This is a genomic window from Corynebacterium sp. HMSC073D01 (assembly GCF_001815555.1).
GTDB classification, from domain to species: Bacteria; Actinomycetota; Actinomycetes; order Mycobacteriales; family Mycobacteriaceae; genus Corynebacterium; species Corynebacterium glucuronolyticum.
The window spans coordinates 116,239-212,407 of the sequence record NZ_KV821025.1 but is presented as its reverse complement, the minus strand read 5'-3'; the positions used below and the strand labels follow the sequence as shown (position 1 = coordinate 212,407).

Annotated in this window: 73 protein-coding genes and 1 pseudogene (1 of these 74 cut by a window edge); 13 read left to right on the top strand and 61 right to left on the bottom strand. The window is 58.4% G+C overall.

Translation table 11 applies throughout. From position 1 onward, the window contains the following. Positions 1-226: 226 nt before the first annotated feature. From rpsO to HMPREF3044_RS02950, 3 genes are all read right to left on the bottom strand, one after another. Entirely contained in the window at positions 227-496 is a 270-nt protein-coding gene (gene rpsO / locus HMPREF3044_RS02960; RefSeq protein ID WP_005389675.1) for a 30S ribosomal protein S15, read from the bottom strand. Positions 497-637: 141 nt separating this feature from the next. Beyond that, a complete protein-coding gene (locus HMPREF3044_RS02955) occupies positions 638-1,576 on the bottom strand; it encodes a nucleoside hydrolase (RefSeq protein WP_070739206.1) in 939 nt (312 codons plus the stop codon). Then, positions 1,576-2,586, bottom strand: a complete 1,011-nt coding sequence (locus HMPREF3044_RS02950; RefSeq protein ID WP_070739204.1) for a bifunctional riboflavin kinase/FAD synthetase — start codon at positions 2,584-2,586, stop codon at positions 1,576-1,578. The genes HMPREF3044_RS02955 and HMPREF3044_RS02950 overlap by 1 nt, the downstream gene beginning before the upstream one ends. A gap of 45 nt (positions 2,587-2,631) precedes the next feature. Here HMPREF3044_RS02950 and truB point away from each other — a divergent pair, with 45 nt between their 5' ends. Further along, positions 2,632-3,519: a tRNA pseudouridine(55) synthase TruB gene (gene truB, locus HMPREF3044_RS02945; protein ID WP_005389666.1), complete on the top strand. Its 888-nt coding sequence runs from the start codon at positions 2,632-2,634 to the stop codon at positions 3,517-3,519. An 18-nt stretch (positions 3,520-3,537) separates the two neighbouring features. Here truB and HMPREF3044_RS02940 read toward each other — a convergent pair whose 3' ends face one another. The 13 genes and pseudogenes from HMPREF3044_RS02940 to HMPREF3044_RS02885 form a co-directional block, all read right to left on the bottom strand. Further along, entirely contained in the window at positions 3,538-4,191 is a 654-nt protein-coding gene (locus tag HMPREF3044_RS02940) for a 4'-phosphopantetheinyl transferase family protein (protein WP_005389665.1), read from the bottom strand. Then, positions 4,184-5,014 (bottom strand): metallophosphoesterase family protein, encoded by an 831-nt coding sequence (locus tag HMPREF3044_RS02935; RefSeq protein WP_005395697.1) that lies wholly within the window; start codon positions 5,012-5,014, stop codon positions 4,184-4,186. The genes HMPREF3044_RS02940 and HMPREF3044_RS02935 overlap by 8 nt, the downstream gene beginning before the upstream one ends. A 52-nt stretch (positions 5,015-5,066) precedes the next feature. Further along, complete coding sequence (locus HMPREF3044_RS02930; RefSeq protein WP_070739202.1) at positions 5,067-6,392, bottom strand: MATE family efflux transporter; 1,326 nt, start codon at positions 6,390-6,392, stop codon at positions 5,067-5,069. A gap of 467 nt (positions 6,393-6,859) precedes the next feature. After that, the gene (locus HMPREF3044_RS02925; protein ID WP_005389662.1) at positions 6,860-7,525 is read right to left on the bottom strand and encodes a hypothetical protein; all 666 of its coding nucleotides are present in this window, start codon (positions 7,523-7,525) and stop codon (positions 6,860-6,862) included. Between the two features lie 24 nt (positions 7,526-7,549). After that, on the bottom strand, positions 7,550-9,436 hold the full coding sequence (locus HMPREF3044_RS02920; protein ID WP_246820856.1) for an LGFP repeat-containing protein: 1,887 nt from the start codon (positions 9,434-9,436) through the stop codon (positions 7,550-7,552). Between the two features lie 245 nt (positions 9,437-9,681). Then, positions 9,682-10,665 (bottom strand): DHH family phosphoesterase, encoded by a 984-nt coding sequence (locus HMPREF3044_RS02915; RefSeq protein WP_070739197.1) that lies wholly within the window; start codon positions 10,663-10,665, stop codon positions 9,682-9,684. 23 nt (positions 10,666-10,688) lie between these two features. Further along, complete coding sequence (rbfA, locus tag HMPREF3044_RS02910) at positions 10,689-11,111, bottom strand: 30S ribosome-binding factor RbfA (RefSeq protein WP_034989479.1); 423 nt, start codon at positions 11,109-11,111, stop codon at positions 10,689-10,691. Positions 11,112-11,167: 56 nt separating this feature from the next. After that, the gene (locus tag HMPREF3044_RS13325; RefSeq protein ID WP_246820860.1) at positions 11,168-11,737 is read right to left on the bottom strand and encodes an MMPL family transporter; all 570 of its coding nucleotides are present in this window, start codon (positions 11,735-11,737) and stop codon (positions 11,168-11,170) included. Between the two features lie 330 nt (positions 11,738-12,067). After that, a pseudogene (locus tag HMPREF3044_RS13320) lies at positions 12,068-12,640 on the bottom strand (MMPL family transporter); the annotation flags it as partial. A 29-nt stretch (positions 12,641-12,669) separates the two neighbouring features. Continuing rightward, complete coding sequence (gene infB, locus HMPREF3044_RS02895; protein ID WP_070739192.1) at positions 12,670-15,573, bottom strand: translation initiation factor IF-2; 2,904 nt, start codon at positions 15,571-15,573, stop codon at positions 12,670-12,672. 141 nt (positions 15,574-15,714) lie between these two features. After that, positions 15,715-16,065: a YlxR family protein gene (locus HMPREF3044_RS12510; protein WP_081446510.1), complete on the bottom strand. Its 351-nt coding sequence runs from the start codon at positions 16,063-16,065 to the stop codon at positions 15,715-15,717. Positions 16,066-16,415: 350 nt separating this feature from the next. Further along, entirely contained in the window at positions 16,416-17,408 is a 993-nt protein-coding gene (nusA, locus tag HMPREF3044_RS02890) for a transcription termination factor NusA (RefSeq protein WP_196793926.1), read from the bottom strand. 161 nt (positions 17,409-17,569) lie between these two features. Beyond that, positions 17,570-18,112: an LSm family protein gene (locus HMPREF3044_RS02885; RefSeq protein WP_070739190.1), complete on the bottom strand. Its 543-nt coding sequence runs from the start codon at positions 18,110-18,112 to the stop codon at positions 17,570-17,572. A 175-nt stretch (positions 18,113-18,287) separates the two neighbouring features. On the opposite strand from HMPREF3044_RS02885, the gene HMPREF3044_RS02880 reads away from it, so the two are divergent. Continuing rightward, positions 18,288-19,325, top strand: a complete 1,038-nt coding sequence (locus tag HMPREF3044_RS02880) for a DUF4439 domain-containing protein (protein ID WP_070739188.1) — start codon at positions 18,288-18,290, stop codon at positions 19,323-19,325. 359 nt (positions 19,326-19,684) lie between these two features. After that, positions 19,685-20,521, top strand: a complete 837-nt coding sequence (locus HMPREF3044_RS02875; RefSeq protein ID WP_070739186.1) for a FadR/GntR family transcriptional regulator — start codon at positions 19,685-19,687, stop codon at positions 20,519-20,521. A 707-nt stretch (positions 20,522-21,228) separates the two neighbouring features. On the opposite strand, the gene HMPREF3044_RS02870 is transcribed toward HMPREF3044_RS02875, so the two are convergent. From HMPREF3044_RS02870 to mqo, 9 genes are all read right to left on the bottom strand, one after another. Continuing rightward, positions 21,229-22,995 carry a proline--tRNA ligase gene (locus HMPREF3044_RS02870; RefSeq protein ID WP_005389646.1) on the bottom strand — a complete coding sequence of 589 codons (1,767 nt, stop codon included), beginning with the start codon at positions 22,993-22,995 and terminating at the stop codon, positions 21,229-21,231. A 40-nt stretch (positions 22,996-23,035) separates the two neighbouring features. After that, positions 23,036-24,526 carry an MFS transporter gene (locus HMPREF3044_RS02865; RefSeq protein ID WP_005389645.1) on the bottom strand — a complete coding sequence of 497 codons (1,491 nt, stop codon included), beginning with the start codon at positions 24,524-24,526 and terminating at the stop codon, positions 23,036-23,038. After that, entirely contained in the window at positions 24,523-25,326 is an 804-nt protein-coding gene (gene cobA / locus HMPREF3044_RS02860) for a uroporphyrinogen-III C-methyltransferase (protein WP_005389644.1), read from the bottom strand. The genes HMPREF3044_RS02865 and cobA overlap by 4 nt, the downstream gene beginning before the upstream one ends. Positions 25,327-25,340: 14 nt before the next feature. After that, positions 25,341-27,068, bottom strand: coding sequence for a cobyrinic acid a,c-diamide synthase CobB (locus HMPREF3044_RS02855; RefSeq protein WP_083318106.1), 1,728 nt, complete (start codon positions 27,066-27,068; stop codon positions 25,341-25,343). Then, a complete protein-coding gene (gene cobO, locus HMPREF3044_RS02850; RefSeq protein WP_070739183.1) occupies positions 27,062-27,670 on the bottom strand; it encodes a cob(I)yrinic acid a,c-diamide adenosyltransferase in 609 nt (202 codons plus the stop codon). The genes HMPREF3044_RS02855 and cobO overlap by 7 nt, the downstream gene beginning before the upstream one ends. A gap of 69 nt (positions 27,671-27,739) precedes the next feature. Further along, complete coding sequence (locus tag HMPREF3044_RS02845) at positions 27,740-28,645, bottom strand: VOC family protein (protein ID WP_246820854.1); 906 nt, start codon at positions 28,643-28,645, stop codon at positions 27,740-27,742. A gap of 615 nt (positions 28,646-29,260) precedes the next feature. Then, positions 29,261-30,019 carry a VWA domain-containing protein gene (locus HMPREF3044_RS02840; RefSeq protein WP_005389636.1) on the bottom strand — a complete coding sequence of 253 codons (759 nt, stop codon included), beginning with the start codon at positions 30,017-30,019 and terminating at the stop codon, positions 29,261-29,263. Positions 30,020-30,023: 4 nt separating this feature from the next. After that, positions 30,024-31,289 carry a magnesium chelatase ATPase subunit I gene (locus HMPREF3044_RS02835; protein WP_005389635.1) on the bottom strand — a complete coding sequence of 422 codons (1,266 nt, stop codon included), beginning with the start codon at positions 31,287-31,289 and terminating at the stop codon, positions 30,024-30,026. Positions 31,290-31,294: 5 nt separating this feature from the next. After that, positions 31,295-32,794, bottom strand: a complete 1,500-nt coding sequence (gene mqo / locus HMPREF3044_RS02830; protein WP_034989515.1) for a malate dehydrogenase (quinone) — start codon at positions 32,792-32,794, stop codon at positions 31,295-31,297. A 597-nt stretch (positions 32,795-33,391) separates the two neighbouring features. Here mqo and HMPREF3044_RS02825 point away from each other — a divergent pair. The 3 genes from HMPREF3044_RS02825 (at position 33,392) to HMPREF3044_RS02815 (ending at position 38,799) form a co-directional block, all read left to right on the top strand. Next, the gene (locus HMPREF3044_RS02825) at positions 33,392-34,453 is read left to right on the top strand and encodes an alpha/beta hydrolase (protein ID WP_231286042.1); all 1,062 of its coding nucleotides are present in this window, start codon (positions 33,392-33,394) and stop codon (positions 34,451-34,453) included. 527 nt (positions 34,454-34,980) lie between these two features. Beyond that, a complete protein-coding gene (mtr, locus tag HMPREF3044_RS02820) occupies positions 34,981-36,363 on the top strand; it encodes a mycothione reductase (RefSeq protein ID WP_070739179.1) in 1,383 nt (460 codons plus the stop codon). Positions 36,364-37,059: 696 nt separating this feature from the next. Further along, a complete protein-coding gene (locus HMPREF3044_RS02815; protein ID WP_070739177.1) occupies positions 37,060-38,799 on the top strand; it encodes an MFS transporter in 1,740 nt (579 codons plus the stop codon). Between the two features lie 323 nt (positions 38,800-39,122). On the opposite strand, the gene HMPREF3044_RS02810 is transcribed toward HMPREF3044_RS02815, so the two are convergent. Both HMPREF3044_RS02810 and map read right to left on the bottom strand, forming a co-directional pair. Next, the gene (locus tag HMPREF3044_RS02810) at positions 39,123-40,541 is read right to left on the bottom strand and encodes a cobyric acid synthase (RefSeq protein WP_070739175.1); all 1,419 of its coding nucleotides are present in this window, start codon (positions 40,539-40,541) and stop codon (positions 39,123-39,125) included. Positions 40,542-40,627: 86 nt separating this feature from the next. Next, positions 40,628-41,497, bottom strand: a complete 870-nt coding sequence (gene map, locus HMPREF3044_RS02805; protein ID WP_005389625.1) for a type I methionyl aminopeptidase — start codon at positions 41,495-41,497, stop codon at positions 40,628-40,630. 352 nt (positions 41,498-41,849) lie between these two features. Between map and HMPREF3044_RS02800 the strand changes: the two genes are divergently transcribed. Then, positions 41,850-44,051, top strand: a complete 2,202-nt coding sequence (locus HMPREF3044_RS02800; RefSeq protein WP_070739173.1) for a LamG-like jellyroll fold domain-containing protein — start codon at positions 41,850-41,852, stop codon at positions 44,049-44,051. 449 nt (positions 44,052-44,500) lie between these two features. Here the strand turns inward: HMPREF3044_RS02800 and HMPREF3044_RS02795 are convergent, their stop codons facing one another. Then, positions 44,501-46,294, bottom strand: coding sequence for a penicillin-binding transpeptidase domain-containing protein (locus HMPREF3044_RS02795; RefSeq protein ID WP_005389621.1), 1,794 nt, complete (start codon positions 46,292-46,294; stop codon positions 44,501-44,503). 170 nt (positions 46,295-46,464) lie between these two features. Between HMPREF3044_RS02795 and HMPREF3044_RS02790 the strand changes: the two genes are divergently transcribed. After that, positions 46,465-47,940 carry a DUF5129 domain-containing protein gene (locus HMPREF3044_RS02790; protein WP_070739171.1) on the top strand — a complete coding sequence of 492 codons (1,476 nt, stop codon included), beginning with the start codon at positions 46,465-46,467 and terminating at the stop codon, positions 47,938-47,940. A 294-nt stretch (positions 47,941-48,234) separates the two neighbouring features. Here the strand turns inward: HMPREF3044_RS02790 and ispG are convergent, their stop codons facing one another. The 3 genes from ispG to dxr all read right to left on the bottom strand — a co-directional run bounded on the left by ispG (position 48,235) and on the right by dxr (position 52,071). Next, complete coding sequence (gene ispG / locus HMPREF3044_RS02785; RefSeq protein WP_034989476.1) at positions 48,235-49,359, bottom strand: flavodoxin-dependent (E)-4-hydroxy-3-methylbut-2-enyl-diphosphate synthase; 1,125 nt, start codon at positions 49,357-49,359, stop codon at positions 48,235-48,237. Between the two features lie 92 nt (positions 49,360-49,451). After that, a complete protein-coding gene (locus HMPREF3044_RS02780; protein WP_070739169.1) occupies positions 49,452-50,633 on the bottom strand; it encodes a M50 family metallopeptidase in 1,182 nt (393 codons plus the stop codon). Between the two features lie 277 nt (positions 50,634-50,910). Then, positions 50,911-52,071 carry a 1-deoxy-D-xylulose-5-phosphate reductoisomerase gene (gene dxr / locus HMPREF3044_RS02775; protein ID WP_005395640.1) on the bottom strand — a complete coding sequence of 387 codons (1,161 nt, stop codon included), beginning with the start codon at positions 52,069-52,071 and terminating at the stop codon, positions 50,911-50,913. A gap of 678 nt (positions 52,072-52,749) precedes the next feature. Here dxr and HMPREF3044_RS02770 point away from each other — a divergent pair. Next, positions 52,750-53,295 (top strand): DUF2631 domain-containing protein, encoded by a 546-nt coding sequence (locus HMPREF3044_RS02770; RefSeq protein WP_005389613.1) that lies wholly within the window; start codon positions 52,750-52,752, stop codon positions 53,293-53,295. A 549-nt stretch (positions 53,296-53,844) separates the two neighbouring features. Here the strand turns inward: HMPREF3044_RS02770 and rlmN are convergent. The 6 genes from rlmN to rpsB form a co-directional block, all read right to left on the bottom strand. After that, on the bottom strand, positions 53,845-55,029 hold the full coding sequence (gene rlmN / locus HMPREF3044_RS02765) for a dual-specificity RNA methyltransferase RlmN (protein ID WP_231286041.1): 1,185 nt from the start codon (positions 55,027-55,029) through the stop codon (positions 53,845-53,847). A 268-nt stretch (positions 55,030-55,297) separates the two neighbouring features. Then, positions 55,298-56,197 (bottom strand): phosphatidate cytidylyltransferase, encoded by a 900-nt coding sequence (locus HMPREF3044_RS02760; protein WP_196793925.1) that lies wholly within the window; start codon positions 56,195-56,197, stop codon positions 55,298-55,300. Between the two features lie 384 nt (positions 56,198-56,581). Further along, on the bottom strand, positions 56,582-57,139 hold the full coding sequence (frr, locus tag HMPREF3044_RS02755) for a ribosome recycling factor (protein WP_005389609.1): 558 nt from the start codon (positions 57,137-57,139) through the stop codon (positions 56,582-56,584). Between the two features lie 216 nt (positions 57,140-57,355). Further along, complete coding sequence (gene pyrH / locus HMPREF3044_RS02750; RefSeq protein ID WP_070739231.1) at positions 57,356-58,042, bottom strand: UMP kinase; 687 nt, start codon at positions 58,040-58,042, stop codon at positions 57,356-57,358. Between the two features lie 204 nt (positions 58,043-58,246). Then, positions 58,247-59,074: a translation elongation factor Ts gene (gene tsf / locus HMPREF3044_RS02745; protein ID WP_005389607.1), complete on the bottom strand. Its 828-nt coding sequence runs from the start codon at positions 59,072-59,074 to the stop codon at positions 58,247-58,249. A gap of 181 nt (positions 59,075-59,255) precedes the next feature. After that, the gene (rpsB, locus tag HMPREF3044_RS02740; RefSeq protein WP_005389606.1) at positions 59,256-60,107 is read right to left on the bottom strand and encodes a 30S ribosomal protein S2; all 852 of its coding nucleotides are present in this window, start codon (positions 60,105-60,107) and stop codon (positions 59,256-59,258) included. A gap of 555 nt (positions 60,108-60,662) precedes the next feature. Here rpsB and HMPREF3044_RS13315 point away from each other — a divergent pair. After that, positions 60,663-61,577 carry a M23 family metallopeptidase gene (locus HMPREF3044_RS13315; RefSeq protein ID WP_331252789.1) on the top strand — a complete coding sequence of 305 codons (915 nt, stop codon included), beginning with the start codon at positions 60,663-60,665 and terminating at the stop codon, positions 61,575-61,577. Positions 61,578-61,718: 141 nt separating this feature from the next. On the opposite strand, the gene HMPREF3044_RS02735 is transcribed toward HMPREF3044_RS13315, so the two are convergent. From HMPREF3044_RS02735 to smc, 18 genes are all read right to left on the bottom strand, one after another. Further along, the gene (locus HMPREF3044_RS02735) at positions 61,719-62,606 is read right to left on the bottom strand and encodes a tyrosine recombinase XerC (RefSeq protein WP_070739167.1); all 888 of its coding nucleotides are present in this window, start codon (positions 62,604-62,606) and stop codon (positions 61,719-61,721) included. Positions 62,607-62,847: 241 nt separating this feature from the next. Next, entirely contained in the window at positions 62,848-64,020 is a 1,173-nt protein-coding gene (gene dprA / locus HMPREF3044_RS02730; RefSeq protein WP_034989509.1) for a DNA-processing protein DprA, read from the bottom strand. A 62-nt stretch (positions 64,021-64,082) separates the two neighbouring features. Further along, a complete protein-coding gene (locus HMPREF3044_RS02725; RefSeq protein WP_070739165.1) occupies positions 64,083-65,615 on the bottom strand; it encodes a YifB family Mg chelatase-like AAA ATPase in 1,533 nt (510 codons plus the stop codon). Beyond that, positions 65,602-65,949: a YraN family protein gene (locus HMPREF3044_RS02720; protein WP_005389600.1), complete on the bottom strand. Its 348-nt coding sequence runs from the start codon at positions 65,947-65,949 to the stop codon at positions 65,602-65,604. Before HMPREF3044_RS02720 ends, HMPREF3044_RS02725 begins: the two co-directional genes overlap by 14 nt. A gap of 572 nt (positions 65,950-66,521) precedes the next feature. After that, entirely contained in the window at positions 66,522-66,827 is a 306-nt protein-coding gene (locus HMPREF3044_RS02715; RefSeq protein ID WP_005389599.1) for a DUF2469 domain-containing protein, read from the bottom strand. After that, the gene (locus HMPREF3044_RS02710) at positions 66,824-67,468 is read right to left on the bottom strand and encodes a ribonuclease HII (RefSeq protein WP_083318107.1); all 645 of its coding nucleotides are present in this window, start codon (positions 67,466-67,468) and stop codon (positions 66,824-66,826) included. Before HMPREF3044_RS02710 ends, HMPREF3044_RS02715 begins: the two co-directional genes overlap by 4 nt. A gap of 43 nt (positions 67,469-67,511) precedes the next feature. Beyond that, complete coding sequence (gene lepB / locus HMPREF3044_RS02705) at positions 67,512-68,249, bottom strand: signal peptidase I (protein ID WP_005389597.1); 738 nt, start codon at positions 68,247-68,249, stop codon at positions 67,512-67,514. Between the two features lie 137 nt (positions 68,250-68,386). Beyond that, positions 68,387-68,731 carry a 50S ribosomal protein L19 gene (rplS, locus tag HMPREF3044_RS02700; RefSeq protein WP_005389596.1) on the bottom strand — a complete coding sequence of 115 codons (345 nt, stop codon included), beginning with the start codon at positions 68,729-68,731 and terminating at the stop codon, positions 68,387-68,389. 117 nt (positions 68,732-68,848) lie between these two features. Continuing rightward, on the bottom strand, positions 68,849-71,197 hold the full coding sequence (locus HMPREF3044_RS02695) for a Tex family protein (protein WP_196793924.1): 2,349 nt from the start codon (positions 71,195-71,197) through the stop codon (positions 68,849-68,851). Between the two features lie 134 nt (positions 71,198-71,331). Beyond that, positions 71,332-72,564 (bottom strand): tRNA (guanosine(37)-N1)-methyltransferase TrmD, encoded by a 1,233-nt coding sequence (gene trmD / locus HMPREF3044_RS02690; RefSeq protein WP_005389592.1) that lies wholly within the window; start codon positions 72,562-72,564, stop codon positions 71,332-71,334. A 220-nt stretch (positions 72,565-72,784) separates the two neighbouring features. Continuing rightward, a complete protein-coding gene (gene rimM, locus HMPREF3044_RS02685) occupies positions 72,785-73,294 on the bottom strand; it encodes a ribosome maturation factor RimM (protein ID WP_034989471.1) in 510 nt (169 codons plus the stop codon). Between the two features lie 407 nt (positions 73,295-73,701). Beyond that, a complete protein-coding gene (rpsP, locus tag HMPREF3044_RS02680; RefSeq protein WP_005389589.1) occupies positions 73,702-74,226 on the bottom strand; it encodes a 30S ribosomal protein S16 in 525 nt (174 codons plus the stop codon). A gap of 321 nt (positions 74,227-74,547) precedes the next feature. Next, positions 74,548-76,188: a signal recognition particle protein gene (ffh, locus tag HMPREF3044_RS02675; protein ID WP_081446509.1), complete on the bottom strand. Its 1,641-nt coding sequence runs from the start codon at positions 76,186-76,188 to the stop codon at positions 74,548-74,550. Positions 76,189-76,486: 298 nt separating this feature from the next. Then, a complete protein-coding gene (locus HMPREF3044_RS02670) occupies positions 76,487-76,801 on the bottom strand; it encodes a DUF4298 domain-containing protein (protein ID WP_231286040.1) in 315 nt (104 codons plus the stop codon). Positions 76,802-77,120: 319 nt separating this feature from the next. Further along, on the bottom strand, positions 77,121-79,070 hold the full coding sequence (ftsY, locus tag HMPREF3044_RS02665; RefSeq protein ID WP_204098549.1) for a signal recognition particle-docking protein FtsY: 1,950 nt from the start codon (positions 79,068-79,070) through the stop codon (positions 77,121-77,123). 178 nt (positions 79,071-79,248) lie between these two features. After that, complete coding sequence (locus HMPREF3044_RS02660) at positions 79,249-82,761, bottom strand: hypothetical protein (RefSeq protein ID WP_070739159.1); 3,513 nt, start codon at positions 82,759-82,761, stop codon at positions 79,249-79,251. Between the two features lie 128 nt (positions 82,762-82,889). Further along, positions 82,890-84,389, bottom strand: coding sequence for a cell surface protein (locus HMPREF3044_RS02655; protein ID WP_246820852.1), 1,500 nt, complete (start codon positions 84,387-84,389; stop codon positions 82,890-82,892). Between the two features lie 205 nt (positions 84,390-84,594). After that, complete coding sequence (gene smc, locus HMPREF3044_RS02650; RefSeq protein ID WP_070739157.1) at positions 84,595-88,011, bottom strand: chromosome segregation protein SMC; 3,417 nt, start codon at positions 88,009-88,011, stop codon at positions 84,595-84,597. A gap of 137 nt (positions 88,012-88,148) precedes the next feature. On the opposite strand from smc, the gene HMPREF3044_RS02645 reads away from it, so the two are divergent. Together HMPREF3044_RS02645 and glmS are read left to right on the top strand one after the other, a co-directional pair. After that, entirely contained in the window at positions 88,149-89,384 is a 1,236-nt protein-coding gene (locus HMPREF3044_RS02645) for an HNH endonuclease signature motif containing protein (RefSeq protein WP_070739155.1), read from the top strand. A gap of 78 nt (positions 89,385-89,462) precedes the next feature. Further along, complete coding sequence (gene glmS / locus HMPREF3044_RS02640) at positions 89,463-91,337, top strand: glutamine--fructose-6-phosphate transaminase (isomerizing) (RefSeq protein WP_070739153.1); 1,875 nt, start codon at positions 89,463-89,465, stop codon at positions 91,335-91,337. Between the two features lie 3 nt (positions 91,338-91,340). Here glmS and HMPREF3044_RS02635 read toward each other — a convergent pair whose 3' ends face one another. After that, positions 91,341-91,634 (bottom strand): acylphosphatase, encoded by a 294-nt coding sequence (locus tag HMPREF3044_RS02635; RefSeq protein ID WP_070739151.1) that lies wholly within the window; start codon positions 91,632-91,634, stop codon positions 91,341-91,343. Between the two features lie 30 nt (positions 91,635-91,664). Between HMPREF3044_RS02635 and HMPREF3044_RS02630 the strand changes: the two genes are divergently transcribed. Beyond that, a complete protein-coding gene (locus HMPREF3044_RS02630) occupies positions 91,665-92,858 on the top strand; it encodes an MFS transporter (protein ID WP_070739149.1) in 1,194 nt (397 codons plus the stop codon). Here the strand turns inward: HMPREF3044_RS02630 and mutM are convergent. From mutM to gdhA, 5 genes are all read right to left on the bottom strand, one after another. Continuing rightward, positions 92,855-93,676: a bifunctional DNA-formamidopyrimidine glycosylase/DNA-(apurinic or apyrimidinic site) lyase gene (mutM, locus tag HMPREF3044_RS02625; RefSeq protein ID WP_005395596.1), complete on the bottom strand. Its 822-nt coding sequence runs from the start codon at positions 93,674-93,676 to the stop codon at positions 92,855-92,857. The genes HMPREF3044_RS02630 and mutM overlap by 4 nt on opposite strands. Beyond that, positions 93,660-94,412, bottom strand: coding sequence for a ribonuclease III (rnc, locus tag HMPREF3044_RS02620; protein WP_005395594.1), 753 nt, complete (start codon positions 94,410-94,412; stop codon positions 93,660-93,662). The genes mutM and rnc overlap by 17 nt, the downstream gene beginning before the upstream one ends. Next, on the bottom strand, positions 94,409-94,942 hold the full coding sequence (locus tag HMPREF3044_RS02615; protein ID WP_005395592.1) for a YceD family protein: 534 nt from the start codon (positions 94,940-94,942) through the stop codon (positions 94,409-94,411). The genes rnc and HMPREF3044_RS02615 overlap by 4 nt, the downstream gene beginning before the upstream one ends. A 12-nt stretch (positions 94,943-94,954) precedes the next feature. Further along, positions 94,955-95,668 carry a DivIVA domain-containing protein gene (locus tag HMPREF3044_RS02610; RefSeq protein WP_005389568.1) on the bottom strand — a complete coding sequence of 238 codons (714 nt, stop codon included), beginning with the start codon at positions 95,666-95,668 and terminating at the stop codon, positions 94,955-94,957. Between the two features lie 124 nt (positions 95,669-95,792). After that, positions 95,793-96,169, bottom strand: the 3' portion of a protein-coding gene (gene gdhA, locus HMPREF3044_RS02605) for an NADP-specific glutamate dehydrogenase (RefSeq protein WP_005389567.1). The gene runs 970 nt beyond the window's last position; only the last 377 of its 1,347 coding nucleotides appear in the window; its start codon lies off the right edge, out of view; it ends in the stop codon at positions 95,793-95,795.

Genomic DNA, 96,169 nt, shown 5'->3' with positions numbered 1-96,169 from the left:
CTGACCTTGTACGCCGCAGGTTTTACGCCGATGGACTCAACAAACTTTATGCCCACGGACACCAAAGTGCACGAGCAGAGGGATCGGAAGATACTAGCAACGGCGCAGATCGACATGTTGCTGGGTAAGTCAGACAGTACTCGCCACGGTTGCGTCCGCAATCTATGTTGCTTACTCACACAAAAAAATGCGCTAGGAAAACCTAGCGCATTGTTCTTTGAAGCTCTTAGCGGCGGAGGCCGAGACGTGCGATGAGGTCACGGTAACGGTCGATGTCGCGGGAAGCCAGGTACTTGAGCAGGCCCTTGCGGCGACCAACGAGGAGCATGAGGCCACGACGCGAGTGGTGATCGTGACGGTGGGTGCGCAGGTGCTCGGTCAGCTGGGTGATGCGACGCGTCAGCAGCGCAACCTGAGCCTCGGGCGAACCGGTGTCGGTCTCGTGCAGACCGAATTCCTTGAGGATTTCCTTCTTCTCTTCTGAAGACAGTGCCATGGGTTAAACTCCCTAATATTTCAGTTCCGCATGATAGTTCACGTTTCCGTGTGCTCATCTGCTGCGGACCGCAGACAAACACGAACCTTCGACATGGTAGTCGTTAAGCAACGCGCAAGGCAAATCAGCTCTGTTCTTCGGTTATTTTTCGCCGAACAGGCGCAGCGTGCGCGCCATGAGCTCCCCCACGAAGCGGTCCGCGTCCACACTCACCGCGACGTGGGTGTTCTTCACCGGATCGGAAAGCCGCGCCTCGTCACCGATGGTACGCCCGCCGAGATCCACCTTGAGGTTGGTATTAAGTGATGTCACCAGCGTGGGGTCGAGCGCCACTGCCACGGCCAGCGGGTCGTGCAGCCCGCAGCCGCCCAAATCCGGGGACGTGGTGGCGTAGGCGCCGATGTAGTAGTCCACCATGTCCGCGTACGTTGCTGCCGCAACCATACCGAGGTCGCGCCACCGGCGCGTTTGCGCGCCGGTAAGGAGAGTCTGCAACGTGACATCGAGCCCCACCATCGTCACGTTCTCTCCGTGGCGGAAAACGTAATCGGCGGCATCCGGATCCTGGGAAATGTTCGCCTCGGCCACCGCGCTCACATTGCCGGGGACGGTAAGCGCCCCGCCCATGAGCACAATGCGGGCGCGGGCGACCTGTGGGTGGCGTTTCATCGCCTCCGCGATGGTGGTGAGAGCACCGGTGGGGACGATGGTGAGCTCCTGCCCGCACCGACGCACCTGGTCCGCGATGAACGCGATCGCCTTCTCCCCGTCCGCGGGTTCCTCCGGCACTGCTGCACCAATATCCACCCCGCCCACTCCGTTGTCGCCGTGGATGAACCTGGAGGCATCCGTGCGTACAAACTCTCGCTTACCCCACGGATGACCAATACCCGGGAACACCGGGATTCCCGGCGCGCCGAGGATCCCCAGCAGCCGGCGGGAATTGGCCACGCCCTGCTCCACCGTCACGTTGCCGTACGTGCCTGTGACGCCGATGAGCTCGGCGTCGGGCGAGCCGAGCGCGTACGCGATGGCGAGGGCATCGTCGATGCCGGTGTCGAGGTCGCAGATGAGTTTCACTAGTTGATCTCTTTCAGGTGCTCCACCGGTGTGTCCGCGTCCGCGAGAATCTCGCGTGCCTTGGCCACGTCGCGGTCCATGTGCGTGAGCAGCTCGTCTACGCTGGAGAATTTCTCCATCCCGCGGATGAAGTCGATGAACTCCACGCGACAGTACCGGCCGTAGAGGTCGGCGTGCTCGTCCAACACGAAGGATTCCACGGAGCGCCTCTCGTCGCCGAAGGTAGGGTTGCTGCCCACGGACACGGCCGTCATGTACCGCACCCCCAGCTTCATCGTGCCCTCGATGGGAGCTGTGGAAGGGGCCTCGTCGAGCACGGTGAAGAAGCCTGCGTACACGCCGTCGGCGGGGATGGCTACGTCGGGGCCGAAGTACATGTTTGCCGTGGGGTAGCCGAGTTCCGCCCCGCCGCGGCCGGCGCCACGGACAACAAGCGAGCGGACGGTGAACGGACGGCCAAGCGCCCAGTTTACCTTTCTGATGTCACCCAAAAGCAGTGCCTTGCGGATCATCGTGGAGCAAATCCGTTCCCCGTGGTCTTTGAGGAGCTCCACCACGTCCACTTCCACGCCGTACTTCTCCCCCAGTTTTTGCAGGGTCTCCGTAGTGCCAGCAGCCTTATGGCCGAAGGTGAAGTTCTCTCCCACGAGAACAGCGGCGGCATGAATCTTGTCCTGCAGCACGTGTTCGAAAAAGTCCTCCGGCTCGAGGCGGGACAGCGCCCGGTCGAACTGCAGGGCGACGATGTGGTCCACGCCCAGTTCGTCTGCCCGGCGCGCCCGCTGCTCCACGGTGCCGAGGATCGGCGGCATGGCCTGGGGGCGGATGACGGCGAGCGGGTGCGGATCAAAGGTGATCATGACGCACGGCAGCCCAAGTTCGTGTGCTTTCTCCACGGCACGACAGATGAGCTTTTGGTGCCCCCTGTGGACGCCGTCGAACACTCCGATGGTGACTACTGTTTTCCCGATGTCGTGGGGGAACTCGTCTAATCCTGGCCAGATATTCACCCCTTAGACAGTACTGCGTTATCTTGTTCCGTATATTTTGGGGGTATGACCGATGAGAAGAGATTAGGCGGGCTTGTGTTGGTGGATAAGCCCAGGGGGATGACCTCACACAGCGTGGTTGGGGCGATTCGCCGATACTTTGGCACGAAAAAGGTGGGACACGCAGGCACGCTCGACCCGATGGCCACTGGCCTGCTTGTAGTCGGTGTGGAGCGCGGCACGAAGTTCCTCGCGCACCTGGTGGCGGAGACCAAGACGTACGAGGCGACGATTCGACTGGGTCAGGAGACTACCACAGAGGATGCCGACGGTGAGATCACCCGCGAGGTGGATGCTTCTCACGTCACCGATGCCGATATCGCTCGCGAGGTGGAAAAGCTCACAGGCGACATCATGCAGCGCCCCAGTTCGGTCAGCGCCATCAAAATTAACGGCAAGCGTGCCCACCAGCTCGTGCGCGAGGGCGAGAAGGTGGAGATCCCGCCCCGCCCGGTGACGATTCACTCGTTTGAGGTGACTGGCCGCGAGGGCACCGATCTGCGGGTGCGCGTCCACTGTTCTTCCGGTACGTACATCCGCGCACTAGCCCGCGATCTGGGTCACGGTCTCGGGGTGGGAGCGCACCTAATTGCTTTACGACGTTTAAACGTCGGCCCCTTCGACATCTCCCGGTCCCACCCCCTCGCCCACTTTGAGGATCATCCGGAGCTAAGCCTGACCCTCGACGAGGCCCTCCAGGCCTGCTACCCCACTCTCCACGTAACCGACGACGAGGCGCAGGCGCTCAGCGAGGGAAAATGGCTTTCGCCCCGAGGTTTACAAGGCGTCCACTCAGCGGTCGCGCCCGATGGCCGCTCCATCGCGCTTATCAAGGAGCAGGGCAAGCGCCTTTCCACTGTCTTTGTGGCACGCCCGTCGACGCTCGGACTGTAGCTGTAACCTCAGCTGCAGCTATTCCACCGCAGTGGAGGCGATGATGTATCCGTGACGACACACCCACCGGCCCTCGATTGCGGGTAAGGGGGTGGGGCGTGCCAAAAGAACCGAGGTAAACGTCCCATCGGCGCGGAGGAGCACGCTCGCCTCATCAAAACCCAACCAGCGATGGGTGAGCGGAAACCACGCCTTGTACGTGGCTTCTTTGGCGCAGAACATGAGCCGATCCGCAAACGGAACCGTGCTTTTGAGCTCCTCTATGCATTTCAGCTCAGGTCCAAACGCAATGGATTCCACTATTTTGGGAGGCAGTGGCTCGGCGGGCTCCGCATCAAGCCCCATCGAGCGAACGAGGAGGCGGGGAGCAACCACCGCCGCCCGCAGTCCCACGGTGTGCGTGAGCGAACCCGACACCGAGGACGCCCACAGTGGCATTCCCCTGTCTCCGCGGAGAATAGGCTGGCCCGTATCGCGATTCATCTCTTTCAACGCCCTGTGCGCGCACCACCGCGCATCACCGAATTCGGCCTTCCTGGAATTCACCGCGTGTGATACGAGCGCTCGCTCAAGCGGGTGAAGGCGGTTGTAGTTGGTGAGATCCTGCTCCTGAGGATCCGTGAACATGTAGGCGTAATGGGCCGACGGCGGGAACAACAGCGGATCAAGCATCTCCGTCCACCTCCAGCACCGGGTATGGCCAGGGGCGAATTCCTCGGTCTTTTTGTTGTGACCATTCACGAGGGTAGCCGAGGGACACCTCAATGTGCGGAATGCCGTCCACCACGGTCGTACTCGGAATATGCAAGTGTCCGTAGATGCACGCGGAGGCTTGGTACCGGGCGGGCCACGTCCGGGTATGGCGCGTCCCACACCACAACTGCAGTTCTCTATACTTCAATCGCTCGCACGGTTCAATAGTGAGGGGCCAGTGATTGATAAGGATCGTCTTGCCCTCCACCTTGGACAACCGTTTGATCGAATACGCCAACCGATCCCAGCACCATCCTCGAATATCCACAAACGGGGCGATGGCAAACTCGTCGGTCATCACCAGTTCCCTATCGTGTGCTGACTGAATAGCCTGTTCCACAGTCATCCCGGGAAACCGGAAAGTGTAATCATAAAGGGTAAATAGCGGCACAATTGTGTGCCCGCCGAAAACCGGGTACGGGTCTTCCGGGGTGAGGACATCGATATCCCGGCATCCTTGAACCAATTCCTCGTACTTTTGACGGCCGGTGAAGGGGTCCTTGCTGCGGCAGTACAACTCGTGATTTCCTGGCACCCAGATAACGGTCTCAAACTTGGCACGCAGTGTGCGTAATACATCAATAATGAGCCCCGTACGCTCCGCAACATCACCTGCAACGATGAGCCAATCGGCGGGATTGTCCGCGCTGATCATCTCGATGGGGTCGCGGTTCGCCTTCACCGCAGCGTGAAGGTCGGACACTGCCCACAGTGTCTTTTTAACTCTCCGCGACGACGTCATGAAGGCCGACCTCTCTAACTACATTGAAAGTTATTTACCCTATCGTACGTCTTTATTTGGCCCACCTCATGGACCGGAACCGCCAGATGACGCCAACCATCCTAATGAGGATGAACATTCCCAGGCCAAGCCATACAGCGGGTAGTCCACCGTTGAGGTAATAGGCCAGAACCAACCCGGGGAGAAATCCCACCGCCACCCCGGCGATATTGAGGTTTCGCAGATACCCGGCGTCGGCAGCACCGAGAAGCACCCCATCAAGACCGAAAACCAGTCCTGCGCACAGTATCATCACCACGAAGATCAGCCACACCGCATGCATTTCATGGTGAACCTCCGTGGCAGGCGTAAAGATGCGCGGGATGAGGGAGTACCCCGAAGCAATAATCGCTGCAAGCCCCACGCCGAAGAGCCCGGAGTACCGGGCCACCTTTTCTCCCACCGATCGTGCGTAGCTGATGTTTTTGGTTCCAAGCGCTGCTCCCACAAGAGTCTGAGCAGCAATGGCAAGCGAATCCAAAACCAGACCAAGGAAGTTCCACAGCTGGATGAGCACCTGGTGCGCGGCGAGCGACGCCGTCCCAAAACGGGCGGCCACCGCCGCCGCCGAAATAAAAGCAATCTGGAATGCCAGCGACCTGGCGATAAGGTCGCGGCCGAGCACCAGCTGCTCCTTCATCACGCTGGGTTGTGGCTTCCACGACCCCTTGTGGCTATAGAGGAGATAGCCAACGAAAAAGACGCTGGTGATCGTCTGCCCGGCGAGGTTCGACCATGCGGAACCGACAATGCCCATCCGGTCTACTAAGAACGGCACGGATATCGCCGATGGGATAACTCCCATGAGCGTGAAGTAGAACGGGGTGCGAGTGTTCTGGATGCCTCTAAGCCAGCCATTTCCAGCCATGGTCATGAGAATCATGGGGATGCCGAGACTTGCTACCCTAAGCCAGATAGTTGCCTCGCTCGCAACACCAGGGTCATTGGAAAGCCACAGAGCAAGCCATGGCGCAGTGATCCACACGAACAAACAGATGGCGATTCCCACGAAAAGCGCCACCCACGTGGCCTGCACCCCCTCAGCTATTGCGCCCTTTTCATCCCCGGCACCAAACTTGCGGGATGCTCGCGCCGTCGTGCCGTAGCTCAAGAAGGTGAGGTTGGTGGTCAGCTGCGATTGGATCGTCGTCGCCGCGCCGAGCGCTGCCAAGTCAACGGCACCGAGCCTGCCCACCACCGCAGTATCCAACAACAAATACAGTGGCGACGCCGCCAACACCCCCAGCGCCGGCAATGCCAGCTTGAGGATCGTGCCAAAGGTCACCTTGGAAAGGTCTCCCTCTACCTGCTTCGCATTCGCCACAGAAAAACGCTCCATCACAACGGGAAAATATCAACTATTGCAGTGTACGTAATCGATGTCACGACGCGAAAAACCACAGCGGGCTGACAGACCTCTACCGTTTAGTTCTGTTCACATGAAAATGGCTAGCTGGTAGACCCGTGATGCCGCACGCGCGGGTGTCGCGCGCTGGATTGAAGTGGTCTACAACCGTCGCCGGCGGCATTGCGCACTCGGGATGCTCAGCCCCGTCGACTTCGAGCACCGCATCACCCAGACCACCAACTATGAAGAAACAGCTGCCTAACTATAAGGTAGCTCCACTACGTGCCCACCATTTGCGGGCAACCCCATACCTGGCTACCGAGCAGTACATGGTTGTACGTGCTCTCGTCGACATAGGTGACGACCAATTACTACTGTGGCAGACTCTAAAACCAAAACTACCAAACAACGACGAGAATGAGTCGACCTTTCCCGGGACTCCGTCACATTCCTCAATGTTAGAAGGACCAGCGGTAGTTTGCTATTTTATGTTCTGGCTTTCGGAGGTCATGTCGCTCGTCGATGTGAAGCATGGTCCACACGCCATCGATGTCAGAACCGTAGTGGCGGGCGAGGAGCACCGCCATCGAAAATTCCGTGTCAATAACAGCTTCTTTCCACATGCAATATTTAAGCATCTCCTCTTCAGAATAACTTACAACTCTGATGTAACGGCCTCGCTCTAGCGGTTTTCCTGCACGCGTAAACGAGCGTGGGTAGTGTGCGTATGGTGGGACCTGATGGCGCTCACCCCAGAACTCTGGGTATCCTTGGAAGTACAATAACACAGTTGGCCACCCGCAGCCGGACGTGAGTTGGGCACGGTGAATAAGTTGATTGTTGCGAACCTCCGGTCCGATGTGGTCGATCTCTTCGCCGTCGCGGAAGTAGATGTGCTCGGACTGGGCGGGATAGGAATGTACACGGTAGGTCGTGTAGTTAGTGAACGGTCCTTGTTCGTCCGTAGTGCCGTCAGGATAGTTCATGCAATCGAAAATGATCTCCGTCGACGTGTTGTGCGTCATGAGGCTGTTCAGCACTCCAGAGGAGCACAGGTCTGTTACCTCTTCAAACTGAGTGAGCTCCTGATTTTCACAGAAGTCATTCCACAACGGACTATCCATTTTCGGTCTCTTTTCTAACCAAGCCTAGGTGTGATCGTCAACAGGATTGGTAAAAACACAGAGGTTCCCATAGAAAGTGTACTGGGGGCATTCGAATCGACCAATCGCAAACCTATACCCGCCAAAACTAGCTTCGTAACCCCATTCGGAGACTTTAAGGCTAATGCCATCTACCTCCGTAAAATACGTACCAGGTTTTTGGGGAATGTCGTACGGACTATGGCTTGCATTATTTGGACCAGGCTGGGTAACCGTACTGGTTGTCTTGGCATTTGTCGAGTCTGGGCGAGCACGACGATCTTGCCTAAGTCGGGTATCAACATGGAATACGAAGCTTGGTAAAGCCAAGGTAATGACATTCGTTGACACTTCTCCATGCCTTCGTTGAGTCAACTTATCGGTAACCTTCCACGCGAAATCTCGCGACCATTTCGGTTCTACAGGAGAAACCAGTGATACTGGTTTGGTTTCCCCAATACAAAACTCGATCGTTTTACTAACTCTATAATCTGAGTAGCGATATGGCCCACCAATCAGACCAGAATCATACACATCACATTCGACTCCGACGGGCCCCGCCGCCCCTCGTGCAGCTCGCGAATTAGCGGCCGACAAGCTCTTAGCTACGTCTTCTACTGTCGGCATTCCAAAATAGTCGGTGCCATTCACACTAAATGAAATCCCACGATTTGAGCACATGTACTGCACTCCATCCAGAATTGCGTATTGTGCTGCAATTCGAGTAACAGCATGGAAGCATGAGAACGGTTGCCAGAAGACATTGGGGTCCGCATAAAGCACCCCGCCCTCGAATTGTTGCTGCTGAGCTCCCTGATCGTTGATGAACATATCACCGACAGGGTACCCATAACCACTAGCTTCGTAGCCTTGGGCGGACCAAGAAGCCAGTATCCCACCTCTAACTGCATGCGCTCCCGCCGTAGGTGTCCAGTAGATCATTCCCCCCTGAAAGACGTTATAGCGCCCAACTCCATCCGGAGTAGTCAATTCATCACTGATTGGATACCCAAGTTCGCTTTTTTGAGCTCCCATGGATTGCCACTTATCGTAGATCGCACCCTGGATGCTAGCCTGCGATACAGGCACCGCATTGTGGGTATAGACGTGTCCGCCCTGGAAGTCCTGTTTAAACCACTGGTCCCCTAGAGTCATGTCGCTAGTGATAGGGTAGCCAAGAAAGCCCTGTTCCCAGCCATGGCGCTGCCATACTTTAGAGACGGGAATGCTGACACTTTGCGCCCCGGTGTCGGGGTGCCAGTAGATGAATCCGTTAACAAATTCCGAACGCTTTCCTACGCCATCCGGGTTGGTCAGCTCGTTAGACTTAGGCAAGTTAAGGAAACTTGTCGGCCCTCCGATCTGGTCGTACTTGGTTTTTATAGCCCCACAGACCTCAAACCAGGATGGCCAATAAACACTGCAGCCTGTCGCAGTTCGCAGGCTAGAAACAGCGTCCGATTGCAGATAGGCCTCAGTCGTTTCTGCCTTGTCGGCGTCGGCCTTGGTGAAATCCTCCGGAACCGTCTCGTGGTCAGAGCGCATCTGCCCTTCAGCTATCGTCTCTTTCGGATCGTCCGTGGGATGCCACTCCTCCAGGCCTTGTGGGGCGAGATTATCCTCAGATACCTGATTAACCTGGTAGGATTCGGCACCAGGCGGTGTGGGAAAGCCCCACTCTGCAAAGGGGCCACTGATGCCTGCGGCCGGATAACTAATATCACTTTCGTGGACCGATAGTTCATCGACTGAGATTTTGTGCTCCGTGGCACCGCTATTCAAAGATGAACTCCCTAAATGCGAGGAAGATTGAGCATAAGCTGGCGATCCAAAAGAGGCGACGAGAACTAAACTCGAGATCGTTGCAGCCAGCCAGATTACTGTTTTAGACATAGTTACCCTGTCGATAAAGCTGTCAGAAATACGCTAACTGCATGTAAAATATAGCACATTAATTTATAACACTTCGGTCGGGGACCCTCGTGTGCTGGACATGGGTTAATAATCTGTAGGGCTGGGAAGTCCGGAGCTTGATAGAAGCAAATACGAGAATATGAGCTCTGCCATGGACCTCATCATGCCGTATTCAGACCTGTTTAATGGTTAGCCTTAGGTATCACTAGCCTTCTGTCCGTGAGCTACTGCACGTTCTTGCCAATTTCCTCGACCACCTGAACAAGGTGGCGGGCGAGATCGTCGGCGGTGCCGGTATCGGAGTAGCCGGCGGCGGGCTTGTGGCCACCACCGCCAAGAGCCTGGGCGTACTCGGCCACGTCGAGGGTGCGCGAGCGCAGGCTCACCGTCCACTCCCCCGGGTGCTGCTCCTTGAACACGCAACCCATATCCGTATCGTCGGTGGCGCGGACGAAATTGATGAGAGACTCAATGGTGGACTTCGGTCGGCCCTCGATCATCTCGTGGGTAGCCGTAAGCGACGCGATCCTAATCCCACCGGCATCGAACACCTGCAGCTTGGACAGGATCTCCCCGTTAAAGCGGAGGTCCTGGGTGGTGATGCGGTCGACAAGCTCGTAGGCAATGGCCTGCTGATCGATCCCCGTCTTCACAAGTTCAGCAGCCACGGCGTGCATCTGCGGGCCGCCCCACCGGAAGCTGCCGGTATCCGTAAGCACGCCGGCGTACAGGCTATGGGCGATGTCCTTGGTGAGTTCCACTCCAAGGGGGGCGATGAAGTAGTACAACATGACCGCGGTGGCCTCGGCCTCCGGGATGACGAAGTTCTTGTACCCAAACTCGGTGTTAGAGGCGTGGTGATCGATCACCACGGTCTTATCCAGTGCCGCGATCTCTTCCTGCAGCGCACCCGTGCGGTCGAGGGAGGAGCAATCCACGGTGATGCACGCGGCGACGTCCTGTGGGAAGCTCGTCACGGTGCGCACGTCCTCGGCACCGGGGATGGTGTACAAGTCCTCGGAGAAGCGCTCCTCCTGGCCGATGAAGCCGTGAGCATTGACACCCTTTTGCCGGAGCATTGCGACAAGAGCGGTGACGGAACCGATGGCATCGCCATCGGGGCGCACGTGACCGACAACGGCGACCGAAGAAGCGTCGACAAGCCTATCGAGTTCCTGAGCGAACTGCTCGGCAAAAGCGGTGTACATAATTTTCTCCTTACCACAACGGGTTACTTGTACGGATTTTCCTCACCAGCGGGGGTCTTCCCCTCGGCAAGCTTGCGCACCTCCTCGTCGCGCGCGCGGGCGCGGGCCAGGAGATCTTCCATGTGTGCGCGGGATTCTGGAACCGTGTCCAGTTCGAACGAAAGGGTCGGGGTGAACCTGACAGAGAGTTGGTCACCGACAATTTTGCGGAGACGACCCTTCCAGCGGTTAAGAGACTCGGCAGCCGCAGCGTAATCGGGCTCTTCATCGAGTGTCTTACCACGTACAGTGTAGTACACCGTGGCATCATGCAAGTCACCAGTGAGTGAGCAATCGGTCACAGTGATGTACTCCAGATGCCAGTCCTTAATCTCGTGCTCGAGTGCGGTGGCGACGATCGTTTGGATCCGCTTTGCCATCCTGCCGGCACGTACCTTGTCAGCCATAAAATCCTCCTTAAACTTTTTCCGCGCCTTCGATCCTACTTGGCCACCAGAACTTGTCACCGAGAAGGATGACAAGGGCGGGGATGAGGATCGTCCGAATCACCCAACACACCAACAAAAATCACGATGCCGACCTGGGGTAATACGACGAGCGGGAGAACACCGAGCGCCGCAAACACGCTCGCCAGAAAGATACCCGCAGACGTGATCACCCCACCCCTAGAGGCCAGCGCTGTAATTATTCCGTCGCGAGTCCCCTCGTGCACAGCTTCCTGACGTGCACGAGTGACAAGGAAGATGGAGTAGTCAATGCCACGGGCGACGAGGAACACGAACGCATAGAGAGGGGTTTCCGAGGCAAACCTGTCAAAGCCGAAAACGCCCGTTGAAATCCACCAGCCGAGCCCAAGGGCTGCGACGTTTGTGGCGACTACGGATGCCACCATGATTGCCGGGGCGACGAGGAAACGGAGCGCGACAGCGAGGGCAACGAAGACCAGCGCCAAGATGACGGGGAAAATCAACCGACGGTCAGCCTGCGCGTACGTTTCTGCGTCGATAAGCTGCGCGTTCTGGCCTCCAACAAGAGACTCGGTGCCCGCAACCTGCGTGCGCAACGTCTCCACGTCTGAGCCGGTGACATCGGCAAGGAACCAGCCATCCACCTCGCCTGCCGGTGTCACCTCTCCGGAAATGGACTCGAGGATCTCTGGATCCTTTGTGGCAACAACCTCCGGCGTGGCGGACTGGTCAGGGAACTTTTCCGAAAGCGTCTCTGCTGCCGAAATCGACTCAGACGTATCGATGAACTGATCAGGCTGGTTCAAGCCGGTTGGGATCGGAATGAGCCCCAGGCAGCAGATGGCGATAAGCACGCCGACCACGGTGGCTGTGATTCCCGGCCGCGTGCGGACCACGGAACCCACTTTCTCCCACACTCCGTGGTTGGGTGTCTCCCCCACAACAGGCTGCCTCGGCCAGAAAACCCACCGCCCAAACATGACAAGGATTCCGGGAAGCACGAACATGGCGAAAATGAATGCGACGATGATCCCCACCGCAGAGGCGAGTCCCAGGCCCCGTGCCGAGGCAACGGTGGAAAGGAGCAAACAGGCAACACCGATGACGACGGTAAGTGCCGAGGCAGCAACAGTTTTCACCGTCGGCAATCATGCCGCCGCCATTGCCTCGTAGCGATCCTCGTGACGCAGCAGCTCATCCCTGTACCGCGAGATCAGCAGCAGGGCGTAGTTTGTGCCAGCACCAAAGACGAGCGCACTCAAAATTCCGGCGGTGGACTCGTCCCACACTATGCCGAGGGGGCCGAGCACCCAGGTGAAAACCGTCGCCGCGAGGCGGTCACCAATGCCGATCACCAGCAGCGGGATGATCCACAGGATCGGAGACTTGTAGGTGACGATGAGTAGGAGCGCCACAATGATGCCTGTCACCGACAGCAGAAGGAAACTCGCGCCTTCAAATACGAGCGCGAGATCCCCTAAATCTTCACACCTAGGAGCGAAGCCCATTCGGTGCTCCACCCCTAGGAGCAAAGCGACTAGGTGCGCGGTACCTCGACCATCTCGTACACCTGAATCTGGTCGCCGACAGCGATGTCCGGGTAGCTGAGAACCATACCGCACTCGTAGCCGGCTGCGACCTCGGTCGCATCGTCCTTGCCACGCCGCAGGGAGTCGATGGTCGCCTTCTCCGCGATGACGTTGCCGTCGCGGGTGAGGCGGGCGGTCGCATTCCTGCGCACCTTGCCGGTTTCCACCATGCAGCCTGCGATGAGGCCGACAGCCGATGCCTTGAAGAGCTGGCGGATCTCGGCAGTACCGATTTCCTTCTCCTCATAGATCGGCTTGAGCATGCCCTTGAGAGCGGACTCCACCTCGTTGATGGCATCGTAGATAACCGTGTAGTAGCGGATATCCACACCTTCTTGGTGTGCGAGCTCCGTCGCCTTACCCTCTGCGCGGACGTTGAAGCCAATGATGATGGCATCAGACGCAGCGGCCAGGGTGACGTTGGTCTCGGTGACAGCACCGACACCACGGTCGATGATGTTGAGCTCGACCTCGTCGTCCACCTCGATGTTGAGGAGCGAATCCTCGAGGGCTTCCACGGAACCTGCGTTGTCGCCCTTGAGGATGAGGTTGAGCTGCTGTGTCTCCTTCAACACGGCATCCAGATCCTCGAGCGAGATGCGCTTCTTCCGCTTCGCCTGCAGGGCGTTGCGCTTGCGCGCGTTGCGCTGGTTGGCGATCTGGCGAGCAACGCGGTCATCTTCGACCACGAGCAGAGAATCACCGGCACCAGGAACACTGTCGAGGCCCTGGACCTGTACGGGGCGGGACGGGAGGGCTTCCTCCACGTCGTTGCCGTACTCATCGAGCATGCGACGGACGCGTCCGTGTGCATCGCCGACGACGATGGAATCGCCCACACGGAGGGTACCGCGCTGAACGAGAATTGTGGCAACAGGGCCACGACCACGGTCGAGGTGAGCCTCAATGGCAACACCCTGTGCGTCCATCTCCGGGTTGGCGAACAGTTCGAGCTGCAGATCTGCGGTCAACACGATCGCTTCCAGCAAGGCATCGATGTTGATGTTCTGCTTAGCGGAAATATCGACAAACTGCGTGTCTCCGCCGTATTCCTCCGGAACGAGGCCGTATTCGGTGAGCTGTCCACGGATCTTCTCCGGGGATGCGCCTTCCTTATCGATCTTGTTCACGGCCACCACAATCGGGATGTCCGCAGCCTTGGCGTGGTTAATCGCTTCCACCGTCTGGGGCATAACGCCGTCATCAGCGGCGACAACCAGAACGGCGATATCCGTGGACTTCGCGCCACGTGCACGCATAGCGGTGAACGCCTCGTGGCCTGGGGTGTCCAGGAAGGTGATCTTGCGAGGCTTGTCTTCCACCTCAACCTCAACCTGGTACGCGCCGATACCCTGCGTAATGCCACCGGCCTCGCCGGAGCCCACGTTGGAGTGGCGGATCGTATCCAGCAGGCGGGTTTTACCGTGATCGACGTGGCCCATGACGGACACGACGGCCGGGCGGCGCTCGAGGTCATCCTCGTCGCCCTCGTCCTCACCGAACTGAAGGTCGAAGCTCTCCAGGAGTTCGCGATCCTCATCCTCGGGGGACACAACCTCAACCTTGAAGTTCATTTCCTCGCCAAGCAGCTGCAGCGTCTCGTCCGAAACGGATGCCGTTGCGGTTACCATTTCGCCGAGGTTGAACAGAGCCTGAACAAGCTGCGAGGCCTCGGTGTTGATCTTGTCTGCGAAATCTGCAAGCGATGCACCGCGTGCGAGGCGGATGGTCTGGCCCTTGCCGTCAGGTAGCTTGACGCCGCCAACGACCTTCGGTGCCTTCATTGCCTCGTATTCTTGGCGCTTCTGACGCTTCGACTTGCGTCCCTTGCGGGGTGCGCCACCCGGACGTCCGAATGCACCTGCGGTACCGCCGCGACGTCCGCCGCGACCACCACGTGGTGCGCCGAAACCGCCGTTGTTGTGTCCGCCACGGCCGCGACCGCCACGGCCTCCACGGCTTTCCTTGGATGTGGCGGAATGGCTCGGCATCTGGCCCGGACTCGGGTGTGTCGGCATCTGTGCCGGCGACGGACGCTTCGATCCGTGGCTTGCGCCGGTTGACCTGCCGGGTGCTGCACTCCTGTGACCGCCTCGGTTTCCACCGGGGCGGGGGCTCCCGCCACGACCAGACTGACCACTGCCAGATCCGGGCCGCCCTCCGCGGTTTCCACCGGGACGCGGCGGGCGACTGGATGAGCTGCTCGTGGAAAATGGGTTGTTTGCAACACGCGGTGCCCCGCCACGCGGGCGCGGTGGCATACCCGGCTTCGGGCCGGGCTTCGGCGTTGACTTGTCATTACCTGCGTGTGCTTCCGCAGACTTGTGTGCTGCGGTTGCAGGGGTGGGCTTCGGTGCACCTGGCTTTGGTGCAGGCTTGGTCTTTTTCTCCCCGTGTGCCGCCTTCGCAGCCTTGGCTGGGCTCGGAGCCTTTTCTCCCGGCTTCGGGCCAGGCTTTGCTGCAGAAGCAGTCTTGCTGGAAGAATTCTTCGGCTTCGGCGCTGCCGCCGTTTCCTCGGCGACACGTGCCGGTGAGGGGTGCGCCTTAGCCGGAGACGGCTTTGCACCCGGCTTCGGGGCAGGCTTCGCCGCCGATGGCTTGGCCGTAGACGGCCTTGTGGCAGTTGTCTTCTTTGCGGCATCAGCCGGTTTTGTGGCCTTTGTGGGCTTCTTCGGCTCTTCAGCTTCGCCATGCGATGCGTAAAACTCGCGCATCTTGCGAATTACCGGTGGCTGGATTGTTGACGATGCCGTCTTTACAAACTCGCCTTGCTCCTTCAGCGTGGCGAGCAATTCCTTGCTTGTTACCCCGAGCTCTTTCGCGAGCTCGTGGACACGTAGCTTTCCGGGCACTGTACTCCTTGTATATCTGGTTAGGTCACGAGTAGCCCACAGAATTGGCACCACCGTGTGAGAGGTGGCCCGAAAAGCCAAGTCGTGCGACTACCGTGACATGGTCTGGACTTTCATCGCTGATGCTTCATCGTGTGCTCATCAGTTACTAGGGTCTTTCCTTGTCGTAGTCATACCGCGGTCTGCGGAGGATTCTCGGTTGTTTATCCCCGCAGGTGCGGCTTGCGCGCGCGAGATGTACTCACGCACCGGTGAGGAATCTGGATTCCTCTTCATCCTTAACGCCCGGCGAAACGCCTGACGCTTTTCTGCTATCTCATAGGCCTCCACTGTCGGGGTCAGCCATGCGCCTCGCCCTGGAAGCCTTCGCTGCGGGTCCGGAATCACGCGATTAGATGCATCCGTATCCGCAACAACACGAAGTAGTGAGGTGTCAGGTTGAACCCGACGAGTGGCGATGCAGGTTCGGAATCGGTTGCGTGGAGAGGTCACTGGACAGTCAGCACTTGTTGTTTTCCGTGCTTTCTCAGTTCCCACCTGCGACACAACACCTCCGAACACTCTTAGCCACTGGCATTACTTCCACAAAAGAACTCGTGGTCACTGGTGTGAACAACGAGCCTTTAGACATGTTACGCCACCTGCGCCGATTTTGTGAAAATAACGGCGCAGGTGGCGTCCTTTCAGATGTTCTGCTACCCAGTCCCCTGCGCGTTCGGACCGATCGTGCAGGCGATCAGGAGAATCCGCCCCACTGGAGGCATTGCATCTTGCCGTGGACGTGCCGCTTGCTGATATCCCACCGAGGTGGATGCTGCTCGTCCGGAAGATGGTGCGTCGGATTAGGACTCGTCGGAACGAATGTCGATCTTCCAGCCGGTCAGTCGTGCAGCAAGACGGGCGTTCTGCCCCTCTTTGCCGATTGCCAGGGACAGCTGATAATCCGGCACGGTGACGCGAGCAATCTGGTTCTCCTCATCGAGAACCTCCACTCCAACGACTTTAGAGGGAGCGAGCGCATTGCCAACGTAGGTGGCGGGATTCTCGTCGTAATCGATGATGTCGATCTTCTCACCGCGGAGCTCTCGCATGACATTGTTCACGCGCTGTCCCTTCGGACCAATGCAGGCACCCTTCGCGTTGACGCCCTTCGTGGTGGCGTGGACGGCAATCTTAGACCGGTGCCCCGCCTCGCGAGCAATGCCCACGATTTCCACGTCGCCGGACTCCACCTCAGGAACTTCGAGTTCGAAGAGCCGACGAACCAGTTCCGGGTGCGTGCGAGAAAGGGAAATTTGCAGGGAACCCCGCCCCTTGCCTACGCCAACGATGTAGCACTTCACACGGTCACCGTGCTTCAGGTTTTCTCCGGGAATTTGCTCACCGGGCAGCAGAATACCGTCCTGCCCCTGAAGCTCCGTTCCGAGCCGAACCACAGCAATCCCCCGCTCATTCGCGCGGGCATCAGCCTGAACGACACCTGACACGCACTTGCCTTCGAGCCCCGCATATTCGTCAAAGTCTCGGTCGGTTTTCACCTCACGCAGACGCCGGTAGACAGCATCTCGAACCACACTCGCGCCAAGTCGGCCAAAGTCTTCGGGAGTTTCATCTTGTTCAGAAATAATCTCCCCGTCCTCATCACGTTCAATGGCGAACACAGTGACTGCTCCCGAGTCAGGGTCGATCTCGACGCGCGCGCTGGACTCGTCCTCAAGGTGGTGTGCCTGCAGATACGCACTGTGCAACCCCTGGGCGATGGTGGTGAGAAGGTCTTCGACGGAGATTCCCTTCTCTTTCTCCAGTACGCGGAGCGCGGACATGTCAATATTCACTTGTTTTACCTCTTGTGTAGTTGATGGCGTGAATGGATAGCTCGTGTACACATTATCGCAGTAGGACTTTCCCCGTACCAGCAGCCGATTGAAAATCGACTGTCGAAACGGGGGCAGCTAGGGCAGCAACTGCTGACACAGTGGCTGGTTTTTCCCACGTATTACTCCTCAAATGGTTCTTGCGAAAGAGCGGCCTCATTTTTTGGCGCGCCGTTAAACTCAATTTCTACCACGGCTCGCTTAACATCGTGTAACGCGACGATTGTCTTCTTGGCTTTCTTGTTTCCCTTCGTGCCCCCGGAGTAAATGAGGACTACTCGGTCTTCTTCCGGGCTCAGGGCACCGATGCGGTAGGTTGCAGGCTCCTGCCCTTTGAGGGTAACTGTAACAGCGCGACCACGGTTGCGCGCCCACTGGTACGGCCGGGTCAGTGGCTCATCGATACCTGGAGTGGAAACCTCAAGGTTGTAACCAGCCCCGAAGGACAACTCTTTGGAGGCCTCCTTCTCATCAAAAACCTGTGACAGGGCCGTTGAGAATTCTCCTACAGCATCAATATCTGGATCCGACTCGGAATCGACGATGACCGTAACGGTGGAATGTGGGCCTGCTTCAACTGTTTTTACGCGAAGGGGAAACAGACCCCAAGGGCGACCGGTTTCGGTTGCAATATCGAGCAAAGTCTTTTCTGATGGAAGTGCCATGTTCTAAATGGTACCGGTTACCGCATAAAACGCGGAACGGTTACACTTTTTCATCGTGCTTACAACTCCGGCTGAACACTCGACTACACCACAGAATCCTCTACTGCGGGGGACTTTTCATCCGCGTTTCTTCCAACGGGCGCGGAAGTTAACGTCGCTTTTAACAGCGTCTGTCGTGCTTGCTGGCGCGACGGGGGGCTGCAGTGCATTCCAGGGCCCGCAGCCCGATCGCACACTCGTTGGACTCGAGCACAATGCAGTGGCGATCGCTGGTTCAGAGGAGCTATCGGACGCGCAAGCTCAGGTGTGGAGAGACCAAGCTGCGACGTTGCACGCTGAAGCTGAACGGCTGTGCGGGATGACGAAGGACGGTTCGCTTCCCCCTAGTTGTGTTTACTCCATCGATCCTGTTTCAGGGCAGATCGACGCTCAGTCCCAACGCACACTAAAAACTCTCACCCCCGGTGACAAGGACGGGGACGCTGCCTCAAGCGAGTACACCATCGATCCTGAGTCTTGTGCGGCATCCTCTTCGGGGCCCCGCGTCGCAGGAAAACGCGCAGCTACGTTAGAGACTGTACTGGATGCGATGATCGCCTCGCTATCTGAGGCCGACAAGACTAGTCAGCCACTCATCGCCGACCAGTACGTCGCAGCCAGCCTGGCTGCTCCCCAGATCCCTAGCCTTGACCTCACAGCCGAGGGAGAAAACGACCTTGTCACCCATATCCTCAACCAGCTTCCTACAGCACGTGGCTGTGATGCGGACTTCTCTGCAAATCTCAGCCAGGCCGATAAGCAAGCTGTTGAGGAATCACTTGGTTGGCAGGAGGCATCCCAGTACGGCCTAACCACGGCAGCTGCTTACGCAGATCCTACAATTGGGAACCTCATGGTGGCGGCATCAAAGGAACACGGTTTAGTTGAGCACGCCTTGCAGACTCTCGTCCCGCAGGCTTCTACTGCATCTGCTCCTGGATATGCCACCCCGACAGTTACACCGACCGATCCCACGAGCGCACTGCAATACGCTGTCTTGGACGGAGTCCAGTCCACCCGCATGTGGCGTGAACTAGCTGCGCGAGCGGAAGACCCTGCGTGGCGAGAGTTCTGTGTACGCGCTGCCGGCCAGGCCGCTCTCCGGAGTCTTCCTCTGGTTCAAGCTGCTGGGCTCAGTGTGGAGGACGCGGGGCTGGTTGAAACCCACCCCTAGGCCACGCCGGTGAGCTAGAACAACCCACAGCCAACGACACCCGGTAACTAAAGACATTCCGGTGATCCAAACCAACGGCCTCCGGCGTCTCAAACCAGCGGCACCCTGTTGGCACAGACCAACGGCATCCCGGTAATCCAAACCAACGGTACCCCGCTGGCGCAAAACTCCCGCTAGCTGAAAGCGCTTCGTTGGCTAATAGGGGTTTCCTGTCCTATATTTGAATCATGTATGGGCACGGGTTCGTAGGCACTTCCTACTGCCGTTTCCGGCATAGCGTATGTGCCTTTGTTGACCTCTGACGAAAGCATGGTGTACGTATTCGAAACCCGCCCTCCCACTACAAGGAGAGTTCCCTGATGACAACGACACCCGATTGGTCTGCGGCTAACCGCCGCACGAGCACGCCTTCCCGCACTCAGCAGGTGCGGACAACGATTACCGATTACATCGTGCGCGAAGGTCTGAAAACTGGCAAGCCTATTCCACCCGAGTCAAAACTCATGGAACTTACCGGCGCCTCCCGGTCTGCTGTACGCGAAGCCCTCAAGGTTATGGAAGCACTGGGATTCGTCACCATCAAGCGCGGTGCCGGTACCTTCGTCAACGACATCACTCTAGAGGCCCTGACGACCCAGCTCATCTTCGCATCCCAACGAGATGCAAAGAACGGTTATTCCGTGCTCAAGGATGTGGTGAAGCTTCGCTCAGTCTTGGAAACGAGTCTCATGCGTCTTGCGTGCCACGCGGAAGAGCAAAATATTGATGAGCTTCGAATCATCATCGCTCGTATGGAGGCAGAGCAGCGAGCTGGCTATGTCACCACGGACACGGACAGGGAATTCCACGTCACTTTGTTCAAGGACTTGGGCAACGCACTGTATGCTCCACTCATCGCTGCGCTTTTCGACGCCTACATCCGCGTTCCCTTCGAGTCCACCATCCGTAAGCAAAAGTTTGCTAACGCGGAGCTTCACAAAGCGATGGTCGACGCTCTCGAGGCGCGCGACGAGGAGGCCTGTGTCGCCGCCGTGAACGCCCACTTCGATCCGATCATCGCGCACCTGTCCACGTACCGCCCTGCTGATGATGAGGACGGAGCAGATATCTCCCAGATCAACACAAATGAACCCGAAAGCCCAATGGCCACCGAGGATGCACCTGCAACCGATTCGCCAGAGGCCACCCACGATTAATCCCTGCTCGATTAATCCCCGCTCAGTGGACACTCTGACCCCTACTACCTCCCCAGCTGCTCCTGTTACTTGCATCGACAGTCGGCCTTAAGGAGTGAGGAAAGAGGTCAGCGCGGGGACAGAAGTTCCCTCATCTGACGCGAAAGGCGCTGCCACCTTGTGCGCTAGCGCTCGTTCCAACGATTAAGCCCGTTAACGGCAACGCACGACGTGCTCTGTTTTTCCGGTTTATGCCATAATTTCCGGGTTGTGCCATAATTTTCCGGTTTTGTATGAGGAAGCCCCAACTCTCCGTATCGTTCCGACGAGGATTTGATCAGAGGGTTAGGGCTTTTCTTTGCTTGCAGTGGCTTCTCCCTATGCCCTACGAGCGTGGCCCATAATGCGTGCCATTGAGGCGCTAATTTGTTATGTGCCAGCTAGGTCCAAAAAGTCTCGAGACTCCGTGTCCAACAACTACTGGGACATAACATGTGCCAGCTAGGTTAGAGCGTGATGCCCGGGTTTGCGCGCAAAAATCGCCCTTCGGCTTCTCTGAGGTGCAGGCCACCAATTGATTGGCACGTGCCACCATTCAAGAAGCACGTGCCGCCAATCAGAAGCACATGCCTGCTCTGAGGCTCGTGCGTTAACCGGCTCACAGCAGGCATCCGGCCAAGGTGGCTAAAACGAAGCCACACTGCATATTGATATTGCCGATTAGGACGCTAGTGCGCTAACGCCTCGCGCACAGTCGTGACAATGTGCTCGAGGGCACCGTCAACGGGGATAGTGGAGGTCTCGCCGGCACGAACACGGAACTCAATCTCCCCATCCTTAAACGCACGGCCGAGAACCACAGTGTAGGGAATGCCGAGGAGTTCCGCGTCCTTGAACTTCACGCCGGGGCTTACCTTCGGGCGATCATCGAACAGCACTTCAATGCCTGCAGCATCGAGATCAGCGACAAGTTTCTCTGCTGCGTCCTGTGCTTCCTTATCCTTGTTGGCCACGACAACGTGAACATGATACGGAGCAACACATGCGGGCCACACAAGACCCTTATCGTCGTAGCTCTGCTCGACGATGACGGCCATTGCGCGGGACACACCGATGCCGTAAGAGCCCATCGTCGGTACGCTGCGCTTGCCATTTTCATCCAGAATTTGCACATCCATCGCCGTGGTGTATTTGCGGCCAAGCTGGAAAATGTGACCAATTTCAATACCACGCTGGAGCGTCAAAGTACCTGTACCGTTCGGTGCCGGGTCACCCTCACGAACCTCAGCAGCCTCAATCGAACCGTCTACGGTGAAGTCACGGCCAGCCACAGCACCGACCATGTGGTGCTCGTGTTCATCGGCACCAATGATCCAGGACGTTCCCTCCGCGACACGGGGATCAGCAAGCACGGTAAGACCCTGCTTATTGAATGAACGTGGGCCAACATAACCCTTCACGAGGAAGGAGGTCTCCTTGAAGTCCTCGTCACTTGCGAGCTCCACGGTGGAAGGTTCGAGAGATGCCTCGAGGCGACCCATGTCTACCTCGCGGTCGCCAGGGACGAGAATGGCGGTCAGTTCAGGATCCGCACCGGGCTTGGCTACCTTAACAACGATGCACTTGAGCGTATCCGCTGCGGTGATGTCCGTGCCCTCGATGGTGATACCCTTGCTATTTGCCCACTCGACCAGCGCCTCGATTGTCTCGGCCTGTGGGGTTCCGTGTAGTTCTGCCTCGGGCTGTCCCTCAATCGGGCGAGGTTCAGCAGCTGGGGTCACGACGGCTTCTACGTTGGCCGCATAGGTCTTGTCGCTCGACTGGACAAACGTGTCCTCACCGTTTTCACTGACTGCAAGGAATTCCTCCGAGGCGGATCCGCCCATGGCCCCAGAAGTAGCCTTGCAGATGACGTAGTCAAGACCGAGGCGGTTAAAGATGTTCTGGTACGCCTGGCGATGATTCTGGTAGGACTCGTCCAGTCCCTCGTCGTCCATATTGAAGGAGTAAGAATCCTTCATCACGAATTCGCGACCACGGAGAATACCCGCGCGAGGGCGCTCCTCGTCCCTGTATTTCGTCTGGATCTGGTATAGGAGTACGGGGAAATCCTTGTAGGAAGAGTACATGTCCTTCACCACCTGGGTGAACATTTCCTCATGGGTCGGACCGAGGAGCATGTCATTGCCCTTGCGATCCTTGAGGCGGAACAGCGAGTTGCCGTACTCCGTCCAGCGCTGGGTGAGCTCGTAGGGCTCGCGAGGAAGGAGCGCCGGGAACCGCAGTTCCTGGCCCCCGATCGCATTCATTTCCTCGCGGACGATGTTCTCAATCTTGCGCAACACGCGGAGGCCGAGCGGCAGCCAGGTGTACACGCCGGGGGCTACACGCCGAATGTAGCCTGCGCGAACGAGAAGCTTGTGGGACGGTACTTCCGCGTCTGCGGGATCCTCACGCAGAGTGCGGAGAAAGAGAGTGGACAAACGAGTAATCATGGGTATAGACCTTACCCCTACGCCGCGAGGTTTCCACCGACTAGCCCTGGTTAGCTAACTCTTCTGCCTTCTTGCCCTCACGGATATCTTCCGGCGTAAAACGAACGAGAACCAAGCAGATGACAACTACGCAGGCTGCGAGCGCCGCGCAGATGAGAAGAGAATCCGTGTACCCCTGCCCCAGAGCTGCTCGCTGTACCTCTGTCAGGGCGCTGCGATTCAGCGTTTCAAATGCTGCATCGCCGAGTCCACTGCGTACGACTCTCTCGGCAAACGCAGTCACCCCGGCGAGGCCTAGAGGCCCGCCAAGTGTCTGACTCACCAGCGATGTTGCTGTGAGGGGACCAACCTCGTCCGGCTTCACTCCGGCGACGACAGAAAGCGTAAGTGGGATGAGGATGATACCGATTCCAGCACCGATGATGAGGATTGGGACAAGAAGATCCGGCCAGTAACTGGCAGTCATGTCCAGGGTGGAGCCGTAGATGAAACCACCAACGAGGATGACACCGCCACCTGCTGCGATGAAACGGGGCGCGACGGTTTCCGCAAGTTTTCCGGCAACGCCAGAGCCAGCACCCAACGCGAAGGCAAAGGGGATAAATGCAAGACCCGCCTGAAGCGGTGTGTACTGGAGGACCTCCTGGACGAAAAGCGCGACTTGGACTGTCATCGCCATCATGAGGGCACCGACGAGGAGCAAGCAAACAAAAACTGCTGCGCGCGAGCGGTTGGCGAACATGCTCAGCGGGAGAACAGGATGGGAGGCCTTGCGCTGGGAAAGGAAGAACAAGACCAGCAGCACGGCGCCCAGCATAAGCGAAGCAACAATAAGTGGCGAAGCGCCACCGCCTCCGGCGGACAACCCGAATACGAGAAGCGTAGATGCCGCCGTTGCCAAAATCGCGCCACGGACATCAAGCGTGATCGTTGCACGATCACCCGGATGCCGGAGGTATTTCATTCCGGCCACCACAATGAGCAGTCCGATTGGCACGTTGATGAGGAAGATCCAGCGCCATGACGCCTGTGTCAGTGCGCCACCGATAACGAGCCCGAGAACGGATCCTAATCCCGTCATCATCGCAAAAACGGAGAAGGCTTGATTGCGGGGTTTTCCGGGTGCGAAGGTGACGACGAGGAGTGCCATGGCAGTAGGGGAAGCAATGGCAGCTCCGAGTCCCTGGACAACACGAGCGACGAGCAGCAAGATGGCGCTGTTTGTCAAGCCACAGGCGAGGGATGCCACGGTGAAGAGGCCCACGCCGATGAGGAATACTCGCTTCCGCCCGAAAACGTCGCCAATGCGACCGCCTAGCAGCAACAAGCCACCGTACGCAAGCGCATACGCGGTGACCACCCAGCTGCGGAGCTCGTCGGTAAGCCCCAAGTCCTGTTGTATACGGGCAAGTGCGAGGTTGACTACTGTGCCGTCCAGCACAACCATGAGCTGCAGGGCACACAGGACGATCAGTGGCCACCCGTAGGCTGAGCCGGTTACCGGGTAGGACGTTTGGGGCTTGTTACTCATAAAGCGGCGACTTCTCCAATCACGTAAACGGCAGGCGGTCGGACATCATTATCCTCGATAATCTTTCCTAGCTCATCAAGGCGACCGCGGAACGAGCGCTGCTTGTTCGTCGTTCCCTCTTCAATTACAGCGACCGGTGTATCACTCGGCCTGCCGTTTTCAATGAGGCTGTGGGCGATAGCGGAGGCGTTCTTGACACCCATAATGACGGCTAGGGTACCACCCGTGTGTGCAAGAGCGGCCCAGTCATTGAGAGACGATGGGTGTTCCGGCGGCACGTGCCCCGATACGACAGTGAAGCTGTGAACGATCCCACGCTGGGTGATAGGAACTCCCGCCGCAGCTGGAACAGAGATCGCAGATGTGACTCCCGGGACGACGTGGACGCTAATACCGGCCTCCGTCAGCGCCTGTACTTCTTCGAAGCCGCGGCCAAAGACAAAGGAGTCGCCGCCTTTGAGCCTGGCGACAACGTACCCCTCGCGAGCGTACTCAATAAGGAGGCGGTTTGTTTCCGCCTGTGCCACCTTTCTTCCGTAGGGAAGCTTAGACACATCGACGATCTTTTTTGCCGAAGTATCGATGAGTTCATCAAGGCAGCTGGACGGGCCCAGATGATCTGTCAGGATGACATCGGCTGTTTCTAGTGCCCGCAGGCCGCGGAGGGTGATGAGGTCAGCCGCACCAGGTCCCCCACCGATAAGTGTGACTGTTCCCTTTTCCGGACGAAATTCGCGGCGGTATTCTCCACGGGGTACGGAAACGGGACTGCCAGCTTGCTGCTGCTCGCGTTCATTCATAGAAGTCAAGTATATTAGCTTTCATTTCTGTGTCCGAAACGGCTGCACGCCGCAACGAAGGTAGCAATGTTGGTAGCAATAGCGGCCGGGTGCATATGCAGGTAGCTTGCGTGCACGTTGGATGTGACAAATCCCTCGGCGCACTCTTTTCCTTTCCACCCCAGCCAGCGCCACGCCGAGTCAGGCTCTGGCTCCACACCCGTGGTTGTCTCTACACGGCCGACGGCGCTCGCTCCCACAGCATCCTCGCCGAGTTCGGGGGCGTGCATAGATGCAGGTCCACCATGGGTCTGCTGTGCTGTCACCGAGTGGTGGCATTCGTCAGAATTCACCGACATGCCCAAGCCTGTGGCAATCTGAGAACTCACCAATTCTTGGGCTGGCTGTGTCTCTGCCTGGGGAGCGTTCATTTCTGACTGGGGAGAGTTCGCCTCCGCCTGAACAGGTTTCGGTTCTGGTGGGGCGAGGGTGGTGTGATGGAACTCGTGCCCGCGGACTGTGTCCCCTGCACGGAACAGGACGCTGTCTGCACGTGCCGTAGCCTCCCGGTACCCCAGCGTGAGGTGACCGGACATAGATGCATCCCGTGGCACGACTCCGGCCATCGGCGCACCATCGAGGTTCCCGCACAGCACGAGGAGCCCGGCACACTCAGCATAAATGGGCATCCCATTGGCGGCAGCATCCCGAATCTCATGCAACAGCGTCTGATTGCGCGTCAGTGGTTCCAGATGCTCCTCCGGGAAACCTCCAGGGATGATGAGGCCATCGCACGTAGGAAGCGAATCAGTAAGCGGATCAAACCCGATAACGTCAGCCCCACAGGCCTGTAATATCTCAGGTAGTTCCGCGTAAACAAAGGTGAAAGCGGGCCCACCAGCGAGGGCGATGCGTGGACTTCTGCCATGATGGGAGGACGAGGACGAGCACCCGGCAGGTTCAGACCGCTTCGCCGACTCAACAACCACTGGTGTTCCCTCCACTGCACCCTGCGGGTTCCATGCTGGACCGACGTAGGTGGTGGAAGCCAGACGAAGAATGTCCTCTGTATCGACGTGCTGCGCGACGAGATCAGCCATGTGCTCTACTGCGGCGAGCGCGCTATCACCCTGCTCTGCTGCTGTCACCAGTCCGAGGTGGCGCGAAGGCACCTCGACATCTGCGACCCGCGGAATTGCGCCGACGACGGGGATCCCACAACCTTCGATCGCACGTGTGCATGCTTCGGCGTGGCGCGGACTGCCTACCTGGTTAAGAATCACGCCAGCCACGTTTACATCGGAGTTGTATGAGGCCAGACCATGGACGAGAGCACCCGCAGTTGCACTGATCCCACGAGCGTTGAGGACGACGATGACAGGTAAACCAAGAAGCCCTGCGATCTCCGCCGTCGATCCTGGTGCCCACCGGGCACCATCGGCATCGGAGGTGATTCGACCGTCGAAAAGCCCCATGACCCCCTCGACGACAGCGACGTCAGCTCCCTGACAACCGTGGGCATACAAGGGGCCGATGAGATCCTTCCCACACATGAAAGAATCGAGGTTTCGCCCCGGACGACCCGTTGCCAGTGCATGGTAAGAGGGGTCGATGAAATCTGGACCGACTTTAAAAGGTGCAACGCGGTAGCTGCGAGACAGAGCAGCCATCAGGCCCGTGGCAACGGTCGTCTTCCCCGTCCCGCTACCAGAACCTGCTATAACAACACCGGCGGCAGCGGGAGCAGTGGTAGGGGCTACCACTCTATGCCTTTCTGTCCTTTACGCCCCTCGTCCATCGGGTGCTTGATTTTGCGCATCTCTGTCACCAAGTCTGCAACCTCGATGAGCTCCGGATGAGCACGCCTGCCGGTCATCACCACATGCTGTGTGCCGGGGCGGTTGCGCAGCGTTTCGCAGACATCATCAATGTCGATCCACCCCCACTCAATCGGGTAGGTGAACTCATCCAATAGATAGAAATCATGTTGTTCGGCCTGCAAACGGCGCTTAACTTCCTCCCACCCTTGAGCTGCGGCCTGTGCAGGATCCTCCCCGTCCGCCCGCTTCTTGATCCAGCTCCACCCCTGCCCCATCTTGTGCCACTCAACAGTTGGCGCGCCCTCCACGCCGGCGAGGGTCGTGAATACGGCCTCCTCACCCACTTTCCATTTGGGTGACTTCACAAACTGAAAAATCCCAATGGAAAAATGCTGGTTGTAGGCGCGCATGGCCATACCAAACGCTGCGGTAGACTTCCCCTTCCCATCACCGGTGAAAACTGCGGTGACGGGAAGTAGACGGCGCTGCCTTGTGGTTAGGCCGTCATCAGGTAGAGCGTGTGAATCAACGTGTCCTTTAGGCATACGTCTATGGTAGTCCGTCCGATGAATTACCAGCTACGCATGCGTAACCTCCGGCTGCAATATGTTCGGCTACAGCTGGGTGGTATCAATCTTCTCCATGTGCCAGAGCTTGTCGATGGTAGGTCCATCCTGTGCTAGAGAAGCTGCATGTTCGGGGACAATCATCCAGTTGAGACCGAACTTATCCGTGCACACACCGGGGAAACCGAACGGAGTGTCGTTTGCTGCAAGCTCCTTCCACAACTCGTCAATCTCCGCCTGATTTTCGCAGAAAATAGCAAACACAGTGGAGCGACGGCTCGATGGCTCGGTCGGCACACCTGCATCCTGGAAAACGAAACACTGGCCACTTACCTGCATGGCACAAAACAGTACGGGCTTTTCTGTTACGAGTCCGTCACTCTCCGGGTAATTGAACGTCTCATCAACGATATGGTCGGGGAAGACCTGTGAGTAAAAATCAACGGCATCCGACGCTTGATTTTGATATTTCCCGCCGAAAGCTACAGACGGAACGAGGAATTGGCGCTTCTTTCCGTCGGGAATGGTGTTCATGATTTCCCATGTCACGCCGAAGCGATCGCGGACGATTCCGGCGGAACGCCCGCCGGGGAAAGATTCGAACTCGACTATAATTTCTCCACCCTCGCAGAGAGCGTCCCACACCTTTTGCGCGCGGTCGCAGATCTCCGGGTCGTTGATTCCAGCGAAGTTAGCAATAAGGGAGATGGACTCGTCCTCGTCGACTGAGAACGGAGCATGGATAAAGAAAACCTGCGAATTCCCAAACATCATCTTCGCACCGAGGGTGCGACCTGTAACCTCAGGGTGCGAGCGGAGAAGCTCGCATGTCTCGGGATTATCTGGGTAGTGATACAGCTTCTCGACGGTTGCATCATCAAACGCCTCAGAATAGAAAGCGACGGCCTCATCAAGTTCGTCGCCAAATCGCATGACGGGGACTATGAAACTCACGCTACCTCCCTTTCCTTACCCTTATCCACCTACTTTTGTACCACGGTAAAAGCGTCAACCTTCGGTTCGGTAAGAACGCTCAGTACACAAGTGCATTTATTGTCAACTCGCACTGTGCACGTCCATCGTGGGAAAACTTTGCTACCCAGCTGAGAGATTCTTAGAACAACCGATACGCACTCTGTCCACTTCGAGCGCGAATTCATGATCCGCGCGCAGCACATGGGTCCGACAAAAATCACCGGTACTTCACGGGCTATCCTGATCGAATCCTTAGCCTCGCTGGTTACTTTATCAGATTATCTCAGATTTACCTAGCTCCGAGCGTCACAAATATGTCCATTCACTGCGGTTTTAACCGTTTCGAAACCTTAAGAGCGACAGTGAGAAGCTTTAATGAATTTCTCATTTTCCGATTTCTTTTGTTCTACAACTTAACCCTGTTCCTACACTTCGGTACCTAAAAACATTATGAACACAACAAATACGTATTACGTTTTAGCCGAAAGTATTTTTTTCTTCCCGGGCGAAACGAAAGCTGTGAATAGTTTCACTCCCCCGGGGGGACCCCCGAAATTCCCCGCCCCCCCGAATGTGACTTTAGTCACATTAAAGCTAGACGGACAAGCTTTTTGCCCCAGCTTCCTTGAAATCCGAGATTGACAAGACGGGAGCCCCCAGTGCACGGGCAACATCAGCTGCGAGATTCAGACGCACCCGACCACGACCAGCCTCGCAGTCAATGACAACACAGCCCACATCCTTGCGGGAGGCAAGTGCACCTGCTACCTCGTTAACCCGTTTGAGCCCGTCAGTTGCACGGCCATCCGTGAGAACAACAGCTATCGAGCGCAAGCCCGACGACTTAAATACCTCACGGTCAATGAGCTTGTACGTCTCTTCCAAGCCAGAAGCCAACGGAGTCTTCCCACCTACTCTGGCCTGAGAAAGACGACTCACCGCAATATCTACCGACCGAGTTGGAGGCACAAGCACTGTCGCTTTCTTTCCCCGGACGCTGATAACGGCCACACGATCCCTTCGCCGATACGCATCCTGAAGGATCGAAATGCACGCGCCAGTAACCGCTTTCAGTCGATCCTTTGCAGCCACTGAGCCAGACGCATCAACCACGAACACAACGAGATTCGCCTCTGTACCGAGCCTGATCGCCCCGCGCAGATCCCGAGGCTCAAATTCGATCCCGCGACTATCGACTGTGGCCCCGCGCTCGGCTGCTGCGAGAAGCGTCCCGAGAAGGTGAATGCCGTGTCCTCGCCCGGGGGAAGCGGGGCGAACCGCCTCACCACGGCGAGAATACGAGCGGGAACGACGGCCGAGGGGGCCGCCCTCTCCTACTCCTGTCTTGGACACCAGTCTAGGAACGAAAGGGAGCGCCTTGAACGGCGCGATCCTCCTTCTTGGCCACCGGCGCGGCACCGTTCGGCTGGCGGGCAGGCTCTGCATCCGTTACCCCTCCAGTAGAAGAGGACGGCTCTGCGGTGGCAGAAGTCTCTCGGTCCGGCGCGGGTGTGGCCGGAGACTGCTGCTCCCGATTGCCGGAATCACTTTCAGTCGTATTTTCATCGTTACCGTGGGACTCACTATCGTCGGCCGCATCCCCGTCGCCTTCGCCAGAATCGGAGCGTCCCGGATCTCCATCCTCTTCCTCAGGATCTGGCTCCGGGTCGTCTTCTGGCAGTGGCTCATTCATCAACTCGTCCAAGCGATCCTGGTCTAGTTCGGGGCTATCGAATGGATTTCGCCTCATCCTATGGGGAAGCGCAAGTTCGGCGGCGGCTCGGATATCCGTATCCGTAACTTCCGCAATGAGATTGTCGCTGCCGTCAGCATCGCTGGCTGTAGCCAACCGCCATGCTGCGTGTGCTGCAGCTGCGCGAGCGATGACCAAATCAGCACGCATCCCGTCGACGTCAAAGCCCGCACATACCGTCGCTATCCGCTTCAAGTTCGTAGCACTCAAAGTCAGGCTCTGGACAATTTCCTGTGCCCGCACGAGTGCGCGCTCCACTGCAGCTTCGGGTTCTGCAAACTTCGCCACAAATGCTTCCGGATCTGCTTCGAACGCCATGCGTCGCTGGATTACGCCAACACGCTGGGCCACATCGTGGGAGGCGACAACATCCACGGCGAGTCCGAACCTGTCCAGAAGCTGGGGACGTAACTCCCCTTCCTCCGGGTTCATTGTGCCGACGAGCACGAACCGTGCTTCTTCCGTGTGAGAAATGGAATCCCTTTCAACGGTGACTCGTCCGGTGGCTGCAGCATCCAGCAGGACGTCAACCAGGTGATCACTGAGGAGGTTAACTTCGTCTACGTAAAGAATCCCCCCATTCGCCTCGCTGAGCAGGCCCGGACGAAACTCGGCCTGACCAGTTGTGAGAACTTTTTCCAAGTCGAGGGAACCCACGACCCGATCTTCCGTGGCACCAAGCGGCAGATTAACTAACTGGCCCTGTGGCATGAGTGCAGCAAATCCTCGTGCCGTCGTCGTCTTGGCAGTGCCTTTCTCCCCACGCACAACAACACCCCCAATCCGAGGGCTAATTGCGGTCAAGATGAGCGCTAGCTTGAGCTGATCTTGACCAACAACTGCAGTAAACGGATAGGGGGTGTTGGCCATTAGGACTAGTCCTCCAGTTCGAGAGTCTTCTGTGTCCTTTCCCACTGCTCGTTGAACAGGTCAACATTGTTTGTCAAACGGATGCCGTAGGACGGGATCATTTCCTTGATCTTGTCACCCCACTCAATCATGTGATCGCCGAAGCAGTGCTCCAACAGTTCAATCATGATGGACGGGGTGATGGACGCACCCGGGGATGCACCCAAAACACCAGCAATCGTACCATCTGAGTGGTAGATCAGTTGCGTACCGAACTGCAGCTTACCGAAGCTCGGGCCGACAACCGGGGCGATGACCTGCACACGCTGGCCGGCCTCGACCAGTTCCCAATCCTCAGCCTGAGCTGTCGGCATGTACTCCCGCAGTGCCTCAATTCGGTCATCCTGATCTTTGAGAACTTCCTCAATCAGGTACTTCGTCAGAGGCATCTCCTGGAAGCCCACAGACAGCATGGAGAAGAGGTTCGTCGGGCGGAAGGACTTAGGCAGATCCAACCAAGATCCCTTCTTCAGGAACTTCGGTGTCCAACCTGCATACGGCCCGAAGAGAAGACTGCGCTCACCGTCGATGACGCGGGTGTCGAGGTGCGGAACGGACATCGGAGGCGCACCGATCTTTGCCTTGCCGTATACCTTAGCTTCATGCTGCTCAACAATCTCGGGGTTCGTGCACCGCAGCCACTGGCCACCGACAGGGAAACCACCAAAACCGCGGATCTCCGGAATGCCGGACTTCATAAGAAGCGGTAGCGCGTAGCCACCGGCACCGACAAACACAAAGTGGGCATGAACGCACTTCTGGTCACCGGTGTGTACGTTCTTGACGTACACCTTCCAACCCGTGCCATCCTTACGGAGATCGAAAACCTCATGGCCGTACCGGATCTCTGTGCCCTGTTCCACCGAGTGATTGAGGAACTGCTTGGTTAGGTTGCCGTAGTTGATATCGGTGCCGGCCTTAGTCCAGCTAATCGCTACAGGCTCGTGGTTGAAGTTCCTGCCCTTAGCCATGAGCGGCAGCTTCTCGCTGAAGACTTCTTTGTCATCAGAGAACTGCATTCCCGGGAAGAGCGGGTGCTTGACAAGCGTCTCGTACCGCTTACGGAGGAAGTTGACCTGCTCCTGCCCCTGGCCGAAGGAAACGTGAGGAACCGGGTTGATGAATCCGCTCGGATCCTTCAGCACACCGGTCTCAACCTGGTGAGACCAGAACTGGCGCGACTGCTGGAACTTCTCGTTAATATTGACGGCCTTCTTAACGTCGATGCGGCCGTTTACCTCGGGGGTGTAGTTAAGCTCGCACAGCGCGGAGTGGCCGGTGCCGGCGTTATTCCACGGGGACGAGGATTCCTGTGCGGGCGCATCCAGGCGCTCAAAGACGAGCTGCGTCCACTCCGGCTCGAGGGCTTTGATCATGGCACCCAAAGTGGCGCTCATGATACCTCCGCCGATGAGGACTACATCCACCTCGTCGCTAACTTTCTTGGGGAGATTGTTACCTAACAACTTGTGAACCACTTCCTGCACTATGTTTACGGTCAACGCACGCTAACGAAAAGCACGCGACAAAGCTACGTGCTGCCCGCAGCCGGCGGAGCAAGGATCCTCGTAGAGAACGTGGCATGCAGAAAAACGAGCAGGCTGATAGTCACGCGGAGAAAACCCGCGCTGGACCACAACCTACGACACATCCACTATGCCATGTCTACGTAGCATCGCTTGCTCGGTCTTTCCCCTCGGCACAACCGGAGGGGTGCTTGCGCATGCACTTTCGGTTGCTTCAAATCCTACCCCCGAGTTGCACTTCTCGAGCCTCACTGTGGAGCTAACTCACCCAAAACACCAGGTTCATGCCCCTAATTGGGTGTAAATAGGTGAATGAACTCACGGGAATACAACCGACGTAGCGTACCTCACTTTTAGGCCCCTCGGCGACCATGACTTAACACATACGCAGGAAATTTTCATCCCATGAGACAAACCTCCACCACGCAGACACCACCGATGCACCGCCCCACCGCTACCGGCACCCCCTAACACCATTTCCCGTTATGTCGCTACCACACTGCCCCAGAAGAAACCGCATATAATATGCTTGCTTGCATGACAGGTGATAGCCGGAACGTACCAGACGCACTCGTAACTGCCTTCGCACAAGAATCCTCCTGGGAAAAGGACATGCTGGGTGATGGGTTTACACAAATGACTATCCCCTTGAGCGCGGATCCTGACGGCGAAGGAGACCTCATCGCGACTCTTGTGCGCTATCTTCCTGAGGGCCTGTCTCCAGAGGATTACTACGAGAGACCAGCACTCCTCTACGTCCATGGCCTGTCTGATTATTTCTTTCAAAAACACGAGGCGACGTTCTTCACCTCTCGAGGCTATGCCTTCTATGCCCTCGATCTGCGCAAGTGTGGACGCTCTCACCGCCCAGGACAGTCCTGGCATTACGTGTCGGATCTGGCCTACCACTTTGAAGAACTCTCCATAGCGGCAACGCTTATAGCGAGCAAGCACGACGTTCTTGTCCCTATGGGACACTCAACGGGTGGCCTCATCCTGCCTCTTTGGCTCAACCACCTCCGCAACACTGCTGCAGATGGCAACCCGCTGACCACAACGATCGCCGGCCTCATTCTTAACAGTCCGTGGCTGGACATGCAGTACAACCCCGTTGTGGTGGCTGGGGCGAAAGTTCTCGGCGGGATCATGTCCCGCGTTAACCCTAAATCTGAGGTCAAGGGTGGCAATCTTTCTGCATACGGTGAGTCCCTGAGCAAGAATTACCACGGTGAGTGGGATTTCAATGAGGAAATGAAGCCTGTCCATGGCCACCCTGTGTACTGGGGTTTCCTTAACACGGTCATGCACTACCAAAACCTCATTCACGAGGGAAAGATTCAGTGCGATGTCCCTATCCTGGCGCTTAGCTCGACAAAATCGTGGCTAAATAAGCCCTATTCTGCTGCAACTGACACAGCCGATGCCGTCATCGACGTTGAACACGTCGCTACCTGGTCTCCGAAACTGGGATCAGCCGTCGACCTTCGTGCGATTGAAAGCGCCCGTCACGATGTCTTTCTCTCGCTCCCGACTCCACGCAAGCAAGCTTTCGAGGTCACCGCCGAGTGGTTAACCACTATCGCTCCGGTTAGTCATTAGTCTGCCTGCTTCTTACAGGCCGTGGCTCTTCTTCCCACCTGAGCCTCCCAACCGCACCGACCCGCGTATGCCGGGGTCGCCACGCATGACTAGAAGATAGGAGTGTAGATGCTTCGAAGCTCCAGAGAATGCCAGCTGCAGTTTGGGTGCATTTTACGGCTAACGTTTACGGGCGTAATTTACGGTTGCCATCCGCAGCTGCCGCGAACGGCAGCCGTTTTCGGACGTTGTATACGGATGCGGGTGAGGGAAATCCTGCGGGAAAGCCAATGAACCTTCTCTTTTCTGCTTCCTCCCACGCGTTCTTTCTAGGCATGTGCGCACGTTCATCGCCCACGGGCCTGGCTAGCTGATTTCACTCTGCGAGCCACAACACCGATTTCTCGTAGACTAGAGGCATGCGCTATGCGACAGACCGGGCGCGAGGCGCAGGCACGTGTTGTCTCCCGGCGCGCTACGCAGGTTCCGTCACATATCCTGCGAATTGTTCATGACCTTTTAGAGCAAAGAAAGAGCAACGATTTCTCATGGCTCATTCAGCCCACTTTGACCTCATCATCGTCGGTACCGGCAGCGGAAATATGATCCCAGACGAGCGCTTCGATGACATGTCGATAGCCATCGTCGAAGAAGATCGGTTCGGTGGCACCTGCCTCAATGTTGGCTGCATTCCCACCAAAATGTTTGTCTATGCCGCCGACCGCGCCTTCGAAGCGGCGGATTCGTCCTCCCTCAGCCTTCGTACCTCTTACGAGGGTATCGACTGGAACGAGCTTCAGAATCGCATTTTTGGCAAACGCATTGATCCGATAGCCGAGGGTGGAGAGAAGTACCGACGTGGCGACGAAACTCCAAATATCACGGTTTTCGACAAACACGCCCGGTTCATCGGACCGAAAACTCTGTCGACGGGGCAAGGCGATACAGAGTGGGAAATTTCAGGTGACACCATCATCCTGGCCACGGGCGCTCGAACCAATGTCCTTGATGTGGTCAAGGACTCTGGGGTTCGTTACTACACAAACAAAGACATTATGCGGCTTGAGGAACTCCCCTCATCCATGATTATTCAAGGTGGCGGTGTTATCGCCGCCGAGTTTGCGCACGTTTTTTCAGCACTGGGTACGAAGGTCAGCATCATTAACCGCTCAGGTGAGTTGCTCAAGACGCTCGACGCGGACATCCGCCAGCGGTTCAACGAGATCGCCGCAACGCGTTGGGACTTACACCTCGGCCACGAAATTGATTCTCTAACGACAGAGGAAAACGGTCAGGTCACAGCGGTACTGGATGATTCTTCACGTGTTACTGCGGATATCTTTCTGGCTGCGACCGGTCGAATTCCCAACGGAGATCTCCTCAATCTCGAGGCCTCAGGTATCGCCCATGACCGTGGCCTCATCACCGTCGACGAGTTTGGCCGCACCTCCTGCGAGGGCGTGTGGGCGCTGGGAGATGCCTGCAACACGTTCCAGCTCAAGCACGTCGCCAATGCCGAGGCCCGTGCAGTAGCAAACAATGTGCTGAACCCAGATAACCTCATCACACTTCCTCACGATTATGTCCCAGCAGGAATCTTTACTCACCCGCAAATCGCAACCGTTGGGCTTACAGAGGAGGAAGCACGCGAAAAATCGGGCTCCGTAACCGTGAAAATTCAAAACTACGGCGATGTCGCCTTCGGCTGGGCAATGGAAGATTCCACCGGCATTGTAAAGCTCATCGGTGATTCCGCCACTGGCAAGCTGCTCGGCGCGCATATTATCGGCCCCCAGGCCACAACCCTCATCCAGCAACTGATTACCGCGATGGTTTGGGATATTGGGTACCGAGATCTGGCAACCAAGCAATACTGGATTCATCCCGCCCTCCCGGAAGTCATTGAGAATGCTCTGCTCGGTCTCGACTAATAATCGCCCTCTCGAACGATCCTGAGAACGTGAGATCCTGAGATCGTAAGCATGACGATAGACAACTGCTGCCATGTGAACTCGCAGGACTGCCCTGCAAGACGGGCTCGCGGTACGTAGCGAGATGGTGCGAATGTGCGGTTGCTCCTGAATTCTCACGCATCGCGTTCGAGCCGAAGTACCAGATTTTTCTTGCTGCCTCTTCTTCGAGTGACTTCTCTTGGCATTGCGGGAGTCCATTCCGGACTCGCTGCGATCTCGCACACGCCGCACCCCTCCGCACCTTCGCGGGGCGGACAAGGGTGCGGCTGTGCCACTTTCATATTGCTTTTTCTTGTTGGTGTTCGCTTTCTCTGAGTGAGACAAAAATTCATTTTTCCAGCAGGTGCCACTGCTTCTGCCCTTGTAGTTTGATCGCTGGGGTTCCTACACCTGATTTCCACCTTGCCCAGGCGGAGCACCGCGTCACTACTCACACACCAGGCTTATCATTCGGCCTGCTGTGATCCACCACTTTGTAGTAGAATCCGCTGGGCTTAGGTAATTCCTCAACCGGAATGCACTTTCCGCAGATTGCTCTGGCTGATACACCGGACAATCACCTCACATGGCACGATGCTCTCCGATTGGGATCAACCGGCGGTAAGTTAGAAAAGTAAGGGTTTATACGCCAAGCGTGACGATGGGAGGACGAAGATGACGGCAGACGATAGGAAGATGTCACAAGGCGAAAACCGGAACGACAATTCCCGTGAGCAAGGCACTTTAGACAAGGCGCGAGAAGCACAGTCTAATGTGACGCCGGATGACCGCCACCGCAACTCCCCTGGCGAAAACGCGCCCTCGGCATCCTCCGACTCTGGCTCTCGCCCGCTGCCGGTCGAATCCACAGTTCGCTCTGCTTCAGCAATGGAAAGGAAGGCTGCCACAACCCTTGATGGTGCCAGCCCCACCGAGCGTAAGAAGCGAATGGCCCGAGGTCACAAGCGACTGCTTCGCCTACCCACAGGTCGAGACTGGAGGCGAAATGGGCGGGGTCTCACTGTCTCCCGCAAGGGTGGAAAAACTTCCGGAGGAGGCATCTTCCGGCCTCCGTATGCCGCAGTCACCATTGGTCTCCTCGTATCTATGCTCGCCAGTTCCTTCGACCAGACCGCGGTTACGGCGATTATGCCGCGGATCGTTGCTGATCTCGGCTCGGTGAATGCTTACTCCCTGACGTTTGTTGCGACGTACGCCACATCCATCGTAGGCATGGTCCTAGGCGGGATTGTCACAGACAAGCTAGGTGCCCGGACATCGCTTATCGGTTCTGCGGTAATTCTTACCGCAGGCCTGATCCTGGCCATTTTCGCTCCTGACATGGCGGTGTTCCTCATCTCCCGCGCAATCCAAGGAATCGGCGTCGGTGGGCTCATCGTCGCCATTTACGCCGTCATCGCTGTTGTTTACCCACCGCGCTTACGACCCGCTGTGTTCTCTGCGTTCGCCGGCGCGTACGTGCTACCGGCGCTCGTGGGGCCTGGTCTCGCTGGGCTTCTCACTGTTTGGTTCAGCTGGCACGCGGTGTTCGTGTTCATCACCGTTATCCTCGTTATCGCGCAGGTCTTGGTCATCCGCGCCACCAGCACCATGCCGGTGCAAAAAGGAGAAAGCTCGGGGAAGAGCTCAAAAATGCTCATCGCCGCTCTCTTCCTGGCGGCAGGTACGTCGATCCTCAACGCCTCCTCGCAGGTTTCCCCCCTGCTGTGCGTCCTCCTGGTGATTGTTGGCCTTGTGATCATGTTCTTCTCCCTGCTCCCCCTCGTTCCAGAGGGAACGGTTAGGGCTAAACATGGTATTCCCCGTCTCATCGTCACCCGCGGTTTGATGGACACGTTCTTCACAGTCGAGATCTATATTCCGCTCCTGTTGTCTCAAATGTATGGCTTGGGTCCGACAATGACGGGACTCGCGCTAACTGCTTCCGGATTGTTGTGGTTCGTTGGCTCGGAAACACAGGCCCGCCGTGGTGAAACGATTGCCACTCCAAGTGTCTTCCGCGTCGGCTTCATTGTCATGGTTATCGGTGTGCTCATGTGCTTCGCCACCGCAGCCTTCAACTTGCACTGGCTGGTTACCGTCCTTGGTTGGGGCATTGCATCCGCAGGCATGGGATTCATCTACCCGCGTTTGAACTCCGTCACACTCGGCCTCGCCTCTGCACAGCAGACCGGCTTTGTCGCATCGGCGCTTCAGGTGATGGGTGTTGTGGGCACCACGACGATGGTGTCTTTCGCCGCGCTCATCCAGGTGTTCGGGGCAACGCTGAATCCTTCGGTGATCTTCGGCACTATCTTCCTCATCGTCACGCTCATGAGCCTGCCGCTCTGGGTGCTGTGGCACCACGGTGTTGGAGATCCACAGCGTTGGATCAAGACACAGAACGCGTCCTAGGCTCGAGCAGCGCCGGGGTAAGCACGGGTTTTTCTGAAGCAGGAATCAGCTCAGCTGCGTCGGCACGTCTGGCTCTGACCGCCTGACTGATTGGCCGAGCGACCCGCCGCCCCCTCCGGCAGCAGATCGAAGGCACGGTGGATGTCGCTCACCGCAGGTGCCGTGGAAGGAACCTAGCTCTAGCTGGCTCTAGCTAGCAGTACCCGGTTTCAACCTGACCGCCCCCGGCTGTAACTCGGTTGCACTCGGTTGTACTAGGCTCCACCCAGCTCTAGCCGGATGCGACTGCGATCCGAGGGCCGTTCCGGTTCGTCCTGCTTCGCTTAGGAATTCCGGCTGTAGCGAGAGATGAAGGCATCCATGTCTAGGTGTTCCTCCACCGCATCAGCGAGAAGATCGACCTGCTTCATTCGCTCCCCCGCGGATGATGCCTGTGACCGCGGGAGGGAAAACACCTCGCTGAGGAAGTCCTTTCGGCGCTCGTCATCGTCCATCACACCATGCCGGTGTGTGCCCCACAGATTGCGCACACACGATCCTTCGCCATCGAGCCAGGTTGGATCCCCATTGCGTGCCACCCTGCCATGGTGAATCTCGTAGGTCCCATCAGGCCACCGCTTGAGTGTCTTTTCAGGGTGGAAGGCGATGTCCAAGTCAAACAACCCGAGGCCACGTGTCTTGCCACGGTGCGACTCGACATCGTCTTCAATCGATTTTCCTAGCATCTGGTAACCACCACAGATAGCGAGAATCGGCCCCGTCCGTTGGCACAGCGCGTCCGCGATACCGTTGCCACGCATCCACTCCAGGTCCGTCACCGTCGACTTTGATCCGGGGACAACGACGAGGTCGGCCGAGCGTACAAGGCCGGGATCGCTCGTCCACGTCACCGTGGTCGCGGGTTCGGCTGCCAGAGCCTCAACATCCGTTGCGTTGCTCACTCGCGGGAGGCGGACTGCTGCAACCGAAATTGTCTTTTCCCCGGGGGCAACGCCGGCGGCGAGGCCGACGATACGCCCTTCTGCGGACTGAAGGCTATCTTCCGCATCGATCCACAAACCATCGATGAACGGAAGAATACCGATGGTCGGCACACCGGTGCGGGCATACAAGTCATCGAGGCCCGGCTGGAGGATGTCCGGATCGCCACGGAACTTGTTGATGATGAATCCCTTAATCCGCGCGCGATCCGCCTCATCGACGATGTGGTAGGTACCAAACAGGTGAGCAAGCACGCCACCTCTGTCGATGTCACCGACAACGTAGACGTCCAGGTCGCAGGCCTCTGCCAATCCGAAATTGGCTACGTCGGTAGCGCGCAGGTTCGTTTCCGCTGGCGAGCCGGCTCCCTCGCAGACGACAATGTCATACTCTCGCTCCAACTCACGCAGCGTCTCCGCCGCTACTTCCCGCATCCGGGTGCGCCGGGTGAAATAATCCTTCGCACCCACATCGCCCTCGACGCGGCCAAGCACGACAACCTGAGATCTCCTATCGGACCCGGGTTTGAGAAGCACCGGGTTGAAACGCACCTCAGGTTCCAGTCCACAGGCGAATGCCTGCAACGCCTGAGCCCTGCCGATTTCCCCACCGGTAGGGCATACAGCTGAGTTATTCGACATGTTCTGGGCTTTAAACGGCGCTACGGATACTCCCCGGCGCGCCAGCGCCCGGCACAGTCCGGCGACGAGAACGGACTTCCCGGCGTCGGAGGTGGTCCCGCAGATCAGTACGGCACTCACGGCGTTCCTTTCTTAGCTTGTCGACGCTCTGGTGCAGCGTCGGGGCATGTCGAACGGTTCTTTTTCGGAGCTTTAGTCCGGGTGTTTTAGTCCGGAATGGTGAGAATCTCGTTCCCATCCTCGGTAATGACAAGGGTGTGCTCGAACTGGGCTGAATAGCTAAGGTCGGTGTTCTGCACTGTCCAGCCGTCGTCCCAGATGCGGTAGTCCAGGCCACCGAGGTTCAGCATCGGCTCGATTGTGAGTGTCATGCCAGGCTCCAGAATGTCCCGGTAGGCCGAGGAATCGTAGTGCAAAACGACGAGTCCGTTGTGGAAGGTGGGGCCAACGCCATGGCCGGTGAAGTCGGTAACCACGGAGTACCCAAAACGGTGGGCATACGTCTCGATAACGCGCCCGATGACGTTGACCTCTCGCCCTGGCTTCGCCACCTTAATGCCACGCATCATGGCTTCCTTCGTCCGCTCAACCAGGTTCTTAACCTCTTCGGAAACTTCGCCGACAAGGAACGTTGCGTTGGTATCACCGTGGACACCATTTTTGTAGGCGGTGACGTCGATATTGCAGATATCCCCTTCCTGCAGCACGGTAGAATCCGGAATGCCGTGGCAGACGATCTCGTTGACGGAGGTGCACACCGACTTCTTGAAGCCTCGGTAACCGAGGCAGCTCGGGTATGCACCATGGTCGCACATGTACTCGTGGGCGATTCGGTCAAGCTCATCGGTAGTGACACCAGGCTTCACGGCCTCACCGGCGACCTTGAGCGCGTTTGCAGCAATCTTGGAGGATTCCCGCATCGCTTCAATCACCTCAGGGGTCTGCACATATGGCTCACCGATGGCCTCCTGCACCTCATCCTTCCACACGTACTCGGGTCGCTCAATGTTCTCCGGTACCTTGCGGATGGAGCCGATTTTTCCTCGATTTTGTGCACGTTTTTCCATGTGCATCATGGTACGCGGTAAATCAAAATGTTGATATTCGCCCGTGGCGGATATCCCTACGCCAACGTGCTACGCCCCACTAATGTCGCTACCTTCTTGACGTTACGAACCTCACCCGTGCCTGCCCCGTAGAAGCGTCAATGCTCGTCAGGCTGTCCAGAGTTCATTAATCGCTCAACTTCTTGTAACTTTGCCGCAATTAGCTGGTTAGATCCGCTGAATAGTTTGAACGTCAGTGAAGGTCTCTACCTTCACCCATGACCAATTTTTGTACCCGCCTTTCCCAGAGCTTTGTGCGAGCACGGATACCCGGCTCGTCACCTCCTGAGCGAGACGGGGATACTGCTAGACGGAGAAAATTATGCGCACAGGTTCGCGTTCCCGGTTTTTATCCCTTGTTGTCACTACTGCCCTCGTCGGTAGTCTCGTCCCAGCCGTAGCGGATGCCGCTCCCGGTGAAGCACACAATCTTGGCTCACGCTTCACCCTCGCTGTGCTGCCGGATACCCAGTTCTATTCCCGCTACGAAGCGCCATCGGGCGGACAGATGTTCGCAAATCGCTACGGTTCCAACCCCTTTGATTCACAGGCACACTTCATCGTCGATAATGCAAAGACTCTCAATATCCCGTTCACCTCCCACCTCGGCGATGTTGTCGATCAGAACGATGTAGCCGACCAATGGGATATCGCCGACCGCGCCATGGCCGTTCTAGAAAACGGGGGCATGAACTATTCCATCCTCCCCGGTAACCACGATCTCGGGATGAACGGCTCAACCAGCACCTTCTCCTCTCATTTCGGCACTGCCCGCGCACAAAAGAACGAGACCTTCGGTGACCGAACTACGGCTACTGTCAATGGTCAGGATGTCGAGTCCGAGTACCATATTTTCGAGGCAGAAGGCCAAAAGTACCTCGTTCTTGCTCTCGGTTTCCGGGCACCGGATGAAACACTCGATTGGGCACAGAAAATTATCGACGAACACCCGGATCTGCCGGTCATCCTGACATCCCACGAGATTTCAAATATCGATGGCGAAGGCACAATTCGGCTTACCCCCGAATATGGACAACACCTCTGGGACACGTTCATCGCCAAGAACGACCAAATCTTCCTCACCATTGCGGGTCACCACCACGGTGCGGGTTATTCGGTGATGCAGAACAATTTCGGTCATGATGTCGTGACGATCCTGCAGGACTATCAGATGGCGTACCTCGGTGGCAATGGTCTCATGGGGCTTCTCGAGTTCGATCTCACCGGCAACTCCCTCGATATGACCGCATTTTCCCCCTGGGTAAAGGAGAAAAAGCCAGAAGCTCTCACCCAGTTCGATCATCTCCTCCCCGCTGGAGACGGCGATAGTTACAGTGTTCCGCTCAACTTCAAGGAGCGCTTCGCCGGTTTCGCACCAGAATGGGACGAAGGCGATAGAAACGATCCCGATTATTCCGAAACGGCAAAGCAGATCATTTCCGCTGGATACAAACCGTACACAATCACCGAGGCAGACAAGCCAGCGAATGCAAAGGATTACGTGCACGTCGATGGAACGGCTGTCCACTGGCGTCCCGGGGAAGCAACATACAAGGGCAAGAAGCTGAAAGCGGGCCAAGCAGCTCCTGTCGGTACCATCATTCCTGACGTTGCTGGCAACTCCGATATGACAAGGGCACCATTGCGCGGTGGAGTAACCGGCGACATCACCTACGAGAACGACGCACACCCGTTGTCTTCAGATCAAGGATCGCTGCGCTGGTCGAAGCCACTCGGGAAACTGGATGTCAACTTCTTCGAGACAGCTACCGGTGCCAGCATCAACAAGGAAAACTTCCCCAACGGCTACACTCTTGAGTCCTTCATCAAGCTGGACAAGGACTTCAACGGTGACGACAACGGCTGGTCCAATGCACTCGTTCGCCGTGGCAGAGTTACGGATGCTGACCCAAGCAACGGGGACACCGATCCTGCGCAAATGCTCGGGGTCTCCAACCTCCGGGAAATCCGCTACTGGTCGCATGGCGCCAACAATGAAGGCTTCTCCAACTGGTCGCATGAGGTTCCCACGGGCACGTGGATGCATGTCGCTATCGTGAACGACCCCAAGACGCAGTCTGTGAACATGTACATCGACGGAGCCCCAATCTTGCGCGATGGATATGGACCCATCGGGTTAGGTGGCCAGTCCACATGGCTCATGGGTACCTCGATGGAAGACGGTAAGCCCGTCGATCCGTGGTTCGGATCTATTGGTGAAACCCGCATTGTCGACCATCCAATTGGACCCGATCAGTGGTTGACGGCCCGTGCAACTGGTGGCAATGACCAGAAACAGGACGAAGCCGAGGACACAAACGACGGTGGCAGTCACGACGATAAGCAGGGCAGTTCGAATGCCAAGGGCGATGCAACGACATCCAGCGCTGCCGGAACAATAGCCGGTGCCACCGTTGGAGGCGTTGTGCTCGGTATTATCGCCACCCTTGGTGCTATTGCCGCACTTCTGGGTACCGCTGGTAACCTCGCGATCGGCTGGCTTAAGAATACGTTCCATCTGTAATCGCTGCTGACTAAGGCTTAGCCATCTGCCCGTGGACGATCTGTATGAGCTCTGCGCGTGTCAACGCACATTGAAAATGCGCCTCACCACACAGAGAGGAAATGATGGCACACGCACCAGTCATTTTCGTGTCCTATATTTCGCACGGCTGCCCCGGTGTTCAGGGCAGTCGTGCGAGCTGACGTGACTCCGTGCAAGCTATCGTGATTCACTGCCAGGGCCACATGTGCACTGGCAGTTTTCGTCAGTCCCCTCGGTCTCATCGGCGCGGTGTCTGCGGCTTCCCGATGTCCTTTCCGCACATCGATGTCCACACTCCACTCTGATCAACAAACGTCCCGTCGAAAAATCGACAATGCAGAAGACAGGTGGCAAGGAGGATGAGACATGCAGAACTTTGCTGCCCGAGGTGGGGGTTTACCCCCACGCATGCCCCAGTGGGGTGCTCCCTAGGGCCGATCCAGCTCCGTGAAAAACACATCCGTTACGGCGGTTGCCGATTCGGAGCCGCCACCACCCACAATGAGAGTGGCAAAAGCGAGGTCGTCGCGGTAGCCAGCAAACCACGCATGCGAACCTCCGGCGAACTCGGCTTCACCGGTCTTGGCATGAATCTCGCCACCAGCGCGCATCCCGCGGGCGGTACCCTGGGTGACCACAGCACGCATCATGGACTGGAGCTGAGCGATCTGCTCCGGTGCGGGCGGCTCGGCCGGATTTTTCACTTCGGTCTTAAGACCGTCGATAAGCCACGGAACCGGTGTCGAGCCATGCGCGGCTGTCGAAGCAACCAGAGCCATCCCAAACGGACTCACGAGGTCATCGCCCTGACCATAACCTGCGTCAATCCGATCGAGGGGTTCCTCACCCTCTGGCACGGAGCCGGTAACGGTGCTCAGCCCCGGAATCTCGTAGTCCACTCCGAGGCCAAACCTCTGCCCCATCGCGTGTAGCTCACCGGGAGCCAGGCGGTACGAAATATCGGCAAAGGTCGTGTTACATGACGAAGCGAACGCGTCGGTGAGGCTCGTCATTCCGCGCGAAAAGCTGTTGTAGTTCGTCACAACGCGGGTACCGAGCTCCATCGTCCCCGGGCATGGCACCGTTGAGCCGGGAGTGAGCCCCTGACTATTGAGCCCTGTCATAGCCGTGATGATCTTGAACACCGATCCCGGCGGATACATGCCCATGAGTGCCACGTTTCCGTCCTCATCAGCCTTGCGAGTCTGGGCAATACCAAGAATCGCCCCGTCCGATGGTCGCATCGCAACGAGCATCACCTTCATTTCCGGGCGCCTGTCGACGGCGATCTGCGCCGCCTCCTGCACCTTGTGATCGAGCGACACCGGAATTGCCGCCTGTAGCTGTGGTTGCGTGGTTGTCAGTGTGTCGATGACCGCACCGTCATTATTAGCCGTCACAACCTTCCAGCCGTTTTCCCCCTCGACTTTCTCCGTCACTTCCTTTTCGATGGCGCTCACCAGCTCGGGTGCGAACTCCGGTTGTGGACGCACGAGGGCAGATTCATCGTTGACAGTCACTCCCGATACACCATCGAGCCCCTTCTTCACTGCGTCTCCGTGTTCACTGCCCACGGTTGCAACGGAGTAAACCCCATCTGTCTCCGCAATCGCTCGGGATACACCTGGGATATCTATTGGGGGCTCACCATTTTCGCTGAGAACCTGGCTGATTTTTGTCACGGTTCCGGGAAGACTGGTGGTCTCCTGCTTGTCGACGATAATCCGGTGCTTCACACCAGGTTTGAGGATCTCCACGCCGTCTTGCGTCACTACGGAGGCCCTCTGGGCCTCGATCGCGCGCAGCTCCAGATGCTGGTTGCTGCCTAGAGACGGATGGATAACATTCGGATTCCACCGAATCACCCACGAATTATTTACCTTGTTTAAGTTGAGTGTTCCCGCATACGTGAACTCCCGGTCTCGCGGGAGGTCCCAGGTCATTTTCACATGTCCTGTGGCCAGCGTGTCACCGTTATCCACCCCGGTAACAGCGGTATCCACCCCTTCAGCTTGAAGGCCTGACGCTGATTGTTCGAACTCGCTTAAAGCGCTCTCCGGATCGTCCGTGAGAGCTGCAGCCGCTTCGTAGTTTTCCTCGCTTAGCGCCTGCGCGAACTCTTCCACCACCGGATTAGCGGTCTTCGGCTTGGGGGTACATGCCGTAAGTCCCGTCGCTGTCAGCACTGCTATTGTGCAGGCTGCAATTATCCGCCGCTTCATATCCCCCCAATGTAGTGCACCCGTACCCTCGAACGACTCTCCCCCGCCGGGCGCGGACGGCGGGCGCTGACTGGAGAGCAACTGGCTCGTGTTCTCATACCCGTTTGTTCACAATCACACTGACACACTGCCACACTGACACGGAGTGATTGTCAGGCTAGCCTTAACCTATGCCTAAACTACCCATCCCAAGGAATAGGGCCATCGCCGTTGTCGGTTCTGTGACCGCCGTCGTTGCCTTAGGACTCGGCAGCCTCGGTTGGACTTTAAGCACGCCACCGGAAGCCGTGCACCTCGACACTGCCGTGGCGGAACTGCAACCAACAACTCAGTTCACCGTAGAGATTCACGACAAAGACGGAATCCTGTCCGATGCCGACAAACAGGCGTTACAAAACGATGCCACACGGCTCGAGGTACCTTCCGTCGTAAAAACCATTCACTACATGGTGTTTGCCACCAACCGCGAAAATGCCCTGGATACGGTGGAAGAATATTCTCGCAAGCAGCTCCCCGAGATCTTCACCGCCGATGGCAAAGAATTCGTTCCCGGAACGTTCATTATCGGGGTTGGCCTGGATCCACGGCAATCCTTCATCACAGGCTCCGACGATGTTACCGCCGCTGTGCAGATTGCCGAAGACAATTCCCACCGCCAGCGGGCCCTTGATGCAGTTAAGCCCGGGGTGAAGGCGAACAACATTCCAGCAGGCCTCTTTGCCGGGGCGCAAGCTGCATTCGATCTCACTGCCCTCCAGGAAGATGCTCAAGCACAGGCTGCAGAAAACAGAGTAGGAGCCGCGATAGGCAGTGGTGCAGCCGCTGGCGCTCTTACAGCGATTGCGGGTTCTACACTCGTGGCCCGGACAAATCGGCGACGCAGGGATACCCTTGCCGCGCGCGATAATTATGACTCTGTGGTTCGCTCCTACGGAGATGTTGCCCAGCGCCTCGATGCGATCAACATCCGCGCGCACTCTCTAACCTCCAGCCTCGCAGACAGGCGACTACGAGAACAATGGGAGGAAGTGCAAAATAAATTTGTCGCTGTGGGACAATCTGTTGACCGCATCGGTCTCCTTACTCCGACGAGCCCCGACAAAGAGTTCGCGCAAGCTAAAACCGACATTGACGAAGCCGCCAGCATCACTGCAGACATTGAAACAGCAGAAGCAAATATCGATACGCTGTATGCAATGGAGCACGGAGATGAATTGGTACGTAAGGACCAACTCACAGCGCTGCGACACGATGTTGAGGATGCTCGTGACCTCGTCACCACGGGGCCGCTTGCTGATCGCCTCGACGACCTCCACGAGCGACTCACTGCTCTCACCGCCCGCATAGCGTCCCCGTCTTTTGTCGACGAGTACGTAGAGCTGTTAGATGATTACAGCCACACCTTGGCGAAGGTAAAGAGCGAGAAGTTCTCGGATGTTGAGACGGAAACTGTACCGGAGCCTCCTGCACTGACAAGCAGCGACTACCGCCCAGGCTACGGATGGAACAACTTCATTCCCTTCTGGGTCATGAGTACGTGGCACTCTGATGCTGTCGCCTCCAGCGATGCCGGGGCAAATTCTGCGGGCGGATACTCCGGTTTCTCCTCCGGTTTTTCAGCCGCAGGCGGAACATCCTCCTTTTAAAGAAAGGTACTTCTACCGATTTATAGGGGTTTTCCTCATCGGACAAGCGCGTACGTGAAGGAGCAACGCAGGCTTCGACACCACGTGCAGGAGCACGGATGCTCACGTGGCACGTTTGCCCACCTACCTATCCCCATTCCTGTGTCAGGCAGACACCCTGGAAAGCATGTAGCGCACCTGCACAGCGAGGGAATGAATAAGCGGTGAACGGATTAGAAAAGCGGTGACGGGGTCATACCTCCGTCACCGCTCTCATCATGGGTCACGCATTACACATCATGTGTCAGCGTTGTATTAGGCTTCTGCGCGCATCTGCGCATCCAGCTTCTTAGCTTCCTCGATGAGTGTTTCGACGATGTCTTCTTCTGGCACGGTCTTGATTACTTCACCCTTGATGAAGATCTGCCCCTTGCCATTGCCGGAAGCGACACCAAGGTCGGCATCGCGTGCCTCACCTGGCCCGTTAACGACGCAACCCATAACGGCAACGCGCAGCGGAATATCCATTCCTTGCAGGGACTCGGTGACTTCCTCCGCAAGTTTGTACACATCCACCTGGGCACGACCGCAGGACGGGCAGGACACGATGTCCAATTTTCGGGGACGCAGGTTCAACGACTGAAGGATCTGGTCTCCGACACGAATCTCCTCCACCGGTGCGGTGGACAGCGAGACGCGAATGGTGTCGCCGATACCTTCAGCCAACAAGGCACCGAAGGCTACCGAGGACTTGATAGTGCCTTGGAATGCGGGACCCGCTTCGGTGACACCGAGGTGCAGCGGATAATCCGTTTTGGCTGCTAGCTGACGGTAGGCCTCCACCATAATCACCGGATCGTGGTGCTTCACCGAGATGGCGATGTCACCGTAGCCGTATTCCTCAAATAGGCCCGCCTCCCAGATAGCGGATTCAACGAGAGCTTCCGGGGTGGCCTTTCCGTACTTTTCCATGATCCGCTTGTCGAGCGAACCTGCATTAACTCCGATGCGGATCGGGATGCCTGCATCGCCTGCGGCCTTGGCCACTTCCTTCACTCGGCCATCGAACTCGCGGATGTTACCGGGGTTCACGCGGACGGCAGCACACCCTGCTTCGATGGCCTGGAAGATGTACTTGGGCTGGAAGTGGATATCGGCGATGACGGGGATCGGGGACTTCTGCGCAATGATCGGGAGTGCATCCGCATCCACAGTCTTCGGGCACGCAACGCGGACGATGTCGCAACCAGAGGCAGTAAGCTCTGCAATCTGCTGCAGAGTGGCGTTAATGTCATGGGTCTTGGTGTTTGTCATCGACTGCACGGAGACCGGGTAATCGGAGCCAACCCCGACATTACCGACCATGAGCTGACGCGTCTTTCGACGCGGGTGCAGAACTGGTGGTACTTCAGGCATTCCAAGTCCGATTGGTGCTGGCATTCGTAAACCTATTCTCTAGCTGGGGAAACTTTCGGTGCCCCAGTTTACACTGCTACCCTTCCAAAGGACGCGTAGCTGTCCGAGTTTGCTGCTTAGAACAACTTTATGGGGTTCACCACATCGGCAACAATTACAAGCCCACCGATGACAAGGAGCGCGAGACTCGCCGCATAAGTGATCGGCATTAGCTTCGTGTAATCGGCAGGACCAGCAGGAGCAAGACCACGGAGGCGGCGGAGGGCATCACGAATCTTCTCGTAGATCACCACCGCAATGTGCCCGCCATCGAGGGGCGGGAGCGGAATGAGGTTGAACAAAGCCAGGAAGTAGTTGAGGTTGGACAGGAGCATCCAGAACATGGCCCACAGGGACCGCTCAACGAGCTCACCGCCGACGCGGGAGGCACCGACGACACTCATGGGCGACGACTGATCACGCTCGCCGCCGAAAATCGCAGATACGACACCGGGAATCTTACCCGGGAACGATTTGAGGCCGTCCCACGTGGCAACAAAAAGATCTCCTGCATACGATGCCGTCGCCCCAACCGCATTGACTGGATTGTACGTGAGGTAGGCATCCTTAATCGGCGCGCTGGAAACTCCGATGACTCCGACTTCCTTGACGGTGCCATCTGCTGCTGTTGCCTCGACGCTCTCTACTCGAACGGGGAATGTAAGAAGTTCACCGTTTCGTTCTACGGCAATGTCGACTGTCTCGTTGGGATGGGTAAACACCTCATTCCGCACATCGATAAATGAGGGCGTTTCCACCCCTCCAACGCTCCGAATAGCGTCGCCGGGTCGGATACCTGCTTCGAAGGCCGGTCCGCTCCCCTCGCACCCTTGTCCAATGCATTTCGTTTCTGCCACCACTGGGGTGACATCGGGGTGCGGATTTGGCAGGCCTGTCGTGACAGCCAAACCGTAAAGAATGACTGTTCCCACGAGGATGTTCATGGCGATGCCACCGGACATCACAGCGATCCGCTTCCACGCGGGCTTCTTGTACATCGCCTGAGACTCTTCTTCGGGGGTCATCTCATCGAGCGCTGTCATTCCCGCGATGTCACAAAATCCCCCGAGGGGAATTGCCTTAAAGCCGTAGTCTGTGTGTCCCTTGGTGATTTTCCAGAGCGTAGGACCAAACCCGACAAAGAAGCGCCTTACACGCATGCCAGATAGACGCGCGATGGCGAAGTGCCCAAACTCGTGGAGAGCAATTGTCACTGCTATTCCGACAGCAAATAGGACTACTCCCAGGAAGTAACTCATGCGGCGGTCATCCTTCTTTCTTGGTCATGTGATCCACACCGAAGCGCGCGGGAATAGTAACCCGATTGTGCCATGTACCGCCAATCAGCGGTACTTTCCACGTTTCCCTGTGCAGGTACAAAGCTCGCGATGGAGGCTGGGGATGGTCACGTCCTACTTACCCAGATACACACGGAACTAGCTGGATCCACATCTCAGGTGAGGGAAGCTCCCAGCTTCGCTCTTTTGAGCGGAATCGTGACGAACAGCAATCCAGCCTCCTGAGAGCTGCGCCCGCTTAGTCGGACTGCAGGGACCCTAGCACGTCATGGGCGCAACGCCTGGCAGCGTCCTGCGTGGCCATCACGTCATCGAAATCGCGTGGAGTACCGGCAAAATCATCAGCTTTGCCCAAAACAGACTCCACCACATCGACAATCTGTGGAAATTGGAGGCGCCCGGCAAGGAATTCCGCTGCTGCTTCTTCATTCGCAGCGTTAAACACTGCTGGCCACGTTCCGCCCCTGGTTACCACTTCCCGGGCAAGTCGGACAGCCGGGAAATTTACCTCGTCCACGGGTTCAAACGTCCACTCATATTTTTGCGAGAAATCAAGATGCGGTTGCGCATCTGGAACACGATCCGGCCAGTTCAACGCCAGTGAAATTGGAAGTTTCATGGACGGCGGGGAGGCCTGCGCAATGGTAGCCCCATCGACAAATGTGATAGCCGAATGCACGATTGACTGAGGATGAACAGTGACCTCGATCTTCTCCGCCGGCACATCGAAGAGCAGGCTGGCCTCGATCAGCTCCAGCCCCTTATTCACCAGCGTCGCCGAATTCAGGGTATTCATTTGGCCCATAGACCACGTTGGGTGTTTGGCGGCTTGTCCCGGGGTGACATCCCACATCTCCTCGCGCGTCCAGCCGCGGAAGGGACCACCCGATGCTGTGAGTACGAGGGACCGAATCTCACCGTGGGTCCCCGACCTCAGTGCCTGCGCCATAGCCGAATGTTCCGAATCCACTGGAACGATCTGTCCAGGAGTGGCCTTCTTCATTACTAGCTCGCCACCGGCAACGAGAGACTCCTTATTAGCCAGGGCGAGCACTTCGCCTTGATCAAGGACTGCGAGGGTAGCTGCTAGACCCATCGATCCAACGAGTCCGTTGAGAACGGTATCCGCCTTCACTGAGCGAACTAGCTGTTCCGCAGCATCAGATCCTGTAATAACCTCTCCACCTAGTGCGTCTTCCACTGCTTCATGATGACGCGCTACTGCAACCTGCGATGGGGAAAGTCCCAGTGCTCGAGCCTGCTCGATGAGCACATCCGTGTGCGATCCACCCGCTGCGATACCTACTACTCGGAACTTGTCGGGGTTGGCTGCAATTACTTCCAACGCCTGAGTTCCAATGGATCCTGTGGATCCCAAAATCAAAACTGTCCGTGGCATCTAACCCTGCCTTACCTTCATGTTTCTTCGTCTACGTTTGTGAATCTACCCGCCTGTTGCTGCCAGACACCGCTGCCCAGTCCGGATGCCACCTTCTCGGATGCTCTTTCACTCGGAGGTGCCTTACTCGGAGGTTGCCCTGACCGAACAAGGAGACGGCATTTTCCGCATGCCCGGTGTCTTTCCGGCTACCCGGTGTCATAGAAAACACTAGTAGGCAGATGCCCTCACCCGATTCGTGTGAGAGCACCCAGACATCGCCGAGCATAGGTTGGAAAACACATGTGCGTTCACAACCACGAAAAATAGCTCATTCACATACTAACGTCATCCGTTACAGATTCTCGAGCAACCCGACCGTCACGCAGAAGGAAACGGGGTGAGCGCATTCAATGCGAGCCGTCCAGAGCGAGGATTTCCCAGCGCCGGTAACGTCTTCGCGTACCCAATGGTGGAGCCTGTGGATACATGGTCCCTACCCCCTACGCGGGAAATAGGGTACGTCGAAAGGCGGATATTTGAGTGATACGCGGCTGGTTGTTCGACGAAGTAGAGAAAGTGTGGAAAGATTTAGTCTGTCTAGATAAAAGTGCACGTGCAGCGTTGCGCACGCCACGGTAGCTAGTTTCTTGCTGCTACTGGCGCCCGGCGCTCACGTTGATGGAATAAGGAGTTACCGTGGCTGGTTCCCACACTGTGAATGCCGAAAATGCCAATTCCGGCAAGAAGGTCAAGAAGGCTCGCAAGAATCGCAAGCCGGCTGTACAGGCTGAACAGGGCGGAGAAATTTACAACGGAGTAAACACCCTCGACGAGCCGTCGGCTAAGTGGGGCTGGCACCGCATCGGCAACGGTGTCATTCAGATCTGTGGTTGGATCGGCGTCGTACTCCTCCTGGCTTTCAACTTCGGTAACCACCGGGGTCACGTTGAGACCATTTGGCTCGTGACGCTCGCTGTGGTCATCGCCCTCGGACTCATCGTGTTCGCGATCAAGCCTGATCTCAACCAGGTACGCAAGGTGACAGCGAACAACCAGCCGCAGGGATACCAGGAGAAGAACTGGAACTACGACCAGAAGCACCTTACTGGCGACTACGCCAACCTCACCGACTCCCAACTTCGCAGCCTCAACTACGATCCGGCTCTCGTTCACCGCACCGAGGCACCGGCTCGCCACGTTGCTGCGCCTGAGGCAGCAACTGCTGTCATCGAAGAAAAGTAAAACTTCTCCTCGTCGTGCACTTGCGCGTCATGTGACGCACAAGCCAGTGACTGTTCACTGCTACAAGCGATGAACCGATCCGCCTCGCCGGATTCCCATCGACGTACGTCACAGGAACGCCACAGACCTCCTTTTTCGGAGTAGTAGGGTAATCTAAACCGCCTTCCACTTTTGGTGAAAGGCGGTTTACCTTTGCTTTCTTCCGGCACTCACCCGTCGCAGTCATCACCCACATCACGCAGCCGGCCCAGTTTTAGCGATCAGCCACGTTCTTGGCGGCCATGTGCCCTGACGTTCCTATTGGCGGCCATGTGCCCTGGTGTTCCTATTGGTAGCCCCGCCCCTCAGACTGGCATTGATGATTCCCAAGCGGCTTTCCCACCGCACGCCCCAGCGCCAGGAAGCAGGGCGAGACGTTTGTATTTATCCCGAAAGGCGCAACCGACCACGAGTCTTACAAACTGTCTGCTGCCTGGTATTGCGGCCACCACAAATGGTGCGGGTGGCCGAACACCAACGCATGAGGACCAGCCAGATGGTTACCGACTCTTATCGCTGCTTACTGTTGCGCGCGGCTTCATCGGTCAGGCGAGCTGCCTCCGCGGTTGCTTCCTTCGCACGCCGAGCCGCCGCGCCTGTTCGCTCCTCAGCAGCGAGCTGTCCACATGCTGCGGCGATTTCTTGGCCACGGGTGTCACGAACAGTACAAGTGACCCCGCGCGCGATGACGCGCTTTTGAAACTCGTCCTGCACACGTTTGGGACTTGCATCCCACTTCGATCCCGGTGTCGGGTTCAGTGGAATGAGGTTAACGTGCACCTTGGATCCCAAGGCACCATGCAGCTTCTTACCAAGTAGGTCCGCCCGCCACGGTTGATCATTGATATCGCGAATGAGGGCGTACTCAATCGATACCCGCCTGCCTGAGGCCTCTGCGTACTCCCGCGCGGCATCAAGAACCTCTGCAATAGACCACCTGTTGTTAGCGGGAACCAGAGAATCGCGGAGCTCGTCGTCAGGAGTATGAAGACTCACCGCAAGCCGGCAAGACAAACCTTCAGCGGCGAAGCGGCGAATAGCAGGAGCCAGCCCCACCGTCGACAGTGTGATGCCCCGCTGGGAGATACCGAAACCCTCCGGCGACGGCTGCGTGATCTGCCGGATGGCACTGAGAACGCGGTTGTAATTGGCCAAGGGCTCACCCATGCCCATAAACACGATGTTGGATAAGCGGCCGCCCTTAGCCTGCATGGTGGCAGCTGCAGCACGCACTTGGTCAACGATCTCCCCCGTAGAAAGATTGCGGTCGAGACCGCCTTGACCGGTCGCGCAAAATGGGCATGCCATTCCACATCCGGCCTGGGAGGAAATGCACAGTGTTGCGCGATCTGGGTATTCCATCAATACAGACTCAAGAAGCGTTCCATCGTGGAGCTTCCATAACATCTTTTGGGTCTTGCCATCGTCCGCGGATGTCTCCCGCACCGGAGACATCAACTGGGGGAAAAGCTTCTCCCCTACCGTCGTACGGACAGACTCAGGAAGGTCAGTCATCAGTTCAGGATCTGCCTCAAACCGGCCGTAATAATGGCGCGCGATTTGGTTGTCTCGGAACTTAGGGAGGCCAAGCTCCTTGAGAATCTCGATCCGCTCGTCTTTGGTGTAATCGGCATAATGCTTCGGCGGCATCGAGCGCCGGGCACGGTTAAAGTTCAAAACAACAGGTTCAGCCATAATAACCCTCATTGTGCCAGAAAGAGCCAGCAATCCCCCAACGAGTTCCCGTCGCGCACCGCTTCACCGCCCGAGCTGTTTCCTGACTGCGCTGGTAACTACTGAATTTCTGCACACCACCTGGGCTATTCGGTGAGCAACGCGACTACAAGACCCACTAGCGATGTGTTCTCTTTTTTAGACGCTGACGGAAAACCGCGGACGGAATATCATCGCCTGAGTGCATTGTTCGGGAGGGATACTCCACAGGGGGTGTGCTTTCCTCAGACTAAGTCTGAAGAATCGACAAAATGAGCCACGTCACCACACCGGCGGGCAGCATTCCATCGAGCCTATCCATGAGCCCACCGTGTCCAGGAAGCATCCGCGACATATCCTTGATACCCAACTCGCGCTTAAATTGGCTTTCCACAAGATCGCCCAACGTCGCTGCGATCACGAGAAGAGCCCCAAGAACCACTCCCAAGAGTGGATTTGCGTGAAGCAGGAAACGAACCGTAAGAGCACCGACTACCATGCCGAGGGCAAGCGAACCGGCGAACCCCTCCCACGATTTGTTCGGGCTCACCGCCGGAGCCATGGAGTGTGAACCGAAACCAACACCGGCAAGGAAACCGCCCGTATCACTGGCGATGACGCAGAGCATAAACGTCAGGATAAACATGGGCCCGGGGATATCATGTCGAGTGATGTTCGACAACATGGCGATGAACGATCCGAACAGGGCGATCCACGTCAGCACGAATACGGACATCGACATATCACGCCAGTAGTTGCGTGGCGGGGTATGCCTACCGTTTCTGAACAGCCGACTGAACATTACAAGGAGGATGCTGCTCACGTAGCCCGCCATGAGCCCCCACAATCCCCACGGCCACGAGGACCACACCATGATTTGCCCGCCGAAGAGGAGAATGGACAGGCTCATAGCATAGCCCCCCTCGGTCAGACGCCGATGGACTTCCCACGTGGCTAGCGCGACGGCGGTCGCGACAATCGGGTACCAGGCAACGGGGCCGACAAGGATACCAACCAGGACGATCGCGATGAGAATGACGCTTGTGGTGATGGCGGCGGGCATGTTGCGCCCGGAGTCATTCTTTGGCCGCGGTATGCGGACCTCTGAAAGCTGTTCCCAGCTGAACCGTGAAAAGTCTGGACGGGACATTGTGCTTCTTGTGATTCCTTGGTGATCGTCGAAAAAACGGGGATCGGGGCTCCCTCGCTGTTCAGGGCGAGGCTTTCAGCGCGCGGAGGTGCAGAAGCACTGCGCGTACTCCCCTCGAGCCTAGTCCACAACGATGCATTCTTGAGGCAATAAAGATTCGCCGTGTGTCCTATTTCAAGCACGAACAGGCACTGTCCACGCTTGATTGGACCCAGAAACTGCTTATGCGTGTATCCTCCCCTGCATATCTTGGACTCAGCACTGCAGGCGAATTACGCATTTTCCTCATCTGTATCCACTGCGACAAACGCGCCACGGGTGTCGCCGTGGCGCTAGGTCGTCGCTCTGTGGATACCCGTAGAGCGTCTGGACGTGGGCTCCGGTTTAGACCTCCATCAGGTCCTTTTCCTTCGCTTCCACGAGCTCTTCCACGCGAGTCTCGTTCTTCTTAGTAACCTTGTCCAGTTCCTTCTCGCCAGCCTGCACCTCGTCCTCGCCAGCGTCGCCGTCCTTTTGGATCTTCTTCAGCTGATCCATCCCCTTGCGGCGGATGTTTCGGATGGCGATCTTGCCTTCCTCACCCTTGGACTTGGCTACCTTCACCATCTCGCGACGACGTTCCTCTGTGAGCTGCGGAACCGTTACGCGCAGAACCTGGCCATCGTTTGTCGGGTTTACACCGAGATCAGAGTTTCTAATTGCACGCTCGATATCGTCCATCGAGTTCATATCGTACGGCTTAATGAGCAGCATACGTGGCTCGGGAACAGAAATGGTAGCCATCTGGTTAATAGGGGTTGGTTGGCCGTAGAACTCCGCAATCACGCCGTTGAACATTGACGGATTAGCGCGTCCCGTGCGGATGTGGGAAAGCTCCTCGCGGGTGTGATCCACGGTGGCTTCCATCCGCTCGTCGGCTTCAAGGATTACTTCATCAATCATGGTTAGAGTCTACTTCTCCTTCGGAGGCGATGTAAGAAAACCTTTCTCCATCGCTCGTTTGTAATGAATTCACTTTCTGGGAACCGCGCCCAGAGGAGGACGTTTCTCCTCTGCTCCGGAACGGGTCGTAGGACTGTTCGTCTCCGCTGTTCATGCCGATTGGTATCAGTGTGTGACATTCCGCCCGGAGACGGTGGCACGAACACGGAATCGGAACTACTTGCTCACCAGGGTACCAATCTTCTCGCCACTGACCGCTCGACGAATGTTCCCTTCCGTGAGGAGGTTAAACACCAGAATCGGCATCCCGTTGTCCTTGCACAGGGAGAAAGCGGTGGAATCGGCGACTTTCAGGTCACGACGGATGACTTCGTCGGGTGTAATGGATTCAAAAAGCTCCGCATCAGGATTGGTGCGTGGATCATCACTGTAAATGCCATCCACGGCCTTTGCCATGAGGAGAACCTCACAGTCGATCTCCAACGCACGCTGGGCAGCGGTGGTGTCAGTGGAGAAATACGGCATGCCCATGCCGCAACCAAAGATGACAACGCGCCCCTTCTCTAGATGGCGCTTTGCACGCAATGGAAGGTAGGGCTCGGCCACTTGGGCCATGTTGATCGATGTCTGCACACGGGTTTCCACGCCCTGCTGCTCAAGAAAATCCTGAAGGGCGAGGCAATTCATTACCGTTCCCAGCATGCCCATGTAGTCACTGCGGGCCCTGTCCAGTCCACGCTTTTGCAGTTCAGCTCCACGGAAGAAGTTGCCGCCACCGATCACAACGCACACCTCGGTGCCATTGTTAGACACTTCAGCGATCTGCTTCGCCACATTCTCCACTACGTCGGGATCAATTCCGACCTGGCCACCGCCAAACATCTCTCCGCCAAGCTTGAGCATGACACGCTTGAACCCACCTCGGCTGGATTGTTCTGCGACCTCGTCGACCACGAGTCTGTCCTTCCTGTTGCTATTCGCTGCTAGTCAATCGGCTTTATCTTACCGTATAACAAAGGCGCACCGCCGTTCCCACTGGAAACGATGGTGCGCCCAAAAGCAGAACTGCTAGATCCGCAGGATCCTGCTAGCTAAGAGCCAGTCGTGTTACTTCTGGCCAACCTCGTAACGGACGAAGCCGGTGACGGTGATGCCAGCTTCTTCGGCCAGCTTGCCAACGGTCTTCTTGTTGTCAGCAACACTCGGCTGATCGAGCAGGACGACGTCCTTGTAGAAGCCACCCAGGCGACCCTCAACGATCTTCGGGATAGCCTTCTCCGGCTTACCCTCCTCGCGAGTGATCTGCTCGGCGATAGAACGCTCCTTCTCGACGACCTCAGCGGGAACATCCTCGCGGGTCAGGTACTGAGCCTTAAGGGCCGCAACCTGGAGGCACACCTGGTGCGCTGCTTCCTTCGCGGAGTCGCCCTCGCCTTCGTAGGCTACGAGCACGCCCACGGCCGGCGGCAGGTCGGCGGAACGCTGATGCAGGTAGGTGGCGACATGTGCACCCTCAAGGGTGGCAGCGCGACGAAGCTGAAGCTTCTCACCGATCTTTGCGGACATCTCCTGGAGAACGTCAGCTGCGGGGCGACCATTAACCTCGACGGCGGCAAGCTCCTCAGCGGAATTCGCCTTGGCTTCACCGGCGGCAGCAGCGACGGCATCTACGAACTCGATAAACTCAGGGGTCTTGGCCACGAAGTCGGTTTCAGCGTTAACCTCGACGATGGTGTTGCCGGAGATGGCAACGATGCCCTCGGCAGCGTCGCGGTCTGCACGCTTGCCCACATCCTTTGCTCCCTTGATACGGAGCAGCTCGACGGCCTTTTCAAAGTCGCCGTCGGTCTCACTCAGGGCATTCTTGCAATCCAGCATGCCGGATCCGGTCATCTGACGCAGTTTCTTCACGTCTGCAGCGGTGTAGTTCGCCATTGTTGGGCGATCCTCCTTGAGTTAAATTTTTGTGGATCGTTTTCGCTTAATAAAGCGTACTTGAAGTTTCCCAGTATTGCTCGTTTGCGATGCCAGGAACATCATAGAAAAGCCCTCACGCATGCGTAGTACGTGAGGGCCTAGAGGGGGGATAATTCCCCGGGATCATCGACCCCTGGAATTACTTAGCGGACTCCTCGGAAGCCTCAACCTTGGGGGCTACCTCTTCCTTGGACTCCTCTACCTTGGGAGCGACCTCCTCAGAAGAAGCCTCAACCTTCGGTGCAACCTCTTCCTTGTTGTCATCCCCGGCGGCCTTCTTGGCAGCCTCGAGCTCGCGCTCCTTGCGTGCCTTCTGGCCCTCCTCCACTGCAGTGGAGATAACGCGGGTGAGAACGGTGGTGGCGCGGATGGCATCATCGTTGCCCGGCACCGGGTAGTCAACCTCATCAGGGTCGCAGTTCGTATCGAGAATAGCGACAACCGGGATGTTCAGCTTGTGAGCCTCAGAAACCGCGATGTGCTCCTTGTTGGTATCAACAATCCACATGGCGGACGGAATCTTGCTCATGTCAGCGATGCCACCGAGAACGCGCTCAAGCTTGGTGCGCTCGCGGGTGAGCATGAGGATTTCCTTCTTGCCACGCCCGGCGTAGCCGTCCTCAGCCTGATCCATTGCCTGCAGTTCCTTCATGCGGTGAAGGCGCTTGGACACGGTCTGGAAGTTGGTCAGCATGCCGCCCAGCCAACGGTGGTTGACGTACGGCATTCCGACGCGCTCAGCCTCGTTCTGGATAGCTTCCTGAGCCTGCTTCTTGGTGCCGACGAACAGGATGGTGCCGCCGTGGGCAACGGTCTCCTTGACGAACTCGAAAGCCTGATCGATGTAGGTCAGCGTCTGCTGCAGGTCGATGATGTAGATGCCGTTACGGTCGGTGAAGATGAAACGCTTCATCTTCGGGTTCCAACGACGGGTCTGGTGGCCAAAGTGGACACCGGCGTCGAGGAGCTCTCGCATGGTTACAACTGCCATGGTGGATCCTTTACTTTTGTGGTTACATTCGTACTCAACGTGCAGGTTTTTCCTGCACCCTAGCGACTTCCGACCGTCCACACCCCGAAGGGACCACGTGAACGGGCTTCACGGAAAGCCGCGCGTAGTCAGCTGCTTGTCATGGGAAAATGTGGTTTATACGAACACACTCGGGCTTTCGCTCGACCGAGCTCGCACAATGTGAAATCCCCAAAGCAGGCACACTGCGACTACCAACTATACCCCTGACACACTCAAAGACCTAATTTCCAAGCATGCGACGTAACCCCGCGTTCGACCGTACCACCGCAGCACAATAAGCGCATCCGCAAGAACCGCATCCGTAGGAAACCAGTGAGCGCACCTGCAAGGCAAAGTTTCCGTTCATTCCGGTCATAAGCGGATCCTGCAGGTGGTCCTCCTTCACGTGCGTTCTTCCAGCTTCCGACTCCTCATTGTGGATAACTTTCGGAACTATAAAACCGATGAGCTCGCGTATTCCTCAGCTCCTGCTGCATTTCAGCAAAAGCCAGCATCCTTCATCACACTGGTGGCATGCTCACAATTCCTACACTCCGATATTCACAGTCGGATGCCCCCGCAGTTCTCCGCTCACTAAACAATGCGATGCAGGTGCCCATCGCTCGCACTCTGCTCACTTTGGAAACCACTGCGTCTTTACCGCAGCAGCGGATTCCCATCCCACAATCTCCCCGGCGAGCACACACCGTCCACGGCATTGAGCCCAAGAAACGAACGTGGCCCGATAGAAGCTATCGCGCGCTCCTCGCTTCTGGCGAGACAGATATCTCAACGCTCTACGGGAACGGAAGAGAGCGGTTCAGCGATGTCCGGCTCCAGCTTCGAACCGCCCAGCGAGATGCCCCTTTGCCTTTCCCCGCGCTTAGAAAAAGAGGTACCGTACGGGTTCTGTTGCACACTCTCGTGTTGGTTTGTCTCCTCTGCTTCTCATCGATTTTCGTTTCTTCACCAGCTATCGCAGACACGCATCCCGGGGAATATGTGAGCCCGACTATCGGTTCACCCCTGTGGCCGATCGTCACGCGTCCTTTTGATCGGCCAGCAACGAGGTATGGCTCCGGCCACCGTGGAGTTGACGTGGCCGCTCCCCCGGGCTCGCCCGTCGTCGCTTCCGGCGATGGGATCGTCCGATTCGCTGGCCTAGCTGTGGACCAACCGACGGTGTCCATTTACCATGCCGATGACATCATCACGACTTACCTGCCTGTGATACCGGACGTTGTGCCAGGCCAGCCCGTCGTGCGAGGCCAAACGATCGGGATTGTCGCTCGTGTACCCTCCCTTCACAGTGGCCTACATTGGGGAGCCAAGACAGGACCGAATTCGTACATGAATCCGCTCCACCTTTTGCACGATCCCCGCATTCGAGTGATCCCAACCCCTCCTGATATTGAACTTCGTGTGCGAGAACAACGTCAACTGAAGTAAGCAGTGAGGTGCCCGTGGCTCTCTCTTCTATAGGGATTGCGGTACGCGCAGATAATCCCGGCGAGACGATCGTCGGAAGGTGAACCAGTGGCAGGCACGCCGAACAGGCAGCCTCACTGGGCAGCTCGCGAACCGATCTGCTTACGCGCGGGGGTGTGCGTTGTTGTAGATCTTTTTCAGTCGCTCGCCGGATACGTGGGTATAGATCTGCGTCGTCTGCAGCGAGGAATGGCCGAGAAATTCCTGCACAGCACGCAGGTCAGCACCTCCTTCAAGCAGATGTGTAGCGGCGGTATGTCGCAGAGAGTGCGGGGTGATCCCGTCAACACCGGTGTTCGCGGCGGCTGTTTCCACAATGCGACGAACTTGTCGCGGGTCGATGCGTCCCCCGCGCACGCCGAGGAACAGCGCATCGCCGCTGTCTGCGGTGGCAAAGTGCCCACGTCCTGCGGAGATCCACTGGTCCAGCGCATTCCGTGCAGGAGCACCGAATGGAACAACGCGTTGTTTGTTTCCCTTGCCCGTCACTTTCACGGTGTTCTTTGCGCCGTCGACATCGGCGACATCAAGTGAGCACAGCTCCGCAACACGCATGCCAGTGGCGTAGAGCAATTCGAGGATCGCAGAATCCCGGAGAAACTCGGGTTCGGAGTGCGAGCCCGCGTTGCCCATCATTTCCCCTGCTTGGTCGCTCGTTAACACGGTAGGTAGATGGTGAGATTTATACGGAACTCGCAACCGGCGGGCGGCATCCTCTTCTAGGTATCCCTGCTTGTGCGCCCACGTGGAAAAACTCCGAACTGCGGCCGTCCGCCGAGCAAGTGTCGCCCGGGATTTTCCTGCGCTCACAGCTTCTCCTAGCCAGGCTCGAAGCCCGGTAAGCGTGAAGCCAGCTACGCCATTCAGATACTCACAGGCCAGCAGCAGGTCGCTGCGGTAGCCTCGGATCGTTGCTTCACTTTTTCCCTCGTTGAACCGGAGGTGGTCGCAATAATCCTCGATGAGCTCATGAAAGTCCGGGGTAGCCATATACGTAGTGTAACCACCAGCAGCGATTCCTCATCCGCCGTGTCTTGTTACTGCACGGGGTCCACGGCCCGCCACGGACCGGTTCACCTCGGTGGAAAACTCCAACGATCGCGGGCCGATCCTGTACCTCACCCGGAGGCATTCCGTCCCCCCGCATATGCCCCTTTGCGGACGACACCTCTCCATTATCCCAAGCCACTTATCCCGTGTCACTCATCTCTTGCCACTCATCCCGTGTCGCTCATCCCACGTCGCTCGCTCTCGCCCAGAGCTTCCCCGATCGAACAAGGAAGCCCCGCTGTGTTAGGTCAACGAGCACGTGCATTGCAAGTCCCAGGGGTAAACCTGCGTCCCGCGCAATGTCGGTACTGGAACGGAATGTGGACGAGCACGCATCGAAGAGTCTCATCTCCGTGCGCGTCAAGGTAGTGACAGGCGAACCGGAGAAATCGATTTCGCGCTGGCCATCTGGATCGCAGGTTCCAATCGGTTCCAGCAACTCTCGGACGTCATCTGCGGAGGTAACGAGCTGCGCGGAACCGTTCTTGATGCGCGCGTGGCAACCGAGCGAGGTGTTGGATGTGATCGGACCGGGAACAGCCATAGCCACGCGCCCTAGACCTTCAGCCCAGCTCAACGTGTTTAACGCCCCTGATCGCCACCCGGCCTCCACGATAACGGTGCCGGCGGTAAGTGCCGCTACCAGGCGGTTTCTTGTAAGGAACCGGTGGCGCGCGGGATGCGTACCCGGCGGATATTCGCTGACGAGGCAACCGTGAGTGGCGATTCTCGCAAACAGATCTGCATTGCTTGCAGGATAGGTGACATCGAGTCCTGAGGCAGCGACCATAACGGTGTAACCCCCGGAGTTCATCGCCTCCGTGTGCGCTGCTGTGTCGATCCCCTTAGCGCCTCCCGATACGATCGTCCAGTGGTGAGCAGCGAGTCCACTGGTGATCATGCGCGTTGCAGCGATACCGTACGAGCTGGTTCCACGCGTACCTACCAGCGCAACTGAGCGCGAGACGATCCCATTCAGTGGACCTCCGCCCCGCACCCACAGCGCGTGGGGAGGGACCGCGTCATCTTGGTAGGAGCGACAGTGTTCACTCATCCCTGATGCGGCAAATCCGAAGGACTCCGCAAAAATATCCGTCGGCCACTCGTCATCCTCGGGGGTAATCAGCCTCCCGCCGATAGCGTCAATAGCCTCGAGGTCCTCCGCAGGTCGCATCCACTCATGACGCGTCGCCGTCTGCTTGCGCAGCTCCCCCAACCATTCCTGCTGTTGCCTAACGCCCCGTGCGATATCCTCTACGTCTACGCCTTGTGAAAGAAGCTCGTTGAGGCGACGGCTCGGTCCTTCCACCACACGAGACAGGTATGCCCACGCTTCTCGACGGCTGGTGGGCATCCGATCCCTATTTGTTACGGGAGTGTCCTCCCGCTTTTTACTCGGCACGAAGTCGCTTGTGCTCATGCCGCGACCTCCCCACCCGCATAATCGTGAAATTCCAAGGCTTGGGCGACATGGTCGATATCGGGCCGGTCGCACCCAGCCAAATCGGCAATAGTCCAGGCTAACTTGAGAGTGCGATCCACACCCCGCTGGCTGATGTCACCTCGCGCAAGATAGACGGCAAGATATTCCATCGCTTCCTCGTCGGCAGGGAATTCACGCCGCAGCCACGCACCATCAATCTCCGCGTTGATCACCCCCGGATAGGAGGCGCGGGCCCACCGGTGCCCCGCCCTCCCCCTAGCCTCGATAACGCGTTGCCGGATCACTGCCGTGGATTCCTGTTCCTCGGAGCGGATGACCGATCCCTGAGCGTGGGTCCGAACAACCATATCCAACCTGTCACGCAACGGACCAGACACATTGTTGAGATACCGCGCGCGTGCGTTCGCCGAGCACCGGCACGCCGACGGCTCTTCCGCACCGCATCGGCACGGATTCGCTGCCATAACCAGCTGGAATTTAGCCGGGAAGTACACGTCGCGGCGCGAACGAATGAGGCGAACATACCCCTGCTCCAAGGGAGTGCGGAGGCTATCAAGGATGGAAGCGGAGATTTCCGAAACTTCGTCCAGAAACAACACACCACGGTGGGCAAGTGATACTGCTCCGGGAACAGGATTTCCTGCACCTCCGCCGATGAGGGCGGCTCGAGTGACGGAATGATGCGGTGCGACAAAAGGCGGATGAATAACCGGACCGGTGAACGTCCGCCCGGCGACAGAATGAACGGCTGTGGCTTCCAGCTTGTACTCCGGTGTGAGATCCGGAAGGAGGCCGGGCAGCCGGGCGGCGATCATGGACTTACCGCTTCCAGGTGGCCCGATCATGAGGAAATTATGGCCCCCAGCTGCAGCAATCTCCGCAGCCCGGCGCGCTTCTGGTTGCCCAGCAACATCGCGCATATCCAGCACCGTTGGGTTGTCTTCTCCGACATCAGAGGCACTCCCGTGAGCGTCCTCCAGATCACTCTCACCTGCGACAAACCTCACCACATCGGTCAGAGCGGTGGCGACTCGTATGTCCATGTCCTGGCACAACGTTGCTTCTGCAGCGTTTCCAGCGGGAATGACAACGCGCACGTAGCCTGCGTTTTTGGCGGCGAGAATGGCGGGGATAATCCCTGTGACGGGCTTGATACCTCCGTCCAGGCTCACTTCACCGAGGAATACCGTAGTGGATAGGATGTGGTCTTCGTACGGTCCGGAGACACCGGCGAAGAGGATGGACAGCACCATGGGAAGATCGAAGTGTGAACCAGATTTGCGCAGCGACGCAGGCGAGAGACTCACAATAATTTTTGTCTTCGGCCACGGCAGATGTGAGTTTTGAGCGGCGAGCTTGATCCTGTCACGGGATTCTGCCACGGCCTTATCCGCGAGTCCCACGATGTAGGTGCCGGGGAGACCTGGCCCAACGTTTGCCTCCACGTCCACAATCCGCGCTGTGACCCCCTCGAAAGCGACAGATTTTGTTCTAGCAAGAGCCACGGTCAACTCCTTCGAAGCACGTAATTTCGTTGCCGATGATCTCGACCACGTCGAACCGGATGGGCCGGTAGGGTTTGCCTTCCAGCCATGTCATTGCGGCGCGCTGAACGCGGCGCAGTTTTGCTGGTGTGACTGCTTCAGCCCCACCCATTGCGCTATTCGTTCGAGTTTTCACCTCGACGAAAACAGTTGTGTCGCCGTGCTGCATGATGAGGTCAATCTCCCCACACGTGTAGCGCACATTTGCAGCCACGAATCCATATCCGCGATCCTGGTAGTACCGGCGCGCGATGGTTTCGCCGCGTCTTCCCAAGAGTAAATTCTTTGAGTTCATAGTTCCCCGATCTGTTGATCTTGTTTCAGAGTGCTCGGCAACCTCAAAGCGGTATCCAAGCCACCTCAGTATCCGGCGGCACGCCCTCTGCTTCCAGCCTTACGTTTGTGCCTGTAGATAACTCCCCCATTTCGGAACCCCAATGCCGAAAGTTTATCCACAGCGTTGCCTGCCAAGGCCCGCGAGCTCACCGAAGGGGACCTATAGCCCGCCTTGGATCACGCGTGGGTGATGAGGATCATCCTTGACACGTGGGCCTGAGAGTTTCGACGTGGCTGGGCAAAAAGGCGCTACTCAAGCGGAGATTTTGCGGGAGCCGGTAGTCTGATTTTTTGCGAATCCGTATTTCCGCACGGTAAAAACCTCTTCCGGGCCGCGTGCTGTGCAGGTGGTTCATTTTAAAAAAAAACGCGGGTCTCAGAGGATTACCCAGTGCGGACTGTCGTGGTATGTCCACGAAAGCCAGTGTCCGCCACTGCTCCGACCCGACTATGGCCCGACTATGGCTCATGACGTAAAAACGAAAAATGACCCGACAGCGTCGGGTCATCCGGCAAGCCTGGAAACGAAAACTAGTCGGGGATCACCATGTCCGGCTTGTCCAACTCCTCGATGTTCACGTCCTTGTAAGTGATAACACGGACGTACCGGACAAACCGCGCGGCGCGGTACATGTCCCACACCCAGGCATCGGACATCCGCACCTCGTAGTACACCTCACCGTTTTCGGTGTGCGGAATCAGCTCAACGGCGTTGGCGAGATAAAAGCGACGTTCGGTCTCCACCACATACGAAAATTGGCTGACGACATCGCGGTACTCGCGGTACAGGCTGAGCTCTACCTCCGCCTCATAGTTCTCGAGATCTTCTGCGCTCATGATTCCGCTCCCATCCAGTCCCTGTGAGCATTTCTCACGTTGGAATAACTATATCTGTGGATCGGCGACGCACCGTGGTGGCGCACCGCGTCCATGTGTTTGGCTGTGCCGTAGCCTTTGTGACCAGCGAAGCCATAGCCCGGGTACTGCGCGTCGTAGTCGATCATGATCTGATCACGCGAGTATTTCGCCAGCACGCTCGCCGCCGCAATACAGCGAGCAGTCGCATCGCCACCGATGACGGGGAGCGAGGGCTGTGCGAAACCGGGCACCCACCAGGCGTCGGTAAGCACGTACCCGGGGCGAACGGCAAGCCTGCCAACGGCGCGTCGCATGCCTGAGATGTTCGCATCGGTGATACCGCGCTCATCAATGTCGTGAGCCGAAATGTGGACGATGTGCCACGCAATGGCGTGGCGCTTGATGAGTGGGAAGAGATGAGCGCGCCGCGCGGGGGTGAGCTTCTTCGAATCGTCGAGAAGCTCCAACTCAGGGATGAACCGGTCCGGGAGGATACACGCAGCGATGGTGATCGGCCCGGCGCAGGCACCGCGACCGGCCTCATCCACACCAGCCACCGGCCCCAGACCGGCTTTGGCGAGCGCAACCTCATGGGTGCGCATCCCCTTTAACTGACGGATCCTCCGGCGCGCGCGGTCGCGCTGCTTGGCGAGGGACACGGGGCTACTTGGCCGCCTCGAGCTGTTGCTGTTGGATCGGTTGATTATCCACCGATCCAATCCGGTTGAGCGGGAGGATGATCGCCTGCACCTTGCCGCGAATATTTTCCTCCGGAATCGTCCCCTGCAGCGCATCGCTCATGTGGTAGCGGGAATCCAGGGAGTTGGTGCGGTTATCCCCCATCATGAAGTAGCTGCCCTCCGGAACCGTCACGGGGCCGAAGTACGGGCCACCGCAGGCATCCGAACCGCTGGAGGGATCGATGGAGTACGCAGGTGGCTGCAGCGTGTAGGAGTTATCAATGAGCTCCCCGTCGACGGAGACACCCTCGTCGCCTTCCAAACACTGAACGGTTTGCCCACCCTTGGCAATGATTCGCTTAACCAGATCATTCTCATCCGGTGCGACGAGCCCAACGAGAGAGCCCGCATTCTGAAGGCCACGGACAACGGGGTTGTCCGAACGGTTAGACACAAAGTTTGTGTTCCACGCAGGAGTGCCCTTGAACACCACGACATCGCCTGGCTCGGGATCACCGAAGGCGTAGCTTACTTTTTCCACCACGATCCGATCCCCGGTACACCCGGTGCAGCCGTGCAATGTCGGCTCCATGGACTGGCTAGGAATGAGGTAAATCCTGCCCAGGAAGGTGTGGATGAGAAAAACGATAATCAACGTGGAGATGATCACAATCGGGATCTCGATGTACCACGGTTGTTCTTTCTTGTCCTGCTTACTCACGACAGGTCATAGTACCAGCAAAAAACCCGGCAGCCCCTACGCGGGGATACCGGGTTTCGGCTCGTGCCTAGATAACCATCACTTTTTCGTGCTCACGCTGCATAAAGCATGCAAGCCAGAAAAGGCGGGTTTGAGGCTTAGCGGCGCTCCTTGATGCGAGCAGCCTTACCGCGCAGGTTGCGCAGGTAGTACAGCTTGGCACGGCGGACCTTACCGCGGCTGACAACCTCGATGGAGTCCAGGTTCGGGGAGTGCACCGGGAAGGTACGCTCGACACCGATGCCGAAGCTCATCTTGCGGACAGTGAACGTCTCACGGATGCCACCGTTCTGGCGACGAATAACGACGCCCTTGAAGTACTGAACACGGGTGTTGGAACCCTCGATGACCTTCACGCCAACGTTGACGGTGTCGCCGGGGCGGAACTCCGGGATATCGTCGCGCAGGGAAACTGCATCAACCTTGTCAAGGATGTTGTTCATAGAAAGAACCCTTTCAAAATTTCAAGGAAAGAGGAACCTAGCGGCGCTCCCGATCTCCCGGTGCTCGGCTGGTTCGTATCCGTTACATCAACCGTGAGGATTCTGCCACATCCGTGGCTATTTCCCAAATCCGGCACGCCGCAAGGCATCAGCCATCGACCCGCCGCCATTGTTTCCGCCTCGGCCACGGCCACGACCGCTTCCGTTCCGATTGCCACGCGAGCTGTTTCCACCGCGATCTCTGCGCCCGTGGGCACTGTCGCGGTGACCGTCACCACCGCGCGAGGAAGCACCTGAACGTGGCTTCTTGTCCTTGCTCTGCTCGTCTCCGGGCTCGTCATCGAGCCGCAACGTGAGCGAAATTCGGTTCCGCAGCACATCGACATCTAGCACTTTCACTTTGACGATGTCGCCGTTTTTCACCACATCGTGGGGGTCGGAGACGAACGAATGACTCATCGCGGACACATGGACAAGACCATCCTGGTGAACTCCCACATCCACGAAGGCGCCGAAGGCCGCAACGTTGGTGACCGTCCCTTCGAGGATCATTCCCGGGGTAAGGTCGGAAACCTTCTCCACCCCCTCTTTGAAGGTGGCGGTGTGGAAATCCGGGCGCGGATCACGGCCCGGCTTGTCCAGTTCACTGAGGATGTCGCGGATGGTGGGTTCGCCGAAGGTATCAGTGGCGAAGTCTGCGGGGTTGAGCTTGTGCAGGATGCGGGTGTTGCCGATGAGCTCTTCTACCCCTACCCCGCTGCGGATGGCGATCTTTTCCACCACGGGGTAGGCCTCGGGGTGGACCGCAGAGCCGTCGAGCGGGTTTTGTCCGCCACGGATGCGGAGGAAGCCGGCGCACTGCTCGAACGTCTTAGACCCAAGTCGAGGGACGTCCAATAGGTCCGTGCGGGCCGCGAAAGTGCCCTTCTCATCGCGGTAGGAGACGATGTTCTTGGCCAGCGTTGGTGTAATTCCGGCGACGCGGTTCAGCAGTGGCGCGGAGGCTGAGTTGAGGTCCACGCCGACGGAGTTCACGGCATCCTCAACCACCGCGTCGAGGGTCTTAGCCAGTTCTGTCTGGTTCACGTCATGCTGGTATTGCCCCACACCGATCGACTTTGGATCGATTTTCACCAGTTCCGCCAGCGGATCCTGCAACCTGCGGGCAATGGATACGGCACCGCGCAGAGACACGTCCATGTCCGGGAATTCCTTGGCTGCCAGATCCGACGCTGAGTACACGGAGGCACCAGACTCGCTGACGACGACGGGAACGGGTTTCTTGCCGCCGGCCTTGCCAATCATGTCTGCCACTTCGCGGGCCAGTTTCTCCGTCTCACGCGAAGCGGTGCCGTTGCCGATGGCAAGGAGCTCCACGTGGTGTTCAGCTGCGATGGATGCCAGCTCCATGAGCGCCTTGTTCCATTGATTTTGGGGCTGGTGCGGGTAGACGATGGTGGTATTCAAGACCTTGCCTGTGGCATCCACGGTCGCGCATTTCACGCCGTTACGGTAGCCCGGGTCAAGTCCGAGGACGGACTTTTGCCCTGCCGGGGCAGCCAGGAGCACGTCCCGGAGGTTGACGGCGAAAATCGCGAGCGCGTCTTTCTCCGCCTTTTCGCTCATCCGCATGCGTACGTCAAGCGCTGCGGAGACTTCCAGCTTCGTCTTCCACGCCCGGTGGACGGCGTTATCTAGCCATGCGGAATGCGGGTAGCCGGCGTGCTCAAAGGCGATGGCCTCGTATACGGCATCATCTCCGCCGTCGAGGTCTAGGCGGAGGATCCCTTCCTTCTCACCGCGCAGGATTGCCAGCACCCGGTGGGAGGGCATGTCCTGGACTTTCTGGTTGAACTCGAAATAGTCGCGGTACTTCGCCCCCTCGGTTTCCTTGCCCTCGACGACGCCGACGACGGCGGTCGCGTTGGAAGCAAGCTCGTCGCGCAGCTCGCCGACGAGGTCGGCGTTCATGGACAGATCGCTGGCCACGATCGCCCGCGCGCCGTCGAGGACGGCTTTGACATCCTCATAGCCTTCCGTCTGGTACCGCTGAGCGATCTCCTCCGGATCCTCGTCGGGCTTGTCGACGATCTCCTGCAGGGCCTCGCCGATCCCAGCCTCGCGAGCCTTATCTGCCTTCGTCTTACGACGCTTCTTGAACGGCAGGTAGAGATCCTCCAGGCGTGCTTTGGAATCGCATTCTGCGATGAGCGCCCGCAGGTCGTCGGTGAGCGCGCCTTGTTCTTCGATGGCTGCGAGGATGGTCTTCTTGCGGTCTTCTAATTCGCGCAGGTACTGCAGTCGCCCCTCGAGGGTGCGAAGCTGCGTGTCATCGAGTCCACCGGTGATTTCCTTGCGGTAGCGGGCTATGAACGGGACGGTGTTGCCTTCGTCGAGAAGCCTGATCGTGGCCTCCACTTTGGCAATATCAACGCCTAGTTCCTGAGCGATAGTTGCTGCAATCATTCGCTCAATTGTAGCGACGCAGTTCTCATCCTCCGCTGTCCGCCCTACCAGCGAGCATCCACCAGCGAGCATCCACCAGCGAGCACCCACCAGCGAGCACCCACCGGCTAGCTATGAACTCGACCCACACACGTTTAGTCAAAGGAGACGGCGCAGGCGTTTGGATCGGCGGGGGTCAGACCCTCGTCGTCCTCTCGTGCCACGGTTGTCCCCATCCACGGCGTACCGGGCTCGAAAAGCTCCATGACTGCCGAAGTGAGGTTCTTTGCTGGGGCTAGGGATTCGGTAAGAATCTCGAGAGTAAACACCTCTTCGGAGATCGCTGAGCGATCATGGGTGCGCTCGAACTCGTCAAGGAGCGAGTGACTCGGGTCGCACGCCAGGCTCACGGGATTTGATTGCACCTCCGTGACATAGATGTTGTATGCCGCGAGGTGTACCGCTAGGCGGTCTAACGCCTCGTTCATTTCCTTTTCTCGGACGAGAACCTGCATACGTGTGCGCATCGGGTACTGCGATGCACCTAGCCGAATGTCCTCCTTGCTCAGCTCCCCCGTTTCCATGAGGTGGTGGAAAATATCTGGTCGTACCCGGGCAGTCTTTTTTACCGCTTCATCGTGATGGAATTTCGCAATCCGCTTGTGGTTTCCACTGGTCAGCGGCTCCGGAACTTCCATTCCCCGCCATACCCGCGGTTTGGTGTAGCTCGGCCCTTCAAGAAGCCCGTGGGAGAAGGAATCGTCCTCATGAGACTCGCTATTACCCAACACACCGGGGATAAGACGCACCATCGCTTCTGCCATGACGAGAACAGCGACCTCGCCACCAATGAGCACGTAATCACCGATGGAGACCTCCTCGACACGCGCGTAGCGATGTGCATCATCTATAACGCGTTGATCGATCCCCTCGTAGCGGCCACAGGCGAAGATCACATGCTCCTCGTTGGACCACCGCCGAGCCATTTCCTGAGTAAACGGGGTGCCCGACGGGGTTGGCACGATAAGCAGCGGGCGGTCATCATTCGCATCCCGTAGGGCCTCTGCACTGTAGCCACGCGATTCGATGTCATGCACCTCGTCGTGACGGGCCTGCCCCCTATGCAGTTCCGCGGACTGCAATTCATCGCCGGCCGCTTTCCCTGCGACAACGTCTTCCAAGGCGGCACCCCACACCGTTGGCATCATGACCATTCCTGGCCCGCCACCATAGGGCGAGTCATCCACCGCTTGGTGAACCCCCGATGCCCAATCCCGTAAGTAATGAACGCCAACGGACAACTGCCCGTTCTCGATGGCCTTTCCCAAAAGCGCATGCCTCAGCGGGTCAAGGTACTCAGGAAAAATAGTGATGACATCGATTTTCATAGACACAGGTGGGCTGACTTTCTAGATAAATTACCGGGCTAATTGGAGCGTTTTACAGTGGATATCTGACTGGTGAGATTTGCGGCGGATGTGCTGCGTGATAGGTAGCCTGCCGCGTGGTGGGTAACTTGCTGCACGGTAGGTTACCTGCTGCGTGGTAGATAACCTACGGGATCACCAACGCATTGGCTTCGTGTGTGGTTGGTCATTGGCTGCCACGCTAGAGATCAAGAAGACCATCAGGCGGGGTGATGGTTGCTGTCTTTTCTCCCAGATTGATCTCCGGAACGATGGCATCGACGAGGGGGATGAGCACATCCCGTTCGTCCTCATCCATCGTTACGGTGAGAAGCGTCGCGGCCGGTCCATGGGTGATATCCGTGACTTCGCCAACGCGTGTGCCTTCGTGAATCACTGCAAGACCTTCCAGCTCGTGGTCGTAGTAGCCATCTTCTTCTGGATCGTGCTCGAGGGGCGGCGCGAAAAACTGCATTCCGCGCAGTGACTCCCCTGCTGTGCGGTCCGGGATTTCCTCGAACTTAACTAGTAGCCTGCCTTGGTGGGGCCGCATGGACTGGATGGTCAACTGTTGTTCTTTTCCGCCTCCGGCGCGACCTGTAAGCACGGCGCCGACATAAAACCGCTGATCGAGATCGTCTGTCGTTGGATCGACGACGACTTCCCCTTTGATCCCGTGCGTCTTCACCACACGACCGATTCTGTATTCCATGGTCGCCATTCTACCTAGTGCCTTCGGGCACCCCAGCTCACTAGTTGCTCTACTGCCTTGTTCCCGTTTCGTGTAATGGGACGGCGGGGTGCCGACGTGGAAAAAAGTCAACCTAACAGTGGTAGCACATTTGACCACCTGGCCGATCTGGAGCTTCCCCGGATTGCCGTTCACCTTTTGCTACCCCGACGAGTACCCGCTTAGTGCGTGCATTTTCATCCAACGAACACCACATCCCCAAGCCAACGTGCCAGGGATGATCCTCATCACCCACACGTGAGCCGCGTTAGGTCTCCTGCGCCTCACCAATGTAAAAGGCACCCACCGAATCGGTGGGTGCCGAAAGTAGCTGAGAGATGGCTAACTGCTAGGCACTGGCCACTGCGCTAGCCACGAGGAAGCCCTGATTACTCGGACTTCTCTTCCTCTGCAGGAGCCTCTTCAGTAGCAGCCTCCTCGGAAGCCTCTTCCTTCTCAGACTCAGCCTTGGCCTCTTCCTCTGCCTTCTTCTTGGCAGCAGCCTCAGCAGCTTCCTTCTCTTCCTTGGCCTTCTTCTTCTTTTCGGTGATGGCCTCAGCGGTCGGGCCGTTGTTGGCCTCCTCGAGAGCCTTGTTGAAGAGCTCGAGCTTGGACGGCTTCGGCTCAGCAACCTTGAGGGTGCCCTCTGCGCCCTCGATGCCCTTGAACTTCTGCCAGTCACCGGTCACCTTGAGGATAGCCAGAACAGGCTCGGTCGGCTGTGCGCCGACGCCCAGCCAGTACTGTGCGCGCTCGGAGTTGACCTCAATGATGGAGGGATCGTTCTTCGGCTGGTAAATGCCGAGGTTCTCAATGACGCGACCATTGCGACGACCGCGAGCGTCCTGAACGACGATGCGGTACTGGGGGTTGTGCAGACGACCGATACGGGCGAGCTTGATCTTCACAGCCATGGTGAATACTTCCTTTTTGTGTCACTGGGCAGTACAGCACCTGCAACGTGGCAGGCCGGTTTCAACCCTTGAAAATGTACAGTTCAACCACATTCGCGAGGTGACAGCAGGCCGGTTGCACAGGCGGTGGCTTGAGATTCTGAAGCCTTGCCACCGATGCGTCGAATCCTACTTTTCACGCGAAAGCGGGGTGTTGTCCATAGACAACCTGGAGAACTATACCTGTCATACGGGGTAAATGACAAATCCCTGCCCGCGAAAGCAGGCAGGGACCTGACGGTTCAAGAAACGGCGAATACCGGGCGTCGAAAAGCGAAACCCTTATTTAGGGAAGCCGAACTTCGTCGGATCGATTCCACCCATGCCAGGGAAGCCCTTACCTCCCATGCCGGGGAACCCCTTGCCCAGAGAGCCAAGATCCGGCATCCCGCCGTTTTCCTCCATCTCCTGCTGGAGCTTCTTCAGCTCGTCCATAGACGGCATCTGCGGCGCAGCCTTCTGCTGATTATTCTGCGCCATGGAGCCAAACTGACGCTTGTTCTTTCCCTTCTTCCCCTTCTTGCCCTTGCGCTTGTTCTTCTGCTTCTTCGTTGCAGAACGGTTCAGGCCACCGAGCCCGGGCATACCCATCTGACCGGCCATCTTGCCCATCATCTTCTTCGCCTCGTTAAAGCGATCCACAAGCTGATTGACATCCTGGACGGTCACGCCCGAGCCGTTGGCAATGCGCTTGCGACGGGAGGCGTTAAGAATCTTGGGGTTGGCGCGCTCTTCCGGTGTCATACCCCGAATGATGGCCTGAATGCGGTCGAGCTGCTTCTCGTCCACCATGTCTGCCATCTGGTTCATCTGCTTGCCACCGGGGAGCATCTTCAAAATGTTGGAGATTGGCCCCATGCGGCGCACCATGAGCATCTGGTCGAGGAAGTCCTCCAATGTCAGCTCACCGGAGCCGAGCTTGGCGGCAGACTCGAAGGCCTTCTCCTGGTCCATCGTCGCCTCTGCCTGCTCAATGAGAGACAGGATGTCGCCCATGCCGAGGATGCGGGAAGCCATGCGCTCCGGGTGGAAGACATCGAAATCGTCGAGCTTCTCACCCGTCGAAGCGAACATAATCGGCTTGCCAGTGACCTCACGGATGGACAGCGCCGCACCACCGCGGGCATCGCCGTCGAGCTTGGTCAGCGCAACGCCGGTGAACCCGACGCCGTCACGGAAGGCCTGGGCGGTCTGAACCGCGTCCTGACCGATCATGGCATCGATAACGAAGAGGACTTCATCGGGATTAACAGCATCGCGAATGTTGGATGCCTGGCGCATAAGCTCCTCATCGATACCCAGGCGACCTGCAGTATCAACGATGACCACGTCGCGCTGCTGGCGTTTGGCTTCCTCGATGCCCTGTTTAGCCACAAGGACAGGGTCACCGTGAGACGTACCCATCTCGTGTTCCGTGGTGTCGAGGGTTGTCCCCGGGTCCGGTGCGAATGTGGGAACGCCCGCACGCTCGCCGACGATCTGCAGCTGTTGCACGGCGCCAGGGCGCTGGAGGTCGCAGGCTACGAGCATCGGCGTATGGCCCTGCGAGGCGAGGTGCTTGGCAAGCTTGCCGGCAAGCGTCGTCTTACCGGCACCTTGCAGGCCGGCGAGCATGATGACGGTCGGTGGGTTCTTGGCCATCTGCAGGTGGCGCGTCTCGCCGCCGAGGATCTCGATGAGTTCCTCGTTGACGATTTTGACTACCTGCTGCGCCGGGTTGAGGGCCTGGGATACGTCCTGGCCACCCGCACGCTCCTTGATGCGCTTGATAAAGCCGCGCACGACGGGAAGGGACACGTCGGCTTCGAGCAGTGCCAGGCGAATTTCCCGCGCGGTGGCATTGATATCGGCTTCGCTTAGCTTGCCTTTTCCTCTAAGCCCGGTAAGAGCATCGCTCAAACGGTCTGACAGTGATTCAAACACTCGTCTTTCATCCCTTCTTACTGCAGTAGACACAGTACGGTAACACAGCTTCTTACATGGTAGCGAACAGTTGTCATTCGCTTCTCACCCGCCTTGGGGGCACACTCCTCATCCTTGACGACTCTCCCCCACATGGACTGGGCCCATGTGCTCCACGGTCACGCCCCGCGTCTTTCGGCGTGCGCCTATGATCTTCCTACCAGCCCATCGTCGCAGCCGACCAGCACCTCAACCGTGACCGTGACCCCTACCTGGACCATGATGTGGCCCCCCATAAAGAGGCCCGCTGGTGACTCTTTTATTCTCCGCCTTCGTTACTATCCTCGCCTTCATATTCGGCAAGGATGCGCTGGCTCGTCGCCGCTACATCTTTCATAATTTCGTAGAACGTCCCCATTTCGTTCCACACCCCGTCTTCACTCATCACCCCGTAGGCTGCGTCAGTTTCCGCGAGATCGGTGGACCACTGGCTCTCGTAGTAGGCGATCAGAGGTTTCAACGTCTCCCATGCCTCCGCGAAGGTATCGCCGATGTCCTCATACTTGGCATTGAACGCGGTGATTTCGTTCAGGCGCTCGTTGTTTAGCTCAATGCGCTTCATCTGCTCGTTCATGGGCGCCATTGTAAAACACAAGCCCCTGTGCACAGTGGTGTGTGCACAGGGGCTTTGAGTCTTATTCGGTTTTCGCGAGCAGTCACGGCGTGCAGTGCCCGCTGTCTGCGGAGACGGCTACGCGCGGAAAACTACGGCGCTAACATGCAAACGCTGGAATTGGCGCAGAAGATTTATCTCATTACTGCGCCAGCAGCCATTTCTCCCCGCAGCTATTTCCAACGCCAGTTGGTTCTACCGGCAGATAGTTCCACCAGCGCCGTCCCTACCAGGAACCTTCCTACCAGCAGCTTTTCTGCCAGCACCTCCTTCAGGAGAGTTAGTACAGCAAGGCGTCGACGAAGCTTTCCACCTCGAACGGTGCGAGATCGTCCGCGCCCTCGCCGAGGCCGACAAGCTTCACCGGCACGCCGAGCTCTTCCTGCACCTGGAAGACGATGCCGCCCTTGGCGGTGCCGTCGAGCTTGGTGAGCACCACACCCGTGATATCCACCACGTCCCGGAACGTGCGAGCCTGGATAATACCGTTCTGTCCGACAGTGGCATCGAGAACAAGGAGGACCTCGTCCACCTTTGCCTTCTTCTCAACCACGCGCTTCACCTTGCCCAGCTGATCCATGAGGCCTGTGGAGGTGTGCAAACGCCCAGCCGTATCAACGAGGACCACGTCCACGCCTTGCTCAGTACCCTTGGCAACCGCATCGAAGGCAACGGATGCAGGGTCTGCACCTTCCTTGCCACGAACCGTCGAGGCACCAACACGACGCCCCCACGCCTCGAGCTGGTCGGCAGCCGCTGCACGGAAGGTATCCGCCGCGCCAAACATCACCGAGTGCCCCATGGACACGAGGACGCGGCCGAGCTTGCCCACCGTCGTCGTCTTACCGGTGCCGTTCACACCGACAACGAGGACCACAGCCGGCTTGTTGTCATATGGCATAGCCTTGATGGAGCGATCCAGCTCAGGGCGACCCGCCTCGATCAGGGTTTCGCGCAGCATGGCACGAGCTTCCTCTTCGTTGTGCACGCCGCGAGCAGCAATCTTCTCACGCAGCGAATCCACAACCTTCATCGTCGTGGAAGCGCCCAGATCGGCCATGATGAGCGTGTCTTCAATTTCCTCCCAGGCATCCTCGTCCAGGTCACCAGCGGAAAGAATTCCCAGAACACCCTGGCCAATAACGTTGTTGGACTTCGCAAGTCGGCCACGCAGGCGTCCGAGGCGTCCCTCGGCCGGGGCAATATCCTCGGTCTGAACGTCCTGCTGTGCAGGCTCTGCCGTGATGGTTTCACCGGTTGGTTCCGGCGCGTCTTGTGCGCGGGCAGCTCCTGCCGCCTCAACCTGCTCGGCCGCTGCAGCAGCGGACTCGTCAATTTCCTCCTGGGTAGGAAGCGTCTCCTCCCCGGGTGCGTCCACTACGGGTTCCTGCTTTTCGGCGCTGTCTCGTACGGTTGGCTGTTCACCAGCACCTGCACTGGCAGCTGATTGTTCCGTTTGCTGTGCCACCTCTGTTGTGGGTGCCTCCTCTGACATCTCCGGCTCTGCCGAGGCGTCAGCAGGCGCAGACGCGGTGGCATCCGCAGGAGTACCGCTTTGTTCGGCCGAGGTCACGGTAGCCTCGGTTTCCTCAGCAGCAGTCGCCCCACCGTTTGCGGCAGGAGTTTCCACAACCTCGCCTTGTGCTTCGTCCTCGACGCGTGCGACCTGCTCCTCAGGAGTGGGAGCCGACTCCTGTGTGGATTCCTGCGCCACATCGCCTGCTGCTTCATATACGGATTCGCGTGTATCACCGGATGCCACCGGTTCCTCAGCACCCTCGGATGCGACCGATTGGGTGGAAGCGGTGGGAGTGGTGGAAGCGGTGGGAGCAGCAGGCTTCGCGGCTGCTTGCTCCTGTTCCCGCTTCAGCTCCCGCGCCTGCGCTGTGGCTGCAGCTGCGGCGCTGACACCGGCAGCAGACGCACCTGCGGCGGCACCGGCAGTGGCACCCGTCGTGGCGCTCTTAGCCGGTGTGGTCGTCAGGGTTTGGCCCCCATTCACCACCGGTTGTTTGTCTCCACTGTTACCGGCGGCGAAGTTAAAACCACTCTTGGCTTGATAATTGCCGGACTTCTCAGCCTGGGTAAGCTCTTTCGGTTCCTCTTTTTTCTCAAAGGAAACCTGCTTAGATTTCCCGCGCTTCAAGCCGAAGTAAATCACCAACGCGATAATGATGATCGCGATGACAATACCAATAATCCAGTAGGGCAACGTTGTGGAATCAATCATGTTCCCCAGGTTACCGGCTAACGGGCAGAGCGCGCGACCGACCCGACTCGCCTCCCCTGGGTCCCACAAGCAGTAACCGGCGCATAAAAGGGGGATCTCAGGGGCGTCGACAAGCCTCACCACCTCCACCCATGTGGCGGGTGAGCTGGAAAAAACACACGCCGACGCGACCGCCGTCTCAGCCGACGATTCCCGGGTAGGTCACCGCGCACACCATCGCCTCTGCCGAAACGATATCCCCCGTGACGAGCTCCGGCACAATGGTGGCGAGCTTCGCCCACCCACGGGACGCCTGCGTCAGCTGCTTCGACTTGCCGATGAGTCCGTACGCGTGCATACGTGCGGCGAGGGCGAACACAAGCGACACAACGGGGGCCAAAGCCCACACGTTATCGCGGTTTTCCGTATCCACACCGTCGAGCTTGTCAAAGCGGATGCGCGCCGACGTGTACAGCTGGCGGTTCGCACCCCGCAGCCCGCGTAGCAGCGCCACGGCAGCCTTAATCATCTGCTGATCGGCGAGCAAAACGTTGAGCTCCTCGCGGTGCTTGAACGTTTCGTACACGGCGAGCAGCCTCGTGGAATCCTCCAGTATCGGCCCGGGGACGATCTCCGCGGAGGAGAAGAACATCGACAGCAGCGTCTCCTGTTGCGCCGGATCCATGTGTGAGATCTGGACGATGCCCTTATCCACGCACGCGGTGTCCAACGTGGCATCGCGGCCGGTGGCAAGAGTCTCCACAAGCCGCTTGCCACCTACCTCCTTGAGGCGGGCAATGACCTTCTTCTTTTCCTTCGGGTCGAGCACCTGCGTCTCAGCGCCAACAGCTGGAGCTTCTGCCTCCTCCTGCGTGGCTTCGTCGTCACCATCTCTTGCCGTGTCCACAGCAATGCTGGCGCGCAGCTGACCGATGAGCTGCAGCGCACCGATCCATGGCGCACGGTGCATCTCAGTTGCCACCTCTCCGTTGTTAAACAACGAGGTGATAAGCCCAGACGCGATGATCCGAGAGGGCTGCTTTTCCGCTGGGATGAGCGAGGCGGACAGGCCCGCAAGTGCGGCAGCCGGGTGCGCGGTAAACACCGAGACGATGGCCTTGCGGGATACACCCTCGGTAATCGCACTGTCCCACAGAACTGGCATGATGGACGGATCCGCCGGCGGGTTATCCGTTTCACCGGCGAGGAACGCCGACAGCTCGTCGAATCCGGGGTGGCTCGACGGGAAATGTCCCTCTTGGGTCACCGTCAGGCTTGTCGACGGAGGGGTCAGCGGGGGACGCACTGTATTGAACGGATCGGGAGTGTGCAGGTACACCGACAGCTGCCCCGTCTGCTGGTAGCTCTCCGGTAGCTCCACCTTTCCATCTTCAACAGGAAGCGTGACCGCATTGACCCACGGTGCTGTATCCGGCCACACCCACGCGGCGAGCTGTCGCGGGGTCTCATTGATCGTCTGCGCGGCAAAATCGATGAGCTCTAGGGTGGACCCGTGAATCTCCGCACCTGTAGCCACCGGTGTGGAGTCCAAAATCGCGATGTTGACGGACACGCGCCGATCCGTTCCCGGATCGGTCCACTCGAACTCGATCCGCCCGCCGTTAACCCCCACCAGGCCTGTACCCAGTGGCGACAACTCGGCTGAATACGTGCGCATATCCTCCGGATTGAGGTTCAGCGTGCGCACTGGCGCACCCGTGCGGTTACGGACCGTGACCTGTGGCTTCCCAATCTCGCCGGTGGCACGCACGCGGATTCGCCCGGTCGTGTCGATATCGGCTGCGGGCGTAACGATCCGTGTCGTCCGCCAGATGGGACCGCACTCTTTGATGGGGAGCTGGAACCGCAGACGAGAGGGGAAAAACCGCATCGGCATTGTCGTCCCCTCGTCGGTCTCCACCGTGAAGAAAGCTCCTGCCTCTTCGGGGGCAACGTCGACGACCTGCGGCGTGACATCGAAATCTTTCTCGCCGGGCTGCACATGCAGGCTCGCCGTGGACAGCCCACCCTTGGCGGGGATACGCAACGAGGGGCCAGACCCCTCGACAAATGCCGTCGCACCTTCCACAAGCGCATATTCGTGACGGAAGCTTTCACCACGCGGCCCACGGATGCGGACGAGGAACTCCCCCACCCACGGGGCATCGTAAACCTCGGGGTCAAACACATCAAAGATACCGCCCTCGGCCGGCACCTCAAGAGGCTCAGTCGGCGCGATCTCCGTGCCCTGCTGATCTGCACCGGCGTAGGCGGAAATCGTGAGGTACCACTGCTCCGTCGTCCCCGACTGCGTGGGCGGGAACTCTACAACCAAAGACTCGGTGTGGACTGGAAGGTCGGTGGACGAGTGCACATCCGGCAGGATGCCCTCGGGCTCGGTGAATACGACGCGCTGGCGCGGGTCGATGGAGCGGACAGCCTTCATCGGGCTCGGTGCTTCGCCGGATCGAAGCAGCTGAATCGAGTCGGCGGAAGAGCAGTCAAGGATGCGCCCTTCCCAGCCGTTCCATCCCTCCACATCAAAAACTTCCTCGACGGGGAGTTCCTTGCCTGTGACAACGTCGATGAGCGTCCCGTCGGCAGGGCACACGCACGCGAGCTCGCCGTGATGCAGCGACTGCTTGGCGGTGAGGTTTTGCCCACGCGTGGAAAACACGAGAAGAGGGTCGTCGTTATTCACAACCGGAACCACCCACGTGTGCTGGTTGGTTACGTCTGCCACCTGGATTTCGCGCACCTGGTGCCGGAGGGTGAGGTCCAGGGACTCGGTCAGGTTGCGAGTGCTCCCCCACGGCCGGTTGGTGCGGAACACCTCTGTCGTGCCACCAACGGATACGCGCCAGCTGATGACATTGTCGCCGGGATCCAAAATCTGTTCGGGCAACCGGACGCAGACCTTCCCCTGCTCCAGGTTGAGGATTAGGCGCGGACGCTCCTCACGGTGGCCCGCTCCCACCGCGTCCCTGCGGTTTTCTGTGCCCACGGGGCGTTCTGCTAGCTCCGCAAACACCTTCTCCTGTACCAGGATCGGCGCTTCGGTGTCATCTTCCATCTGCCAGGTTCCGGGATGGTCCACTGTGTGCTGACGGAGCCCACGAACGGCCTCAATAATCTCCTCCACGCGCTGCGGCGCAACGTCGGCACCGGCGGTGAGCTGGGGGCACTCGGCCGTGATTCCAGCGTTATCCGAACTATCTTCAGCAGCATCCATCGCTTCCAGCAGTGTGGGGACCTCGTCGCTGGTGATCCCTGCATGGAGCGTCAGAAGTGTGATCGGGTCGCAGTCGGGGATCGTCGTGAGCCCGACCTTGGCCACGAGCCCCGAAATATTTTCGCGCAGATAGTCTTCACTGGCTCCCTCAGTGCCGACGATGCCTAGTCCACCGAAGTACTCAGTGAACAGACTTTCTGCCTCAACCATCCGGGATGCTCGGTAGACGAGAGTCGTGACCGTAAGTGCAGGGGTAGATGCAATGAGGACGCTGAAATCCGCCCCAAAATCTAGCTGGCGCCCGAGGAATGTGCCGTAGAACTTCTCTATAGCTTCGCACTCATCGTGATCTAGGCCAGCCTCGGTGAACCAGTCGTTATCCTTGAGTGTGCTTGCCAGGCGAAGCTCCGTCTGGGATGCCCACCCGAGGAGGGAATCATTCGGATCTGCAATGGGGGATTGTTGGGCACCCGTGGACACCGATGTTGCCTTTCTACGTCAGGAAAATAGTCAGTTAGTCACCAATTTAGCGTGTAGGTAGTTAGACTACCGCGCCCGCAATTGCGGGGTTCACATTCACCGGATAGGCAACACCTTAGTTGGTTAGGTTAGTTGGTCTTTTGACCGTAGCACCCAATCCCGTAGCCGATAGCAGAAACTACCGCGATGAGAGTTGTGACGATCCCGATCGCTCCAGAAACGTTTTCGCCGATGTTCTTCTGGTACTGGGCAATGGGTTCTGGCAGACCAGGAAGCGGGAGGTGAACGGCGGAGAGCGCCAACAGCGGGAGCGCCCACGCCAGCGGGATGGCGTAACCGGCTGGCGGAGCAACGCATGCCCCGGCGGGTGCACCAGGCAACGGGCTGGGCTCAGGTGTTGCCCCCGGCTTTTCCCCTGGTTTCGTTGGCGACGGCTGCTCATCCGGCTTTGTCGATGAACCATCCTCAGCATCAACGACGAGCTTCATCGTCTTTTTCACCCGGTCTTGTCCGGGATAGTCGATGTAGAAGTCAATGGAATACTCACCCGCTGCGAGGTTGGAACCTAGCTGCAGGGTAATCGGCTGCTGCGGACGATGGATAACACGAATCCCCGTATCCGCCTGCACACGGACCACCTCTGCTCCCTCCGGCAATAGGAGATCTTGAAGTTCCAGAACCGCCCCTGCGTGAACGTGGAATGCATCTTCAAAGTTGAAGAACTGGTGCGGACCCACCTGTATCGTCACAGTGCTAATCTGCGTGGTCTGTCCTGGTGTGTCAACGAATAGCGTCACGGTGTGTTCTCCCAGTGGGGCATCGTCGGCAACCGAGATGTCTACTGTGGAGCCATGCGGCGTTGCGGTCATGTAGCGGTCGGAGACTCCGGTTCTGATGGTTGCCTCCGACGGCCATGGGGCAACGTAGCCACCTGCTTTGATCGTCGTCTTCGCACCACGATTGATCGTGAGCAGCGTGGGGAATTTAATCTCCCGCTTCTTAACGGTAAGCGGCAGAATCGTAGTTTGCACAGTGGTATCGGGAAAACGAACGGTCAACGGAATGTCGTAGTGACCTGGGTGAGCGTTGGGGGGAACGGCAACCGCGATCGCGCCCTTTTCTTTCCCAGAATCCTTCGTGGTCACTGTCATGGGCGTGTCGCCGACGTCGACTTCTGTACCATCCGGCACTAAACCGGTTGGCGCGACCCTAATCTTTTGCCCAGGAAAGAGCTCGATTTCAGTTTCCGGCTTGTAGTTCAGCTCGTAAGCACCAACGGTGACGCGGACAGTGCTATCGGAAACAGTGTCGCCTATCTTTGCCCTGATCCCCAGCGTGTAGGTTCCGGGGCGGGTCGTGGGCGAGAGCTGCAACCGCCAGTTGCCTTTTTGGGTCTGGCTCAAGGATGCGAGGTCACTGCCTGTTGTCACTGTTAGCGAGGTTACTTCTTCAGGCAAAGAGTAAATGACGGCGCCACCAGGGGAAAGAGCGATATCTTTAAGTCCGCTGAATCCCGCCGCATGCGCCACCGGTATCACCCCACCTGAGAGTGCAGCGTTCGGTGTCACAGGTGGCGCAACGAGTGCGAGTCCACAGCTAACAGAGACCAGTAGGGCACGAATTTTCACAGCTCGATCCTCCTCAGCCCAAGTGTATTAGTCAGCACCAGCAAAGTAAATGGAAATCCGCACTTTCTGGTTGCTCGGTCCCGGCGCAGTCGGTTGCTCAGTCCCGGTTCTGCCAGCAGCTGGACTCATGCGCGGTCGGTACCTTCACGTCCCATGGATGCCACGCGGATGATGAGCCACGACGAATCGGAGACGAGGTATGTTGCTACTCCCCTGCGGGGTGCAGCCGCTGGCTGATGACGCGGGTGACGCCGTCGCCGTGCATCGTCACACCATAGAGGACGTTAGCCACATCCATCGTCGGCTTCTGGTGCGTGATGACAATGAGCTGACTCGTTGCCCGCAGCTTCTCAAACAGCGCAATGAGACGACGAAGGTTCACATCATCGAGGGCTGCCTCCACCTCATCCATGACGTAGAACGGGCTCGGCCGCGCCTTGAAAATCGCAACAAGCATCGCCAGTGCCGTCAGCGTCTTTTCCCCACCGGAAAGAAGGCTCAAACGCTTGACCTTCTTTCCCGGCGGGCGCGCCTCCACCTCAATTCCCGTTGTCAACATGTCGTCCGGGTCCGTGAGCTTCAACCGCCCCTCGCCACCGGGGAACAACGTCGCAAACACCTCAGGGAATTCCCCCTCAACATCGTGCCACGCGTCCGTGAACAGGGTGAGGATCTTCTCATCTACTTCCTCAATGACAGAATGCAGGTCCTCACGGGCACGGATGACATCATCAAGCTGCGTAGACAGGAACGAATAGCGCTCCTCCAGCGCCGCGTACTCCTCCAGCGCCAGCGGGTTAACCTTGCCCAGTGCAGCGAGTGCTTTCTCCGCGCTCTTCAAACGCTTGCGGTATTCGGTGATGGAAAAGTCCTCCGGTTGCTCAAACTGCTTCCGCAGCTCCGTTGCGGCGACTCCCGTCTCGCCCGTGGCTCGTCTTTCCGCCTCCTCGAGTCGCACCGCCGCCTGGGCGGCGGCCATCTCCGCCTCATGGTAAGCCTCCTGGGCCCGGGAGCGCCGCTGCCTGGCATCGTGGACCGCGACCGCTAGCTTCTTGACGGTGGCATCCGCCTCGGCTACGACGGCGCGGGTCCGTTCACGCTCGTCGTGGGCGCGATCGAGGGCATCAGCAACCCGTGTAGCCACGCGCACCGCATTGTCGCGCACGAGTTGCGCCTTTTCGATCACCCGCAGACGCTTTTCCTGCTGCTCTCGGTAGCGCTTCTGCGCCTCCGCATCCGCTGCGGCCTTCCTGCGCAGGCCCTCGGCACGCTGCGTGGCTCGCTCGACCTCATCTGCCGCCTGGCGGGCAGCCATCTTGGCTTCCATCTCCATCGCCTGCATATGCGACAGCCGCTCCGCTGCGCGGTCACGTTCCTCGGTGGACACCTCCTCCTCGGTCTCGGTATCCTCCACACGCGCCAAGCGGTCGGCAGCATCAGCCGCCTCCGTCTTCGCCTTCTCCAGCGCCTTCTCCGCAGCGGTGAGCTTGTCGACGTTCGCCTCGTGCATCCGCTTACGGTCCGCAGCGCGCTTCACCGCCGCTTCTGCTTCGCGCACCAGCGCAGCATGCTCTGCTTGGAACTCGCGCATCGCCGCCGTCGCCTGCGCCGCCTCCACACGAGCCTGCTCAGCGGTCTCCTCGGCACCAGATACGGTTCCCGACATTTCCTCCAAGCTCGCACGGGCGGCGGCAAGGGCGGAAGATGCAGCGTCGATAAGCCCAGAAACCTCCAGCGAGCTGCGGGTACCCTCACCCACCTCGGCCCAGCCTTCGCCCACGACAAGACCCTCGGGCGTAACAGCCCGCAGGCGCGGATCCGCCACCACAACAGCAAACGCCTCGCCCGTATCCCTTACCAAGACCGTATCGGCCAACACGCGCCGCACCGCTTGGGGGGCCTGGACATGGTCGGTCAACCATTGGGCACCCGCCGGCAGCACCTCCGTTTCCACGTGCCACGGCGCGCCGACCGTCTCATCCACAACAACCGTGCGCGACCAATCCTCACCGGTGTGCGCGCCGGGCTCGCCGACAACGGCATCCGAAAAACGACCAAGGGCCGCCGCAACGGCCTTCTCCATACCAGGAGTCACCGTCAATAAATCCGCAAGCGGCGGAAGATCAGCCTCCGTCTCCCCCGCCGCCCGCGTCGACTCGAGCGTCTCGATCCGGGATGTCAACGAGGCAACCTTCTGCTCCGCTGCGCGCTCCTCATCCCGCAACTGCTTGAGGCGCGACTCCGCAGCACCGGACTCAGCAACCGCCCGCACGCGCGTCTCTTCCAGAGGACCGCGAGCATTTTCATGCGCAGACACGTCCTCGGAAGCCCGCGTCGCCTCAGCATCGGCCGCCCGCGCGGCCTCGCGGGACTCCGCACAATTAGAAGACGCCTCGGCCACCCGCGCCTCCGCACGAGTCACCTCCGCACGTGCCTGCTCCTCCCCGGTAACCAACCGCACGATCCCCTCGCGCCGGTCCGCAATCGCCCGCACGCGGCGCATATGCTCCTCATCAGCAGCGTGCGCTGCCTCCCGCGCATCTTCCACCTGGTCAAGGATCGTCTCCAGGCGCTCCGCCGCCACATCGGAGGCATCCTCTAAAGCCTCCACCTGCGCTTGTGCATCCTCCGCCTGGTGCAGCGTTTCCTGCGGATCGGGCCCCTGGTAGGGCTCCACCTCGCTCCGCGACGCCCGATCCGTCGCGATGCGCACCGTCGCGTCCACCTTCTCCTTCAACGCAGACAGCTCAAACCACACTTGGTTCGCCGCCGTCGCCTCCGGCTGCTGCTTCGCCAGCGACTCCTCAGCCAGACGGTGATCGTCCTCCGCCTCGCTCACCCCCGCGTTGGCAGCCGCAAGCTCCACACTCGCCGCCGCCTTCGCGCTTTCCGACGCCTCATTGGCCGCCCACAGCCTCGTCAGCTCGTAGCCCGCAATCAGCCCCCGCAGCTCACGCACCTCAGACTGCACCGTCTGCGCCCGGCGCGCCGCATCCGCCTGCCGCGCCAGGGGCTTCAACTGGCGCTTCAGCTCATCCGTCAAATCCGTCAGGCGATCCAGATTCGCCTGCATCCCTGTCAACTTCCGCTGCGCCTTTTCCTTCCTCCGCTTATGCTTCAACACGCCCGCGGCCTCTTCTATATAGGCGCGCCGATCCTCCGGGCGCGACTCCAAAATCTCCGTAATCTTGCCCTGGCCCACGATGACGTGCATCTCGCGGCCAATACCAGAGTCGCTCAGCAGCTCCTGAATATCCATGAGCCGCGCCTTCGACCCATTGATTTCATACTCACTCGCGCCATCGCGGAACATGCGCCGCGTGATCGACACCTCCGAATACTCAATCGGAAGCGCCCCGTCGTCGTTATTGATGGTCAACGTCACCTCGGCGCGGCCCAATGGTTTACGAGACCCGGCCCCCGCAAAAATCACGTCCTCCATTTTGCCGCCACGTAGTTGTTTGGCGCCCTGTTCGCCCATGACCCAGGCGAGGGCGTCGACGACATTAGACTTACCAGAACCGTTCGGCCCCACCACCGCGCAGATCCCTGGCTCAAATTTCATCGTCGTTGCGGAGGCGAACGACTTAAAGCCTTTGAGCGTCAGGGATTTCAAATACACGTCACGTACTCTAGCCGACGTTAGTTATCCACAGGAAGCGCGCCCAGCGTCGTGAAAATACGGTCACATATTTTGACTTGTGGATAACTTTGGGTGTTTATCTGCACCGGCCGATCTTTAGACATACCGTGAGTGCCATGACAGCAATCCTCGGGAGTCTCGCAGACTCGCTCCACGGCACCGCCATATTCGCGGAGGTAGCAACCCTCGCGGATACGGCGGCATTACGCGTGGAAAAACTCACCGAGGAATTTGGCTTTTCGCAGCACTTTGCCAAAGAGCTCGTTGCTGCGGCCCGCACCTGGGTGCCCTACGAGGACCCCGAAGGCAAAACGAAAGCGATCTCCGTTCAGCAACTCATCCTCATCGCCAAGGCGGTCGAACTCACAGCCGCCGAAGACAAAGAGACCACACGCGACATGCTCCTCGCATACGCCTGCGAAGGTCACACGTGGAAAGAGCTGAAGGCCAAGATCTCCGACACCCACCGGGTGGTGAAAACCCGCAAGGTAAGCGACTCGGTCACCGTCTCCGCCGTCGCCGATGCCTGCGGCATGAAGCACGCGCATATCAAGCTGGAAGCCCTTAAGATGGACCGCTTCATCGGGCTGATCGCCGAGGCTTCCACCGCGCCGAGCGACCTACCGGAATCCTTCCGCTGGGCGCAAGGCCTCAACCGCATCGTTCAAGACTACGAGGATGGGGTGTGCGGAACGACGTCGACAAGGCTCTGGAACCGACGACTAGCACCAGCGTTCATACTTCCTATCCCGGACTCCACCTACATCGGCGACGGCAAGTTCGCCACCACCGACGGCGATATCCTCGATGCCGAAGAACTCGCCAACTGCCGACTCGAGCCCTACGGCTTCGCCGTCATGTACGACGGGAACAAAAAACTCTCCTGCACCCTCCCACTCAAGAACCAACGGTTCGCCGACGGCGCGCTCCGCACCGGTATCGCCTGCGACCAGATCTTCTGCACCCACCCCGGCTGCTACCGCATCGGCACGTACAGCCAAGCCCACCACGACAAATCCTGGGCTTCTGGCGGCGAAACGACCGCAGAAAACATCCTCATAGCCTGCAAATACCACAACGGACAAAACGACGACGACCCCACAAAACCCAAACACGGCCGTCACGAACGCGACCCCGTCAACGGCGACCCGCGCTACGTCCCGCCCGACGGTGGGCCGCCCCGCTACCACGACAGCCCATGCCGGGGTTACACCGGCAGAGACATCGCCGGCACGATCCTCGACGAGGAAAAACGCGCCGGGCACCGCGACGACGGCCGCGATGACGACAGGCGCGACAGCAACTGCACCGATGATGACCGCTGCGCAGACGGCGACGACAACAGCGAATAAAACCCTGCTCGCCCACAGGCATGCCTGTGGGGCGAGCAGTGCTGCGCTCCCCCAACATCACCGTGTACTCTTTCGCATATGTGTGGAATTGTTGGATACGTCGGTAACCCCGAAAACGAACAGCTAGTCAACGACGCCCTCCACGTGTGCCTCGAAGGCCTCCGTCGCCTCGAATACCGTGGATACGACTCCGCCGGCGTCGCCGTTATTTCAAACGATGTTATCGCCTACCGAAAGAAGGCAGGCAAGGTTAGCGAATTGGAAAAGGCACTCGATGCCTCACCCCTACCAACAGCGCCTATTGGTATTGGGCACACGCGTTGGGCAACCCACGGTGGCCCAACCGACAACAACGCCCACCCGCACGTCGTAGATAACAGTCGTCTCGCCGTAGTGCACAACGGCATTATCGAGAACTTCGCGGAGCTCAAGCGCGAGCTCATCGCCACCGGCGTGCACTTCTACTCCGACACGGACACCGAGGTCGCGGCGAACCTGATCGCCCATTACTACAACACGGAAGCCGCCGGTGACCTTACTAAGGCCATGCAGCTCGCTGTCGCCCGTTTGGAGGGGGCTTTCACTCTCCTGGCTATCCACGCCGAGCACCCAGATCGGATCGTCGCCGCTCGTCGCAACTCACCCTTGGTAATTGGGCTTGGCGACGGCGAGAACTTCCTTGGCTCGGATGTCACCGCCTTCATCGACCACACCAAGCATTGCGTGGAGATGGGCAACGACCAGATCGTCACCATCACGGCTGACGACTACGAGATCACCGACTTCGAGGGGGCTCCTGCCGAGGGCAAGCCCTTCGAGGTGCAGTGGGATGCTGCAGCCGCAGAAAAGGGCGGCTTCGACTCCTTCATGGACAAAGAAATTCACGACCAGCCCGCCGCTGTTCGTGACACCCTCATGGGACGCCTGGATGAGAATGGACACATTCAACTCGACGAGCTGAACATTGACGAGTCGGTGCTCCGCAGCGTCGACAAGATTGTTGTGATTGCTTGTGGTACGGCAAGCTATGCCGGGCAGGTGGCGCGCTACGCCATCGAGCACTGGTGCCGCATCCCCACCGAAGTGGAGTTGGCGCACGAGTTCCGTTACCGGGATCCGATTGTCAACGAAAAGACCCTCGTGGTTGCGCTCAGCCAGTCGGGCGAAACGATGGACACGCTCATGGCCGTGCGCCACGCGAAGGAGCAGGGCGCCAAGGTTATTGCCATCTGCAACACCAACGGCTCCTCGATTCCCCGCGAGGCCGACGCGAACCTGTACACGCATGCCGGCCCGGAGGTCGCCGTCGCCTCGACGAAGGCGTTCCTCGCCCAGATTACGGCCGCTTATCTCTTGGGCCTCTACCTGGCTCAGCTGCGTGGCAACATGTACGCCGACGAGATCAGCGACATTCTCAACTCGTTGACGGAGATGCCGGAGAAGGTGCAGCAGGTCATTGACAAGGAAGAGGAAATCAAAAAGCTCGGCCGTGATCTGTCCAATTCCACGAGCGTTCTCTTTCTTGGTAGGCATGTGGGGTTCCCCGTCGCGCTCGAGGGAGCCCTCAAGCTCAAGGAAATCGCCTACATCCACGCCGAGGGTTTTGCTGCCGGCGAGCTGAAGCACGGCCCGATCGCGCTTGTCGAACCCGGCCAGCCGGTCTTCGTCATCGTGCCGAGTCCTCGTGGTAGGAATGAGCTCCACGCGAAGGTAGTGTCCAATATTCAGGAGATTAAGGCCCGTGGCGCCATCACGACGGTAATCGCCGAGGAAGGCGACGAGGCCGTTGTCGAGCACGCCGACCACGTCATCTGGATTCCGCAGTGCGCAACACTTATGCAGCCCCTCCTGGCGACGGTGCCGCTGCAGATCTTCGCCTGCGCCCTGGCGGGTGCAAAGGGGCTGGACATTGACCAGCCGCGTAACCTCGCCAAGTCGGTGACGGTGGAATAGCCGTTAGGCCTCCTTGAACCCCGCGAATCCGCGGGGTTTTTTCCATTGCTCGACAACGACGGTGACGTGGCCGGGGCGTCGAAAAGCGGATGGTTGCTCACGCAAGCGTTCGAGGAGCTCCTCACACGCTGCGCGGTCCCCCTCGGCGACAACCTCAACGCGACCATCCCACTTATTGCGAGCCTCCCCCCTCAATCCGAGGGCAAGCGCCTGAGACTTCACCCACCACCGAAAGCCCACGCCCTGGACGTGCCCGTGAACAAAAGCGAGAAGCTGTGCGTCAGTCATGGGTTGCATTCTACCGGCGGGCGGAGAAGCATAGACCGCATGGTAAGAGGACTCACTCGCGGCGATAAAGGATTCAACAGAGCAATTCTGGCAATGGTCTTGGTAGGGTTTGCGGCGTTCAACGCCATGTACTGTACCCAAGCTCTCCTCCCCCAGCTTTCCGACGCTTTCCAGTCCTCACCCTCCACCTCCGCCCTCACCGTCTCTGCCACAACCGGCGCCATCGCCCTCGGGGTCATCCCCGTCTCCATCCTCTCCGAGCGCTACGGTCGCGGGCGCGTCCTATCCATTTCTCTGCTCGTCGCCACCATCATTGCCCTCGGCCTCCCCTTCACGCCCTCGATCGGCTCCCTCATCGCGCTGCGCGGCGTGCAAGGCTTGGCGATCTCCGGTGTTCCCGCCGTCGCTATGGCCTGGATTTCCGAAGAAATCGATGCCTCCGCCGTACCCGTCGTCATGGGCTGGTACATCGCCTCCGACTCCATCGGCGGATTATCGGGCAGGCTCATTCCCGCGTTTGTATCCAATGCCTACGGGTGGCGCTGGGCTCTGGCGGTGAATGCCGTCGTGTCGGTGGGGCTAGCCATCGTTGCGCTCATCGCTTTACCACGACAGCGTCGCTTCGTTGCCCGCTCATTGACGTTTGCTGGCGAATTCCGGGCGATTGTGCGCCACTGGCGCAGGCCACTTCTTGTCGCACTGTTTGCCATCCCCTTCTTGGCGCTGGGCCTGTTCGTCACCATGTACAACTTCGTGGGCTACCACCTCACCGAAGAATTCGGCTTCCCACCGGCGCTCATCGGCTTCCTCTTCATCCTCTATCTTTCCGGAACGTGGTCCTCGACGCAGGCGGGCAAGCTCAGCTCGAAGGTGGGACCGGGGCGGGTCTTGGTAGGAGGAGGGATCCTTTCCGCCCTCGGGCTGGTGGCCACCTACTCCGCCTCCCTCCCCCTCATGATCGCGGGGCTTGTGGTGTTCACGGCTTCCTTTTTCGCCATTCACTCGACGGCGTCGGCGACGGTGGGGCTCGTGGCGGACAAGGGGCGCGCGGAGGCGTCGTCTAGCTATGTGTTCAGCTACTACATGGGCTCGTCTATCCTGGGGTCGTCACTCGGCTTCGTTTACGAGGACTTCGGTTGGACGGGGCTCGTGACGGCACTCTTGGTAGGCACCGCGTTGATGCTCGTCTTCATCGCCTTTGTTGCCCACCGGGTGGAGAAGCCCGCCGCCTAGTAGCGGCGCTGGCAGTGGGGGCAGTAGGTCGATCCGCGCCCGCCGATCTTTTCCTTCACCATCTCGGTACCGCAGCGGTCGCACGGCAGTCCTGCCTTACCGTAGGCGTTGAGTGACCGGTCGAAATATCCCGACTCTCCATTGACGTTGACGTAGAGCTCGTCGAAGGAGGTGCCGCCTTGGGCGAGCGCGTCGCGCATCACATCTTGCCCGGCGAGCAGGAGTTCTGTGAGCCGGTGGGGGCTCACGTGGCTGCGGGTTTGGCGCGGGTGAAGGCGGGCACGCCACAGCATCTCATCGGCGTAGATGTTGCCGATGCCACTGACGATTCCCTGGTTGAGGAGGGCGGGTTTCAGCTCTCCGCGCCCGCGCTTTAGGTGCTTTGCGACGCCTCGTATGTCCAGCGATGCGTCGAGGAGGTCGGGGGCGATGTGGGCAAGGGTGACGGGGAGGCCGTCGACAAGCTCAGAAAGAGACCAGGAGCCGAAGGTGCGCTGATCCACAAACTGGACGGTCAGACCGTCGAGTTCGGCGACGATACGCGTGTGCGGGGAGACCGGCCGCGCCGTCTGAGTGATCCGCATCTGACCACTCATGCGCAGGTGGATGACGAGCGCTTCCGCGCCGTCCAGGACGAGCCACAGGAACTTTCCTCGTCTTCCCGTGCCACAAATTTCGCGCCCCGCAAGGCGCGGGGCGAGGGCCTCCGTACTGCGGGCGGCGCGGGGGTGGAGGACGGAAACCGATACGAATCGGTGCCCTACCAAGAGCCGGTCGAGCCCCCGACGAACGACCTCGACCTCAGGAAGTTCGGGCAATGTTTTGTTCCCTCAACACCGTGACCGCCTGCTTGGCGGCAAGCTGCTCAGCCGCCTTCTTGTTGTGGCCCTGGCCGGTACCAACAACTTTCCCATCAATGATGGCAGTTGCGGTGAAGAAACGGTCGTGGTCTGGACCGGTGAAGCTCGCCTCGTACTCGGGCATGGGGAGCTTGCGCTCGGCGGCGCGCTCCTGCAGGAGGGTCTTCCAATCCGTGTGGATGGAATCGGAGGAGGCATGAACGATCTTCTCGTGGAAAAGCGTCAGGATGGTGTGCCGGGCCGTCTCGAATCCGTGCTCGAGGAAGATCGCGCCGAAGAGAGCCTCGGTGGTGTCCGCGAGGATGGAGTCCTTTTCGCGGCCGTCGGTAAGAATTTCGCCGCGACCGAGCAGAATATACTTACCAAGACCAATCTCGCGGGCAATATCTGCCAGGCCGAAGCGGGAAACGATGCGGGCACGCATCTTGGAGATGACGGATTCTGGCGAGGATGGATACGTTTCGAACAGTTTCCATGCCACGGAGCAGCCGAGCACCGAGTCGCCGAGGAATTCGAGGCGCTCGTTATTGGGCAGTCCGCCATTCTCGTTGGCAAACGAGCGGTGTGTGAGCGCCAGTCGGAGTAGTTCTGGAGAAACAGTTGTTCCCAGCTTTTCCAACAGCGGGGCGTGGTCGACAGCGGCGAAGGCCTCTTCTAGTGCTGCTTCACCGGTGAGGCGCTTCTTTTTGCTCATTTAAACTTCTCCAGTCCGGCCCAGCGCGGGTCGATGAGCTCGTCCGGGTCTTGTGATTCGGGGACCTCGGCTTCCTCCGGGCATGGCGAGCCCGTCAAACTATCGCAGGTAGGGTTAAACGGGAAGGAGGTTCCTGCCTCGTCGATGACCACCTGTGCGAGGTCCATGATGTTGTTTTCTACGCGGGGGATGTCGTCTTCTTCGTCATCTTCTTCAGCCCCATCATCGTGGGTGGTGATGAAGGAATCGGTAAGCGCAAAGATCTGGTCGATATCGATGCTGACCCCGACGGCATGCTCGGTGAGACACCGGGAGCACTGAGCCTTCGCTGTGCCCGTCACAGATCCGTGGACGTGGATCCCCTCGCCAAGCGGGAGCAGGTCGACATCGAGGGTGATGTCGTCTCCTTCCTCGATGGCCATCATCTCCAGCCCGATGCGCTGCGGGCTACCGCCAGTCTGCGTTACATGTTCCGGCTCGGTGACACCGCGGACGAAGCGTGTGCAGTCTATTCGTAGTGGATTTCCCATAACGTATCCACCTTAACGGTCGAGGCGACTCGACGCGCCGGAGGCTCCCGCCCCACGGCGGAGCGCGGAACGGTCGCGGGATACGGAGCGCAACGTGGACTCCAGGGATGCCTCGAAATCGGCGAGCTTGCTATCGACAAAGTCGTCACACTCGCGGCGCAGGCGGTTGGACTCGGTGTGTGCCTCGTCCACGACGCGGTGGGCTTCTTCTTTGGCCACACGCACGACCTCTGCCTCGGAGACGAGACGTGCTTGCTCAGCCAGGCCATCATCGACGCTGCGCTGGTAGGCTTCCTTGGCCTGCGTAGACAACGTGTCCGCCTCTTGGTGGGCGCGACTAATGGTGGAATCGGCATCCCGCTGCGCCCGCTCGGTCACTTCATCGGCCTCTTGGTAAGCGTCGTCGAGGGTGCGCTTGGCTTTCTCCTCTGCGTCACGCACAAGGCGATCTGCCTCTGCCTTGGCCTCCTCGAGGATGCGGTCGGCTTCGGCGGCCGACTGGGTTTCTAGTTGGTAGGCCTTTTCCTCGGCATCGTGAATAATCCGATCGGATTCGTCGAGGACATCTTGAGCTTCGTCCATTTCATGCGGTATAGCGTCGCGGAGATCGTCGAGCCACTGCTGCATCTCGACGCGGGGAACCATGCAGTTTGCGGTCATGGGTACGCCGTAGGCGCGGTCAACGGTGTCAACGAGCTTGTCCAGCGAGTCAAATACTTTGAACATGAACCCAGGTTACCGGTTGAATCGGCGTGTACCGGGTTAACACCCCAAGAAGAGCAAAAATAATCGCCCCGTTCATTGAGAACGGGACGGCCACGATGTGCACGGGGCGCGAAAAGGGTGATCTTTAGACCACGCCGTGAGCGATCATGGCATCGGCGACCTTCTTGAATCCGGCAATATTCGCGCCGAGGACGTAGTTACCCTCGTGGCCGAAGTTGGCGGCAGTTTCGGAGGACGTGCGGAAGATGTTCTTCATGATCCGCTTGAGGCGGGCATCCGTCTCCTCGAAGGTCCAGTGGTCGCGGCCGGCGTTTTGCTGCATTTCCAGCGCGGAGGTGGCCACACCGCCAGCGTTGGAGGCCTTACCAGGAGCGTAATTGATGCCGTTTGACTGGTAGATCTCGATGGCCTCGTTGGTGGAGGGCATGTTGGCACCCTCGCAGACGAACTTCACGCCGTTTTCGACGAGGAGACGGGCGTGGGCACCGGTAATCTCGTTCT

Excerpts from the sequence above, each read along its gene's own strand:
- dprA (WP_034989509.1), bottom strand. The coding sequence starts at position 64,020 with ATGCCCACCAGCCGTCGAGAAGCGTGGGCATACCTGTCTCGTGTGGTG.
- map (WP_005389625.1), bottom strand. The coding sequence starts at position 41,497 with ATGATGCACATGGAAAAACGTGCACAAAATCGAGGAAAAATCGGCTCC.
- HMPREF3044_RS02760 (WP_196793925.1), bottom strand. The coding sequence starts at position 56,197 with ATGTCCCGTCCAGACTTTTCACGGTTCAGCTGGGAACAGCTTTCAGAG.
- HMPREF3044_RS02825 (WP_231286042.1), top strand. The coding sequence starts at position 33,392 with ATGACAGGTGATAGCCGGAACGTACCAGACGCACTCGTAACTGCCTTC.
- HMPREF3044_RS02915 (WP_070739197.1), bottom strand. The coding sequence starts at position 10,665 with ATGTACACCGCTTTTGCCGAGCAGTTCGCTCAGGAACTCGATAGGCTT.
- tsf (WP_005389607.1), bottom strand. The coding sequence starts at position 59,074 with ATGGCGAACTACACCGCTGCAGACGTGAAGAAACTGCGTCAGATGACC.
- HMPREF3044_RS02735 (WP_070739167.1), bottom strand. The coding sequence starts at position 62,606 with ATGGCTACCCCGGACTTTCATGAGCTCATCGAGGATTATTGCGACCAC.
- HMPREF3044_RS02645 (WP_070739155.1), top strand. The coding sequence starts at position 88,149 with ATGACAGCAATCCTCGGGAGTCTCGCAGACTCGCTCCACGGCACCGCC.
- HMPREF3044_RS02790 (WP_070739171.1), top strand. The coding sequence starts at position 46,465 with ATGCCTAAACTACCCATCCCAAGGAATAGGGCCATCGCCGTTGTCGGT.
- HMPREF3044_RS02670 (WP_231286040.1), bottom strand. The coding sequence starts at position 76,801 with ATGAACGAGCAGATGAAGCGCATTGAGCTAAACAACGAGCGCCTGAAC.
- HMPREF3044_RS02780 (WP_070739169.1), bottom strand. The coding sequence starts at position 50,633 with ATGAGTTACTTCCTGGGAGTAGTCCTATTTGCTGTCGGAATAGCAGTG.
- rplS (WP_005389596.1), bottom strand. The coding sequence starts at position 68,731 with ATGAACAACATCCTTGACAAGGTTGATGCAGTTTCCCTGCGCGACGAT.
- truB (WP_005389666.1), top strand. The coding sequence starts at position 2,632 with ATGACCGATGAGAAGAGATTAGGCGGGCTTGTGTTGGTGGATAAGCCC.
- HMPREF3044_RS02815 (WP_070739177.1), top strand. The coding sequence starts at position 37,060 with ATGACGGCAGACGATAGGAAGATGTCACAAGGCGAAAACCGGAACGAC.
- trmD (WP_005389592.1), bottom strand. The coding sequence starts at position 72,564 with ATGAAAATCGATGTCATCACTATTTTTCCTGAGTACCTTGACCCGCTG.
- rimM (WP_034989471.1), bottom strand. The coding sequence starts at position 73,294 with ATGGAATACAGAATCGGTCGTGTGGTGAAGACGCACGGGATCAAAGGG.
- HMPREF3044_RS13315 (WP_331252789.1), top strand. The coding sequence starts at position 60,663 with ATGCTCACAATTCCTACACTCCGATATTCACAGTCGGATGCCCCCGCA.
- rlmN (WP_231286041.1), bottom strand. The coding sequence starts at position 55,029 with ATGGCTGAACCTGTTGTTTTGAACTTTAACCGTGCCCGGCGCTCGATG.
- HMPREF3044_RS02885 (WP_070739190.1), bottom strand. The coding sequence starts at position 18,112 with ATGGCACTTCCATCAGAAAAGACTTTGCTCGATATTGCAACCGAAACC.
- HMPREF3044_RS02795 (WP_005389621.1), bottom strand. The coding sequence starts at position 46,294 with ATGAAGCGGCGGATAATTGCAGCCTGCACAATAGCAGTGCTGACAGCG.
- HMPREF3044_RS02930 (WP_070739202.1), bottom strand. The coding sequence starts at position 6,392 with ATGGAGCGTTTTTCTGTGGCGAATGCGAAGCAGGTAGAGGGAGACCTT.
- ispG (WP_034989476.1), bottom strand. The coding sequence starts at position 49,359 with ATGCCAGCACCAATCGGACTTGGAATGCCTGAAGTACCACCAGTTCTG.
- HMPREF3044_RS02715 (WP_005389599.1), bottom strand. The coding sequence starts at position 66,827 with ATGAGCGCAGAAGATCTCGAGAACTATGAGGCGGAGGTAGAGCTCAGC.
- rpsB (WP_005389606.1), bottom strand. The coding sequence starts at position 60,107 with ATGGCAGTTGTAACCATGCGAGAGCTCCTCGACGCCGGTGTCCACTTT.
- pyrH (WP_070739231.1), bottom strand. The coding sequence starts at position 58,042 with ATGCTCAAGCTTGGCGGAGAGATGTTTGGCGGTGGCCAGGTCGGAATT.
- ftsY (WP_204098549.1), bottom strand. The coding sequence starts at position 79,070 with ATGATTGATTCCACAACGTTGCCCTACTGGATTATTGGTATTGTCATC.
- HMPREF3044_RS02615 (WP_005395592.1), bottom strand. The coding sequence starts at position 94,942 with ATGGGAAATCCACTACGAATAGACTGCACACGCTTCGTCCGCGGTGTC.
- HMPREF3044_RS02870 (WP_005389646.1), bottom strand. The coding sequence starts at position 22,995 with ATGATTACTCGTTTGTCCACTCTCTTTCTCCGCACTCTGCGTGAGGAT.
- rnc (WP_005395594.1), bottom strand. The coding sequence starts at position 94,412 with ATGAGCAAAAAGAAGCGCCTCACCGGTGAAGCAGCACTAGAAGAGGCC.
- HMPREF3044_RS02610 (WP_005389568.1), bottom strand. The coding sequence starts at position 95,668 with ATGTTCAAAGTATTTGACTCGCTGGACAAGCTCGTTGACACCGTTGAC.
- dxr (WP_005395640.1), bottom strand. The coding sequence starts at position 52,071 with ATGCCACGGACAGTTTTGATTTTGGGATCCACAGGATCCATTGGAACT.
- HMPREF3044_RS02635 (WP_070739151.1), bottom strand. The coding sequence starts at position 91,634 with ATGCAACCCATGACTGACGCACAGCTTCTCGCTTTTGTTCACGGGCAC.
- HMPREF3044_RS02720 (WP_005389600.1), bottom strand. The coding sequence starts at position 65,949 with ATGAACTCAAAGAATTTACTCTTGGGAAGACGCGGCGAAACCATCGCG.
- HMPREF3044_RS02935 (WP_005395697.1), bottom strand. The coding sequence starts at position 5,014 with ATGACGTCGTCGCGGAGAGTTAAAAAGACACTGTGGGCAGTGTCCGAC.
- HMPREF3044_RS02695 (WP_196793924.1), bottom strand. The coding sequence starts at position 71,197 with ATGATTGCAGCAACTATCGCTCAGGAACTAGGCGTTGATATTGCCAAA.
- HMPREF3044_RS02940 (WP_005389665.1), bottom strand. The coding sequence starts at position 4,191 with ATGCTTGATCCGCTGTTGTTCCCGCCGTCGGCCCATTACGCCTACATG.
- rpsP (WP_005389589.1), bottom strand. The coding sequence starts at position 74,226 with ATGGCTGTGAAGATCAAGCTCGCCCGTATCGGTCGTCTGCACAACCCC.
- mtr (WP_070739179.1), top strand. The coding sequence starts at position 34,981 with ATGGCTCATTCAGCCCACTTTGACCTCATCATCGTCGGTACCGGCAGC.
- rbfA (WP_034989479.1), bottom strand. The coding sequence starts at position 11,111 with ATGGCTGACAAGGTACGTGCCGGCAGGATGGCAAAGCGGATCCAAACG.
- glmS (WP_070739153.1), top strand. The coding sequence starts at position 89,463 with ATGTGTGGAATTGTTGGATACGTCGGTAACCCCGAAAACGAACAGCTA.
- HMPREF3044_RS02630 (WP_070739149.1), top strand. The coding sequence starts at position 91,665 with ATGGTAAGAGGACTCACTCGCGGCGATAAAGGATTCAACAGAGCAATT.
- rpsO (WP_005389675.1), bottom strand. The coding sequence starts at position 496 with ATGGCACTGTCTTCAGAAGAGAAGAAGGAAATCCTCAAGGAATTCGGT.
- frr (WP_005389609.1), bottom strand. The coding sequence starts at position 57,139 with ATGATTGATGAAGTAATCCTTGAAGCCGACGAGCGGATGGAAGCCACC.
- HMPREF3044_RS02925 (WP_005389662.1), bottom strand. The coding sequence starts at position 7,525 with ATGGATAGTCCGTTGTGGAATGACTTCTGTGAAAATCAGGAGCTCACT.
- HMPREF3044_RS02875 (WP_070739186.1), top strand. The coding sequence starts at position 19,685 with ATGACAACGACACCCGATTGGTCTGCGGCTAACCGCCGCACGAGCACG.
- cobO (WP_070739183.1), bottom strand. The coding sequence starts at position 27,670 with ATGCCTAAAGGACACGTTGATTCACACGCTCTACCTGATGACGGCCTA.
- HMPREF3044_RS02865 (WP_005389645.1), bottom strand. The coding sequence starts at position 24,526 with ATGAGTAACAAGCCCCAAACGTCCTACCCGGTAACCGGCTCAGCCTAC.
- HMPREF3044_RS02920 (WP_246820856.1), bottom strand. The coding sequence starts at position 9,436 with ATGTCTAAAACAGTAATCTGGCTGGCTGCAACGATCTCGAGTTTAGTT.
- HMPREF3044_RS02835 (WP_005389635.1), bottom strand. The coding sequence starts at position 31,289 with ATGGCCAACACCCCCTATCCGTTTACTGCAGTTGTTGGTCAAGATCAG.
- cobA (WP_005389644.1), bottom strand. The coding sequence starts at position 25,326 with ATGAATGAACGCGAGCAGCAGCAAGCTGGCAGTCCCGTTTCCGTACCC.
- HMPREF3044_RS02800 (WP_070739173.1), top strand. The coding sequence starts at position 41,850 with ATGCGCACAGGTTCGCGTTCCCGGTTTTTATCCCTTGTTGTCACTACT.